Below are 115,343 nucleotides of genomic sequence, written 5' to 3'. Positions count from 1 at the left end.
TTGAGCTGCGCATTATGGCGCATCTGTCCCGCGACAAAGGCCTGCTGACCGCGTTTGCTGAAGGGAAGGATATCCACCGGGCAACCGCGGCGGAAGTCTTCGGCTTGCCGCTGGACAGCGTGACCAACGAGCAGCGCCGCAGTGCTAAGGCGATCAATTTCGGTCTGATTTACGGCATGAGCGCATTTGGTCTTTCGCGACAGCTCAACATTCCGCGCAAAGAGTCGCAGAAGTATATGGATCTCTACTTCGAGCGTTATCCGGGCGTGCTGGAATACATGGAACGCACCCGCGCGCAGGCGAAGGAAAAAGGTTACGTCGAAACCCTGGATGGCCGCCGTCTCTACTTACCGGACATCAAATCCAGCAACGCGGCGCGTCGCGCTGGCGCAGAGCGTGCGGCGATCAACGCCCCGATGCAGGGTACCGCGGCGGACATTATTAAGCGTGCAATGATCGCCGTTGATGCCTGGCTGGAAAAAGAGAAGCCTCGCGTGAAAATGATCATGCAGGTACACGATGAACTGGTATTTGAAGTGCACAAAGACGACCTCGACGCCGTGTCGAAGAAGATCCACGAACTGATGGAAAGCAGCATGACGCTTGACGTGCCGTTGCTGGTGGAAGTGGGAAGTGGCGAAAACTGGGATCAGGCTCACTAACGGTTCTTCGCATAACGCGCTTTTTATGTAAGTTTGCAACATAACAACGCGCGTTTTGTGACAATCATTAGAATTCCCTATGTAAAGAATGAAAAAAAACTACAAAAAGTGCTTTTTCTGCAGCACAAAAAGGGGTAGAGTTGTCGGCGTAGGGTACAGAGGTAAGATGTTCTATCTTTCAGACCTTTTACTTCACGTAATCGGATTTGGCTGAATATTTTAGCCGCCCCAGTCAGTAATGACTGGGGCGTTTTTTATTGCGGCAAAGAAAAATTCAGGCAAAAAAAACGCGGCTATCGCCGCGCTCGGTATTACTCTTCTTCCGCTTCCGTCGCGGGTTCCAGCTCGCTAAACCAGGTATCGAGCTTCTGACGCAGCTTGTCCACGCCCAGCTTTTTCAGCGAGGAGAACGGCTCAACCTGCACATCACCGTTGAACGCCAGCACCGCTTCGCGAACCATGTTCACCTGCGCTTTACGCGCGCCGCTCGCCAGCTTATCGGCTTTCGTCAGCAGCACCAGCACGGCGATATCGCTTGCTACAGCCCAGTCGATCATCTGCTGATCCAGATCTTTCAGGGGATGGCGAATATCCATCAGCACCACCAGACCTTTCAGGCACAGGCGTTTTTCCAGGTATTCACCCAGCGCACGCTGCCACTTGATTTTCATCTCTTCCGGTACCTGCGCGTAACCGTAGCCCGGTAAGTCGACCAGGCGTTTGCCCTCTGCGACTTCAAACAGGTTGATCAGCTGGGTACGGCCAGGTGTTTTTGAGGTACGCGCCAGGCTCTTCTGATTGGTCAGCGTATTCAGGGCGCTGGATTTCCCCGCATTGGAGCGGCCAGCAAATGCCACTTCAATACCGGTATCAGAAGGAAGGTGGCGAATATCGGGCGCACTGGTGACAAAATGCGTCTGTTGGTAGTTCCAGGTAGTCACGTGGTCGTCTCCAAAATCGTAATCTGAAGGGGATTATACCCGAATGCAGCCAAAAGGCTTTTCTGATTGCTATGAGCTGTAGGCGAATGCCCCAATCGGTGTGAGAGATCGGCCAGTGATGCTATGGGAGATTTCAGAGAATTCGCAGGCGTCAAAAAAGCCAAACTGTTTTAAATCATAAGCTTATTTCCGGGTAATTGTCTGAAAAATCCTTTTTGTACCGTTTCGTTGCTTGTTAGTTTAACGGAACAAGGTAAAGTGTGCGTCAGGGCGAGGAAGCCAACAGGAAATCGACTTAAGGATTAGGGTCAGGAGCGCCAGGAGGCGAAGACGCAGGATTGTCAGGATGACCAGCGCCTGGAGGCGTTTTAAAAGGAAATGGAACCGTATCACGGACGGTATTAGCCAAGGGATAAACAGGGTTTGTTGTTGGCAAACACGGAATGTCTGACCCGCTAAGGGTTGTGAGTCAGGAAAAAAGGCGACAGATTGCTCTGTCGCCTTTTTTCTTTGCTTGCTTTCTGCTAGATTTCGCCGCAATTCTATACTGAAGAAAACGACTTAAAGATAAAACATCATGAAAAAACCAACCTCCGCTGCGGGCGCGAAACGCCCTGTAAAAGCACGCCGCAAAACGCGCGAAGAACTGAACCAGGAAGCGCGCGATCGCAAACGCGACAAAAAACATCGCGGTCACGCTGCGGGTAGCCGTGCCAACGGTGGTGGTGCAGCAGGTGCATCTGCAAAAGGCAAACAGCAGAAAGACCCTCGTATCGGCAGTAAAACTCCCATTCCACTGGGCGTGACAGACACCCCGGTCACTAAGCAGCACAAACCAAAGAGCGAGAAACCTATGCTTTCACCGCAGGCTGAGCTGGATTTGCTGGAGAACGATGAGCGCCTGGACGCGCTGTTGGAACGTCTTGAAGAGGGTGAAACCCTGACCGCTGAAGAGCAGTCATGGGTGGATGCCAAACTGGATCGTATTGATGAACTGATGCAGAAGCTGGGCCTGTCATACGACGATGACGAAGATGAAGAAGAAGACGAGAAGCAGGAAGATATGATGCGTCTTCTGAAGGGTGGAAACTAACATTTGCACCCGGCAGGCACGATAGTCCTGCTTATAACCCTTCCGGTTATATGTTATCTGGTGTGGTTATTCGTTAAACTACGGCGGTTGTCGCGGCGACAGAAGTGGCTGCGCACCCGAATGATGGCCCGCGATGGGGCCAGAACGGGCCGCCGTATACGAACGCGACACCAACGGAAGGAGTGAGCATGTCAGCACCAACTATCGACTGGGATTTGTCCCTAATCCAGAAATATAACTATTCCGGGCCGCGTTATACGTCATACCCCACCGCGCTGGAGTTCTCCGATGCTTTCGGCGAGGCTGATTTCCAGCAGGCTGTCGCGCGCTATCCTGAGCGTCCGCTGTCGCTCTACGTCCATATTCCGTTCTGCCACAAGCTTTGCTACTTCTGCGGCTGCAATAAAATCGTTACCCGTCAGCAGCACAAAGCCGACCAATATCTTGATGCGCTCGAACAAGAAATTGTGCATCGCGCGCCGCTGTTTGCTGGCCGTCAAGTCAGCCAGCTGCACTGGGGCGGCGGTACGCCAACCTATCTGAATAAAGCGCAAATCAGCCGCCTGATGACCCTGCTGCGCGGCAATTTCAGTTTTAACGCCGACGCTGAAATCTCGATCGAAGTCGATCCGCGTGAAATTGAGCTGGATGTACTGGATCACTTACGCGCCGAAGGCTTCAATCGTCTGAGCATGGGCGTGCAGGATTTCAATAAAGAGGTTCAGCGCCTGGTGAACCGCGAGCAGGACGAAGAATTTATCTTTGCCTTACTCAATCACGCGCGTGAGATTGGTTTCACCTCGACCAATATTGACCTGATTTACGGCCTGCCAAAGCAAACGCCGGAAAGCTTCGCCTTCACCCTGAAGCGCGTGGCCGAACTCAACCCGGACCGCCTGAGCGTCTTTAACTATGCGCATCTGCCGACGCTCTTTGCCGCTCAGCGCAAAATCAAAGATGCCGATCTTCCTTCTGCCCAGCAGAAGCTGGATATCCTGCAGGAAACCATTACCTCGCTGACCGAAACCGGCTATCAGTTTATCGGGATGGATCACTTTGCCCGTCCGGATGACGAGCTGGCGATTGCGCAGCGTGAAGGCGTTCTGCACCGCAACTTCCAGGGCTACACAACCCAGGGCGATACCGATTTGCTGGGGATGGGCGTCTCCGCTATCAGCATGATTGGCGACTGTTACGCGCAGAACCAGAAAGAGCTGAAGCTTTACTACCAGCAGGTTGATGAAACGGGCAACGCGCTGTGGCGCGGCATCGCGTTAACGCGCGACGACTGCATCCGGCGCGATGTGATTAAGGCGCTAATCTGCAACTTCCGTCTCGATTTCAGCGACGTTGAGTCGCAGTGGGATCTGCACTTCAGCGATTATTTTGCGGAAGACCTGAAGCTGATTGCACCGCTGGCGAAAGACGGGCTGGTGGATGTGTCGGAGAGCGCGATTGAGGTCACGCCGAAAGGGCGTCTGTTGATCCGTAATATCTGCATGTGCTTTGACGCGTATCTGCGTCAGAAAGCGCGACTACAGCAGTTCTCGCGGGTGATTTAAGGCGCATTGCAAAATGCACAAAACGTAGGCCGGGTAAGGCGAAGCCGCCACCCGGCTTTTACGTTCAACTCGCTAGCTAAACAGCCCCACCAGCGCCGCACACAACATAGCCGCAACGGCTGTCTGTGGCGTGTGGCTTTCAGCGGCTCCGCTAGAGAGCATATTCACGATTGTTTCCAGCATGATGTTCACCCCCAATTTCCGGGCACGATCATACAAAACTCATCGGAACAGTAAAGCGCAAAATAACGGCAATTTGCGCTCAATGAATAACCTTTACACAGCGACGTACGATCACTCCATTCCCAGCTCTTTAAGCTTGCGCGTCAGGGTATTACGTCCCCATCCCAGCAGGCGAGCGGCTTCCTGCTTATGGCCCTGCGTATGACGAAGCGCGGTAGTTAACAGCGTACGCTCCATCTCCGGCTGAGCTTCAGACAGCAGGTTTTGATGACCGGAACGCAGCGCGCGGTCGGCCCACTGCGCCAGCAGCGTCGCCCAGCTGTCCGGCAGCGCGTGCCCGGTACTGCTTTCAGGCGCGGTCGCTTCAAACAGCTCGGCCGGTAAATCCTGAATCAGCACTTCCTGCCCGGCGGCCATCACGGTTAACCAGCGGCAGGTATTTTCCAGCTGACGCACGTTGCCCGGCCACGCCAGACGCGTCAGAGCGGCATCGGTTTCCGGGTGAAGCTGCTTGGCTTCCACGCCCAGCTCGCGGGCGGCTACCTGCAGGAAATGACGCGCCAGGCGGGGAATATCTTCCCGGCGTTCACGCAGCGGCGGCAGATGAACGCGAATAACGTTCAGACGGTGGAATAAATCCTCGCGGAATTTTCCTTCCTGCACGCGTTGCTCCAGGTTCTGGTGGGTCGCGGCGATAATGCGCACGTCCACCTTCACCGGCGCATAGCCGCCCACGCGATAAAACTGCCCGTCGGCCAGCACGCGCAGCAGGCGGGTCTGGACATCCAGCGGCATATCGCCAATTTCATCCAGGAACAGCGTACCGCCGTCAGCCTGTTCGAACCGCCCCTGGCGAATGGTATTGGCGCCGGTAAATGCCCCTTTTTCATGGCCGAACAGTTCGGACTCAATCAAATCCTTCGGGATCGCCGCCATATTCAGGGCGATGAACGGCGCTTTTGCCCGTGGACTATGGCGATGCAATGCATGCGCCACAAGCTCTTTACCGGTTCCCGATTCACCGTTAATCAATACGCTAATGGACGAGCGGGACAAACGGCCAATAATGCGAAACACGTCCTGCATCGCCGGCGCTTCACCGATGATGTCTGTCGTTGGCCCAAAATCGGGCGCGTGGCGCGGCTGTTGCTGCTCCTGATAATGGCTAATCGCGCGCTCAACCAGCGCCACCGCTTCGTCGATATCAAAGGGTTTGGGCAGGTAATCAAACGCCCCTTGCTGATAGGCGCTCACTGCGGCATCCAGATCGGAGTGCGCAGTCATTATGATGACCGGAAGCATAGGGTGGCGTTGTTTGATCTGCTTTAACAGCGCCAGCCCGTCCATGCCCGGCATACGAATATCCGAAAGCAGAACATCTGGCGTTTTGGTGGTGAGTGCGTCGAGCACTTCGCTGCCGCTCTCAAACGTCGTGCAGCTTAATCCTGCCCCTGTGAGCGCGCGTTCAAGCACCCAACGGATGGAGCTATCGTCATCGACTACCCAGACTATCCCTCGTTGCATAAACGTCACCTTTATTTTTTAATCGGCAGGAAAACCGAAAACTCGGTATGTCCCGGCCAACTGGTAAATTCAATTTTCCCGGAGTGTTGATCGATCAAACTGCGGGCAATGGATAAGCCCAGGCCGGTTCCGCCTTCGCGACCGCTTACCATCGGGTAGAACAGGGTGTCCTGCAAATGCGATGGAATGCCGGGCCCGTTATCCTCAACGTCGATTCGGGCGGCCAGCCGGTAGCGCACGCCGTGTAACGTGAGCTGGAAGGCGGTGCGGGTGCGTAAAATAATCTCGCCGCCTTCAGGCCCCAGCGCCTGCAGGGCATTACGCACAATATTCAACAGGACCTGCTCAATCTGGTCCGGGTCATGGGCCAGTTCCGGCAGGCTTGGATCGTAATCACGTACCAGCGTGACGTTCTCCGGCAGCTCCATTGAGACGAGCTTCACCACCCGCTCTGCCACTTTATGGATGCTTTCAGTAACGTGCATTCCCGGCTGCTGCGGACCGAGAAGACGGTCTACCAGATTCCGCAGACGGTCCGCCTGCTCAATGATGACGTTGGTATATTCCGCCAGCGCGGGATCGGGCAGCGCCTTGGTCAGAAGCTGCGCCGCGCCGCGTAATCCACCCAGCGGGTTTTTGATTTCATGCGCCAGGCCGCGCACCAGGTCACGGGCGGCAATCTGCTGCGCATGCTGAAGCTGCTCCTGGCTCAGTCGACGCTGATTATCCATCGGCGCCATTTCCAGCAGGATCAGGCCTTCGGGAAGACGTTGCGCGGTTAGCGACAGAATGTGCGAGCGCCCGTCGATCACCAGCGTCACTTCGTTATCGGTAAACCCCTGGCCGGCCTGCAAACTTTCCTGCATCAGGCCAATATTCAGTGAAAAATAGCTCAGGAGTTCAGGAAGCGGGGTGCCGAACAGTTTACGTGCGCTTTGGGCGAGCAGCTGCTGCGCCGCCGGGTTGGCGTAATGAACGGCCAGCTCGTCATCGACCAGCAATATGCTGTTAATCAAAGAATTGAGGATCTGCCCAGCATCGGGCAGCGTGCCAGTTGCCATTCAGCAGTCTCCTGGAGTCGTTTGCACTAATTTAGTGCAGTATAGCGTTTTCGGCGTAAAAAGCGCGTGAGATCAGGTTGTTGGTGGAGAAAAAAGCCCATCCGGAGATGGGCTAAAAGTTTCCACGGCAACTACCCCCGGCGCTTATCACGCCGGGTAAAACAACTTTAATTAAACGCTGTAGTACAGCTCGAACTCTACCGGGTGTGGCGTCATACGCACGCGGTCGTTCTCTTCCATACGCAGGGCGATGTAAGCATCGATAGCGTCGTCAGTGAATACGCCACCTGCAGTCAGGAACTCGCGGTCTGCGTCCAGCGCCTGCAGGGCTTCTTCCAGAGAGCCAGCAACCTGTGGGATCTCTTTCGCTTCTTCTGGCGGCAGGTCGTACAGGTTTTTGTCCATCGCTTCGCCCGGGTGGATCTTGTTCTTGATACCGTCCAGACCGGCCATCAGCAGTGCTGCGAAGCACAGGTATGGGTTAGCCGCTGGGTCCGGGAAGCGAACTTCGATACGACGTGCTTTAGGAGAAGCCACCACCGGAATACGGATAGAAGCAGAACGGTTACGTGCAGAGTAGGCCAGCATCACTGGCGCTTCGTAGCCCGGGACCAGACGCTTGTAGGAGTTCGTGGTTGGGTTCGCCAGGGCGTTGATCGCTTTAGCGTGTTTGATAACACCACCGATGTAATACAGCGCCTGCTCGGACAGACCGGCATATTTGTCGCCAGAGAACAGGTTGGTACCGTTCTTGGACAGAGACATGTGGCAGTGCATACCGGAACCGTTATCGCCAAACATTGGTTTTGGCATGAAGGTCGCGGTTTTACCGAAACGGTGCGCAACGTTGTGCACAACGTATTTGTAGATCTGAATTTCGTCCGCTTTTTTGGTCATGGTGTTGAAGCGGGTTGCCACTTCGTTCTGACCAGCAGTCGCCACTTCGTGGTGGTGAGCTTCAACAACCAGGCCCATCTCTTCCATCACCAGACACATAGTGGAACGAATGTCCTGTGCAGAGTCGACCGGAGGAACCGGGAAGTAACCGCCTTTCACGCCAGGACGGTGACCTTTGTTACCGCCTTCGTATTTAGTGGAGGAGTTCCATGCACCTTCGATGTCGTCGATAGCCACGTGGGAGCCAGAAATAGAGGCACCGAAGCGGATGTCATCGAACAGGAAGAATTCTGGCTCTGGCCCGAACAGAACGGTGTCTGCGATGCCGGTAGAACGCAGGTACTCTTCAGCGCGTTTCGCGATAGAACGTGGGTCGCGGTCGTAGCCCTGCAGCGTGCCTGGCTCGAGGATGTCGCAACGAATGATCAGGGTTGGTTCTTCGAAGAACGGATCAATGACCGCAGTGGTCGCGTCTGGCATCAGAACCATGTCGGATTCGTTAATGCCTTTCCAGCCACCAATGGAGGAGCCGTCAAACATTTTGCCTTCTTCAAAGAATTCGGCGTTCACCTGATGAGCAGGGATTGTGACGTGCTGTTCTTTACCTTTGGTATCGGTGAAGCGCAGATCAACAAACTTCACTTCATGTTCGTTCAGCATCGTCAAAACGTGTTCAGCGGACATACTTAACTCTCCAGATTGGTCATTGTCGTCGTGGTAACGAGGTCTTCAATTTCTGTTTGTACTGGCTGGTGCCATGTATTTTTTATAAAGCGAAATCTGTGCCAACTTTTAAATCACCCCAAAAAGGCGTTATCATGCGCACCATAGTGCAAAAGGGCTGCACCACAATGGATTTGTTGCACCAGTATAGTGCTTCAATGTGAACATTGAGCACCATATTGGTGCAATTTACGTTAAAGTGCCCTTTTACCGCTCCGTGAAAGCGATCACAAAGCATCTCTGCAATACTTGTTTGCGGGGGATGTTTGTGATCCTGTTTTGTAGTGCGATTAATCCGTGTACAATAACGCGCTATTTCTAAATGCCTGAGGCAAAGTTGTGATCGAAAATTTGCGTAACATCGCCATCATCGCGCACGTTGACCATGGTAAAACTACCCTGGTCGACAAGCTGCTGCAGCAATCCGGTACGTTTGATGCGCGTGCCGAAACCCAAGAACGCGTGATGGACTCCAACGATTTGGAGAAAGAGCGTGGGATTACCATCCTCGCGAAAAACACCGCGATTAAATGGAATGACTACCGTATCAACATCGTTGATACCCCAGGGCACGCCGACTTCGGTGGTGAAGTTGAACGTGTAATGTCCATGGTAGACTCCGTTCTGCTGGTCGTTGACGCAATGGATGGCCCAATGCCACAGACGCGCTTCGTGACCAAAAAAGCTTTTGCCCATGGTCTGAAGCCAATCGTTGTTATCAACAAAGTTGACCGCCCTGGCGCGCGTCCTGACTGGGTTGTTGACCAGGTCTTCGACCTGTTCGTTAACCTCGACGCGACCGACGAGCAGCTGGACTTCCCTATCGTTTACGCCTCTGCGCTGAACGGTATCGCAGGTCTGGACCACGAAGACATGGCTGAAGACATGACCCCGCTGTATCAGGCGATTGTTGACCGTGTTCCTGCACCAAACGTCGATCTCGACGGCACCCTGCAGATGCAGATCTCTCAGCTCGACTACAACAACTACGTTGGCGTAATCGGCATTGGTCGTATCAAGCGCGGTAAAGTGAAGCCTAACCAGCAGGTTACTATCATCGATAGCGAAGGCAAAACCCGTAACGGTAAAGTCGGTAAAGTACTGACTCACCTGGGTCTTGAGCGTATCGAGAGTGACGTTGCGGAAGCGGGCGACATCATCGCTATCACCGGTCTGGGTGAACTGAACATCTCCGACACCATCTGCGATCCGCAGAACGTCGAAGCGCTGCCAGCCCTGTCCGTTGATGAACCAACCGTATCCATGTTCTTCAACGTCAACACCTCTCCGTTCTGTGGTAAAGAAGGTAAATTCGTTACCTCTCGTCAGATCCTTGACCGCCTGAACAAAGAGCTGGTGCACAACGTTGCGCTGCGCGTTGAAGAAACCCAGGATGCCGATGCATTCCGCGTTTCTGGTCGTGGTGAGCTGCACCTGTCTGTTCTGATCGAAAACATGCGTCGTGAAGGTTTCGAAATGGCGGTTTCCCGCCCGAAAGTAATCTTCCGCGAAATCGACGGCCGTAAACAAGAGCCGTTCGAAAACGTAACGCTGGACGTTGAAGAGCAGCACCAGGGTTCTGTGATGCAGGCTCTGGGTGAGCGTAAAGGCGACCTGAAAAACATGAATCCAGATGGCAAAGGCCGCGTACGTCTCGACTACGTGATCCCAAGCCGTGGTCTGATCGGCTTCCGTTCAGAGTTCATGACCATGACTTCCGGTACCGGTCTGCTGTACTCCACCTTCAGCCACTACGACGACGTGCGTCCGGGCGAAGTGGGCCAGCGTAACAACGGCGTGCTGATCTCCAACGGTCAGGGTAAAGCGGTTGCGTTTGCGCTGTTCGGTCTGCAGGATCGCGGCAAGCTGTTCCTGGGTCACGGTGCTGAAGTTTACGAAGGCCAGATCATCGGTATTCACAGTCGTTCTAACGACCTGACCGTAAACTGCCTGACCGGTAAGAAACTGACCAACATGCGTGCGTCCGGTACTGACGAAGCAACGGTTCTGGTTCCACCGATCAAGATGACTCTGGAGCAGGCTCTGGAATTCATCGATGATGACGAACTGGTAGAAGTGACTCCACAGTCAATTCGTATCCGTAAACGTCACCTGACCGAGAACGATCGTAAACGTGCTATGCGCGGTGCGAAAGAAGAGTAATACGGTCAATCCGTAGGCCGGGTAAGCGTGAGCGCCACCCGGCAACTAAAAAGCCGCTGATCTCTCAGCGGCTTTTTTATTATTATTTGAAGCTGTATTTCACCCCCAGCATCCCCTGGGTATCGCTGTAGCCTTTGTCGCCTATCTGCTGAGCCACATTGCCCCAAACGCTAAGCTGAGATGTAATCTGCCCCTCTACGCCCGTCTTTAACTCGCCGATATTGCGAGCACCGCGCATTTCATTGCTGACGTCATCCATGCGGATGCGCGTGGTCTGGGTATTGTGGATCCAGTTCGCCTCGATAAACGGCTGGAAGGTACGGGATTTACCGTCGTCAATCGCGTTATGTCCGCTGATATAGGCTTTCACGCCGAGACGTGTCATCAGATTCCCCTGAGTCTCGTCTTTCACCCGCGTGCCGTTGCGTTCGCGATGGTCGTCAGCCTGCACGTCCATCCAAACGGCCTGCGCTTTCGGCTGGATCCAGTAGCTATTGCGGCCGCTTTCGCCCACCTTAATGCTATAGCCAGCTTCTACAGAGGCGGTTACGCCGCTGGAGTGATAACGCTCAGTCGCCTGATCCTGCCCCATCACCTTATTGTCGAACCAGTTATACAGCATCCAGCTATCAACGTAGGTTCCACTTTTATCCGCGTCGTTTGCGTACCAGGTACCGTACAGACCGACGCTATAGCCATTCACTTCGCCACGCGAGTGGTATCCGGTCAGGCTGGAAGCACTCCGGCTCTGGCTGTTGCCGTAGCCCGCCATCAGGCCAAGATGCCAGCGATCCAGGCCGTCGGTGCTCCACTGGGCGACATCACCACCCAGCTGCAGCACGTAGCGGTTGGCGGTCGTTTTTAACTGGCCGCTGCCGTCTCTGAAACGCGTATGGCCGCCGACGTTACGCATCCACAGGCTCGTTACTTTTTGCTCGCCGGTGAGCAGGTCGGTGTACTGCGTTTCACCCAGACGGTCGTGCAGGCGGGTCATAAACAGCGTATTTGCCGCATAGCTGTTCGCCTGATAGCTACCAAATTCAGGGCGATACTGATGCTCGCTTTGCGGTGGTGCAGCAGGGGGGACCGGTTCCTGCGGCGGAATCACCGGGTCGACGGGCGGGTCCACTGGGTCAACAGGTGGGTCTACCGGGTCGACCGGCGGGTCAACGGGCTCAACCAGGCTGGTGAGAAACCAGTTTTTACCTTTTTGCACAACGTTATAGTCATAACCCCCCGCCACGATACGGCTGGCCTTCTCAAACGTCCCGTCAGAGTTGCCGCCAACGCTGACGATTTCAATCCCTTCAATGGTTTGTGCGCCAGTACCGCCAATGTTGTTCACTTCCACCCCGGTATGGCCGGAGGTGTTGCCTTCAACGATCAGTTTGTCCGTTTCCGATGTGTCGTCAAACAGCACGGTATTGAAAACCAGCTTGCCGCCGTTGCCGATAAAATCGTCACTGATGGTCAGGGTTTGCCACGCCGCATCCTCAGCATGCTGGAAATTAATCGTACCGCCCGCATTCAGCGTCAGGCTGGTCAGCGTGGAGCTGTCGCGCATATTCCACACGGCATCATTCATCGTAAGCGCGATAGTCCCGGTACCGTTGGCGTTGCTCTCAATGTAAGACGCCCCGTTCCAGAGAGAGTTGTCCTGCATGGTGAGCGCGATCGCGCTGTTTTGCGCTGCGGCAGTGCTGGTGGCCGCGACGCCGCCAGCGGAGAGGATGTCACCGTTGAGGGTGAATTTTCCGCCCGCGGAGGCATCAATCACGCCACCGTTGCTGGCGTTCAGGGCGTAGCTACCGCTGTCGCGCTGGCCTGCGGTGGTAATGGTTGCGCCACCCGCGAGCGTTATCACGCCGCGTGACCAGGCATACATCCCGTGCGGCGCTTGCGCGGAGCTGCTGGTTTTCTCGCTGCTGTTGACCGCAATGGTGACGTTATCACCAAGATTCACCGCGCCTGTGTACGCATAGACGCCATGCGCGCTGGCACCGTTGGTGGTGATGGTCGCGCCTTCATCAAGGGTGATGGATGACGAGCCGGTAGAATACACCCCGGAGGCGCTGGCCGCGTCGGTGGTAATCGTCGCGTTTTTTCCCAGCTCAATTTTGGATGCAGAGCCCGCATACAGGCCGTAGGCCGATGTGCCGTACGTTTCGATGGTGGCCTCACTCCCCAGACGAACATAAGAGCCGCTCTGGTTGGTACGAATCCCCTCGGCGTAGGTACCACGCGTCACAATATGCGCACGATCGCCGACGATAACGTTATTTTGGGCCTTTGAAGCATCATTCAATGCATAGGCGCTAATGCCGCGACCGGTACTGCCGGTGGTTTCAATATAGAGATCGTCACCCACATAAATATTGGCGGAGCCAAGAGAGCCCTGGCTGAAGGAGCTGTACCCGGCATTGATGCCGTCACCGCTTTGGCCATTAACGTAAATGTGGGTGCGGTCTCCGGTAATAATAAACACCGGGTTGTCCGGCGTGTTCATACCATGGGTACGAATGCCGTCGACGTCTTTACCATTATTGGCAGCCACTTTTGACTGGGTGCGAATAGTCAGATCGTCACCAAATATTACCCCCGGGCTGCCGGACGTGGAGTTCTGAATAACGGTGACTGAATGCTCAAAGGCTTCCGCCCCCGGTCCTTCGAGGGTGATCCCATCTCCGTAGATTGGGATATTACCCGGGCTGTACTGGTAGACATAGTTAGGATCGCTGGTATTTTTGCTAAAGTTCGCGTTTGCCGTTGCAGGAATTAGCGCCTGTATTTCTGCAGGCAACTCCGTTACTGCTCCGGAGGCAGGTAAATTAGCAAAATCTATTACCGCTGCATGCGCGGTAAATAACGCTGACGATAACGCCAGTGAAATCGCAACTGCGACAGGTGAGTGTTTCATTAAATATGGCATGTCTGCCCCCTTTCTTTCAGGCGTAGAACATCCTCCACGCGATTAATTGTGGGTATGCTAAGAGGTTGAAATTACAAAATAGAAACGAGAATTTTATGAATGCTGGTACCTAACTTCCTCTCAAGTCGTATTTTATGAACATAAATTTTTTTAACATCAATGCTGTCTGTTTTTATAATCTCCTGGAGGCATGCTCCTGATAAAAACCTGTTAAGCAAAGTAAATTCGACAGCATTCAACTTACTTCCACGTCTGCTATTTACCCGTCTTCCGGAGAAAAGGTGGTTGATTTTATCCTGCAATATAACGTCATTATCGTCTGAATAAATAACTCCCTTTATTTCACTGTGGTGAGTGAGTAAGTAATTAGCCAATGCCTCTAGTTTACGGTCCGAGATTATAACGATGTTCATGTTAGTTATCGCCAGGCGTTCAATCCATTGCGGATCGGCCAGTACGCGCAGGTTGTACATCGAAAAGTCTACAAAAATAAACCCTCGTGACAGGTGATTCTTGTTCCTGCGTAATATTTTATTTACAACTGCAATCTGCAGGAAATGATTACCAACCGGCCAAACTGCGAACGAGGCATTACCACAATATTGTGATCGTACTGCGTTATCTGGAAATAACTGACAGGACAATTCACAGCTTATACAGCGGGCAACTGTTTTCGACGATGTTATCATCCAGTCCACTCCTGTCTTTTTTTATTGCCAATATTTCATTGCCGTTCAAATGTGTCAATCTTGAAACATATCCAGTTATCCTGTCTTGTTTATGAAAAAGAGTATCAGGGAAATAAATTCCTGGGCTTATCTATTCAGTCAGTCCGTCGTCATAGCGAAAAAACATCACCTGGCAGAACGACTCCAGGAATATTTGTCACTCCTTTAAGATTATTCGGCAAAAAAAATCCAGGAAGGAGGTACACGAAATAGCACTAATAGCTAAAGATTCGTTTCCTCAGTCTGCCGCAACGTCAGTCTTTTCTCTGGTTGCGGCTCAATATAATTATTTGGGCTGGCGAAGTGTAATGAAATCTCATTATGTCGTTTTAGATGAGGTAAACCTAAGAAAAGTGCCTTGTAACCAATTGAAAAATAATATGTTGTTTTTAATCTTAGATGGGGCGGTATCGCGTCCTAATCCATCTGACCTATACTGTTGTTAAATATACGTATATGTTTTTGGTGTATAGAGTTATGTATTGTTATTTCTGAGGAAAGGAAAATTGTATCTCATTAACAAGTTGGTCGAGTATGACCCAGAAAACAAAACCCTGGTAAATCATATTACCGAGCGAACGATACAATTGCAGCTTCCTGCCAATCTCTGTTTTCTTTATCTCATCACCCATCCTGGAAAAATAATTTCGCAAAATAAGTTAATGGTAGTGGGATGGGGGGAGCGCAATGACGTCACAACACCGAATACCTTTTACCAGGCCATTTTGACATTACGCAACGCGCTTGCTGAGGTGGGGTTGCCGCGAGATACGGTAAAAACGATTTCTCGCCGCGGGCTTACGCTTTCCGAAGCCACCCAGGTTGAAGTATTTACCCCAACCGCTGAGCCCGTGATGGTTAATAACGAGGCGGAAATAGCTGAAGGTACCGCGACGCAGATGCCGGTCTGGTTGATAATAACCACCGCTGTGTTTTTGCTGATCGCGCTTATGAATGGGGTGATATTATATAAGCATCACCAGAACATGCCGTTTAGCTACTACTTGCCACTTTCAACGGGCAGTACGAACAACGCCTGCCAGCTTTTTTATGCACCTAATGAACCTGTTCAGGATCATTACTTGCGCCTGTTAAAAAATCATCCCGGTCTGTGCGCCGAAAAAAGATACGTTTTTCTGATCGGCTATAGTAAAACGGAGCGAATCGCGGCGTTTGTCTGTAATAACGATGCGCGACGGGATGCGGCAGCATTATGTACCACGCATTATTTTTGGGCGCATGAGCAATGAAGACACTCCAGAACCGTATTATTTTTCTGGCGGCGTTTCTGGGGGCCGCTATCACCAGCGGCTGGTTAGCGTATTCGCATTTCTCGAGTTCGCCGATACGCTGTACGGGGGATGTGGAATGGACGATTGGTAAAAACCTATTTGTGGGTACGGTTTCCTGGCGGATGCAGCATCGGGAGGGATCCACCGTCATTAACGGTAAATGATTTGGTCAGACGGTTTCTGAAGTTAACCGGACCATCTATTTTCACTACAGCTATCATCAGAACGCGCGCGTATTAAATAACGATCGTATTGTTAAAACCTTCGCCGATAATGCGGATGAGGCTGATATCAACGCCACGCTGCCGGGTTTTTATCGCACGCCGGGAAGAGAGCTGAGCCTGATGATCGATGAGTATCGGGGGGCCTGGCTTTTTGCCGCGTCGAACGTCCCTTCACTTTACTGTCGTAAAAGCGCCCCGTAAAAATCGATCGCACACCTTAGGCAGCACGCATAGTCAAATCTCTTTATTCCCGCTACAGTTACCTCTCTACGGCGAGCAGGAGATAACCATGCTTTATATCTTTGATTTAGGAAACGTAATCGTCGATATCGATTTTAATCGCGTGCTGGGTGCATGGAGCGACTTTAGCCGCGTTCCGCTGGCGACACTGAAGCAAAATTTCGCGATGGGCGAGACCTTCCATCAGCATGAACGCGGCGAGATCGACGATGAAGAATTTGCTGAACGTTTCTGCCAGGAGATGGATCTACCCTTAAGCTACGAGCAGTTTTCTCACGGCTGGCAGGCAGTATTTGTCGCCATCCGGCCTGAAGTGATCGACATCATGCACAAGCTTCGCGAGCAGGGCCATCGGGTCGTTGTGTTGTCAAATACCAACCGCCTGCATACCACGTTCTGGCCTGAGGAATATCCTGAAGTTAAGGCGGCGGCCGATAAGATCTATCTCTCGCAGGAGATGGGCATGCGTAAACCTGAAGCACGCATTTATCAGGCTGTTCTCCAGTCGGAAGGATTCACCGCGGCCGATGCGGTCTTTTTTGACGACAACGCCGATAATATAGAGGGAGCTAACCAGTTGGGTATAACGTCAATTCTGGTGACCGGAAAAGAGACGATACCAAACTACTTTGCGAAGCAGCTATGCTAAAAACCGTTCATCAAAAAGCCACGCATCATACTCGCCCCCTCAGGGCCTGGCTGAAACTGCTCTGGCACCGTATTGACGAGGACAACATGACCACGCTGGCGGGTAACCTCGCCTACGTGTCGTTGCTTTCATTAGTGCCTCTGGTGGCGGTCATCTTTGCCCTGTTTTCCGCCTTTCCGATGTTTGCGGACGTCAGCCTGCAGCTTCGTCATTTTGTCTTCGCGAATTTCATTCCTGCAACCGGGGATGTCATTCAGAACTACATTGAGCAGTTTGTTGCCAATTCCAGCAAGATGACGGCAGTGGGGGCGTGCGGTCTTATCGTTACCGCGCTGCTGTTGATGTACGCCATTGATAATGCGCTGAACACGATCTGGCGGAGTAAAAAAGCGCGGCCAAAGGTCTATTCCTTTGCCGTGTACTGGATGATTCTTACGCTGGGGCCGCTGCTGGCCGGGGCGAGCCTGGCGATCAGTTCGTATCTTCTCTCCTTGCGCTGGGCGAGTGATTTAAACGGCGTAATTGATAATGCGCTTCGCATCTTTCCGCTGATCCTGTCGTGGCTTTCTTTCTGGCTGCTCTATAGCGTCGTGCCGACCACGCGCGTACCTAACCGCGATGCGGTTGTGGGCGCGCTGGTGGCGGCGTTGCTTTTTGAGCTCGGTAAAAAAGGATTTGCCCTCTACATCACCATGTTTCCGTCCTATCAGCTGATTTACGGCGTGCTGGCGGTGATCCCCATTTTGTTTGTCTGGGTCTACTGGACCTGGTGTATCGTCTTGCTTGGTGCCGAAATAACTGTCACTCTCGGTGTGTACCGCGAACTTAAAAAAGCAGCAGAAGCTGAAAAACAATTAGAAGCAGACCAACCATGATTGCATTGATACAGCGCGTAACCCGTGCCAGCGTCACCGTGGAGGGAGAGGTGACGGGTGAAATTGGCCCAGGACTTTTGGTGTTGTTAGGTGTCGAAAAGGATGACGACGAACAAAAAGCCAACCGCTTGTGTGAGCGCGTGCTGGGCTACCGTATTTTCAGCGATGCGGAAGGCAAGATGAACCTGAACGTCCAGCAGGCGGGCGGCAGCGTGCTGGTGGTTTCCCAGTTTACGCTGGCTGCGGATACCGAACGCGGCATGCGTCCGAGCTTCTCCAAAGGCGCCGCGCCGGATCGTGCAGAAACACTTTACGAGTACTTTGTTGAGCGTTGTCGCCAGCAGGAAATGAATACGCAAACTGGACGATTCGCTGCAGATATGCAGGTTTCGCTGGTGAACGATGGCCCCGTCACATTCTGGCTCCAGGTATGAGCCAACTGGCGGCGTGGCCGCGGGTAACAAGAGAGAGTACAGCTATGTATCACCTTCGAGTACCGCAAACGGAAGAAGAGTTAGACGCTTATTACCAGTTCCGCTGGGAAATGCTGCGCAAGCCACTGCATCAGCCAAAAGGATCGGAACGCGACGCCTGGGATGCGATGGCCCACCATCAGATGGTGATGGACGAAGAGGGTAACCTCGTCGCCGTCGGGCGCTTGTATATCAACGCCGATAACGAAGCGTCGATTCGCTTTATGGCGGTTCATCCCTCCGTTCAGGACAAAGGTCTGGGAACGCTAATGGCGATGACCCTTGAGTCCGTCGCCCGTCAGGAAGGCGTTAAGCGCGTTACCTGTAGCGCCCGCGAAGATGCCGTAGATTTTTTCGCCAAGCTCGGCTTTGTGAATCAGGGGGAAATCACGACCCCACAAACCACGCCGATTCGTCATTTTTTGATGATCAAACCCATCGCCACGCTGGATGATATTCTTCATCGCGCCGACTGGTGTGGACAGCTGCAGCAGGCCTGGTATCAGCACATTCCGCTCAGCGAAAAAATGGGCGTGCGCATTCAGCAGTACACCGGACAAAAATTTATTACCACCATGCCGGAAACCGGCAATCAAAACCCGCACCACACTCTGTTTGCCGGAAGTCTGTTTTCCCTCGCGACGCTCACCGGCTGGGGGCTCATCTGGCTGATGCTTCGCGAGCGCCATCTGGGCGGCACCATTATTCTTGCTGATGCTCACATCCGCTATAGCGCACCGATAAGCGGCAAGCCGAGCGCCGTGGCCGATCTGGGGTCACTGGGCGGCGATCTGGACCGCCTGGCGCGCGGCCGCAAAGCCCGCGTACAAATGCAGGTTGAACTGTTTGGCGATAAAACACCGGGTGCGGTGTTTGAAGGCACCTACATTGTTCTTCCAGCGAAGCCCTTCGGCGCGTATGAAGAGGGTGGGAACGAGGAGGAGTAATCTTCTGTTCACTCTCCTCGGGCGTGGTTAATCCGCCCGGCGATATCCCGCATAACGTCTCGCGCTGACTGGCTGACGCCGCCAAGCTGAAAGAAGCCATGGATGACGCCCAGCCAGCGCTGAGCGGTACACTTCACACCCTGCTCAGTGAGATGCTGATACAACATTTCTCCCTCATCGCACAGCGGATCGTACTCTGCTGTAATGATATGCACTGGCGGAAGCCCGTAAAAATCATCGCGCCACAGCGGGCTGGCTTCCGGATGCTGGCGGTCAGTCTCTGCGAGATACATTTCATACCCGCTGAGCAGGGTATCGCGGGTGATAATATAATCCGTGCCATTGAGGGCATAGCTTTCAAAGCTGGCCGTGGCATCGAGCATAGGATAGATAAGAATGAGCTGTACGGGTTGCCACAGCCCTTTAACCTTAAGCCTCAGCGCCGTTACCAGCGCCAGATGCCCTCCTGCGCTGTCTCCACAGAGGGTGAGCCTGTTCTTATCCACGCCTAATTTGTCCGCATATTGCCAGACCAGATCTGCACCTCTTTCAGCATCGTCATGTGCGGTAGGGAAGGTATGCTCCGGCGCCAGCCTGTACTGAACCGCGATCACCCGGCAATTGCCGTAGCAGGCTAACTGACGGAGTTGGTTGTCATGGGTATCAAAGCCGCCGCTGATAAAGCATCCGCCGTGATAGTAGATGGCAGCAGGCAATATTTCAGGGGCATTAAGAGGTGAAAATACCCGAATGGTAAGGCCCTCAAGCACTAGCGTCTCTACCTGAACGCGCGTTTCTGTCTTCCCGGCAAGCCCCGTGCTGGCAATATACCCTGCTCGTCGTACCTCAATGGTCTGTCGACGTGACGAAGGCCGGCCTGCAGCGATAAATCCCTGAACCAGCTGCGCAATACCCTGTTCCAGTGCCATTAAAATTCCCTTTAACTGTATGGATATACAGTTTTATAACCTGGTTTGATTCAAAAGAAAATAAGAAAATTGTCGAGGACTAAAAATCTGGAAAGCGCTTCGCAAATAGCAGGAAAACTATAGCTACGGGCTTTAACCCTTCAGAATGAAAGCGTATGTTGCCTTGAAAATAGACAATAGTGATATACTAAGGTGATATATGAGTCTTTCCGCGGATCTTGATATGGGCAGAATTCTGATCGATTTGTCTGATGACGTAATTCAACGACTGGATAATCTGAAGCAGCTGCGTAACCGGCCTCGTGCCGAATTGCTTCGGGAAGCCATTGAGCAATATCTTGACCAGCAGAGTTCATCGGTTATCCGCGATGCGCTTGGCTTGTGGGGAAACCAGCAGGAAGATGGGCTTGAGTATGAACGCAAGCTGCGTGAGGAGTGGTAATCATGGAGCACATGGCGGTGTTCGATACCAATATACTCATCGATCTTTTTAATAATCGCGTTGAGGCTGCGGATGCAATTGATCGCACAGCTTCGCATCGAGCCATTAGTCTGATCACATGGATGGAAGTTATGGTGGGGGCCCGCAAACATGGTCACGAAGCGAAAACTGCGACAGTGATGGGCGTATTTGAGATTATTGATATCACCCGAGATATCGCTGAAAGAAGTGTAATTCTGCGCGAGAAGCATGGAATGAAACTGCCTGATGCTATCATTCTGGCCACAGCTCAGAGCAGAAATTGTCCGTTGATTTCTCGAAACACGAAAGACTTTACGGGCATTACTGGAGTCGTTTCACCTTACCAACTGTAGGCCGGGCAAGCTTACGCCGCCCGGCACTGTCAGAGGGAATTACTCCCCTTCGCCCGGGAACAGGAACGGGTTGATCGAGCTGCGGGCAAAGCCCTCCTGCTCCATCTTCGCATCCAGAATCAGCGAGGCGAGATCGTCGGCCACGGCTTCGACTTTCGGGTCTTTTTCCTGATAAAGAATCTTCAGGTAAGTGCCGCAGTCGCCGCAGCTTTCGGCTTTCACCGCCGCTTCTTCATTTTCCAGCGACCAGTAGTTCAGATCGCGGGTCTGCTCGCAGTTGCTGCACTTGATGCGCACCACGTGCCACTCGGTTTCACACAGGTTGCAGTGCAGGTAGCGCAGCCCCTGAGTGGTGCCGATTTGCACCATGCTCGATACCGGCATAGAGCCGCAGACCGGGCAGAACTGGCGCGCCTCGCCGTATTCGGCGCGGGCTTTACCGGGGATCAGGCTTGCCATTTGCGCCCAGTAGAGCGACAGCGCGGCCCAGATAAACGGCGCTTTATCGCTGCTCACCAGAGCGAAGTCGGAGGCAAACAGCGCGCTCGCCATCTCTTCCAGCTCAAGTTCGGACGCTTTTTCCAGATTCTCAATGACCGCCAGCGCGGTGCCGCTCATCTCCGGCTTCAGCTCGGCAATCAGCGAATGCAGCAGCTTTTGCCAGTGCTTGTCGCGCGGCAGGACGTGAATGTCCAGCGGCGGCTTGCCCTGCGCGTTGGCTTCTTTGATGCGCGCGGTCAGATCCATTTGCAGCGGGTGGTCGTACAGCACCACTTCCTGCGCGTGGGCAACCAGCGCGGCAAAGCGCAGAAAATCGCCCAGCGGGTTGTTCTCTGCCAGCTCGCGCAGACGCTCTGCGCGGCGGTTGTAGAGGTTCTTGAGTCTGGGGAATAACAACGGCGGAATATAATCCGCCGTGCGTTTCTCGCTCGACCCCAGCTCATCTTGCGGGATTATGCGAATACTCATTCAGATGACTTTTCCTGTTTCTGGCGGACTTCACGGTACCAGCGCGGGTGATGTTTCTTCGCCCACGTACTGGTTACCCATCCTTCCACCATCGCGGTAATGGTGCCTTTCACCCAAAGGGCGGCGTAGATATGCACCATGATAACCACAATTAACGCCACTGCGGCAAATGAATGCAGCATCAGCGCAAATCGGATCACCGGGATTGAGAAAGCAGGCGCAAAGTACGGACGCCAGATGATCACGCCGCTCACCAGCAACAGGACCAGGAAGATAATCGCCGCCCAGAATACGCATTTCTGGCCGAAGTTATAACGCCCGGTATCACCCACTTCCTCGTTGACGACGATCTTACGAATATTCTTCGCCCAAAAGATATCATCCCGATTGATTAGGTTATGGTGCCAGTAGCGGAAAAACATGATGATAAACGAGGCAAACATCACCACACCCACGAACGGGTGAAGGATGCGCGCCAGCTGCGGCGTACCCAGTACCTGCATCAGCCAGTTGAAGGACGGGAAGAAGAACCCCAGCCCGCTTATCGCCGCCAGCATGAAGCAGAAGGCGGTGACCCAGTGGTTGATGCGTTCCGGCGCGGTGTAGCGCACGATGGTGTCACGTTTTCTCATTTGCGCACCTCGTCTTTCTCTTCATGCAGGTTGTCGTCTTCCTCTTCCGCGCGGTTCGGACCAACGCCGACGTAGTGGAAGATGCTCGCTGCGAAGGTGGCAGCAAAACCGACCGCTGCCAGCGGTTTCCAGATGCCTTTCCAGAACTTCACGGTGGCGCTGATTTCCGGGTTCTCCGGCAGGCCGTGATACAGGTTCGGCTTGTCGGCGTGGTGCAGCACGTACATCACGTGCGTACCGCCAACTCCGGCCGGATCGTACAGGCCCGCGTTGTCGTAACCGCGGGTTTTCAGCTCGCCCACGCGCTCTGCCGCCAGCGTTTTCATATCCTCTTTGGAGCCAAAGTGGATTGCGCCGGTTGGGCAGGTCTTCACGCACGCTGGCTCCTGGCCGACGGTGACGCGGTCAACGCACAGCGTGCATTTGTAGACGCGGTTGTCTTCCGGGTTCAGGCGCGGTACGTCGAACGGGCAGCCCGCGATGCAGTAGCCGCAGCCGATGCACTGTTCGGACTGGAAGTCGACGATACCGTTGGCATACTGAATGATAGCCCCTTCTGACGGACATGCCTTCAGGCAGCCCGGATCCGCACAGTGCATACAGCCGTCTTTGCGGATAAGCCATTCCAGTTTGTCGTTCTGCTCAACTTCCGAGAAACGCATCACCGTCCAGGACTTGGCGGTCAGGTCCGCCGGGTTGTCGTACACCCCGACGTTGTGACCCACTTCGTCACGCAGGTCGTTCCACTCAGAACACGCCACCTGACAGGCTTTACAGCCGATACAGGTGGTCACGTCGATAAGCTTCGCCACTTCCTGCTGGTGGTCCCGCGCCTGAGGCGCGGGCGTGAAACCGTTAGTCGCGGAACGACGGATAATGTCTTGAGATTGATAAGCCATAAGTCGTCTCCGTTACACCTTTTCCACGTTCACGAGGAAGGCCTTAAACTCCGGCGTCTGCGTGTTCGCATCGCCGACGAACGGCGTCAGGGTATTCGCAATGAACCCTTTCTTCGCCACGCCCTCATAGCCCCAGTGGATCGGAATACCGATGGTATCCACCTGCTGACCGTGAACGTTCAGCGTGCGAATACGCTTGGTCACCACCGCCTTGGCCTTGATATAGCCGCGGTTAGAGGAGACCTTCACGGTATCGCCATGGGCAATGCCGAGCTTGCCCGCCAGCTTCTCGCCGATCTCCACGAACTGTTCCGGCTGCGCGATGGCGTTAAGCAGCGCGTGCTTGGTCCAGTAGTGGAAGTGCTCGGTCAGACGGTAGGTGGTACCCACGTACGGGAACTTGTCCTTTTTACCCAGCGCTTCGAAATCGCCCTTAAAGATACGGGCTGCCGGGTTAGAGACCACGTTCGGGTGCAGCGGGTTGGTACCCAGCGGCGTCTCAAACGGCTCGTAGTGTTCCGGGAACGGACCTTCCGCCATCTTATCGATAGCAAACAGACGCCCCATCCCTTCAGGCTGCATGATAAACGGCCCAACGTCGCTGCCCGGTGCGGCAGTGCTGTAGTCCGGAATATCCACGCCGCCCCATTTCGCGCCGTCCCACTTCAGAAGCTGACGCTTCGGATCCCACGGGTTGCCCTGCGGGTCAGCGGATGCGCGGTTATAGAGGATACGGCGGTTGAGCGGCCACGCCCATGCCCAGCCCAGCGTATTGCCAAGGCCCGACGGGTCTGCGTTGTCGCGGTTGGCCATCTGGTTGCCTTTTGGCGTCCAGCTACCGGCGAAGATCCAGCAGCCGCTTGACGTGGTACCGTCATCGCGCAGGTGCGCGAAGGTGCTGAGCTGATCGCCTTTCTTCGCCAGCACGGTACCGGTGGCCGGGTCGATAACGTCCGCCAGCGCCTTACCGTTGCTCTCCATCGCCACTTCTTCCGGCGCTGGGTTTTCCGGCGTCGAGTAGTTCCAGCTCATATTAAGCACCGGTTCCGGGTTCGCGCCGCCTTCTTCCGCATACATCTTACGCAGGCGTAAGAAGATACCGGCCAGGATCTCGCCGTCGTTCATGGCGATGCCCGGGGCGTCCGCACCTTTCCAGTGCCACTGCAGCCAGCGTCCGGAGTTGACGATAGAACCGTTCTCTTCCGCGAAGCAGGTCGACGGCAGACGGAACACTTCGGTCTGGATCTTCGACGGATCGACGTCGTTCGATTCACCGTGGTTCTGCCAGAAGGTTGAGGTCTCGGTATTGAGCGGGTCAATCGTCACCAGGAACTTCAGTTTCGACAGAGACTCAACAACCTTGTTCTTGTTCGGGAACGAGGCAACCGGGTTAAAGCCCTGGCACAGATAGCCGTTCACTTTGCCCTGATGCATCATCTCGAAATACTGCAGAACGTCGTAACCCTTGTCCCACTTCGGCAGCCAGTCAAAGCCCCAGCTGTTTTCAGCCGTCGCTTTATCGCCGAAGAAGGCTTTCATCATCGAGACGAAGAACTTCGGATAGTTGCCCCAGTAGTTTACCTGGCCTTCGAGCAGCGGTTTAGGCGTGCTGGCCGTCAGGTAGGTTTGCAGGTCGGTCTGTTTCTCGCTTGGCAGGTTCATGTAACCCGGCAGGCTTTGAGACAGCAGGCCGAGGTCGGTCAGACCCTGAATGTTGGAGTGACCGCGCAGGGCGTTGACGCCGCCGCCTGCCATTCCCATGTTGCCGAGCAGGAGCTGAACCATTGCCATGGTACGGATGTTCTGCGCGCCGATGGAGTGCTGCGTCCAGCCGAGGGCGTACAGGAACGACGCGGTTTTATCTTTCGCGCTGGTTTCGGCGATAAGCTCGCACACCTTCAGGAAGTCAGCCTTCGGCGTACCGCAGATGTTTTCGACAACCTCCGGCGTGTAGCGGGAAACGTGCTCTTTCAGCAGGTTCCACACGCAGCGCGGGTGTTGCAGAGTGGTGTCGCGCTTCGCAAAGCCTTTTTCATCCAGCTCGTAGTTCCAGCTGGTTTTATCGTATTTGCGTTTTTCGGCGTCGTAACCGCTGAACAGGCCATCTTCGAAGTGGTAATCCTCACGCACGATCAGGCTGGCGTTGGTATAGGCTTCGGTGTATTCGCGGTTATATTTTTCGTTGGTCATCAGGTACAGCAATACGCCTGACAGGAAAGTGATGTCAGTACCTGAACGAATTGGGGTGTAGAAATCCGCCACTGACGCAGTACGCGTAAAGCGGGGATCGATCACAATCAGTTTCGCACCGTTGTGGATTTTGGCTTCCATCGCCCAGCGGAACCCGACAGGGTGCGCTTCAGCGGCGTTACCGCCCATCACCACAATGAGGTTGGCGTTCTTGATGTCGACCCAGTGGTTGGTCATCGCACCGCGACCAAATGTTGGAGCAAGACTTGCTACCGTTGGTCCGTGTCAGACACGCGCCTGGTTGTCGACCGCGAGCATACCGAGTGCGCGCGTAAATTTCTGGGTTAAATAACCGGTTTCGTTGCTGGAAGCAGAGGCACACAGCATCCCGGTGGAGAGCCAGCGGTTGACCGTGACGCCGTCGGCGTTCTTCTCAACAAAGTTGGCATCGCGGTCTTCTTTAATGTGTTTTGCGATGCGGTCGAACGCCTCTTCCCAGCTGATTTGCTGCCATTTATCGGAGCCAGGCGCGCGATATTCAGGGAACTTGAGGCGGCTTTCGGAGTGGATAAAGTCCACCAGACCGGCCCCTTTCGGGCACAATGCGCCGCGGTTGACCGGATGATCCGGGTCGCCTTCGATATGGAAAATAGACGCTTTGGCGTTTTTAGCACCGTCGCCGAGGCTATACATCAACAGCCCGCAACCGACAGAGCAGTACGTACAGGTATTACGGGTTTCACGGGTGCGCAGCAGTTTATACTGCCGCGTTTCCGCCAGCGCTACGCCGGGCGCAAAGCCCAGTGCCGCTGCCGTGGTGCCTGCCATACCGCCAGCGCAGATCTTAAAGAACTGCCTTCTGCTGACCTGCATGGGTCACTCCTTGTTTCGACATTGCTTACATATGTAGTTTTAACTTCGCGGTTGAGAATTGACCGCAAAGGAGAAAAATTTGCGTTAATCCCTCAATTCCACGAGGGATATCATCAGAATACCACAATGTCGGTACAGCTGTTCTAATGGCGTTAATACAAAGTGAACGTATTATCACCCTGTTGACTATAAAGTGTGATATTAATCACATTATTAACCCCGCATGTTAAAGGGGTGTAGCATGCGTTTTGTTGTACCTCTCACAAGTGAGTAGGTAAACTTGATGCTGAAAAGTTGATCCATACTATGCGTAAGCCCTGTTGTTTGTGATGCAATAGCAGGCTCACCTCCGTGGTTGTTCAGGAATACCGCTGTGTCTAAACAAAACCGTGATCCCCACTCGTCCCCCCTGCCTGCGGGCATTGTGGAACTGTCGGTACACAGACCGCCCCACATTACCCATGCCACGCCGGATTTTCTGGCGGAAGAGGTGCCCGTTGCGCTCGTTTACAACGGTATCTCCCATGTGGTGATGATGGCTTCGCCGAAAGATCTCGAGCTGTTCGCCATCGGTTTTTCCCTCTCGGAAGGCATCATTGACCATCCGCAGGAGATCTACGGCATGGATGTGGTGCAGGCTTGCAACGGCCTTGAAGTGCAAATCGAACTCTCCAGCCGCCGCTTTATGGGGCTGAAAGAGCGCCGCCGCGCGCTGGCCGGGCGTACCGGCTGCGGCGTGTGTGGCGTTGAGCAGCTGAATGATATTGGCAAACCCGTTGCGCCACTGCCGTTTACTCAGACCTATAATCTGGCTCACCTCGACCATGCGCTCGAGCACCTGAACGATGTCCAGCCCATCGGCCAGCTGAGCGGCTGCACGCACGCGGCGGCATGGGTGTTGCCGTCGGGCGATATTGCCGGGGGCCACGAGGACGTGGGCCGCCACGTGGCGCTGGACAAGCTGCTCGGTCGCCGTGCGCGTGAAAGTGATGTCTGGAGGCAGGGGGCGGCACTCGTTTCCAGCCGCGCCAGCTATGAGATGGTGCAAAAATCGGCGATGTGCGGTGTGGAAATTCTCTTCGCGGTGTCGGCGGCGACCACGCTGGCGGTGGAGGTGGCGGAGCGCTGCAACCTGACGCTGGTGGGCTTCTGCAAGCCGGGAAGGGCGACCGTTTATACCCATCCGCAGCGATTAATAGTTAATCAATAATTTTGAATGATAATAGCAAATCCTTCCGCTTTTAGTTGTTCGAGATGAGGTCTAGTATTTATCTCATCAAGGCACGGTGCCTTATCTAAACAACTTAATGAAAGGGTTTATATCATGAAAAGCATCAAAACTTTTGTCGCTGTAATCGCTCTGGCTACTTCTTTCGGTTCTTTCGCTGCACAGACCGTGACCGCAACCGCCTCTACCATTGATGGCGCAGAAGCTAAAATCGCGGCTCAGGCTCAGGATGCTGGCGCATCATCTTACAAAATTACCCAGGCGTTCTCAGGTAACCGCGTACACATGACTGCTGAACTGACTAAATAAGCTGTCACACCGTCGAAAGAGCGCCCCCGGGGCGCTTTTTTAGTTTATGCCCGCCACGCGCAGCAGCGCGGTTACCACTGCCGCCGCCACGATCACCACAATTAACGGCATTTTCCGCCAGGCCAGAAATACCGCAAACGCCACGCCCAGCACGCGCGCCATTCCGGCAAAGTGGTCACCTTCATAAAACGTGGTCGCCAGCGCCACGGAAAACAGCAATACCGTTGCCGCATCTGACAGCAGCGCCTGTGAACGCTCTGACAATGCCAGCCTGCTGCCCAGTTTCGCCCCGCCAAGACGCATCAGATACGTTCCCGCAGACAAAATGGCGATACCGAGAATAAAAAACGTCATATTTCCCATTATTTTTTCCTCGCAGCGAGACCCAGTAAGGAGAGCAGCACCGGTAATCCCACCGGGGCAAACGGCACGGCGGCCAGTGACAGCGCGGCGCCACTGCAGGCGCGGATCAGCGTGGTACGGTTTTTAAACGCGGGAACCACCAGCGCCAGCAATATGGCCGGGAATACCGCATCCAGGCCAATGGTTTCCGGGTCCGGTAGCAGCTTGCCGACCATGGCACCCAGCAGGGCCCCCAGCGGCCAGACAATCGCCACGCCTAAACCACATAGCCAGTACGCCGCTTTGCGCTGTTCGGGCGTTTTTTGCGACAGGCCAAACACCACGCTTTCGTCATTCATGATGTGGCAGCCCAACAGGCTCAGGCCGCGTTTGCCGACCAGCTCACGCACCGTCACGCCAAACGGCACGTGCCGCGCGTTGACCAGCAACCCCGCGGCCGCAGCCGCCAGCGGGTTACCGCCGCTTGCCACAATGCCGATAAACATAAACTCTGACGCGCCCGCGAGTACGGTGATGGAGAGTACAAACGGTACCCAGACCGGGAAACCGTAGGCCATCGCCAGGGAGCCGTATGACATCCCGACCACGCCGACCGCGAGGCAGACCAGGATGATTGCTTTTATGGTGTCGCCTTTCAGGCAAGAGAGATGATGCTTCATACATTTTTAGCCATATCGAACGTGTATCCATTATAATGAACGCAACAGAAGTGTTTTTCAAGATGAACGATTCGTTCGATTAAAAGAACAAAGAGGCCGTTTTATGACGCAGCCAATCAGCGTAATCGCAAAAAGCCTGGTGCGAGAACGCCTGCGAACCGGGCTTTCACTGGCGGAAATCGCTCGCCGTGCCGGGATCGCTAAATCCACGCTTTCTCAGCTTGAGTCAGGCAACGGTAACCCTAGCCTGGAAACGCTGTGGTCGCTTTGCGTGGCGCTGGATATTCCTTTCGCCCGCCTGCTTGAACCACAGCAGCCTACCACTCAGGTGATCCGTCGTGGTGAAGGTACGAAGGTCGTTGCCGGACAGGCCAACTACGAGGCGATACTGCTGGCAGCATGTCCGCCGGGCGCGCGACGCGACGTATATCTCCTGCTTACCCAGCCGGGCGCAGACCGCATTTCCCAGCCGCATCCGCCGGGGTCCGTTGAACATATTATTGTGACGCAGGGGCGCGCGTTAGTCGGCCTGATCGACGCGGCGGAAGAACTCGGCCCGGGAGATTACATCTGTTATCCCGCCGATCTGCCGCATATCTTTAAGGCGCTGGAGCCGGATACGCACGCGCTGCTGGTGGCGGAACAAAACTAACAGAGATACGGAAACTCATGTCGCTTAAAGCCATTGCTAAAGAACTGGGGCTGTCAGTCACCACCGTCAGCCGCGCCCTCAACGGATATGACGACGTCTCCGCCGAGACGCGCGCACGCGTGGAAGCAGAGGCTCAGCGCCGTGGTTACCGACCGAACACCTTCGCCCGCCGCCTGAAGATGGGCAAAATTGACGCCGTCGGGCTGGTGTTTCCCGTACATCCTGTTCCGCTCAATAACAGCGTATTTATGGACATGGTCGGCGAAATTAGCCATGAACTGGCGCGACATGAGATCGACTTATTGCTCATCGCCGACGACGATCTGGCGGATAAGCACAGCTATATGCGCATGGTGCAAAGCCGACGCGTCGACGCGCTGATCGTGGCGCACACGCTGGATCACGATCCGCGTCTTGTGCAGCTTCAGGCCGCCGGTTTTCCTTTCCTGGCGCTTGGGCGCAGCCACCTCCCGCAGCCGTATGCGTGGTTTGACTTCGACAACTATGCCGGTACCTGGCAGGCGACCCGCTGGCTGATCGAGAAAGGCCATCAGCGTATCGCGCTACTTGGCGAAAGCAACAATCAGGCATTTATCACCCAGCGCCGTCAGGGTTATCTCGAGGCCCTGCGGGAAGCCGGGCTTTCCAGCGAATGGCTGCGCGCCATGCCGCCTTCGCGCCGCGTCGGGTATGCCACCACGAAAGAACTGCTTGCCCTGCCGCAGCCGCCAACGGCCATCATCACCGACTGCAACACCCACGGCGACGGCGCGGCGATGGCGCTGGCGCAGCTGGGGCGTTTATCCGGCGACAACGCCGTCTCGCTGGTGGTCTATGATGGCCTGCCGCAGGACAGCATCGTTGATATTGAGGTGGCGTCGGTGATCCAGTCCACCCGCCAGGGCGTCGGGAAACAGATTGCCGATATGGTGCGCCAGCTGATTAGCGGCGGCGATATTGAACAGCTTCAGGTGCTCTGGCAGCCTGAATTCTCTCCGGGCCAGACGGCCTAAATACCGCAAAATTTTAAACCCGATCACAGAACCGAAACGTTTTGGTTTGTATCCGAAACGTTTCGGATCAACACTCAGATCATCCCGATGACAGGAGATGTCTGATGCAAGATCCCGTTTCACGACTCGAAACCACGACGGTAGACGTGGTGATCAAAACCCATCCGTTCGCCGAAATTCTCTACTGGGGGCCTCACCTTCAGCACTTTTCGCCTCAGGATGTTGCTACGCTCGCACGTCCTGTTGCCAACGGCAGGCTTGACGTCGACTCCCCGGTCACGCTGATGGCCGAGCTGGGGCATGGTCTGTTTGGTTCGCCTGGCATTGAGGGTCATCGCCAGGGGCTGGACGGTTCCCCGGTGTTCAAAACCACGCAGGTGCAGCAGGACGTAAACACCCTGACGATTACCGCCGAAGATGAGCATGCGGGCCTGCGCCTGACCAGCGAGCTGGCGCTGGATGCCAGCGGCGTGCTGGTGGTTCGTCACGGTTTAACGAACCTGAAAGCGATCCCCTGGCAGGTTGACCGTTTCGCCGTCACGCTGCCGGTGGCCGAGCGCGCGCAGGAGGTAATGGCCTTCCACGGACGCTGGATCAGGGAGTTTCAGCCGCACCGCGTTAAGCTTGAACACGACAGCTTCGTGATTGAAAACCGTCGGGGTAAAACCTCCCACGAGCACTTCCCGGCGCTGATTGCCGGTACGCCGTCGTTCAGCGAAATGCAGGGCGACGTCTGGGGCGTGCATCTGGGCTGGAGCGGTAATCACCGCCTGCGCGCGGAAGCGAAAACCGACGGTCGTCGCTATCTTCAGGCCGAAGCGCTCTACCTGCCGGGTGAAATGGCGGTTGAGGAGGGCGATACGCTCTGGACGCCGCGCCTGTATGCCAGCTACTCCACGCAGGGCCTGAACGGCATGAGCCAGCCGTTTCATCGCTACCTGCGCAACAACGTCATCCGCTTCCCGGAAAACAAACCGCGCCCGGTGCACCTCAATACCTGGGAAGGGATCTACTTCAACCACGATCCGGACTACATTAAGCGCATGGCCGACGAGGCTGCCGCGCTGGGCGTGGAGCGTTTCATCATTGATGACGGCTGGTTCAAAGGCCGTAACGACGACCATGCCGCGCTGGGCGACTGGTATCTGGACGAGAAAAAATACCCGAACGGCCTGACGCCGGTGATCGACCACGTCAAACGGCTCGGCATGGAGTTTGGCATCTGGGTTGAGCCGGAGATGATCAACCCGGATTCAGATTTGTACCGTGCGCATCCTGACTGGGTACTGGCGCTGCCGGGCTATCCCCGGGCGACCGGACGACACCAGCTGGTGCTCAATCTCAACATCCCGGAGGCCTTTGATTACCTGGTGGAGCGCATGAGCTGGCTGCTGGGCGAGCATGCGGTCGACTACGTGAAGTGGGACATGAACCGCGAGCTGGTGCAGCCTGGACACAACGGTAAAGCCGCCGCCGACGCCCAGACCCGTCAGTTTTACCGCCTGCTGGACGTGCTGGGCGAACGCTTCCCGCATATTGAGTTTGAATCCTGCTCCTCCGGCGGCGGGCGCATTGATTATGAGGTACTGACCCGCAGCCACCGCTTCTGGGCGTCCGACAACAACGACGCGCTGGAGCGCAGCACCATCCAGCGCGGCATGAGCTACTTCTTCCCGCCGGAGGTGATGGGCGCGCATATCGGTCATCATCAATGCCACGCCACCTTCCGCCAGCATAGCATCCAGTTTCGCGGGCTGACGGCTCTGTTTGGCCATATGGGGCTGGAGCTGGATCCGCTCACCGTGGACGCACGGGAGCGCGAAGGCTATCGCCATTACGCCGCGCTGCACAAGCAGTGGCGGGATGTCATTCATCACGGCACCCAGTGGCGAATTGATATGCCGGACGCCACCACGCTGGCGCAGGGTATTGTAAGCGAAGATAAGGCGCAGGGGCTGTTTATGGTCAGCCAGCTCGCGATGCCGGACTACAGCCTGATGATGCCGCTGCGCATGGCGGGGCTGGAGGCCAGCGCGCGGTACCGCGTCACGCTGCTCGATCACCCGAATATTCAGATTACGGGTGAGGGAGGGCACACCATGCGCAAGCTGCCGGCGTGGATGGAAACGCCGCAAACGGTGAGCGGCGAGTGGCTGATGCAGGCGGGCATTGCGCTGCCGATTCTGGATCCGGAAACCGCCATTCTAATTGGCGTTGAACGCGTGTAAGGGTGACGGGCCGGGCAGCCGGCCCTCCGTTGAGGATAAAAATAATGAACACAACAACCTGTACCCACAAAGACAACCCTAACTTCTGGATCTTTGGGCTGTTCTTCTTTCTCTACTTCTTCATTATGGCCACCTGCTTTCCGTTCCTGCCGATTTGGCTGTCGGACATCATCGGCCTGAATAAAACCCACACCGGGATTGTCTTCTCCTGCATCTCGCTGTCGGCTATCGCCTTCCAGCCAGTGCTGGGCGTGATTTCGGACAAGCTGGGGCTGAAAAAACACCTTCTGTGGATCATCGCGGTGCTGCTGTTTCTGTTCGCGCCGTTCTTCCTGTACGTCTTCGCGCCGCTGCTGAAAGTCAATATCTGGCTGGGCGCGCTGAGCGGCGGGCTGTATATCGGTTTTGTATTTTCGGCCGGATCGGGGGCGATTGAGGCCTACATTGAGCGCGTGAGCCGCAACAGCTTCTTTGAGTACGGCAAGGCGCGGATGTTTGGCTGCCTCGGCTGGGGCTTGTGCGCCTCAACGGGCGGCATCCTGTTCGGCATCGATCCGTCGTACGTTTTCTGGATGGGATCGGGAGCGGCATTGCTGCTGATGCTGCTGCTGGTGGTGGCGAAGCCAAAGCCCAACCAGACGGCGCAGGTCATGGATGCCCTGGGCGCGAACCAGCCGCAAATCACCGCCAAAACCGTGTTCAACCTGTTCCGCCAGCGCAGAATGTGGATGTTTATCCTCTATGTGATTGGCGTGGCCTGCGTGTATGACGTTTTCGACCAGCAGTTTGCCACCTTCTTTAAAACCTTCTTCGCCACGCCGCAGGAAGGAACCCGCGCCTTTGGTTTCGCAACGACTGCGGGGGAAATCTGTAACGCCATCATTATGTTCTGTTCGCCGTGGATCATTAACCGCATCGGCGCGAAGAACACGCTGCTGATCGCCGGGGTGATTATGGCGACGCGCATTATCGGTTCATCGTTCGCCACCACCGCCGTGGAGGTGATTGCCCTCAAGATGCTGCACGCGCTGGAAGTCCCGTTCCTGCTGGTGGGCGCATTTAAGTACATCACCGGGGTGTTTGATACCCGACTGTCAGCGACTATCTATCTGATCGGCTTCCAGTTCGCCAAGCAGTCGGCGGCCATTTTCCTCTCCGCTTTTGCCGGGAATATGTATGACCGGATCGGCTTCCAGGAGACGTATCTGATGCTGGGCTGTTTCGTGCTGGCGATTACGGTGGTGTCGGCGTTTACGCTGAGCAGCAGGCAGGAGATCGCCGCCGCCGCGGGGGCAGCAGCGTTAACACATCAGTCCAGGTAAAAGACCTCTTTCAGCTCGGTACTCACCGGGCTGTTATCCGGGTTCGACGGCATGACGTCGCCCATATGTTTCCACCAGCGCTGGCAGACGTCGGTATTCGCTACCGCGCTCCAGCGCTCCTCCGATTCAATCTCTACGGTCGCAAACAGCAGGCTGCGGGCCCTATCGAGATAAATGGCGTAGTGGTGTGCGCCGTGGTCTTTCAACACCTTTTCCAGCTCCGGCCAAATTGGATTGTGGCGGCGCGCGTACTCCTCGTGCGCGTCCGGGTTGACCTGCATCACAAAGGCTTTGCGGATCATAGTGCCTCCAGGTACAGCTCGCGGACCTCATCACGGCTGGCGGCGCGCGGATTGCATGGCGCACACGGATCGGCGAGCGCTTTATCCAGCCAGCCTTCAATATCGGCTTTGGTCACGCCGAGCTGGCTAAAGCCCGCAGGGATGCCGACGCGAGCGCTCAGGTTGCGAATCGCCTGAATGGCGGACATGCTGGCGGCTTCATCGCTCATGCCGCGGGTATCGACGCCCATCGCCTGCGCCACGCGGGCAAAACGCGCGACCGCGTTCGGGCGGTTAAAGCTTTCGACGATCGGCAGCAGGATGGCGTTGCATACGCCGTGCGGCAGGTTGTGCGTCGCGCCCGGCTGGTGCGCCAGGGCATGCACAAGGCCGAGACCCGCACTGTTAAACGCCATGCCCGCCAGATACTGACCAAATGCCATCTGCTCGCGCGCCTTAAGGTTATGACCGTCTTCGACCGCTTCCGGCAGCCACAGGTTGATCAGGCGAATGGCTTCCAGCGCGTTGGCGTCGGTGAGCGGGTGCGCGCCAACGGATACGTAGGCTTCAATGGCATGGGTCAGGGCATCCATACCGGTTGCGGCGGTCACGGAGGCGGGAATATCGAGCATCACGCTGGCATCGTCCACGGCGATGTCCGGGATGATGTTCGGGTCGATAATCACCTCTTTCACCTGACGCGCGGAGTCGACGATCACCGCATTGCTGGTCATCTCCGCCGCCGTGCCTGCGGTGGTGTTGATCGCCACCAGCGGCACGCCCGCATTTTTCACCTTGCCGACGCCGGAGTAATCGGTTGACGGACCGGGGTTGGCGGTGAGGATTTTGATCGCCTTGGCGGTATCAATCGGGCTGCCGCCGCCAAAGGCAATCACGTAATCACACTCCGCGTCCCGGTAAGCCGAAATTCCTTTTTGCACAAGCGCTTCCGTCGGATTCGGGAACACCTCATCGAACAGGTGATACGACATCTGATGGGCGTCCAGCGCGGTAAACAGGCTGCCGAGCAGGCCCAGCTTTACCAGCTGGCCGTCGGTGACAATCAGCGCTTTGCCCCACTGCTTGTTCGCAACCAGGTTGACCATATCGCCGATTGCGCCCGCGCCGTGAAGGCTGATTTTTGGAAGTGCCAACATAAAGCTCATGATAATTCTCCTTAACGATCAACGTTTGTCCTGCGAAGGCGTTATGCGTACAAATCCAGCGCGGATTGCAGCGGGCTCACGCCAAAGCGCTTGCCGAGGGCGATGAGTTCTTCCCGGGAAATGGTCTGCTTCATGCCGCCCATGGAGTACACCTTCACCAGCACTTCCGCTGATTTCTCGGCGGTGTCGATCAGGCCAAAGGTTTCATCCAGCGTTGGGCCGCTGCCGAACACGCCGTGGAACGGCCACAGCACCAGAGAATGCTTCTGCATATCCACGGCGGTTGCCTGGCCGATTTCGTCGGTACCCGGCACCATCCACGGCAGAATGCCCACGCCGTCCGGGAACACCACCAGACACTCGGTACTGCCTTCCCACAGCTTGCGGGTGATGAAGTCGGCGCTGTTTTCCAGCACATAGGTCAGGGCGATCAGGTTGGTGGCGTGGCAGTGCATGATCACGCGGTCTTTGCCGTTCGTCGCCCTGATGCGCTCGCAGTGGGAGAGGAAGTGCGCCGGCAGTTCGGAGGTGGGCACCGCCTCGTCGGTCAGACCCCACAGAATGTGGTAGCCCGCGCCGTCGCTGTCCACTTTCACCACGCCGAGGTTGGCCTCCGGGTCGAGCTGGACGTTACGGAAGAACTTGCCGGAACCGGTGACGATAAACGGCGTGTTGGCGAGCAGCGGCATCGGCTGGCTCAGCGCGATATAGCGCGGCTTCTGGTGGAAATCGGCCGCGAACGGTTCAATATCCGCGTCGTCCAGGCGCAGCGTCAGGTTGCCGCCGTTGCGCTCGTCCCAGCCTTTCAGCCAGGCGTCGGAGGTGGCTTTGATCATGCCCTGGACGAACCAGGAAGTGGTGATGGTCTGCATAGTCTTCATTTTCCAGTTATCGCGGTGAGGTTGAACCCTCACCCCGGCCCTCTCCCTGTGGGAGAGGGGGTAAAAGTTCCCTCTCCCTGTGGGAGAGGGTTAGGGTGAGGGCAAAATTACCCGCGCTGACTCAACACGTCTTTCTCGTATGCCCGCACGTTGTCCAGCCACTGGCTGCCCGCCGGGGCGTCGTTACGCTGACAGTACATCTCCCACACCGCCTGCCACGGCAGGGATTTCTGCTCTTCCAGCAGCGCCAGACGGGCGGTGTAGTCGCCGTTAGCCTCCAGCTGTTTCAGCGCGGCGACAGGCTCCAGCAGCGCGCGCAGCAGGGCTTTCTTCATGTTGCGGGTGCCGATAACCCACGCTGCGATGCGGTTGATGGAAGCATCGAAGAAGTCGAGGCCGATGTGTACGCGGTCAAAGAGGTCGTGACGGATGATTTCGCTGGCAATCGCCTGGGTTTCGTCATCCAGCAGCACCACGTGATCGCTGTCCCAGCGCACCGGACGGCTGACGTGCAGCAGCAGGCGCGGCACGTAGAGCATGGCGGCGGAGATTTTGTCGGAGATCACCTCGGTTGGGTGGAAGTGGCCGGCATCCAGACACAGCGCGGTCTGGCGGCTGGTGGCGTAACCCATGTAGAACTCGTTCGAGCCCACGGTGTAGCTCTCGGCGCCAATGCCGAACAGCTTGCTCTCTACGGCATCGATGTGGTGCGCCGGGTCCAGCTTCTCGCTGATGGCCTCATCCAGCGCGGCCAGCAGGCGCTGGCGCGGGGCCAGACGGTCGACGGTGATATCCTTCATGCCGTCCGGGATCCAGATGTTCATCACCGACGGCGTGCCGAGCTGCTCGCCGAAATACGCCGAAACGCGGCGGCTGGCCTTCACGTGGTCGATCCAGAACTGGCGGATGTCGTCGTCCGCGTGGGCGAGGGTAAAACCGTCCGCGCTCAGCGGATGTGAGAAACAGGACGGATTAAAGTCCAGGCCCAGCCGGTTGGCTTTGGCCCACTCCACCCAGTTCTTAAAGTGTTCCGGTTTGATTTCATTGCGCGCCACTGGCTCGTCGGATTCGAGGTAAATCGCATGCAGGTTCAGGCGTTTTGGCCCCGGGATCAGGCTCAGCGCCAGCTCCAGGTCGGCGCGCAGTTCGGTCGCGTTACGCGCTTTGCCGGGGTAGTTACCAGTGGCCTGAATACCACCCGTCAGGGAACCGCCTGGGTTCTCGAAACCGGCGACGTCATCGCCCTGCCAGCAGTGCATGGAGACGGGTAGACGGTCGAGCTGGCGCAGCGCCTCTTCGACATCCACGCCGACGGCGGCGAAACGCTGTTTAGCCAGGCCCCGGGCTTGTTCTAATTGAGTTGTCATGCGCAAAGCTCCTTAGTCAGTCGGTTTTGCTGAAACTGCGCCCGAAAGCGAGCAATTTCACGGCAGGGATTGGGGGTGAAGGTGGTCAGGCTGGCGTTAGCCGCCACCACAGAACGGAAGTCGTCAACGCTGGAAAGTTCGTCCAGGGTCATCAGCTGAATGCCGATATTCCCGAGCGTGGAGGCCTCCACGGGACCCGCCACCACGGTGATGCCGCAGGCATCGGCGCAGAGCTGGTTCAGCAGCTGGTTCTGGCAGCCGCCGCCCACGATATGCAGCTGGCTGAACGGTTTTCCGCGAAGGCTCGCCAGCTCGCTGAGGATGTCGGCATACAGCAGGGCGAGGCTGTCAAAAATGCAGCGCGCCAGTTCGGAAGGGCTCGACGGCACCGGCTGCCCGCCCTCGACGCAGGCGGCCTGAATTTCGGCGCTCATGTGCGCCGGGTTGATAAAGCTGTCATCGTTCGGGTTGATCAGGAACGTGCAGGCCTTCAGCTTCTCGGTTTCGGCGATAAGCGCGGGCAGGTCGGTAACGTTCTGCTCTTTCAGCACCCGCTGGAGCAGCCACAGCCCCATGATGTTTTTCAGTACGCGGTAGCGCCCTTCGGCACCGCCTTCGTTGGTAATGTTTGCGGCCATCGCGGCATCGCTGGCGTACGGGGTTTTGCTCTCAAAGCCCATCAGCGACCAGGTGCCGGACGAGAGGTAAGCCGCGTCTTTGCTTGCAAGTGGGGACGCTATTACCGCGCTGGCGGTATCGTGGCTGGCGACGGCAACGACGGGGATTGCGTTCCCCTGGGGGCAAATCCAGTGACCGATCACGTTACCCGGGTGGGTGGGTGTGCCGAACCAGGAAGGCGACGCCCCCGTCCAGGCCAGCAGATGTTCATCCCAGCTATCCGAGTTGATGTTGACCAGCTGCGTGGTGGTGGCGTTGGTATATTCCCAGTTCATGTTGCCGGTCAGGCGATAGCTCAGGTAGTCCGGGATCAGCAGCGCATGGGCCACGTCCGCGACCAGCTCCGGCTGTTGCTCGACCAAAGCACGCAGCTGATAAAGCGTGTTAAACGGCAGAAACTGAATGCCGCTGCGCCCGTAGATGTTGTCCTTGCCAAGCTGGGCGATAGCGTTCGCCATCAGGCCGTCGGTACGGCTGTCGCGATAAGACACCGGCAAGCCGACGCGCTCGCCATGGCTATCAAGCAGAACGTAGTCCACGCCCCAGGTATCAATGCCGATGCTGTCGATGCGAATGCCATCGTTGCAGACGTTGTTCAGTCCGGTACGGATCTCCGCCTCCAGGGCATCGATATCCCAGGTATCAAAACCGTCCTGCTTTTGCAGGCAGTTGGCGAAACGGTGCATTTCGCGAAGCGAAAGCGCGTGCTGCTCACGGTCCCAGCTCGCGAGCATTACGCGGCCGCTGGATGCGCCTAAATCGACAGCCACACAATGGCGAAAAGTCATGGTCGGGTCCTTTCTTAAGTCATTAGCGGTGAGTGTAAAAAAGGGAAGAAAAAGTCACCTTCTCACCACTGACAGGCCAAATCTCGCGCTGGCAAGAAAGCAAAGGTGAATGTGAGGGCGTTCACAGTTTCCAGCAGTGACGGGATGCTCAGGCAGTGTGACGCTGAGCGCATTTCCCGATCTTTCCCCCTGTTTCTTGAAAAATGGACAGCTTTTGCGAGGTTTACTGCCAAAAATTGAAGGTGAGTGTGGGAGGCCTTAATTACTATTTTGAGAACATTTTTCATTGGTGGGGGCCGTTATGACCGTACTGCACTGCGTGGATTTTTTTCCTTCAGGAGGTTCGCCTGTCGCGATTGAGCCACGGCTTCCTCAGGCTGCGTTCCCGGAGCATCATCATGATTTTCACGAAATTGTGATTGTTGAGCGCGGGACGGGTATTCATGTTTTCAATGGCCAGCCCTATACCATCAGCGGCGGTACGGTGTGCTTCGTGCGCGACCACGACCGGCACCTGTATGAACATACCGACAACCTGTGTCTGACGAATGTGCTTTACCGTTCCCCGGACGCGTTCCAGTTTCTTTCGGGGCTGAGCCAGCTGTTGCCCCAGGAGCAAGACGGACACTATCCGTCGCACTGGCGGGTGAATCAGTCCATCCTGCAGCAGGTGCGTCAGCTGGTGAGCCAGATGGAGAAGAGCGAGGACGGGCAGGAGACGCACGCCATTGCCACGCGCGAATTGCTGTTTATGCAGCTTCTGGTGCTGCTGCGCCGCAGCAGCCTGGTGGAAAGGCTGGAAGATAACAACGCGCGCCTGAACCATCTGATGGCCTGGCTGGAAGAACATTTTGCCGAGGATGTCTGCTGGGAAACGCTTGCGGATGATTTTTCCCTGTCGTTGCGTACCCTGCATCGCCAGCTTAAACAGCACACCGGACTGACGCCGCAACGCTACCTTAACCGTCTGCGCCTGATCAAAGCGCGTCATCTTTTACGTCATACCGACGATAGCGTCACGGATATTGCCTATTGCTGCGGTTTTGGCGACAGCAATCACTTTTCAACGCTATTTCGCCGGGAATTTAACTGGTCTCCGCGCGATATTCGCCAGGGAAAAGACGCGATGCTTCAGTAACGCGAGGGCAGTCACCGTTTTATTTCCGCAAAAAAGCTAATAGTGTCAGGTTATTCGGCGTAGAGGTCGTGGTGTGGCTGCTCAGTTAATTCTTCGCAAAGATGATTTTTTTGCCTCCGCGAGTCAGGCTGTCACGGTGGCCGATCGCTACCCGCAGGACGTCTTTGCCGAACATACCCACGAGTTTTGCGAGCTGGTGCTGGTTTGGCGCGGTAACGGCCTGCACATCCTCAACGACCGTCCCTACCGCATCACGCGCGGAGACCTGTTCTACATTCGCGCGGATGATAAACACTCCTACGCCTCGGTTAACGACCTGGTGCTGCAAAACGTTATTTACTGTCCGGACAGGCTCAAGCTTAACGTGGACTGGGCCGCGAGCATTCCGGGCTTTCTTGATGCTAAGGGTTCTCCGCACTGGCGCTTAAGCAGTAGCGGTATGGCTCAGGTACGGCAGGTTATTTCTCAACTGGAGCAGGAGAGCCAGAAGAACGACCCCGTTGCTAACCAGCTGGCGGAGTTGCTTTTCGCCCAGCTGGTGATGACGTTGAAGCGCCATCGTTACGCCACTGATAACCCCTCCGCCACAACGCAGGAAGCGCTGCTGGATAAGCTCATCACCCGGCTTGCGGGCAGCCTGAATAAAAACTTTGTACTGGAGAAATTCTGCGAGCAGGAACAGTGCAGCGAGCGCGCGTTGCGCCAGCATTTCCGCACCCTGACCGGGATGACGGTGAACCACTATCTGCGCCAGCTGCGCATCTGCCATGCACAATATCTTCTCCAGCATACGGAGTGGATGGTCAGTGATGTGGCGATGAGTTGCGGCTTTGAGGACAGTAACTACTTTTCAGTGGTGTTTAACCGCGAGGTGGGGATGACGCCGGTACAGTGGCGTCATCGCAGTCGAAAGGGGACGTAATCAGTTTGCCATGCCGAGGCCGACGATATTGGCAGCGATAATAATCACCACGCAGCCGAGGCTCAGTACGCCAACCGGACGACGTCCGGCGTTCGTCCACTCTTTCAGCACCAGCCCAACCAGCCCGCCGCAAAGTACGTAGAAACTCATGTGCAGCATCCAGCTTATATAGTCGTATTGCGCCGGAATGCTGGCGTGGCCCCAGGCGTAGAAGAAGAACTGCAAATACCACATCAGGCCGCCCAGAGCGGAGAGCAGCACGTTGGTGATGATGAGCGATGTTGCCAGCGAGAAATCGGTTTTTACCGACAGGTTTTTTACTTTTGCCAGACGAATGAAGCAGAAGCCCAGGTTAACCATCGCGCCGCCACCCATAATCACGACATAGCTTGGTAGCGCAACGTACAGCGGATCGACGCCCAGCGCGGCCGCCGCTTCGTGCATCGGTTTGGCGGCGTTCATCGCGAACGACATGCCGGCCGAGAAAATGCCGCACATCACCGCCAGCAGCAGACCTTTCTTCAGGTTAAAATCTTCAGCTTTAATGCCCATCTTGCGCTCTTTCAACTGCCCCGCACGCGTTACAATTCCTACGCCAATGACCGCCACCAGCACGCCCAGGAGCGTCATCCGCCCACCCTGAGTATTAATAAGCACGTCGAAGTTGCCGTTGAGAATTGGCGTCATCAGGGTACCGACGATCAGCGTGATGCCAATCGCGATACCAATCCCCATCGACATGCCGAGATAACGCATGGTGAGGCCATAGTTGATGTTGCCGACGCCCCACATCGCGCCGAACAGGAACACCGGCAGCAGGGTGGCGGCGCTGAAGGAGGAGAAGTAGCCCCAGAAATCGGGCAGCAGCATGGCGCTAATGGTCCAGGGCAAAATCAGCCAGGACACGATACCGCCAACGGACCACATGGTTTCCCATGACCAGCCTCTCACTTTTTTAAACGGAGCATAGAAACAGGCTGCACTGGCAGCGCCTATCAAATGCCAGAAGATACCCATCGTAATCGCATGATTCATTTTTACACCCTCATCGTTTTTATCGTCAGTGGCTTCCCACCGACTTGAGGAGTGTAAAAATTAGGCGGTTTGGAGACCTTCAGAAGGTTGCCGCAGATGTGTTCTGGATGGCAATCAGCACGTTAACCGCGTGAGCAGACTCACAATTTCTCGATTAATCGAAAAACGAATAACCTTATAAAAACTACGGCATTGATAATCATTTTCAATATCATTTAATTAACTATAATGAACCAACTGCTTACGCGGCATTAACAGCTGTGCCGCCCGACAATAATGGAGAGGATTATGAGTTATACACTGCCATCCCTGCCGTATGCCTACGACGCACTGGAACCGCATTTCGACAAGCAGACGATGGAAATCCATCACACTAAACACCACCAGACCTATGTGAACAACGCGAACGCCGCGCTGGAAAGCCTGCCAGAGTTCGCTAACCTGTCTGCTGAAGAGCTGATCACCAAGCTGGACCAGCTGCCAGCGGACAAGAAAACCGTTCTGCGTAACAACGCTGGCGGCCACGCTAACCACAGCCTGTTCTGGAAAGGCCTGAAAACCGGTACCACCCTGCAGGGCGACCTGAAAGCGGCTATCGAGCGCGACTTCGGTTCCGTTGACAACTTCAAAGCGGAATTCGAAAAAGCCGCTGCAACCCGTTTCGGCTCTGGCTGGGCGTGGCTGGTTCTGAAAGGCGACAAGCTGGCGGTGGTTTCTACTGCTAACCAGGACTCCCCGCTGATGGGTGAAGCGATTTCTGGCGCATCCGGCTTCCCAATCCTGGGTCTGGACGTGTGGGAACACGCTTACTACCTGAAATTCCAGAACCGTCGTCCGGACTACATCAAAGCCTTCTGGGACGTGGTGAACTGGGACGAAGCAGCAGCGCGTTTCGCCGCTAAAAAATAAGGTTGCATTGACGCCTGTGAGAAGCGAGTCTTATGACTCGCTTTTTTTGTATCTGCGTAATGGAGGCAGCAATGCATTACCCGGTGAACGTGTTTACAGGCAAGGTAAGGGAGTACGACGGCAGCCGCCCAAGTGCCATCGCCAAAATTCAGGTCGACGGTGAGTTGACGTTAACCGACCTCGGGCTTGCGGGTGACGAGCAGGCCGAAAAGAAAATCCACGGCGGGCCCGATCGCGCGCTGTGCCACTACCCGCGCGAACACTATCAGCACTGGAAAACCGAGTTTCCCGAGCAGGCGGACCTCTTTGTTGCTCCCGCGTTTGGCGAGAATCTCTCCACCGAAGGGCTCACCGAAAAGAACGTGTTTATCGGTGATATCTACCGCTGGGGCGATGCTCTGATTCAGGTGACGCAGCCACGCTCGCCGTGCTTCAAGCTCAACTACCATTTCGGAATTCAGGATATGTCGGCCCAGCTGCAAAAAGCGGGTAAAACTGGCTGGCTGTATCGCGTGGTGCTGGCTGGGCAGGTTTCAGCGGACGCGCCGCTTGAGCTGGCGTCGCGCCTGAGCGATGTGTCTGTTTATGACGCCTGCGCCATTGCCTGGCATATGCCGTTTGACGACGAGCAGTATCACCGCCTGCTGTCGGCGGCGGGGTTATCCATCAGCTGGACAAGAACGATGCAGAAGCGGCGTTTAAGCAGCAAGATCGAGGATAATTCGCGGAGATTGTGGGGAAAATAGTCCTCCGCAGAAAGTAGGCCGGGTAAGGCGAAGCCGCCACCCGGCACTAACAGCTACGAACGCTTATACAACGGTAGCCAAAGCGTTAACCGTAGCCCACCCAGCGGGCTATCGTCGGCTTTCACCCAGCCGCGGTGCTGCTGCATAGCGGTTTCAACAATCGCCAGACCCAGTCCCGTGCCGCCCGATTCCCGGTCGCGCGCCTCATCGGTACGATAGAACGGACGGAAAATCTGCTCGCGGTCTTCCGGGCTCACGCCTGGGCCGTCATCATCGACAATGACGGTGATCCCGTCTTTATCCACCGAGAACGCCACCTCAATCTTCGTATGCGAGTAGCGAAGAGCGTTACGCACGATGTTCTCCAGCGCGCTTTCCAGCGTGTTGGGGTTACCGTACAGCGGCCACGGGCCCGGCGGGAAGTTGACGGTAAAGGATTTACCCATCTGTTCCGCTTCGAACGCCGCGTTGTCCAGCACCTCGTGCCAGAGGTGATTCGCTTTCACCGTTTCGCTGACCAGCGCGTTTTTCTGCTGATTGCGCGACATGACCAGCAGGTCGTTGATCATGCTGTCCAGGCGGTGCGCTTCCGTTTCAATACGCTCCAGCTCTTTGCTCTCACCGCTGCGGCGGCGCAGCAGCGCGGTGCCAAGCTGCAAGCGCGTAAGCGGGGTACGCAGCTCGTGCGAGATATCCGACAGCAGACGTTGCTGAGCGGTCATCATGCGGTCGAGGGCGCTCACCATCTGGTTAAAACTGGTTCCGGCGGCAAGGAACTCCTGCGGACCTGCTTCCAGTTCAGGGTGCTGTCGCAGGTTACCCTGCGCCACCTCATCGGCGGCATTCTTCAGCTTACGCGCCGGTTTTGCCAGGCTCCACGCCAGCCATAAAAGCAGCGGCGAGCTGACCAGCATGGTGACAATCAGCAGCAGGAGAGGGCGGTCAAACAGCAGGTTGATAAAATCAGACTGGGAGTTGCTCGCCGGACGGATCAGATAGAGCTGATAATTATCCTCTCCGTCCCTGACGGAGAAAGGCCCTACCATCTCTACGCGGCCATATTTCTTCTTCTGGGGATGATCGGCATTATCCGCCTGGCCAATGAAGTTGCGGATAATCTGCATTTCATTGCGATCGGCCCCAATCACGCGGCCTTCGCTGGTCACCAGCAGCAGGCGTTGTCCGGGCGGCGCCCACTTGTCGATAGCGCGAAACAGCCTGCGCCACCACATTAAATCGTTTGGCGGATCGTTTGCCAGCTCGGCTTCCACGTGCTGCTCGATCATCACGCCCTGACGTTGCTCGCTGTCGAGAAGCTCCGTCATCTGGCGTGAGTCGAGTTTTGGCAACATCAAAACGAGCATTAAAACCAGTGCCAGCGTCAGCCAGAAGATGGCGAAGATGCGGGCGGTTAAGCTTCCTATCATGAAGCGGAAACCATCAGATAACCGCGACCACGCAGGGTTTTAAACCATGGGTGACCGTCTTTACGCTCCGGCAGCTTACGGCGCAGGTTAGAGATGTGCATGTCGATGGCGCGGTCAAACGGGGTGAGGCGTTTGCCCAGCACTTCCTGGCTTAGATGTTCACGCGAAACCACCTGGCCGAGGTGCTGCGCCAGCAGATACAGCAGGGTGAACTCCGTGCCGGTCAGTTCCAGCGTCTGGCCATCAAAGCTTGCTTCCTGACGGCCCGGGTTCAGGCTCAGAGAGTCGACTTCAAGAGTAGGCGAGCTGTTGTCGGTATTTTGCTGCTGCTCGCTCCAGTGGGAACGACGCAGGATAGCGCGAATACGGGCAACCAGTTCACGGTCGTTAAACGGCTTCGGTAAATAGTCATCCGCGCCCAGCTCAAGGCCGAGTACGCGGTCAAGTTCGCTGCCGCGCGCGGTCAGCATAATAACGGGAGTCTGGTGTGTCTGGCGAAGCTCTTTCAACGTATCAATACCGTTTTTCTTCGGCATCATCACGTCGAGCAAAAGTAAATCGATGCTGTCGTCAAGGAGACTCAGCGCCTGCTCGCCATCATGGGCAACCAGGACGTTGAAACCTTCCATGTCGAGCAACTCCTTTAAAAGGGATGTGAGCTCTCGGTCATCATCAACTAACAGTATTTTATTCATTGTTTAAATACCTCCGAGGCAGAAATTACGACATCAAGGCTGTCTAATCCATGACTTTACGTTGTTTTACACCCCCTGACGCATGTTTGCAGCCTGAATCGTAGACTGTCTCTCGTTGAATCGCGACACGAAAGATTTTGGGAGCAAGTGATGCGCAAAGTTACCGCTGCCGTCATGGCCTCAACGCTGGCGTTCAGTGCGTTTAGCCAGGCTGCTGAAGCTATCATCAGCGATAACAGTCCCTTACAAGAGGGCGCAACGCAGAACAGCAGCCAAAGCCATATGTTTGACGGCATAAGTTTAACCGAACATCAGCGTCAACAGATGCGAGATCTGATGCAGAGGGCACGACACGACCAGCCCCCTGTTAATGTTAGCGAAATGGAGACAATGCATCGCCTTGTCACCGCAGAAAATTTTGACGAAAGCGCTGTTCGCGCTCAGGCCGAAAAAATGGCACAGGAACAGGTTGCCCGCCAGGTAGAGATGGCGAAGGTCCGCAACCAGATGTTCCATCTGCTAACGCCCGAGCAGCAAGCGGTTTTGAATGCCAGACATCAGCAGCGAATGGACCAGCTGCGTGAGGTTGCACGGATGCAGCGAAGCTCAGAAACGACGTTTTTCAGTAGCAATAGCAGTACCCGTAGTAACCAGTAAACCCTGTTTTCCTTGCCATAGACACCATCCCTGTCTTCCCCCACATGATGTGGGGGTTTTTTTTGCCCCGCATCCGCGCTGTTAACCGTTTATTCATCCTTAGACTCCCCATGCTTCCGTTATACTAGCGGCATGACATGACAGGAGCGTTTATGAATCAATCCTATGGAAGACTGGTAAGCCGGGCCGCCATTGCGGCGACCGTCATGGCCTCCAGCCTGTTACTGATTAAAATCTTTGCCTGGTGGTATACCGGCTCGGTCAGTATTCTGGCGGCGCTGGTGGATTCGCTGATGGACATTGCCGCCTCGTTGACCAACCTGCTGGTGGTGCGTTACTCGCTGCAGCCAGCGGATGAAGAGCACACATTTGGGCACGGCAAAGCGGAGTCGCTGGCCGCGCTGGCGCAAAGTATGTTCATTTCCGGCTCTGCGCTGTTCCTGTTTTTAACCGGCATTCAGCATCTCGTTTCGCCGACCCCGATGAACGATCCCGGCGTGGGCGTAGTTGTGACGATCGTTGCGCTTATATGCACACTTGTTCTGGTAACGTTCCAGCGCTGGGTTGTTCGCAAAACGCAAAGTCAGGCTGTACGGGCGGATATGCTTCATTATCAATCTGATGTTATGATGAATGGGGCTATTCTTATTGCGCTCGGTCTGGCCTGGTATGGCTGGCATCGCGCCGATGCGTTATTTGCGTTAGGGATTGGTATCTATATTTTATATAGCGCCCTGCGGATGGGGTATGAAGCGGTGCAATCACTGCTTGACCGCGCCCTCCCGGACTCAGAACGTAATGAAATTTTTTCTATCGTGACCTCCTGGCCCGGCGTCAGCGGTGCACACGATCTTCGAACGCGGCAGTCAGGGCCGACCCGCTTTATTCAGATTCATATTGAAATGGAAGACAACCTGCCACTGGTTCAGGCTCACGTTATTGCTGAGCAGGTCGAGCAGGCGATTTTGCAGCGTTTTCCTGGTTCAGACGTCATCATTCACCAGGATCCCTGCTCGGTTGTACCCGGTCATGTTGGGCTTTCGTAATTCGTTGTAAAAAAGTGAGCCAGGCCAGCATTTTGTGTATAAATTACCGCCGTTTGGTCTGACCTGAATCAATTCAGCTGGAAGGGATTGATATACTATTTGCAGTATTCGTTGGTCGATAAGTTTCTTCCGGCAACAGATTTCAATTTTGCATTCCTAAGTTCAGAGGTAGTCATGATTAAGAAAATCGGTGTGTTGACAAGCGGCGGTGATGCGCCGGGCATGAACGCGGCAATTCGTGGTGTTGTCCGTGCAGCGCTGACGGAAGGCCTGGAAGTTTTTGGCGTTTATGACGGTTATCTGGGCCTGTATGAAGATCGTATGGTTCAGCTCGACCGTTACAGCGTGTCTGACATGATCAACCGTGGCGGTACTTTCCTCGGCTCTGCACGCTTCCCGGAATTCCGTGATGAACACGTTCGTGAAGTGGCTATCGAAAACATGAAGAAACGCGGCCTGGACGCCCTGGTGGTTATCGGCGGTGACGGCTCCTACATGGGTGCAAAACGTCTGACCGAAATGGGCTTCCCGTGCATCGGTCTGCCGGGCACCATCGACAACGACATCAAAGGTACTGACTACACTATCGGCTTCTTTACTGCACTGGGTACCGTTGTTGAAGCGATTGACCGTCTGCGTGACACCTCTTCTTCTCACCAGCGTATCTCTATCGTTGAAGTGATGGGCCGTTACTGCGGCGACCTGACGCTGGCGGCAGCCATTGCGGGCGGTTGTGAATTTATCGTCGTGCCGGAAGTCGAATTTAGCCGTGAAGATCTGGTGGCTGAAATCAAAGCGGGCATCGCGAAGGGTAAAAAACACGCGATCGTGGCTATCACCGAGCACATCTGCGACGTTGACGAGCTGGCGAAGTACATCGAAGCCGAAACCAAACGCGAAACCCGCGCGACCGTACTGGGTCACATCCAGCGCGGCGGTTCCCCAGGCCCTTACGACCGTATTCTGGCGTCCCGTATGGGCGCGTACGCTATCGATCTGCTGCTGCAGGGTCACGGCGGCCGCTGCGTCGGTATTCAGAACGAAAAACTGGTTCACCACGACATCATCGACGCGATTGAAAACATGAAGCGTCCGTTCAAAGGTGACTGGCTGGACTGCGCGAAAAAACTGTACTGATCGGTTCTGTTGCCCGGTGGCGCTGCGCTTACCGGGCCTACAAAAGCACGACTCGTAGGCCGGGTAAGGCGTAGCCGCCACCCGGCTTTTTTATGCGCGCACGCTTTTTTTATTCCACTACGTTATAGCCAATCTTTTTTTATTCTTTAATCCTCGATTCGCTTTCTGGCACGCTGCATTCATCAAAACACTACACAAGAGAGCTGGGCGATGAATAAATGGGGCGTGGGTTTAACATTATTGCTGGCATCGACCAGCGTTCTGGCTAAGGATATCCAGTTACTGAACGTGTCATACGACCCGACGCGTGAACTGTACGAGCAATACAACAAAGCGTTTGCGGCACACTGGAAACAGGAAACCGGCGATAACGTGGTGGTTCGCCAGTCGCATGGCGGCTCCGGCAAGCAGGCGACGTCCGTGATAAACGGTATTGAAGCCGACGTGGTGACCCTGGCGCTGGCCTACGATGTCGACGCGATCGCCGAGCGCGGCCGCATCGACAAAAACTGGATCAAACGCCTGCCGGATAACTCCGCGCCCTACACCTCGACCATCGTCTTCCTGGTGCGTAAAGGAAACCCGAAACAAATTAAAGACTGGAACGACCTGATCAAACCGGGCGTTTCTGTGATTACCCCGAACCCGAAAAGCTCCGGCGGCGCTCGCTGGAACTACCTGGGCGCGTGGGGCTATGCACTGCATCACAACAATGGCGACCAGGCCAAAGCGCAGGAATTCGTGAAGGCGCTGTATAAAAACGTTGAGGTGCTGGACTCCGGCGCGCGTGGCGCCACCAACACCTTCGTCGAGCGCGGGATTGGCGACGTGCTGATCGCATGGGAAAACGAAGCCCTGCTGGCCACCCACGAGCTGGGCAAAGACAAATTTGAGATCGTGACCCCGAGCGAATCGATTCTGGCTGAGCCGACCGTCTCCGTGGTCGATAAAGTGGTTGAGAAGAAAGATACCAAAGCGGTGGCGGAAGCCTACCTGAAGTATCTGTACTCGCCAGAAGGCCAGGAAATTGCGGCGAAAAACTTCTATCGTCCACGCGATGCGGCGGTCGCCAAGAAATACGAAGGGGAGTTCCCAAAACTGAAGCTATTCACTATTGACGATGTGTTCGGCGGCTGGACCAAAGCGCAGAAAGAGCACTTCTCCAATGGCGGTACTTTCGACCAAATTAGCCAGCGCTAACCATTAGCCTGTGACACGGTGACCCGGCGTGAGAAATCCGCCGGGTTTTTTATTTGGTCATCATTTTGCGTTACTCTTTTGCCTCTATTGAAAACAGGGAACGCGTTGTGAAAAAAATTATCTTATTGCTCCTCATTGTCATCGCCCTTGCCGCTGGCGGCGTGTACTGGATGAAGGCGGGTAATCCGAATGCGTTGCGACATATCGTTCTCGACCAGTGTGTGCCGAATCAGATCCAGAACCGTAACCCGGCACCCTGTGCGCAGGTGAAAACGGATGCAGGCTATGTGGTATTTAAAGATCGCAACGGGCCGCTGCAATACCTTTTGATGCCGACATATCGCATCAACGGCACCGAGAGCCCGCTGCTGACCGACGCTCATACGCCGAACTTTTTCTGGCTGGCGTGGCAGTCGCGCAGCTTTATGACCCTGAAGCGTGGATCCGAGGTGCCTGACAGCGCCATTTCGCTGACGATTAACTCGCCGACTGGCCGCACGCAGAACCATTTTCATATTCATATCTCCTGCCTGCGCCTGGACGTGCGCGAAAAGCTCAACGCGGCACAGGGAGAAATCAGCACCCAGTGGCTGCCTCTTCCCGGGGGACTGGAAGGACATGAGTATCTTGCTCGCCGCGTGACGGAGAATGAACTGGTCCAGCGCAGCCCGTTTATGATGCTGGCGGAAGAGCTGCCGGAAGCGCGCGACCACATGGGGCGTTTCGCGCTGGCAATGGCGCAGCAGTCGGATGGCTCTTTTGTTTTGCTGGCGACCGAGCGTAACCTGCTCACGTTTAACCGCGCGTCCGCGGAGGAACTGCAGGATCATCAATGCACTATCCTGAAGTAACCCCACCATAAATCGCGTTTACTCGGGCTGCCTGTCACCGTAGACTTGCTGAAAAATTCTACAGGAGACAGGTATGTCGCTCTGGTTAACGCATCCTCTGCTGCTGCCCTCACTGATCGTTGGCGTCACCATCGTGCTGTGGGCGACGTCGTTATTGCCGGAATTTATCACCGCGCTGCTGTTCTTCACGGCGGCGATGACCGCCAGAATCGCCCCGCCGGAGGTCATCTTCGGCGGTTTTGCCTCGTCTGCTTTCTGGCTGGTATTCAGTGGCTTTGTGCTCGGCGTGGCGATCCGTAAAACCGGACTGGCGGACAGGGCCGCCCGGGCGCTGTCGGCAAAGCTCACCGACTCCTGGGTGTTGATGGTGGCGAGCGTGGTGCTGCTGAGCTACGCGCTGGCGTTTGTGATGCCGTCGAACATGGGACGTATTGCGCTGCTGATGCCGATTGTCGCGGCGATGGCAAAACGCGCCGGTATCGCCGACGGCTCCCGCGCCTGGTTCGGGCTGGCGCTGGCGGTGGGGTTCGGGACTTTCCAGCTTTCGGCGACGATCCTGCCTGCAAACGTTCCCAATCTGGTAATGAGCGGTGCGGCGGAAGGCTCGTACGGCATCCATCTGAACTATGTCCCGTATCTGCTGCTGCACACGCCGGTGCTCGGTATCCTCAAAGGCCTGATTCTGATTGGCCTCATCTGCTGGCTATTTCCCGGCAGCCCAAAACCGCCGAAGGAACAGGCGCCGTCTGAGCCTATGGGGCGGGATGAAAAGCGTCTCGCCTGGCTGCTGGCGGTGGTGCTGGGGATGTGGGTGACGGAGAGCTGGCACGGCGTGGGGCCGGCGTGGACGGGGCTGGCGGCGTCGATCGTCGTCATGCTGCCGCGCGTTGGCTTTATCACCGGGGAAGAATTTTCAGCGGGCGTGAACATGCGCACCTGTATTTACGTCGCGGGCATTCTTGGGCTGGCGATCGTGGTGACGCAAACCGGTATCGGAACGGCCGTGGGCGAGGCGTTGCTTCGCATTATGCCGCTGGATGCAGACAGGCCGTTCACCAGTTTCCTGGCGCTGACCGGTATTACCACGGCGCTCAACTTCATTATGACCGCCAACGGCGTTCCGGCGCTGTACACCACTCTGGCGCAGAGTTTTTCGGACGCGACCGGTTTTCCGCTGCTGTCGGTAATCATGATTCAGGTGCTGGGCTATTCCACGCCGCTGCTGCCGTATCAGGCGTCGCCGATTGTGGTGGCTATGGGGCTCGGGAAGGTGCCTGCAAGGGCGGGGATGGTGCTCTGTCTGGCGCTGGCTATCGCAACGTATCTGGTACTGCTGCCGCTGGATTATCTCTGGTTTAGTTTGCTGGGGAAAGTGTAGTTCGGTGCGAGCGGTTTCCCCTCACCCCAACCCTCTCCCTAAGGGAGAGGGAGGAGAAGAGCGGCGGGTAAGCGCAAGCGCCACCCGCCACAAAGGCAATTACGCCTGTTTAGCCGCTTCTGCTGCCTTAACGATCACCGCGAAAGCGTCAGCTTTCAGGGATGCACCGCCAACCAGCGCGCCATCGATGTCTGGCTGGGTGAACAGCTCAGCAGCGTTGGAGGCGTTTACGGAACCGCCGTACTGGATAATCACTTGCTCAGCGACTTTCGCGTCGGCTTTAGCAATGTGGTCACGAATGAATTTGTGAACCGCCTGAGCCTGCGCAGGGGTTGCAGATTTGCCGGTACCGATCGCCCAGACTGGCTCGTATGCGATTACTGCGCCTTCGAACGCTGCCGCGCCCTGGGTTTTCAGCACTGCGTCGATCTGACGTGCGCACACTTCTTCGGTTTTGCCCGCTTCGTTTTCCGCTTCGGTTTCACCGATGCACAGAACCGGGATCAGACCCTGCTCTTTCAGCACGGCAAATTTCTTCGCGATGAACTCGTCGGATTCTTTGTGATAGGTGCGACGCTCGGAGTGGCCGATGATGATGTATTTCGCGCCGATATCTTTCAGCATTTCAGCGGAGGTTTCACCGGTGAATGCGCCAGACAGGTTAACGTCAACGTTCTGCGCGCCCAGAATGATGTGGCTGCCGTCAGCGGCGTGTTTAGCCAGATCCAGGTACATATCCGGCGGAGCGATAGCAACCGCGCAGCCCGTCACGCCAGCCAGCTCTTTACGCAGGTTCGCAACCAGTTCGTTTACCATGTGGCGGCTGCCGTTCAGTTTCCAGTTACCCATCACTAAAGGATGTCGCATTTCAATTCTCCACGCTAAATAAGCGAATTAAGGAATATGGCCACCCTGTCGGGCAGCATGGTCTGTGAATCAGTATAGAGATTTTCCCTCGAAAGGCTTTGCTTTTTGTCATTAATTCGCCCCGCCGAGGGTGTCAGATAGTGCCAGCTTAATCGGTTCAACAGCGAAGGTCAGTCCTTTTTCGCCGTTGTCCGCCACAACATAGCGGATCGCGCCTTCGGTATCAGCGTAGTAACGCTTGTTTTTCCCGGCGGTAAGGAGTTTTTGCAGCTTTTGCTGACTTTGCTTTTTCGTCAGCGCAGGGGTAAAGGCCTGCAGTACCGCGCTCATGTACTCCAGCGCTTTCGCCTTAGCGGCTTTCTGCTCTGGCCCCTGTATCGGCAGCCAGGTGATTTGCATGCTTTTGATTTTTAACGTACCGCGCTCCAGCGCCGTGGAAGCATACAAATTCTCGTTAATCTTGCTTGCCGCACGGGTCAATGTGGGGGTATCGCGTGAGCCATCAATGGCGCGAAACTCATCCAGCGGCAGCGTGGGGTTGGTCTGATTAAAGGTTTCACGAAACTGGCTGATGGACTGATCGAAGGACGGTGCGCCCGCCAGCAGATAGGGTGCTGTGGTCGGGGCTGTGGTTTCGGCGGCGTGCAGGGGATAACCCGCGCTGAGCAGCGCTAAACACAGGAAAAGAGAACGTGCCGAACTTTTCATCAACATTGCCCCTGGCCGTAAGTGCTCATGATTAAAACGATATCTGGTCGGCTTGTCAAAAGGTCACAACTCCAGGGTAAAATGCGCGCTATACGATAATAAGGAACCTTACATGACCATACAGCAGTGGCTGTTTTCATTCAAAGGGCGTATTGGACGCCGTGATTTCTGGATCTGGATGGTGACGTGGGTTGTCGCCATGCTGCTTCTGTTTTTCGTGGCTTACAACGCCTGGCTGAGCACGCAAACGGCGGCCTTCGCGCTGGTCTGCCTGCTATGGCCAACGGCGGCGGTTGTCGTAAAACGGCTGCACGATCGCGGGCGTTCCGGCGCGTGGGCATTTCTGATTATTCTGGCGTGGATGCTGGTGGCGGGAAACTGGGCGATGCTGCCGTCCATCCTGCCGTGGGTTGTGGGCAGGCTGCTGCCGTCGGTCATCTTCGTGATGATGATTGTCGATCTGGGCGCGTTTATTGGCACCCAGAGCGAAAATAAATACGGTAAAGACACCGTCGAGGTGAAATACCGCTGATCACCAGTAGTGTTCGGCGGTCATATGGCCCGGTCGGCGGCGAAGATGTTTCGTCATCTGCCGGGTATCCTTCAGAAGCTGCTGCGTGTCCCGCACCATCTGGGGGTTGCCGCACAGCATGACGTGGCTGGTTTCAGCGTTCAGCGGCAAACCCACCGCGTCTTCCAGGGCTCCACTCTCAATTAACGCCGGCACGCGGCCGGTAAGCGCTCCTGCTACGGTTTCGCGGCTGACAACCGTCTGAATCTTTAGCTTTCCGCCGTACTGCTGCTCCAGCGCCTGCATTTGCGGCAAATAGCTCAGGTCTGCAGCGTAGCGCGCAGCGTGAACCAGCACGATGTTTTTAAAGCGCTCCAGATCTTTGCCGTACTGCAAAATAGAGAGATAAGGGCCGATGGCCGTACCGGTTGCCAGCATCCAGAGCGTGTCGCAGTCAGGGATCTCTTCGAGCACAAAGAAGCCTGCCGCTTCACTCACAATTTGCACCTCGTCGCCGGGCTTAAGGGCGGCAAGGCGCGGGCTGAGCTTACCGTCAGGAACGGTGACCAGATAGAACTCGAGGTCCGGGTTATCAGGCGCGTTAACGTAAGAGTAGGCGCGCTGCACGCGCTCGCCGTCGACGTCCAGCCCCAGCTTCGCAAATTGCCCGGCTTTAAACGGGTGAACGGGAGCATGTACGGTGAGACTAAATAGCGCATCGGTCCAGAACTGTACCTTTGTGACTTTACCTGTTACCCAGTCCGCCATGATCTTCTCCTGTGCTGTTTCTCTGTTCTATCTTCCGTACTTGTGGTGACAATTTCCAGCCCGTCAGGGCCGGAAAGCTCTATCGATCAAACGGTTTTACAGAATGTGCGTCTGCACGTCCGGGTCTTTGCGGTCGAGATAGTGGATAGACTGGATGCGGCGAATGGTGCGTGATTTACCGCGGATCAGCAGGGTTTCAGTGGTGGCCATATTGCCCTTGCGGGTGATGCCGTCCAGCAGATCGCCTTTGGTGATGCCGGTCGCCGAGAAGACAACGTTATCGCTACGCGCCATCTCGTCCAGAGCCAGCACTTTATTGGCCTCGATGCCCATCGCTTCGCAGCGCGCCAGCTCGTTTTCCCCGATACGGCGGTTCTCTTCGCTGTCGCCTTTCACCTCATGGCGGGGCAGCAGACGGGCCTGCATATCGCCATCCAGCGCGCGGATCACTGCCGCGGAGACCACACCTTCCGGCGCGCCACCGATGCCGTACAGCACGTCGACTTCGCTGTCCGGCATGCAGGTCAGGATCGAGGCGGCAACGTCACCGTCAGGAATAGCAAACACGCGCACGCCGAGCTTTTGCATTTGCGCGATAGTGGCGTCGTGGCGCGGTTTCGCCAGAATCGTCACGGTAAGTTCGCTAAGGGGTTTGCCCAGGGCTTTGGCGATGTTGTGCAGGTTCTCTTCCAGCGGCAGGCTAAGGTCGATTGCGCCTTTTGCGCCAGGACCGACAATCAGCTTTTCCATGTACATGTCCGGCGCGTTGAGGAAGCAACCCTTATCGCCCACGGCCAGCACCGCTAACGCATTGGCCTGACCCATCGCCGTCATGCGGGTGCCTTCGATCGGGTCAACCGCGATATCCACGGCATCGCCTTTGCCGGTACCGACTTTTTCACCGATGTAGAGCATCGGCGCTTCGTCGATCTCGCCTTCGCCGATCACGATGGTGCCGTCAATGTTGACCTGGTTAAGTACAATACGCATGGCATGGACGGCTGCGCCGTCTGCGGTATTTTTATCGCCACGACCCAGCCATTTATAGCCTGCGAGGGCGGCCGCTTCGGTGACGCGGGAAAACTCGATAGCAAGTTCACGTTTCATGAGGTACTCGTGCAATCAAAAGGAATTGCACGAAGTTTATCACAGAGTGGGGAGGGGTGAGGGGGCCGGTGCGGTTGGAGCCCCTCACCCCGGCCCTCTCCCCAAAGGGGAGAGGGTGTTTTAAGTCCCCTCTCCCCTTTGGGGAGAGGGTTAGGGTGAGGGGTGAGTCTGTCTTACTCTTCGTGCTCTTCCCACGCCAGGGCGCGTTTCACCGCTTTTTTCCAGCCGCTGTAGCGGAAGTTACGCTCGGTGGTTTCGATGCCCGGGCGGAACTCGCGTTCGATAACCGCTTTTTCCTGCAGCTCGTCCAGGTTCTGCCAGAAGCCTACCGCCAGACCGGCAAGGTATGCCGCGCCCAGCGCCGTGACTTCACGCACTTCAGGGCGTTCAACGCGGGTGCCCAGAATGTCGGACTGGAACTGCATCAGGAAGTTATTCGCTACCGCACCGCCGTCCACGCGCAGGGCGTGCAGACGAATGCCGGAGTCAGCCTGCATCGCTTCCAGCACGTCGCGCGTCTGGTAGGCGATGGATTCGAGAGTAGCGCGAATAATGTGGTTAGAGTTCACACCGCGCGTCAGGCCGAAAATTGCGCCGCGTGCATACGGGTCCCAGTACGGTGCGCCCAGACCGGTGAACGCAGGCACCACGTACACGCCGTTGGTGTCTTTCACTTTGGTCGCGAAGTACTCGGAGTCGAACGCATCGCTGATCAGCTTCATCTCGTCGCGCAGCCACTGAATGGATGCACCCGCCATGAACACCGCACCTTCCAGCGCATAGTTCACTTCGCCGCGCGGGCCGCAGGCGATGGTGGTCAACAGGCCGTTTTCTGATTTCACCGCTTTCTCGCCGGTGTTCATCAGCATAAAGCAGCCGGTGCCGTAGGTATTCTTCGCCATCCCTTCCTTGACGCACAGCTGGCCGAACAGCGCCGCCTGCTGGTCACCGGCAATACCGGCGATAGGAATACGGGTGCCGCCTTTACCGCCGATGTTAGTCTGGCCGTATACTTCTGAAGACTTACGCACTTCAGGCAGCATCGCGCGCGGAATGTCCAGCGCGTCCAGCATCTTGTCATCCCACTCAAGGGTGTTGATGTTGAACAGCATGGTACGCGAGGCGTTGGTGTAGTCGGTCACGTGAACGCGTCCCTGGGTCATCTTCCAGATAAGCCAGGTATCGACGGTACCGAACAGCAGCTCGCCGCGTTTAGCACGCTCGCGTGAACCTTCTACGTGGTCGAGGATCCATTTCACTTTGGTGCCGGAGAAATACGGGTCAACCACCAAACCGGTGGCGCTGCGCACGTACTCTTCCATACCGTCGCGCTTCAGCTGTTCGCAGATCTCGGATGTACGGCGGCACTGCCAGACGATAGCGTTGTAAATGGGCTTACCGGTTTCACGTTCCCAGACAATCGTCGTTTCACGCTGGTTGGTAATACCAATCGCGGCAATCTCGTCGGAACTGATATCGGCTTTCGCCAGCACTTCGACCAGCGTGGAGCTTTGTGACGCCCAAATCTCCATTGGGTCATGTTCTACCCAGCCTGGACGAGGATAAATTTGCTCAAATTCGCGCTGTGACACGCTGACGATGTTCGCGTCATGATCCATTACGACAGCGCGGGAGCTGGTAGTGCCCTGGTCGAGCGCAACGATATATTTTTTTTCGGTCATGGTATGTGTCCCGTAGTCAGATTACAGCGAAGCTTTTTGTTGTGCGGTAGAAGTCGTTTCCTTCTCCTCTTCCACACAGGTGTCGCACGGTAAGTGGCGACCAATTAATTTGCGGTAGCTAAACGCACCCAGCGCAGCCCCGACAACCGGCGCAAACATCGGTACCAGGAAGTAAGGAATATCTTTGCCACCGGTGAAGGCGACGTCGCCCCAGCCAGCGATAAAGGCGAAGGCTTTTGGTCCGATATCACGTGCCGGGTTCATCGCGAATCCGGTCAGCGGGCCCATGGATGCGCCAATTACCGCAATCAGCAAACCAATCAGCAGGGGTGCCAGCGGGCCGCGCGGAATGCCGTTTCCGTCGTCGGTCAGCGCCAGGATAACGCCCATCAGAATAGCGGTAATCACCATTTCAACTGCGAACGCCTGCACAAAATTAATATGCGGGTTTGGATAGGTTGAGAAGATACCTGCCAGATCCAGACTTTCAACACTGCCGCGTACCATATGATGCGTCTGTTCGAAGTCGATGAAAAGATTGTAATAAAGCCCGTAAACTAACGCCGCTGCGCAAAACGCGCCGGCAAACTGAGAAAGAATGAAAGGTACAACTTTGCGTCCGTCAAAGCACGCGAACAGCCACAGCGCGATTGTCACCGCCGGGTTAAGATGTGCACCAGAAACCCCTGCAGTCAGGTAGATGGCCATCGCCACGCCCAGACCCCAGATGATACTGATTTCCCACTGACCAAAACTGGCACCCGCCACTTTCAGTGCAGCGACACAGCCCACTCCGAAGAATATCAACAACCCGGTACCAAGGAACTCGGCAATGCACTGGCCTTTTAAGGTTGATGTCTGACTCATAATCGGAATCCTGAAGAAATTGATGTTTATTGTTAGCATGGCCGCCCGTGACAGCCACGATGCCCTGTAGACATAGTGTTAATTTATCGTTAACGAGCAAAAACGAGAAATATCGAAATCAAAATGTGTGGTCTGTGTCAATAAAATGAGCGTTTTCGCGCCATAAAGCACATTTTTGCATCAGTACAGGAATGTGAGCTGAATCATTTCATTAACGAATCAGTTAACAATTTAGGGGTATATGATGCGAACACACCAGGACCAGACCTAAAAGTGTTGCAAACCGCGATCTGCGCGGCGTGTCGCTGGACACAGAGCGCCGCGCTCCATACAATCGACGGTATATGTCGTGCGCGTTTATGTTAAAGCGTCGCCTTGCAATTCAGGAGAGGTAGCATCATGTCTTTAGAAGTGTTTGAGAAACTGGAATCGAAAGTACAGCAGGCGATTGACACCATCACCCTGCTGCAGATGGAAATTGAAGAGCTGAAAGAAAAGAACAACAGCCTGGCGCAGGAAGTTCAGAACGCTCAGCACGGCCGCGAAGAACTGGAGCGCGAAAACAACCAGCTGCGCGAACAGCAGAACGGCTGGCAGGATCGCCTGCAGGCGCTGCTGGGACGTATGGAAGAGGTCTAATTTCTCTCGGGAAATACAGATGAAATAAGCCGGGTAAGGCGTCGCCGCCACCCGGCTTTTTTATGGTTTGATGTCAGTCGGCGATCACCATAAAAAAGGCCGCCAAAGGCGGCCTTAACGCTACTTGTCCTGCGCTGTCATAGCAAAAGCAACGAACACATTGGGTTCATCACTCTTTACAACGAGTACGCTGGCGACAATGAACGCGATACATAAATAGCGTTTCATTATGCGGTCCCTGCAGCTAACCGCTCCACCGTTCACCACCGGTGATAAGCCGGTGGACACAAGCCCTGGTATTAGCCTGCTTTACGGTAGTGAATACACCTTTCCCTGGACCGATGCCCATTTGCGAGATGGCGGAAAGGGACGCTTCATCATAATGAGCATCAACCGTGGAGTTAAGGTATTCATAGACAATTAGGATTTTATAAAGGTTCTGAGGGGTTGCCCAAGGTTTGGACGAGAGTATGATGAAACTCCCTGGTGTTAGTCTGCAAAACTTCCCAACGGACCGCGAATCCTGAGGGGACAAAAAAACCGCCACATTGCTGTTGGCGGTTTTTTTATGGTTCTCGCTGACTCTTTTACTACTCGATATCCAGCGGATCTTCGGAAAGGATTATGCCGGTATTATCGGCGTAGAGATGGTCCCCGGAGAAGAAGGTCACGCCGCCGAAATTGACGCGCACGTCGCTTTCGCCGATGCCGTCACCCGCCGCCCCTACCGGTATGGCCGCGATGGCCTGAATCCCGATATCCAGGTCTTCCAGATCGTCCACCTGACGCACGGAACCGTACACCACAAGGCCTTCCCACTCATTCTGAACGGCAATGCCGGCCAGTTCAGCATCAATTAATGCACGGCGCACGGAACCGCCGCCGTCGACCACAAGAACGCGGCCGCGGCCATTCTGTTCGAGCAGATCGTACAGCAACCCGTTGTCCTCGAAACATTTCACCGTGACGATTTGACCGCCAAACGACGACCTCCCACCAAAGTTGGAGAACAGCGGTTCAACGACGTTGACATCTTCCTGGTAGATGTCACAAAGCTCGGAGGTATCGTATTTCATAGGTTTAACGCTCAGTTGCTGCGAATGTGTTCAGTATATCGTGCGAAATGCGTTGTTGGCAAAATCATCAATTGTTAATTGATATTTGTCAGCTAACGCAGCGTCTGGCTTAAAACAATCCCGATGACGAACAACAGGTTAGTCAGCAACGCGCCTTTTACCGTGCGCTCCAGCATTGGCGGCATGGCGGACGGGCTGAGTTCACGCATCACAAAGCGGGCCTGCTTAATCAGCAGCGGCGCGGCAAGCACAAACAGCCAGCCCCACAAGCTCTGCAAGGAAATCAGGTTAAACAGCGCCAGGCAAACCAGCGCGCCAATGAGCAAACAGGCGTGATAGCGGCGCGCATTGACCGGCCCCAGACGAACCGCCAGGGTGTTTTTGCCGTTCTCGCGATCGCTGTCGATGTCGCGCAGGTTGTTGATGTTGAGCACCGCCGTAGCCAGCAGACCGCAGGCGGTCGCGGGCAGGAACAGGGCAGGGATCACCGTATGCGCCTGCAGGTACCAGCTTCCCATCACGCTCAGCCAGCCGAAGAACACCAGTACGGAGATATCCCCGAGCCCAATATAACCGTAAGGACGCGTGCCGACGGTGTAGGTGATGGCCGCGATAATGGCCAGTAAACCCAGCACCAGGAAGCCAATGAAATCGCTGGTGGTCTTAGACGCCACCGTCACCAGCGCAAGGCCGGATACGCAGATCAGCGCTACGGTGATAATCAGCGCGCGTTTCATCTGCGCCTGGGTAATCACCCCTTTCTGCATTCCGCGCAGTGGCCCTATGCGGTCCGGCTTGTCGCTGCCCTTTACCGCGTCGCCGTAGTCGTTGGCGAGATTGGAGAGAATTTGCAGCAGGCCAGCGGTAATCAGTGCCAGCGCGGCGACCAGCGGATCAAAATAACCCTGCCACCAGGCAAGGGCGGTGCCGACGATAATCGCGGCAAAGGCCAGAGGAAGCGTTTTAGGGCGCAGACTTTCGAGCCACGCCTGAGTACGGCTGATGTCAGTCATAAGTATTTAGCCAATAAAAATGGGGGCATTAGCCCCCATTAAACGTGATGAGAATCCAGTAACCGCGATTATAGGATAAAACGGCTCAGATCTTCATCTGCCACTAACGCATCCAGATGTTTACTCACATATTCTGCGTCAATGGTAACGGTTTGACCGTTAAGGTCGCTCGCGTCGTAAGAGATATCTTCCACCAGGCGTTCCAGCACGGTATGCAGGCGACGCGCACCGATGTTCTCGGTGGTTTCGTTGACCTGCCATGCGGCCTGAGCAATACGCTTGATACCGTCTTCAGTGAACTCGAGGTTCACGCCTTCGGTCGCCATCAGCGCTTTGTACTGTACGGTAGCAGAGGCGTTCGGCTCGGTCAGGATACGTTCGAAATCTTCGGTGGTCAGCGCCTGCAGCTCTACGCGGATAGGCAGACGCCCCTGCAGTTCGGGGATCAAATCCGACGGGCTGGCAACCTGGAACGCCCCTGAAGCGATAAACAGGATGTGGTCCGTTTTCACCATGCCGTGCTTGGTGGAGACGGTGCAGCCTTCAACCAGCGGCAGCAGGTCGCGCTGAACGCCTTCGCGGGATACGTCCGGACCGGAGCTGTTGCCGCCGCGCTTACAAATTTTGTCGATTTCGTCGATAAACACGATACCGTGCTGCTCAACCGCGTCGATAGCGTCCTGCTTCAGCTCTTCCGGGTTTACCAGCTTCGCCGCTTCTTCTTCAATCAGCAGCTTCATCGCGTCTTTGATTTTCAGCTTACGCGCTTTCTGCTTCTGGCCGCCCAGGTTCTGGAACATGGACTGCAGCTGGCTGGTCATCTCTTCCATGCCCGGAGGCGCCATGATTTCCACACCCATTGGCGCGGCAGCGAGATCGATCTCAATCTCTTTGTCGTCCAGCTGGCCTTCACGCAGTTTTTTGCGGAATGCCTGGCGCGCCGCGGATGGTTCCGCCTGCTGCTCTGCCTGGCCCCAGTTATTTTTTGCCGGTGGAATCAGCACGTCGAGAATGCGCTCTTCGGCCATCTCTTCCGCGCGATAGCGGTTTTTCTCGATCGCCTGGACGCGCACCATCTTGATCGCCGAGTCGGTCAGATCGCGGATGATGGAGTCCACTTCTTTACCCACATAGCCCACTTCGGTGAACTTGGTGGCTTCAACTTTGATGAACGGCGCGTTAGCCAGCTTCGCCAGACGACGGGCGATTTCGGTTTTACCGACGCCGGTCGGGCCGATCATCAGAATGTTTTTCGGCGTCACTTCGTGGCGCAGCTCTTCATCAAGCTGCATACGACGCCAGCGGTTACGCAGGGCGATAGCCACCGAACGCTTGGCGTTATCCTGGCCGATAATGTGTTTGTTCAGTTCGCTGACAATTTCGCGTGGGGTCATTTCAGACATGGGAGATCCTTACGCTTTGGAGGTCAATTCTTCGATGGTGTGGTTGTGGTTGGTATAAATGCAGATATCACCTGCAATATCCAACGCCTTCACCGCGATATCACGCGCGTTCATGTCGGTATTTTCCAACAGCGCGCGGGCTGCAGCCTGGGCATAAGGGCCGCCAGAGCCGATGGCAATCAGGTCATTTTCCGGCTGAATGACGTCACCGTTACCGGTGATGATCAGCGAGGCGGTTTCATCGGCCACGGCCAGCAGCGCTTCGAGCTTGCGCAGCATGCGGTCGGTACGCCAGTCTTTCGCCAGCTCAACGGCAGCTTTCACCAGATGACCCTGGTGCATTTCCAGTTTGCGTTCAAACAGTTCAAACAGCGTGAAGGCGTCCGCCGTGCCGCCAGCAAAACCGGCGATCACTTTGTCGTTGTAGAGGCGGCGCACTTTCTTCACGTTGCCTTTCATGACGGTATTACCCAGCGTGGCCTGGCCATCACCGGCGATTACCACATGGCCGTTACGGCGTACACTTACTATTGTTGTCACGAGCAGACCCCCTGGTTACAGAATCGGGAAACAGAAGCCCCGAGCCTGTGCTCAGGGCTGAATTAAATGATAGATGGGGGGGATTTTGGGGGTTTCAACCCCCGGAAGCGAGTCGAATGCAGTTTGTGTGGCCGGCGATTTTCAACCGCGAAATGGTGCCATCGGCATTTTCTTTGCCTTTGACCGGACCAATCACCACGCGATTCCAGCCGTTATTGGTGGTAATACGCGAATCAAATCCTTCAAAGGCCAGCTGAGCGCGCACCGTTTCCGCCTGCTCTGCGCCTTTGAACGAACCGCACTGTACCATCCAGCGGCGCTCGTCTTTTTTCTCAGCCGTCTGCTTCGGCGCTTCGGTCTCTTTGGTCACCGGCGCGGCCTGCTGCGTTTTCGGCTGCTGCGCGGTGGTATGCGCTGGCGTCTGGAGCAGATCCTGATACGGCTGAGCCGCCTGTTTCTGTGGCTGCGTTTTCGGCTGCTGCTGGACTGGCTGAGACTGCGCCGTACGCGTCGGCTGCTGGTATGGCTGTTCCGTTACCCGCGGCTGTGCTTTCGGCTGCTGCACCGGCTGGGTTTGCGCCCACTGCTGCTGTTGTTGCTGCTGCTGGATCTGCTGTTGCGCCTGACGTCGCTGCAGCGTTTGCTGGCGCTGTGCTGGCGTCTGCTCATTCCACGGTACTTCGTTCAGCTGCGTAGGCTGCTGGCGCATATCGGCCTGCATTTGGGCCAGCAGCTGACGCTGTTCATCCGTCAGCTGATTCGCATTCTGCACTTCGCCACCCGCAGAAGGTTCGGTTGGCGCACGCACCCCGGGCTGACGGCTTTCCAGCTCTTTGATATACCGCCAGCGCTCTTCAGGCTTCGGAGGAAGGCCATTTCCGGCAACCTTACTGGCCTGAAGCGCCTCAGACTCTTCTTTTTTATGGTGCGTGATAAAGTACAGGCCACCAATAAAGGCGACGACTACAGCCGCAGCAATAGCGACCATTGCTGGCGAGACAGCAGGCAGGTTACGTTGCTTTTTCCTTGAGCTACTCTTTTTGCGTCGCGAAGGTGCCGGCTGGCCGCGACGTACATAATCTCGTTGTGCCACTATCGTTTCGCTGTATTTATTCGTTCGTCAGTCCGCCATGTTACTTAAGCGGCGGGGCTTTGACCAGATAAGGGTATCCGAAAGACGTTTACTTTAAGTCAATGCCTGGGTAGTGCCGCGGACAATCAGTTCACAGTCCAGCAACCGCGAGCCGCTGCTAACTGTTTGACCGTGAAGCTGATCCAGCAGAAGAAGCATCGCTTCGCGGCCGATTTGGTAGCGCGGCTGAGCGACCGTTGAGAGCGGCGGATCGCAAAATTCTGAAAGCGAAATATTGTCGAATCCGATGATCGATAAATCTTTTGGTATCCGCAGGCCGCGGCGTTTGGCGTACGACAATGCGCCCAGCGCCATCACGTCGCTGTGACAAAATACGGCGGTTGGCGGTTCAGGCAGGTCCAGAAGTTTCTCAAGCGCTTGTCCACCCGCGGCGAAGGTAAAGTCACCGCGCGCAATGTAGTGCGGATCGACGGTGACGCCGGTACGGCGCAGCGCCTGAACGTAGCCCTGTAAGCGATAGTGACACAGCGGCATCTCTTCAGGCCCGGCAATACAGCCAATGCGCTTGTGCCCCAGCTCCTGGAGATAGTTTACGGCGTTGAACGCGGCGGTGAGGTTATCAATGTGGACCGTCGGCAGCTCCAGCTCAGGCGCAAACTCGTTGGCCATCACCATCGGCGGTAAATTACGCTGCTCTTCAATGCTGGCATCAAACGGCAGGCGGGAACCAAGCAGCAGCATGCCGTCGATCTGCTTGGTGATAATGAGATCGATGAAGGTTTTTTCCTGCTGGTTCTGGTGAGCGCAGTCGCCAATCAGCACCAGGTAACCCTGTTCCGCTGCCGTAACTTCAATACCGCGGATAATCTCGCTGAAGAAGGGGTCGCAGATATCCGGCACAATCACCAGAATGGTGCGCGACTCATTGCGTTTGACGTTACGCCCCATCGCCTGTGGGAAATAGCCCACTTCAAGCGCAGCCTGCTCTACCCGGTTACGGGTCGCCTGGGAGACTTTATCCGGGTTCATTAATGCGCGGGATACCGTTGCCGTAGAGACTTGTGCTTTCTGGGCAACGTCTTTCATGGTCGCCGGTGCAACCTCTTTCCTGGACTTCAACGTCTTCTCCTCGCCTGAACACCGAACTTCTGACATCACCATTTTTACAGATAGTTAATGGAATCGGTTACAGAATTTTCATAAAAAGTGTGAGGAGCGTTAAATTTTTCGATCCGTCTTCAGCCTTCGATGGGATCGACGTCCAGTACCCACTTCACTTTTCGCGCTTCCGGCAGCGTGTTGATGAGCGCCAGCGTGCCGCTGACGATATGCTGCAGGCGAACACGTGAGGGGTGCTGAAGTAAGATTTGCCAGCGGAAACGTCCGCCGCGCTTTGGCGCGAGCGCCGGCACCGGGCCCAGGATCCACAGCTGATTATCCACCAGCGGGCTGGCCTGCAGGAGGTTTCTTAGCTGCTGCAGGAAAAGCGGCGCCTGCTGGTTGTTGTGATCTTCCGCGCGGATGATGACGTGGCTGGTCCACGGCGGCAGCTGCATGGTCTGGCGTTCGGCCAGCGCCTGCTCGGCAAAGGCGTCATAGCCTTTATGCAGCAGGGTTTGCAGCAGCGGATGCTCAGGGTGGTGCGTTTGCAGCACCACTTCGCCCTGTTTACCGGCGCGACCGGCACGCCCTGCCACCTGGGTATAAAGCTGGGCGAAGCGCTCGGCTGAGCGGAAATCTGCCGAAAACAGCGCGCCGTCTACGTCCAGCAGGGCAACCAGCGTGACGTCCGGGAAGTGGTGGCCTTTCGCCAGCATCTGCGTACCAATCAGGATGCGCGCGCCACCGCGATGCACTTCCGCCAGCTGTTGTTCCAGCGCGCCCTTGCGGCTGGTGGTGTCCCGGTCGATACGCGAAATAGGCACGTCCGGGAAGAAGGGGCCAAGCGCCTGTTCCAGCTGTTCCGTCCCCAGACCGACCGGCACGATATGCGTGGAACCACACGACGGGCACTGGCGCGGCACCGGGCGCTGGCTGTCGCAGTGGTGGCAGCGCAAATGCCGCTGGGCCTGATGGAAGGTGTAGTAGTGGTCGCAGCGCGGACACTCGGCAATCCAGCCGCAGTCGTGGCACAGCAGGGCGGGGGCAAATCCGCGGCGGTTCAGAAACAGAATGACCTGGTTCCCCGCCTGCAGGTGCTGGCGCATGCGGGTAATCAATGCAGGCGCAAGCCCGGCCTGAACCTGCTGACCTTTGAGATCCAGCACGTGCTGAATGGCCGGACGGGCATTCCCCGCCCGACGCGTCAGGCGCAGCATGTGGTATTTACGCTGGCGCACGTTGTGAAGCGTTTCGAGCGCCGGCGTGGCGGAGCCGAGAATAATGGGAATTTGCTCGCTGTGCGCGCGATAGACCGCCAGATCGCGGGCGTGATAGCGCCAGCCTTCCTGCTGTTTATAGGAGCTGTCGTGCTCTTCGTCGATCACGATAACGCCAAGATTTTTAAAGGGCGTAAACAGCGACGAGCGGGTGCCGATCACAATCGCCGCTTCGCCGTTTTTGGCTTTCAGCCAGGCGCTGAGGCGTTCGCTGTCGTTCAGGCCGGAGTGCAGCACCTCAACCGGCGCGTTAAAGCGCTCGCGGAATCGGGCGATGGTTTGCGGCGTCAGGCCAATTTCCGGCACCATCACCAGCGCCTGTTTGCCCTGCGCGAGCACGTTTTCCAGCACGCTCAGGTAGACTTCGGTCTTGCCGGAACCGGTGACCCCCGCCAGCAGCCAGGCAGAAAAATGATCGGAGGCGCTATGAATAGCGCCCACGGCGGTGGCCTGCTCGGTATTCAGACGCAGGCGATCCCCTGAAACGGAGAAACTCTCCCGCCAGTCGTAAAGAGCGGGAGCTTCGCTGGCCAGTTCGCTCAGCCCTTTCTTTCTTAAGGCCTGTAGCGCCGTTTCGCTGACCTCAAGCTCGTCGACCTGATGTCGCCAGATTTTTCCCTGACGCAGCGCCGCCAGCGCCTGCTGCTGTTTCTGCGATCGCTTCAGGCTGTTGATGTCCACCGCCTGGCCCTGCTCGGTGGCAAACCAGTACCACATCGGCGCGTGGCTGGCGCTTTTGCCCTGGCGCAGCATGATGGGCAGGGCGTGGAACAGGACGTCGCCAATCGGGTGATGATAATAATCCGCCGCCCACAGCAGCAGTCGCCAGGTGCTGGTGGAGTAAACCGGCTCGCTGTCCAGCACCTCAACGACCGACTTCAGCTCGTTAAGCGGTAATTCGCTTTTATCGCTGACGGAGACGACGATCCCCACGCGCTGCTGTTTGCCAAACGGCACGGTCACGCGGCAGCCCGCTTTGGCGCTCATGCTGTCGGGCAGCAGGTAGTCAAAGGTGCGGGGAAGCGGAACGGGCAGGGCAACGTGAGCGACGGGCATCGAATCTTCCTGACTTGAAAAGTGGCGCGTTAGTATACACATTAGTAAAAGCGGCGTGCGGATCAGTTTGCATACGTTGGTCAAATTCTGTATGATTCGCCGCCTTTGGTGTACTTTACGCCAAAGAACTTACAATCAACATCGCGTGGTGTCTGGCGTTAGGGCTGGAAGAGCGACGCGGCCTTAACTGAGGTTCTCCCATGAAAAAAGATATTCACCCGAAATACGAAATGATTACTGCAAACTGTTCTTGCGGTAACTCTATCCAGATCCGCTCTACCGTGGGTCACGATCTGAACCTGGACGTGTGCGGCAAATGCCACCCGTTCTACACTGGTAAGCAGCGTGACGTTGCAACCGGTGGCCGTGTTGACCGCTTCAACAAGCGTTTCAGCATCCCGGGCGCTAAATAAGTTTCCCGAAAAAAAGGCACCGCAAGGTGCCTTTTTTGTATCCGCTTCTCAGTATTCCCACGTCTCCGGGTCAATACCCAGTTCACGCATGATCACCTTCGCCTCTTCCGGGATTTCATCACTGCGCTCTTTGCGCAGATCTTCATCGTTCGGCAACGGTTGACCGGTAAACGCATGCAGAAACGCTTCGCACAGCAGTTCGCTGTTGGTCGCGTGGCGCAGGTTGTTCACCTGACGACGCGTACGTTCATCGGTGAGGATCTTCAACACCTTCAGAGGAATGGAAACCGTAATTTTCTTTACTTGCTCACTCTTCTTACCGTGCTCAGCGTATGGGCTGATATATTCGCCGCTCCATTCAGCCATGAGATACCTTTAATCCTCTCAGTCATTTATTTAAAGGTGCAAAACCTGTAACCACCCGTTTTGAACCGCAATCTTGTCTAGTTTACCGTAGAGACGATACCGTGGCACGGATATTGCCGCTGCAGCGTGCACTAAAGCATATAATTTTAACGGCTATTTGCGCATTGCTCAATCTATACGCAAAGAAGTTTAGATGTCCAGATGTATTGACGTCCATACTTTCAGTGTTTACTCTGGTGCCTGACTTTTCACCTCATTCGCCAGGAAGCCCTCACCATGACGCGTAAACAGGCCACTATTGCAGTGCGTAGCGGATTAAATGATGACGAGCAGTACGGCTGCGTTGTCCCGCCGATTCATCTTTCCAGTACCTATAATTTCACCGGATTTAATGAACCCCGCGCGCATGATTATTCGCGTCGTGGCAACCCTACGCGTGACGTGACCCAGCGCGCGCTGGCCGAGCTGGAAGGTGGCGCAGGTGCAGTATTAACCAATACGGGGATGTCCGCCATTCACCTGGTGACCACGGTGTTCCTGAAACCCGGCGATCTGCTGGTTGCGCCGCACGACTGCTACGGCGGCAGCTATCGCCTGTTTGACAGCCTGGCGAAACGCGGATGCTATCGCGTCCTGTTTGTCGATCAAAACGACGAACAGGCGCTGAAACAGGCCCTGGCAGAGAAACCGAAGCTGGTTCTGGTGGAAAGTCCAAGCAATCCATTGTTGCGCGTTGTCGATATTGCGAAAATTTGTCAGCTCGCAAGGGATGCGGGAGCGATAAGTGTAGTGGATAATACGTTCCTCAGTCCGGCCCTTCAGAACCCACTCGCACTGGGTGCCGATCTGGTATTGCATTCATGCACTAAATATCTGAACGGTCATTCTGATGTGGTGGCGGGCGTGGTGATTGCTAAAGATCCCGACGTTGTCACCGAACTGGCATGGTGGGCCAATAATATTGGCGTCACCGCGGGGGCCTTCGACAGCTATCTGCTGTTGCGCGGCATCCGCACGCTGTCGCCGCGCATGGACGTGGCGCAGCGCAATGCCCAGGCGATTGTCGATTTCCTGAAAACCCAGCCGCTGGTGAAAAAGCTTTATCACCCGTCGCTGCCGGAAAATCAGGGGCACGAGATTGCCGCGCGTCAGCAGAAAGGGTTTGGCGCGATGTTAAGTTTTGAACTGGACGGTGACGAGCAAACGCTGCGTCGCTTCCTGAGCGGGCTGTCATTGTTTACGCTGGCGGAATCCTTAGGTGGGGTTGAAAGCTTGATCTCCCACGCCGCGACCATGACGCACGCAGGTATGGCACCGGAAGCTCGTGCCGCCGCCGGAATTTCTGAGACGCTGCTGCGTATCTCAACCGGCATTGAAGATTCTGAAGATTTAATTGCCGATCTGGAAAATGCCTTCCGGATCGCAGCCAAGGGGTAATCATGAGTGTGATAGCGCAGGCAGGGGCGAAGGGTCGTCAACTGCACAAGTTTGGTGGTAGTAGTCTTGCTGATGTGAAATGTTACCTGCGCGTTGCAGGGATCATGACGGAATATTCACAGCCGGGTGACATGATGGTTGTCTCGGCGGCGGGCAGCACCACCAACCAGTTGATTAGCTGGCTGAAACTGAGCCAGACCGATCGCCTTTCTGCGCATCAGGTGCAACAGTCCTTACGCCGTTACCAGAGCGAGCTGATTGCCGGCTTGCTGCCTGCGGACGTTGCGGACGGGCTGATCAGCGCCTTTACGCATGACCTTGAGCGTCTGGCTGCCCTGCTGGACAGCGGAATTACCGACGCGGTGTATGCCGAAGTGGTGGGCCACGGTGAAGTGTGGTCCGCGCGCCTGATGGCCGCCGTGCTGCAACACCTGGGCGTGGAAGCGGCCTGGCTCGACGCGCGTGATTTCCTGCGCGCCGAACGCGCCGCGCAGCCGCAGGTGGATGAAGGGTTGTCCTACCCACTGCTGCAACAGCTGCTGGTGCAGCACCCGGGCAAACGTATTGTCGTCACCGGCTTTATCAGCCGCAGCAACGCGGGCGAAACCGTGCTGCTGGGCCGTAACGGTTCGGACTACTCGGCAACGCAGATTGGTGCCCTGGCGGGCGTGTCCCGCGTCACCATCTGGAGCGACGTGGCCGGTGTGTACAGCGCGGACCCGCGTAAAGTAAAAGATGCCTGCCTGCTGCCGCTGCTGCGTCTCGACGAAGCCAGCGAGCTGGCGCGTCTGGCCGCGCCGGTACTGCACGCGCGCACGCTGCAGCCGGTTTCCGGCAGCGATATCGACCTCCAGCTGCGCTGCAGTTACACCCCGGATCAAGGCTCTACGCGTATTGAACGCGTGCTGGCGTCCGGTACCGGGGCGCGTATTGTCACCAGCCACGACGACATCTGCCTGATTGAGTTCCAGGTGCCTGCGGGCCAGGACTTCAAGCTGGCGCATAAAGATATCGACACGATCCTCAAACGCGCCCAGGTGCGTCCGCTGGCCGTTGGCGTGCATAACGATCGCCAGCTGTTACAGTTCTGCTATACCGCGGAAGTGGCGGACAGCGCGCTGAAAATTCTGGATGAAGCGGGCCTGCCGGGCGAGCTTCGCCTGCGTCAGGGGCTGGCGCTGGTGGCGATGGTGGGCGCGGGCGTCACCCGTAACCCGCTGCATTGCCACCGCTTCTGGCAGCAGCTGAAAGGCCAGCCGGTGGAGTTCACCTGGCAGTCGGAAGAGGGCATCAGCCTGGTCGCCGTCCTGCGCAAAGGGCCAACCGAGAGCCTGATTCAGGGTCTGCACACCTCCCTGTTCCGCGCGGAAAAGCGCATCGGCCTGGTGCTGTTCGGGAAAGGCAACATCGGTTCCCGCTGGCTGGAACTGTTTGCCCGCGAACAGGTGACGCTCTCGGCGCGTACCGGATTCGAATTCATTCTCGCGGGCGTTGTGGACAGCCGCCGCAGCCTCCTGAACTACGAAGGGCTGGACGCCAGCCGCGCGCTTGCGTTCTTTAATGATGAAGCGGTAGAGCAGGATGAAGAGCCGCTGTTCCTCTGGATGCGCGCGCACCCGTATGACGATCTGGTGGTGCTGGACGTTACCGCCAGCGAACAGCTTGCGGATCAGTATCTGGATTTCGCCAGCCACGGTTTCCACGTTATCAGTGCGAACAAGCTGGCGGGGGCGAGCAGCACCGATAAATACCGCCAGATCCACGACGCGTTTGAAAAAACGGGGCGCCACTGGCTCTATAACGCCACCGTTGGGGCTGGCCTGCCGGTTAACCACACCGTGCGTGACCTGATTGAAAGCGGCGACAGCATTCTGGCGCTGAGCGGTATTTTCTCCGGCACGCTCTCCTGGCTTTTCCTGCAGTTTGACGGCACCGTACCGTTCACCGACCTGGTGGATCAGGCGTGGCAGCAGGGCTTAACCGAGCCCGATCCGCGCGTTGACCTTTCCGGCAAAGACGTGATGCGTAAGCTGGTGATCCTGGCGCGTGAAGCCGGTTATGACATCGAACCGGATTCCGTACGCGTCGAATCGCTGGTGCCTGCCGGCTGTGAAGAAGGTTCTGTGGATCATTTCTTTGAAAATGGTGAAGAGCTTAACGAGCAGATGGTACAGCGTCTGGAAGCGGCGAACGAGATGGGGCTGGTACTGCGCTATGTGGCGCGTTTCGAGGCCAACGGAAAAGCGCGAGTCGGCGTCGAGGCGGTGCGTCCTGAACATCCGCTGGCGGCGCTGCTGCCGTGCGATAACGTCTTCGCCATCGAAAGCCGCTGGTACCGCGATAACCCGCTGGTGATCCGCGGCCCTGGCGCGGGACGCGATGTCACCGCTGGAGCCATTCAGTCCGACATCAACCGTCTGGCTAAGCTGCTGTAAAGCCTGAATTTCCCTCTCCCTGTGGGAGAGGGTTAGGGTGAGGGCATCAGACCGCACTCACCCTCATGCTGAATTTCCCTCATATTCCCTGAGCAAACCTCACCGTTATTGTTGATTATTTATGTTGACGTCCCTCCGCTTTTCCGTCATTTTTACATCTGGACGTCTAAACGTATAGAAGTTCACAACACAACAAATAACGACATGCGATTGATAGAGGTAAGGTATGAGCTTTTTTCACGCCAACCAGCGGGAAGCACTGAATCAGAGCCTGGCCGAAGTAAACGGCCAGATTAACGTCTCTTTTGAATTTTTCCCGCCGCGCACCAGTGAAATGGAGCAAACTCTGTGGAGCTCTATCGATCGTCTCAGCAGCCTGAAGCCGAAGTTCGTCTCCGTGACTTACGGTGCTAACTCCGGCGAGCGTGACCGTACGCACAGCATCATTAAAGGCATCAAAGATCGTACCGGTCTGGAAGCGGCGCCGCACCTCACCTGTATCGACGCGACCCGCGACGAGCTGCGGGCCATCGCCCAGGATTACTGGAATAACGGCATTCGTCATATCGTCGCTCTGCGCGGTGACCTGCCGCCGGGCAGCGGTAAGCCGGACATGTATGCCGCCGATCTGGTCGCGCTGCTGAAAGAGGTGGCTGACTTTGATATCTCCGTTGCCGCTTATCCTGAGGTGCATCCGGAAGCGAAAAGCGCCCAGGCCGATCTGCTGAACCTCAAGCGTAAAGTGGACGCCGGCGCGAACCGCGCCATTACCCAGTTCTTCTTTGATGTGGAAAGCTACCTGCGTTTCCGTGACCGCTGCGTCTCCGCGGGCATCGACGTTGAAATTATCCCGGGTATTCTGCCGGTCTCTAACTTCAAACAGGCGAAGAAGTTCGCCGATATGACCAATGTCCGCATTCCGCTGTGGATGTCCAAAATGTACGAAGGGCTGGACGATGACCCGGAAACCCGCAAGCTAGTGGGGGCCAATATCGCGATGGACATGGTGAAAATTTTAAGCCGTGAAGGGGTGAAAGATTTCCACTTCTATACGCTGAACCGCGCGGAGATGAGCTACGCCATTTGCCATACGCTGGGTGTTCGTCCGGCGTAATAAGCACAAAGCCCTCGTATTATGAGGGCTTTTTAGTTACGCGAATAGTTAAAAGGTATTAGCTATCGAATCTGTGGATTAATTCAACTATAACTTATTGCTAGTGGTGTATATCGTAACGGTAACACTGTAAAAGGGAGCATAGCGATGAGCACGTCAGACGAGACCAATAAAGCGGCATCGGTCGGCAAATGCCCGTTCCACCAGGGCGGCGTCGATCACAGCGCGGGAGCAGGTACAGGCAGCCGCGACTGGTGGCCAAAACAACTCCGCATCGATCTTCTTAACCAACATTCCAATCGTTCTAACCCGCTGGGTGAAGACTTCGACTACCGCAAAGAATTCAGCAAACTTGATTACTCCGCCCTTAAAGGCGACCTCAAAGCCCTTTTAACCGACTCTCAACCGTGGTGGCCTGCCGACTGGGGCAGCTATGCGGGCCTGTTTATCCGTATGGCCTGGCACGGCGCGGGGACCTATCGCTCCGTTGACGGGCGCGGTGGCGCAGGCCGCGGTCAACAGCGCTTTGCGCCGCTGAACTCCTGGCCGGATAACGTGAGCCTGGATAAGGCGCGCCGTCTGCTGTGGCCCATCAAGCAAAAATACGGCCAAAAAATTTCCTGGGCCGACCTGTTTATCCTCGCGGGTAACGTGGCGCTGGAGAACTCCGGCTTCCGTACGTTTGGTTTCGGTGCCGGGCGTGAAGACGTCTGGGAACCAGACCTGGACGTGAACTGGGGTGATGAAAAAGCCTGGCTGACCCACCGTGACCCGGAGGCGCTGGCGAAGCGACCGCTGGCCGCCACCGAAATGGGCCTGATTTATGTGAACCCGGAAGGGCCAAACGCCAGCGGTGAACCTCTGTCTGCTGCGGCGGCCATTCGCGCCACCTTCGGCAACATGGGGATGAACGACGAAGAGACCGTTGCGCTGATCGCGGGCGGCCACACCCTTGGCAAAACCCACGGCGCGGGTGAAGCCACGCACGTCGGCACCGACCCGGAAGCCTCGCCGATTGAAGCGCAGGGCCTGGGCTGGGCCAGCACGCACGGCACGGGAATTGGCGCAGATGCCATTACCTCCGGTCTGGAAGTCATCTGGTCGCAAACCCCGACCCAGTGGAGCAACTACTTCTTCGAGAACCTGTTCAAATACGAATGGGTGCAGACCCGCAGCCCGGCGGGTGCGATTCAGTTTGAAGCCGTGGATGCGCCGGAAATCATGCCCGATCCGTTCGACCCGTCGAAAAAACGCAAACCTACCATGCTGGTCACCGACCTGACGCTGCGTTTTGACCCGGAATTCGAGAAAATTTCCCGCCGCTTCCTGAACGATCCGCAGGCCTTCAACGAAGCCTTCGCGCGCGCGTGGTACAAGCTGACCCACCGCGATATGGGGCCAAAATCGCGTTACCTTGGCCCGGAAGTGCCGAAAGAAGATCTGATCTGGCAGGACCCGCTGCCGCAGGCGGTCTTCAATCCGTCGAAAGAAGACATTGAAAGCCTGAAGGCGGAAATCGCTGCCTCTGGCCTCTCCGTGAGCGAACTGGTTTCCGTTGCCTGGGCGTCAGCGTCGACCTTCCGCGGCGGCGACAAGCGCGGCGGCGCCAACGGCGCGCGTCTGGCGCTGGCCCCTCAGCGCGACTGGGATGTGAACGCCGCAGCGGTTCGCGCGTTGCCAGCTCTGGAAGCTATCCAGCGCACCACCAACAAAGCTTCACTGGCCGATATCATCGTGCTGGCGGGCGTCGTGGGCGTTGAGCAGGCGGCGAAAGCGGCAGGCGTTTACGTCAACGTTCCGTTTACGCCAGGGCGCGTGGATGCGCGTCAGGATCAGACGGATATCGAGATGTTTAACCTGCTCGAACCCATTGCCGACGGCTTCCGCAACTACCGTGCGCAGGTGGATGTGTCCACCACTGAGTCACTGCTGATCGACAAAGCCCAGCAGCTGACGCTGACCGCGCCTGAACTGACGGTGCTGATCGGTGGCCTGCGCGTGCTGGGTGCAAACTTTGATGGCAGCAAGAATGGCGTGTTTACCGACCGCGAGGGCGTGCTGAGCAACGATTTCTTCGTGAATCTGCTGGACATGAACACCCAGTGGAAGGCAACCGACGAATCTAATGAACTGTTTGCCGGAAGCGATCGCGCCAGCGGTGAAGTGAAATACACCGCCACCCGCGCCGATCTGGTCTTCGGTTCTAACGCCGTCCTGCGCGCGCTGGCAGAGGTTTATGCCAGCAGCGATGCCAGCGAGAAGTTCGTCCGCGACTTCGTTGCCGCATGGGCGAAGGTGATGGATCTGGACCGGTTTGACCTGCAGTAACCGTTGTGCCGGGTGGCGTTAACGCTTACCCGGCCTACGGGCAAAAAAATCCCCGCTAATGCGGGGATTTTTATTCACGCTATTTACTCCCACTCCTGCAGGAACCGCTGCCCATACTGGTCGGCCACCAGCAGCGCCGCATATACCTGATCCGGCGTTACGCCGCCGGGCATGTTGTGGATAGTTTCCCCTTCGGCACAGGAGGCTTCCGCGATCAAACGCATTTTGGCCGGAATATCCTCTTTGATATTTAGCTGTGCCAGCGTGATCGGCAGCCCAACGCTGTGACAAAGCGCGGCGACGGTCTCTATTTCTTCTACCGGCGCGTTTTCCAGCACCAGCTGTGTGAGCGTGCCAAACGCCACTTTTTCACCGTGATAGAAGTGGTGCGCGTCCGGTACCGCCGTCATTCCGTTATGAATAGCGTGTGCCGCCGCCAGCCCGCCGCTTTCAAAGCCTACGCCGCTGAGATAGGTGTTGGCTTCGATAATGCGTTCCAGCGCCGGTGTAACCACATGCTGTTCCGCGGCCAGCATGGCTTTTTCACCCTCTTCAACCAGCGTGTTGTAGCACAGCTCGGCCAGCGCGAGTGCAGCCTGCGTACATTTGCCGCCCGCCATGGTGCTCGCGCCGCTGCGCGAGCAGGCGCGTGCTTCAAACCAGGTTGCCAGCGCATCGCCAATCCCGGCGGCCAGCAGGCGTGCCGGCGCGCCCGCTACCACTTTGGTATCGACGATTACCATGTTCGGGTTGTGCGGCAGCATCAGGTAGCGATCGAACTCACCGCTGTCGGTGTAAATGACGGAAAGGGCGCTGCACGGCGCATCGGTGGAGGCGATTGTTGGCGCAATGGCGACGGGTACGTCCATAAAATGGGCCAGCGCTTTGGCGGTATCCAGCGTTTTACCGCCGCCGATACCCAGCACTGCCAGGCAGTCGGCGCTGTCGGCCAGTTTTTTCAGGCGATCGATTTCATTTTGTGAACATTCGCCGCCAAACGGCGCTATTTCGGCGTGCAGTTCGGCTTTTTTAAAACTCTGGCGCAGGGTCTCTTCGGCAAAACCCAGCACAAATTTATCGCCGACAACCAGCCAGCGATTGGCCAGGGGTTTCAGATAGTCGCCGAGACGGGTAAGCACATCAGCGCCCTGGATATATTTTCCCGGCGATTGAATGATACGGTCCATAACAGTTCTCCCTTAGAGGTTGAGGTTACCAAACGCGTTTTTCCAGTCCTGCTCGAACTTCTCTATGGCTGACTCTACCGCTGGCGTGCCGAGCATTTGTTGCGCTACGTCTAAGGGAAGCGTGATTGCCTCGCATCCCGCCAGCAGGCAGTCCAGCGCCTGCCGCGGCGTTTTGAAGCTGGCGGCCAGCACTTTGCTTTCCGGCGCGTGCAGTTCCAGCAGGGATTGCAGCTCCTGGACCATGCGAATGCCGTCACCGCCCTGCGCGTCAACGCGGTTTACGTACGGCGCGACATATTTCGCGCCTGCCAGCGCGGCGAGCAGGCCCTGTGCCGCGCTGTAAACAGCGGTCCCCAGCGTGGCTATCCCCTCTTTTTTCAACGCTTTAATCGCGATGAGCCCCTGAGCCGTCACCGGGATTTTCACCACGATGCCCGGGACGGCGTTACTCAGACGTTTGGCCTCTGCCACCATCCCTTCGGCATCGCGGCTCATGGTTTGAGCAAACAGCGTGCCTTCCGGCCCGATGGCTTTTTGCAGACGCGGCAGCACGTCCCAGATGGATTCACGGCTGGCGGCAACGATGCTCGGGTTGGTAGTGACCCCCGCAATGGGGAAGACCCGCGCCAGGCGTTCAACTTCCGCCACGTTGGCGGTATCCAGGTACAGTTCCATTATTTTTCCTTAAGTCAGAAAGGTTGAATAAAGGATAAGACGCGGGCAGGCAGGGCGGATACAGGCCAATTTTGCCAAATACTGGACAAATGTAATGTCCTTAGCGAAGTGCGAGAGCGATCACAATGCTATTTTTTGGCGGTCAGCTCGCTGTGATACTGGCGACGATATTCGGAAGGAGAGCGTTCGGTGTGCTTGCGAAAGAGACGGCAGAAGTAATTGCTGTCTGTAAACCCACAGCGTGCGGCGATATCTTTGATTTTAAGATCGTAGCCTTTCAGCAGCTGGCGCGCGTGTTCGAGTCGCGTTTGCGTCAGGTATTCGTTGAACCCCACGTTGCCAATCTTCTGAAAGAGGTGGGAAAGGTAGTTCGGCGAGACGTAGAACGCCTGCGCGACGGATTCACGGGTTAACGCCGAAGCGTGATGTTCTTCGATGAAGCGGCGAATGGCCTCAAACAGGGCGCGGCTGCGGCTGGCGGTGTGGATGTCGCTGCCAAGCAGATCCCGGCAGTGGCTGAGCAAGCTTAATACCACCAGTATCGCGGTCTCTTGCTCATCCGGCTGCATCTGTAATTCGGTTAGCGTCTGCAGAAGAAAAGCACCCGTTCGCGGACCGCGACGGGCAACCTGGAGCTGCTGCACAAGCGTATTGTCATGCTGTAACTCGATAGTTAGCAGCTGCTTACCGAAATGTATGCTCAGGGCGTTAGACGATGGATGCGTTAAGTGTCCAAAGGATGAAAATATCGCCTCACAGGGGGCATCAAGGGTAATGACGAGGCAGGGAGATGTTCGGGAATGCTGTTCAGACAGCGCTGAGAAATGAATCTGGCCCAGCGGTAGCGTGCGGTTTACCAGGTCTGCCAGGATTCGGGTGATATCAGAATGCATGAGAAGACTACCGAAATGTGCCGGGTGGCGCTAACGCTTACCCGGCCTACCAGTCACAGGTCCGGGCAAGCGCGGCGCCGCCGGGCATAGAGTATTAGCCGGTGTTACGCATACCCGCAGCAACGCCCGCAATCGTCACCATCAGCGCCTGTTCAACGCGCGGATCCGGCTCTTTACCTTCTTCTTCCGCCAGACGCGAACGGTGCAGCAGCTCTGCCTGCAGGACGTTCAGCGGGTCGGTGTAGATGTTACGCAGCTGAATAGACTCGGCAATCCACGGCAGGTCCGCCATCAGATGTGAGTCGTTGGCGATGTCCAGTACCACTTTGATGTCGCCTTCCAGCAGTTCGCGCAGCTCTTTACCCAGCGCCCACAGCTCTGGTTTCACCAGACGCTGGTCGTAGTATTCCGCCAGCCACAGGTCAGCTTTCGAAAAGACCATCTCCAGCATGCCCAGACGGGTAGAGAAGAACGGCCAGTCGCGGCACATGGTTTCCAGTTCGTTCTGTTTACCGTCTTCCACCACTTTTTGCAGCGCGGCACCGGCACCCAGCCAGGCGGGCAGCATCAAACGGTTCTGCGTCCAGGCGAAGATCCACGGGATCGCGCGCAGAGACTCTACGCCACCGGTCGGGCGACGCTTCGCAGGACGTGAGCCCAGCGGCAGTTTACCCAGCTCCTGCTCAGGCGTGGCCGAGCGGAAGTAAGGAACGAAATCTTTGTTTTCACGCACGTAGCCGCGGTACAGATCGCAGGAGATATCAGACAGCTCGTCCATGATATGGCACCAGGATGCTTTCGGCTCCGGCGGCGGCAGCAGGTTTGCTTCCAGGATAGCGCTGGTGTAGAGCGACAGGCTGCTGATGGTCACTTCCGGCAGACCGTACTTGAAGCGGATCATCTCGCCCTGCTCGGTGACTCGCAGGCCGCCTTTCAGGCTTCCCGGCGGCTGTGAAAGCAGCGCTGCGTGTGCTGGTGCGCCGCCACGGCCAATCGAGCCACCGCGTCCGTGGAACAGGGTCAGCTCAATACCGGCTTTCTCGCAGGTTTTGATCAGTGCGTCCTGCGCCTGATACTGCGCCCAGGATGCCGCCATCACGCCCGCATCTTTCGCGGAGTCAGAATAGCCAATCATCACCATCTGTTTGCCCTGAATAAAGCCGCGGTACCAGTCGATATTCAGCAGCTGGGTCATGACGTCGTTGGCGTTGTTCAGGTCGTCGAGGGTCTCAAACAGCGGGGCGACCGGCAGGGCGTAGTCGATTCCCGCTTCTTTCAGCAGAAGGTGAACGCCCAGCACGTCGGACGGGGTCTTCGCCATGGAGATCACATAGGCGGCCACCGATCCTTTCGGTGCATCCACGATCGCTTTACAGGTGTTGAGCACTTCGCGGGTTTCGTTGCTTGGCTCCCAGTTGCGCGGCAGCAGAGGGCGCTTCGAGTTCAGCTCGCGGATCAGGAAGGCCTGTTTGTCGGCTTCGGACCAGCTTTCATAGTCGCCGATGCCGAGATAGCGGGTCAGTTCGCCCAGCGCTTCGGTATGACGGGTACTTTCCTGACGTACGTCGATACGCACCAGCGGCACGCCGAAACACTTCACGCGGCGCAGGGTGTCGAGCAGTTCGCCGTTAGCGATGATGCCCATCCCGCAGGCCTGCAGTGATTTATAACAGGCATACAGCGGCTCCCAGAGCTGTTCGTTCTGGCTGAGCAGACCCTCTGGTTTTGGCAGGCGCTGACCTTTCAGACGTGCTTCCAGCCAGGCCTGAGTGGCTATCAGCTGACCACGCAGTTTCTTCATCAGGAAACGGTACGGCTCGCTGGCGCCTTCTTCTCCGGCCAGCGCGCGCAGTTCCGGCGTCGCTTCAACCATCGACAGCTCGGAGATCAGCACCTGAATGTCTTTCAGGAACAGGTCGGTCGCTTTCCAGCGGCTCAGCAGCAGGACGTGACGGGTGATTTCCGCGGTCACGTTCGGGTTGCCGTCGCGGTCGCCGCCCATCCAGGAGGTGAAGCGGACCGGAACGAAGTCGACCGGCAGGCGGTAGCCGAGGTTCTCTTCCAGCTGTTCGTTCAGCTCGCGCAGATAGTTAGGCACCCCTTCCCACAGGCTGTTTTCCACCACCGCAAAGCCCCATTTGGCTTCGTCGACCGGGCTTGGACGATGCTTACGAATTTCATCGGTGTGCCAGGACTGGGCAATCAGCTGGCGCAAACGGCGCATCAGCTGGTTGCGTTCGTAGTCGGCAATATCTTTATTATCCAACTGCTTCAGACAGTTGTTCACTTCCACCATTTTGTGGATCAGGGTGCGACGGGTAATTTCAGTGGGGTGTGCGGTCAGCACCAGCTCCAGCGAAAGCGATTCCACCGCTTTTTTGATGGTGGCTTCGTTGAGGTCTGGCTGGTCTTTCAGTTTACGCAGGGTGCGGGCAATGACTTCCGGGTTGCTTGCCGCTTCGCCGTTTGGCGAAATGCTGTGGTATTGCTCAGCGGTGTTAGCCAGGTTCAGGAACTGGCTGAATGCGCGTGCAACGGGCAGCAGCTCATCGTTTGAGAGGTTCTGCAAGGTGGTGAGCAGCTCCTGACGACTGGCCTCGTTACCGGCACGGGAAGATTTAGACAGCTTGCGGATGGTTTCAACGCGGTCGAGGATGTTCTCCCCCAACGCGTCTTTGATGGTATCTCCAAGCACTTTGCCGAGCATACTGACATTACTACGCAACGCGGAATATTGTTCGTTCATAAAAACCCAGTCACCCCATCATTTTTGTTTATGCCCAGGCGAAAATCATCTGGACATTATTTTGTCATCTCCCTTTATAAAGCCACGTAAAACCCCCGTCGTCAATTGCTGCGAAAACGGTTCAGCAAACGAATAAATGCGGGCAATTTACGAAATTTAATTCGCATTGCGTCAGATAAGAGATGCTTATGGGAATGTGACGGAGATCATGCGATTTGTTGGCCTCACCCTGACCCTCTCCCACTGGGAGAGGGGACTCTTCGGTGCGGTTTTAATGCCAGCAGAAGTGATGCACAACCTGGGTAATCAGTTCGCGGGTTGGCTTGATGAAGCGGGTTTCCAGATATTCATCAGGCTGGTGGGCCTGGTTGATGGAGCCGGGGCCCAGGACCAGCGTAGGGCAAAGCGTCTGAATAAACGGCGCTTCGGTGCAGTAGTTCACCACGTCGGTTTTCTCACCGAGCAGCTTTTCCACCACCTCAACCAGCTGATGATCCGGCGGGCATTCGTAACCCGGGATCGGCGGATGCAGTTCGGAGACCGTCAGGCGGCCCGGCCAGCGCTCGCTCACCGGCGCCAGCGCTTCATTCAGCAGGCCGTCGAGATCGCTGAGGGTCATGCCCGGCAGCGGGCGGATGTCCATATGCAGTTCGCAGCAGGCGCAGATACGGTTGGAGGCATCGCCGCCATGCAGGCTGCCGAGGTTCAGCGTCGGATACGGCACGGTGAACGCGTCGTAGTGGTAGCGCTCTTTCAGATCGTCGCGCAGGGTCATGATGCGGCCGATGGCGTCATGCATCAGCTCGATGGCGTTCACGCCGCGCGCCGGGTCGCTGGAGTGGCCGGACTGACCCAGCACGCGCACGGCCGTAGAGATATGGCCTTTATGCGCGCGGATCGGCTGCAGAGACGTCGGCTCGCCGATGATCGCGCAATCCGGGCGAATCGACGTATTTTCCGAGAAGTAGCGCGCGCCCGCCATGCTGGTTTCTTCGTCGGCGGTCGCCAGAATGTAGAGCGGTTTTTTCAGCTTCGTCACGTCCACGTCACGCAGCGCGTCGAGGATAAAGGCGAAGAAGCCTTTCATGTCGGCGGTGCCCAGACCATAGAGCTTGTTGTCGTGCTCGGTCAGGGTGAACGGATCGCGCGTCCAGCGGCCATCGTCAAACGGCACGGTGTCGGTATGGCCGGCCAGCAGCAGGCCGCCCGCACCGGTTCCGGTGCTGGCGAGCAGGTTAAATTTGTGGCGTGTTCCGGGAACGGGCTGAACCTCAACGTTAAACCCAAGATCGCTAAACCAACCCGCCAGCAGATTGATTAAAGACTCATTGCTCTGATCCAGCGCTTCTTCCGTTGCGCTGATGGACGGAGTGGCAATCAGGGCGCGGTAGATCTCGATAAATGGCGGTAAGTTCATTTTCATTGTTGACACACCTTAGGTCGTGATAGTATCAATATTCATGCAATAAATGTGAATAAAAATACATTAACGTTGAGCATAAAGGAACCCGATGTTGAATACGCTGATTGTAGGCGCTAGCGGTTATGCGGGCGCAGAGCTTGTAAGCTACGTGAATCGCCATCCACATATGACCATAACCGCTTTGACCGTGTCAGCGCAAAGCAATGATGCAGGAAAGTTAATTTCCGATTTGCATCCGCAGCTTAAGGGTCTTGTCGATCTGCCGCTGCAGCCCATGTCTGACATCAGCGAGTTTACCGACGGCGTCGACGTGGTGTTTTTAGCCACCGCGCACGAGGTCAGCCACGACCTGGCGCCGCAGTTCCTGGCGGCTGGCTGCGTGGTCTTCGACCTTTCCGGCGCGTTCCGCGTGAACGACGGTGCGTTTTACGAAAAATATTACGGTTTCACCCATCAGCATCCGGATCTGCTGGAAAAAGCGGTGTACGGCCTGGCGGAGTGGAGCGCAGATAAACTGAAAGAAGCGGACCTGATTGCCGTTCCGGGCTGCTACCCGACGGCGGCGCAGCTTTCCCTGAAGCCGCTGATCGACGCAGGCCTGCTGGATCTGAGCCAGTGGCCGGTGATCAACGCCACTAGCGGCGTGAGCGGTGCAGGACGCAAGGCCGCTATCTCCAACAGCTTCTGCGAAGTGAGCCTTCAGCCGTATGGCGTGTTTAATCACCGTCATCACCCTGAAATCACGACGCATCTGGGCGCGGACGTCATTTTCACGCCGCATCTGGGCAGCTTCCCGCGCGGGATCCTCGAAACCATTACCTGCCGCCTGAAGCCGGGCGTGACCAAAGAGCAGGTGAACGAGGCCTTCACGCAGGCGTATGCGGATAAACCGCTGGTGCGCCTGTACGATAAAGGCGTGCCGGCGCTGAAAAACGTGGTCGGCCTGCCGTTCTGCGACATCGGCTTTGCCGTGCAGGGCGAGCATCTCATCGTTGTCGCCGCAGAAGATAACTTACTCAAAGGCGCTGCCGCACAGGCAATGCAGTGTGCAAATATTCGTTTCGGTTTCCCGGAAACGCAGGCTCTTATTTAAGGTGTGATGATGAACCCATTAATTATCAAACTCGGTGGTGTACTGCTGGACAGCGAAGAAGCGCTGGAGCGTCTGTTTACCGCGCTGGTGAACTATCGCGAATCACACCAGCGTCCGCTGGTGATTGTCCACGGCGGCGGCTGCGTGGTGGATGAGCTGATGAAAGGGCTCAACCTGCCGGTGAAAAAGAAGAACGGCCTGCGCGTCACGCCTGCTGACCAGATTGACATCATTACCGGTGCGCTGGCGGGTACGGCGAACAAAACGCTGCTGGCGTGGGCGAAGAAACACCACATCGCGTCCGTCGGCCTCTATCTGGGCGATGGCGACAGCGTAAAAGTGACCCAGCTCGACGAAGAGCTCGGCCACGTTGGACTGGCGCAGCCGGGTTCGCCTAAGCTGATTAACACGCTGCTGGAAGGAGGTTTCCTGCCGGTGGTGAGCTCTATCGGCGTGACCGAAGAGGGCGAGCTGATGAACGTCAACGCTGACCAGGCGGCGACGGCACTGGCGGCAACGCTGGGTGCGGATCTGATCCTGCTCTCCGACGTGAGCGGCATTCTGGACGGCAAAGGCCAGCGCATTGCGGAAATGACGGCTGAGAAAGCCGAGCAGCTGATTGCCCAGGGCATTATTACCGACGGCATGATCGTCAAAGTGAACGCCGCGCTGGATGCCGCACGCACGCTGGGCCGCCCGGTGGATATCGCCTCCTGGCGTCACGCGGAACAACTGCCGGCGCTGTTTAACGGCACGCCGATTGGCACGCGTATTCTGGCGTAATCGATTTAATGTTTTGTAGGCCCGGTAAGCGCAGCGCCACCGGGCAATGAAATTCAAAGATATTTAAGGAAGCATGTTATGGCACTTTGGGGTGGGCGTTTTACACAGGCAGCGGATCAGCGGTTCAAACAGTTCAACGACTCTTTGCGCTTCGACTACCGCCTGGCCGAACAGGATATTGTCGGCTCTGTGGCCTGGTCCAGGGCGCTGGTAACGGTAGGCGTACTGACCGCCGACGAACAATTACGGCTGGAAGAGGCGCTGAACAATCTGCTGGAAGAGGTGCGTCTTAACCCGCAGCAGATCCTCGAAAGCGATGCTGAAGATATTCACAGCTGGGTGGAAGGCAAGCTTATCGACAAAGTCGGCCAGCTGGGTAAAAAGCTGCATACCGGCCGCAGCCGTAACGACCAGGTCGCCACCGACCTGAAGCTGTGGTGTAAAGATACCGTTGGCGAACTGCTGGCGGCTAACCGTCAGCTGCAGAGCGCGCTGGTGGAGACCGCGCAGAACAACCAGGACGCGGTGATGCCGGGTTATACCCACCTGCAGCGCGCCCAGCCGGTGACCTTCGCGCACTGGTGTCTGGCCTACGTTGAGATGCTGGCGCGTGACGAAAGCCGTCTGCAGGATACCCTGAAACGTCTGGACGTCAGCCCGCTGGGCAGCGGCGCGCTGGCCGGTACGGCGTATGAAATCGACCGTGAACAGCTGGCAGGCTGGCTGGGCTTTGCCTCCGCCACCCGTAACAGCCTGGACAGCGTGTCCGACCGCGACCACGTGCTGGAGCTGCTCTCCAATGCGTCTATCGGGATGGTGCATCTGTCGCGCTTTGCCGAAGACCTGATCTTCTTTAACTCTGGCGAAGCGGGCTTCGTCGAGCTGTCCGACCGCGTGACCTCAGGCTCCTCCCTGATGCCGCAGAAGAAAAATCCGGACGCGCTGGAGCTGATCCGCGGCAAGTGTGGTCGCGTGCAGGGCGCGCTGACCGGCATGATGATGACCCTGAAAGGGCTGCCGCTGGCGTATAACAAAGACATGCAGGAAGACAAAGAAGGGCTGTTCGACGCGCTCGACACCTGGCTGGACTGTCTGCATATGGGCGCGCTGGTGCTGGACGGCATTCAGGTGAAACGTCCGCGCTGCCAGGAAGCGGCGCAGCAGGGCTATGCGAACTCTACCGAACTGGCGGATTATCTGGTGGCGAAAGGCGTACCTTTCCGTGAAGCGCACCACATTGTGGGTGAAGCGGTGGTGGAAGCCATTCGTCAGGGTAAACCGCTGGAAGATCTGGCGCTGGCCGACCTGCAGAAGTTCAGCGCGGTTATCGGGGATGATGTGTATCCGATCCTTGCGCTGCAGTCTTGTCTGGATAAACGTGCCGCGAAAGGCGGCGTGTCGCCTAAGCAGGTGGCGCAGGCGATAGCGGATGCGAAAAACCGGTTGGTTTGATTTGGTTTGAACAGTGCGGGCTGGTGCCCTCTCCCACGGGGAGAGGGAGCAAACACTAAAAATGGCAACTTCGGTTGCCATTTTGCTTTTATCCCCGGGCTTTTTTACGCAAAAAAAAAGCGGACCACGGGGTCCGCAAAAGTTCACGTTGGCTTTAGTTGTTCGAGTTTTGAGAGAAACTCGCTGACGGTGCGGGGACGTCAAGGGTCAAACACGTGCCGCCTCGTCTATGTGGTGTATTATTCAACAGAATGCTTGATAGGGATAATCGTTCGTTGCTATGCTATCTATCGCCATGAACTATCGTGGCGACGGAGGATGAATAATGAATATTCGTGATCTTGAATACCTGGTAGCGTTAGCCGAGCATCGTCACTTTCGCCGCGCGGCAGATTCCTGCCACGTCAGCCAGCCCACGCTGAGCGGTCAGATCCGCAAGCTGGAAGACGAGCTGGGCGTGATGCTGCTGGAGCGCACCAGTCGTAAGGTTCTGTTCACACAGGCAGGTCTTCTGCTGGTGGATCAGGCGCGCACCGTGCTGCGCGAGGTCAAAGTGCTCAAGGAAATGGCAAGCCAGCAGGGGGAGGCGATGTCCGGCCCGCTGCATATCGGCCTGATCCCAACCGTTGGCCCGTACCTGTTGCCGCACATCATTCCGATGCTGCACCAGACGTTCCCGAAACTCGAAATGTACCTGCATGAAGCGCAAACCCATCAGCTGCTCGCGCAGTTAGACAGCGGCAAGCTCGACTGCGCCATTCTGGCGCTGGTGAAAGAGAGTGAAGCCTTTATTGAAGTGCCGCTGTTTGATGAGCCGATGATGCTGGCGATCTATGAAGATCACCCGTGGGCGAACCGCGATCGCGTACCGATGGCCGATCTGGCCGGTGAAAAGCTGCTGATGCTGGAAGATGGCCACTGCCTGCGCGATCAGGCGATGGGCTTTTGCTTCGAAGCGGGTGCGGATGAGGATACCCATTTCCGCGCAACCAGCCTGGAAACGCTGCGTAATATGGTCGCGGCGGGAAGCGGTATTACGCTGCTGCCTGCGCTGGCCGTACCGCGCGAGCGTAAACGTGATGGCGTGGTTTATCTGCCGTGCATTAAGCCGGAGCCGCGTCGCACTATCGGCCTGGTGTATCGTCCGGGTTCACCGCTGCGCAGCCGCTATGAGCAGCTGGCAGAGGCCATCCGTGGTTCGATGGATGGCCATTTCGACAGCGCGTTAAAACAGGCGGTTTAAGCCGTTCAGCGCAGCTACCCGATAGGCTTCCGCCATGGTCGGGTAGTTAAAGGTGGTGTTAACGAAGTACTCAATGGTGTTACCACCGCCTTTCTGCTCCATTATCGCCTGGCCGATATGAATGATTTCCGCCGCGCGTTCACCAAAGCAGTGAATGCCGAGGATCTCTTTCGTTTCGCGATGGAACAGGATCTTCAGCGTTCCCACGCTCATCCCCACGATTTGCGCCCGCGCCAGATGTTTAAACTGGGCACGTCCCACCTCGTAAGGCACCTTCATTGACGTCAGCTGCTGCTCGGTTTTCCCGACTGAACTGATTTCCGGGATGGTATAGATCCCCGTCGGAATATCTTCGATCAGGTGCGCCGTCGCTTCGCCTTTTACCAGCGCCTGTGCGGCGATGCGTCCCTGGTCGTAAGCGGCTGAGGCCAGGCTTGGGTAGCCAATCACGTCGCCGACCGCGTAAACGTGCGGCAGGGCGGTCTGATACATGCTGTTGACCTTCAGCTGACCGCGGCTGTCGGTTTCAAGCCCGATATTTTCCAGCTGCAGTGAATCGGTGTTGCCGGTACGACCGTTGGCGTACAGCAGACAGTCTGCTTTCAGCTTCTTACCGGACTTCAGGTGCATGATCACCCCGTCGTCGCAGCCTTCGATCTTCTCGTACTCTTCGTTGTGGCGAATCACCACGCCGCTGTTCCAGAAGTGGTAGGAGAGAGAGTCCGACATCTCCTGATCGAGGAACGCCAGCAGGCGGTCACGGGTGTTGATCAGGTCAACTTTGACGTCCATTCCGCGGAAGATCGACGCATATTCGCAACCAATGACCCCTGCGCCATAGATAATGACGTGGCGAGGCTCATGGTGCAGGCTCAGAATCGAGTCGCTGTCGTAGACGCGCGGATGCGAGAAGTCCACGTCGGCCGGATGGTAAGGGCGTGAGCCGCAGGCGATCACAAATTTTTCAGCCGTGATGGTTTCAACCGAACCGTCGTGGCATTCGAGTGCCAGGGTGTGTTCATCCACAAAATGCGCGTTGCCCTGCAAAATTTCACAGTGATTACGCTCATAAAATCCCTGACGCATGCGTGTCTGCTGGTTAATAACGGTATCCGCGTGATTCAGGATATCAGCAAAGGATGAACGAAGAAGTCGGGAGTGGTCGCTGTAAAGAGGGTTCTGGTTAAATTCGATAATGCGGCTAACGGCGTGGCGGAGGGCTTTCGAAGGGATGGTGCCCCAGTGGGTGCAACCGCCGCCGACATTATGGTAGCGCTCGATGACCGCTACTCTGGCTCCCTGTTTCACCAGACCCATAGCAGCACCTTCGCCGCCGGGGCCGGAACCAATAACTATTGCGTCGTAATCGTAGGAATGTGGCATGGTAAGGCTTACCTGTTCTTATACATAAAAGCAACAGAATCATAACATCATTGCCAGAGTAACCCAATTATCGTTGTGCTTTTTTCGGGCAGTGGAGCACAAACCGCACGTAAACAATCATTCACAAAGCCAGGCAAACAGATTAATTTTATTCTCTGGTATAGTGCCATCAGGCCTTTGGAAGGATTCAACTATCGTGATGGGCGTAAGAGCACAACAAAAAGAGAAAACCCGGCGTTCGCTGGTGGAAGCCGCATTCAGTCAACTGAGTGCTGAGCGGAGTTTTGCCAGTTTGAGCCTGCGCGAAGTCGCACGCGAGGCCGGGATTGCGCCAACGTCCTTCTATCGTCATTTCCGTGATGTGGATGAACTGGGCCTGACTATGGTCGACGAGAGCGGTCTGATGCTGCGCCAGCTGATGCGGCAGGCGCGTCAGCGTATCGCCAAAGGGGGCAGCGTGATCCGCACCTCCGTATCGACCTTTATGGAATTTATCGGCAATAACCCCAACGCGTTTCGTCTGCTTCTGCGCGAGCGTTCGGGCACATCGGCGGCGTTTCGTGCCGCCGTCGCGCGTGAAATTCAGCACTTCATCGCGGAACTTGCCGACTATCTTGAACTCGAAAACCATATGCCGCGTGCGTTTACTGAAGCACAGGCCGAGGCGATGGTGACGATTGTTTTCAGCGCGGGTGCCGAAGCGCTGGATGTCAGCATTGAACAACGCAAACAGCTCGAAGAGCGACTGGTATTGCAGCTCAGGATGATCTCCAAAGGCGCGTACTACTGGTATCGCCGTGAACAAGAGAAACTGGCACATCAAACCGAAGAGTGAAGGTGAGTAATGAAACAGTCAGGTCAGGATAAAGGGACGCTGTTGCTGGCATTGATCGCTGGCTTATCCATTAATGGTACGTTTGCCGCTATTTTTAGCTCAATCGTTCCATTTTCGATTTTCCCGCTTATTGCGCTGGTGCTGACGGTTTACTGCCTGCATCAACGTTACCTGAACCGCACCATGCCGGTGGGGTTACCGGGGCTGGCCGCTGCCTGCTTTATTCTGGGCGTATTGCTGTATAGCACGGTGGTTCGCGCGGAGTATCCGGATATCGGCTCTAACTTCTTCCCTGCGGTACTGTCTGTGGCGCTGGTGTTCTGGATTGGCTCGCGCATGCGTAGCCGTAAAAGCCAGTTACCAGAGTAATGAATTATTTGTAGGGCAGGTAAGCGAAGCGCCACCTGCCAAAAACGCCGGATGGCGCTACGCTTATCCGGCCTACAGATCACCGTGCGGTAAGTAAAACGCCGCACTCCATATGGTGCGTATACGGGAACTGATCGAACAGCGCCAGACGTTCAATCTTGTGCGTCTGGCCTAATGTTTCGAGGTTCTTGCACAGCGTCTCCGGGTTGCAGGAGATGTACAAAATACGCGGGTACGCCTGCACCATCTTCTCGGTTTCGCTGTCCAGGCCACTGCGCGGCGGGTCGACAAAAATCGTCTCACACTGGTAGCTTTTCAAATCGATCCCTTCCAGGCGGTTAAACTGGCGAACGCCGTTCATGGCCTGCGTGAACTCTTCCGCGGCCATACGAATGATCTGCACGTTATCGATATGGTTAGCGGCGATGTTGTACTGCGCGGCAGCCACCGACGGCTTGGCGATTTCCGTTGCCAGAACGCGATCGAAATTACGCGCCAGCGCCAGCGAGAAGTTGCCGTTACCGCAGTAGAGCTCAAGCAGATCGCCCGTTGACCCTTCCGTCGCCTTCAGCGCCCACTCCAGCATCTGCACGTTCATCGCAGCGTTTGGCTGGGTAAAGCTGTTCTCGACCTGACGATACACCATCTCTTTACCTGCCACCGGCAGGCGCTCGTCGATGTAGTCCTGATCCAGCATGATTTTGGTTTTTGTCGCGCGGCCAATCAGGTGAACGTTGATGTTCTGCGCGCGCAGGGCATTGCGCAGCGCTTCTGCCTGCTCGCGCCACTCGTCATTGAGCGCTTTGTGGTACAGCAGGGAGACAATCGCCTGATTGCTTTGCGTGGTCAGGTAGTCAATCTGGAACAGCTTGTTACGCAGTACCGGATTGTTGCGCACGCCGTCCATTATCAGCGTCATCAATTGGTTAATGAGCTCGCTCGCCGCCGGAAAGCTGTCCACGCGAATACGGGATTTCGTCTGCTGATCGAAAATGATGTGGTACAGGTCGTCGCCGTCGTGCCAGATGCGGAATTCGGCGCGCATGCGGTAGTGGCTGACGGGAGAGCGGAACACCTCGGGAACGGGCGCGTTGAAAGGCGTCATCATACTTTGCAGGCGGACGACTTTCTCTGCCAGCTGCGCGTCGTACTGTTCTGTCGGGAGGTGTTCTGGGGTCATGATGCGTCCTGAGTGATAAAGAATTACGCGGGGATTGTAGGCATTGTTCAGGGGATGTCCAGATTTAATGGGCAATAGCTGTCTGGACATCCATACGTGTCTAATTGTAGCATTCTGTTTCCGGTCTCCTGAGAGTGAAAAGGGAATCCAGTGTAAATCTGGAGCTGACGCGCAGCGGTAAAGTCTGGCGGGATGAGTGTTGTAGACACTGTGAAAATGGGAAGTCTTCATCCTTATATAGCCACCTAGCCCGAAGACCTGCCGGGATCACGTCGCATTTGGTTTCATCATCGCGTGCTATCGATGAGGCCTGCGGCATCCTTCTTATATTGTGGATGCTTTAACAATGATTAAAAAAGTATCGCTGTTGACGGCGTTGTCCGTCACGGCATTTTCGGGCTGGGCGCAGGATAGCGCCGACTCGTTGGTGGTGACGGCAAATCGTTTTGAACAACCTGAAAAAACTATTCTGGCTGCAACCTCCGTTGTTACGCGTGCCGATATTGACCGTTGGCAATCAACCTCAGTCCTTGATGTTATGCGTCGCCTGCCCGGCGTGGATACGGCGCAAAATGGCGGGATGGGGCAACTCTCTTCTCTCTTTATACGTGGCACCAACTCCAGCCATGTCCTGATCCTTGTTGATGGGATCCGCCTTAACCAGGCGGGCGTCACGGGGTCATCCGATCTCAGCCAGTTCCCGATCTCCCTGGTGCAGCGTATCGAATATGTTCGTGGACCGCGTTCGGCGGTATACGGCTCGGACGCGATCGGCGGAGTCGTAAACATTATTACCACTCGCGCGAAGGACGGTACCACGCTGAATGCAGGTGTAGGGTCGCATGGTTACCAGAATTATGGCGGCAGTACTCAGCAAACATTGGGCGACAGCACGCGCGTCACGCTTGCGGGTGATTACACCTATACCAAAGGGTTTGATGTGGTTGCGGACGGCAACAATGGTGGCCTTGCCCAGACCGATCGCGACGGCTTTATGAATAAAACGCTCTATGGTGCACTGGATCACGCATTCTCGGAGCAGTGGAGCGGATTTGTTCGCGGCTTTGGCTATAGCAACCGTACTGCCTACGACGGTTACTACAGTTCATTTACCCCTGACGTACTGGTCGATACCCGCCAGCTCTATAGTCAGACCTGGGATGCAGGATTGCGCTTCAACGATGACATCTTCCATTCACAGCTGCTCACCAGCTATAGTCACAGCAAGGACTATAACTACGACCTAAATTTGGGCCGCTACGATTCGACAGCCACCCTGGATGAAATCAAACAGTACAACGTCCAGTGGCTGAACTCCGTTGATGTTGGCCATGGAAACATTGGCGCGGGCGTTGACTGGCAGAAGCAGAGCACCGAGCCGGGTACAAACTACGTGACCAACGGCTACGACCTGCGTAACACCGGCGTTTACCTGACCGGGTTGCAGCAGTTTGGTGACTTCACTCTGGAAGGAGCGGTTCGCAGCGATGACAACTCTCAGTTCGGTCGCCATGGCACCTGGCAAAGTAGTGCGGCCTGGGAGTTCGTGGAGGGTTACCGCTTCGTCGCTTCTTATGGTACGGCCTATAAAGCACCGAATCTGGGTCAACTCTATGGTTTCTATGGCAATGACCATCTTGATCCCGAAGAGAGCAAGCAGTGGGAAGGTGCGTTTGAAGGCCTGACGGCCGGCGTGAGCTGGCGCGTTTCCGGCTACCGTAATGACGTCGATAATCTCATCGACTTCGATAATAACCTTCAGCAATATTACAACGTCGGTAAAGCGCGCATTAAAGGTGTGGAAGCGACAGCATCGTTTGATACGGGTCCGTTGACGCATACTGTTGGCTACGATTATGTGGATGCCCGCAATGCCGCAACCAACGAACTTCTGGACCGTCGTGCTAAACAGCAGGTGAAATATCAGCTCGACACGCAGATCTATGATTTCGACTGGAGCCTGACTTATCACTATCTCGGTACGCGTTACGACACTGACTTTGGTGCTTATCCGTCTGAGAAAGTAAAAATGGGCGGTGTCAGCCTGTGGGATGTCGCAGTTTCGTATCCTGTCACCTCACATCTCACAGTTCGTGGTAAAATAGCCAACCTGTTCGATAAAGATTACGAGACAGTTTATGGCTACCAAACTGCAGGACGGGAATACACCTTGTCTGGCAGCTACACCTTCTAATCCGCGTCCCACCGTGCTGGTGTTTGATTCCGGCGTCGGTGGGCTTTCGGTCTATGATGAGATTCGGCATCTCCTGCCGGATCTCCATTACATCTACGCCTTCGATAACGTCGCTTTCCCGTATGGGGAAAAGAGCGAAGATTTTATTGTTGAGCGTGTGGTTGAAATCGTCACCGCGGTACAAAAGCGCTATCCCCTTGCGCTGGCCGTCATCGCCTGTAATACGGCGAGCACCGTTTCTCTTCCCGCCCTGCGTGAAAAATTCCAGTTCCCGGTTGTGGGCGTCGTTCCTGCAATAAAGCCAGCCGCGCGCCTGACGGCGAATGGCATTGTGGGTTTGCTGGCAACGCGAGGCACGGTAAAGCGTCCTTATACCCGCGAACTGATCGACCGTTTTGCCAACGAATGCCAGATTGCGATGCTGGGTTCGGCTGAGCTGGTGGAGATGGCTGAAGCGAAGCTGCATGGAAAGGCGGTATCACTCGACGAGCTGCGTCGTATTCTTCGTCCGTGGCTGCGGATGCCAGAGCCTCCGGATACCGTTGTGCTGGGCTGTACTCACTTCCCGCTATTACAGGAAGAGCTATTAGAGGTATTGCCGGAGGGGACGCGCCTGGTGGATTCCGGTGCGGCTATCGCCCGTCGTACGGCCTGGCTGCTGGAGCATGAAGCGCCGGATGCGAAATCTACCGATGCGAATATCGCGTTTTGTATGGCCATCACGAAAGAGACTGAGCAACTTTTACCCGTTTTACGCCGTTATGGCTTTGAAACGCTCGAAAAACTGGCGCTGTAGCACGGTTTTGAGCAAAAAAGAGACGGTTGAAAGTTTTTTTTAAAAGAGGGGTTGTCAACGTCTGAGAACTCCCTATAATGCGCCTCCACTGACACGGAACAACGGCTTACAGGCCGCCGGGTTAGCGGGGTTCAGAGATGAACGCCGGCAGAGAAAAGCAAAAATAATCGCTTGACTCTGAATGAGGAAAACGTAATATACGGGACCTCGCAACGGTGAGCTTAACGCCGCGTTGCAACTGCTCTTTAACAATTTATCAGACAATCTGTGTGGGCACTCAAAGTGACATGGATTCTTAATGTCTTCGGACAATAAATGAATACCAAGTCTCTGAGTGAACATACGTAATTCATTACGAAGTTTAATTCACGAGCATCAAACTTAAATTGAAGAGTTTGATCATGGCTCAGATTGAACGCTGGCGGCAGGCCTAACACATGCAAGTCGAGCGGTAGCACAGAGAGCTTGCTCTCGGGTGACGAGCGGCGGACGGGTGAGTAATGTCTGGGAAACTGCCTGATGGAGGGGGATAACTACTGGAAACGGTAGCTAATACCGCATAACGTCGCAAGACCAAAGAGGGGGACCTTCGGGCCTCTTGCCATCAGATGTGCCCAGATGGGATTAGCTAGTAGGTGGGGTAACGGCTCACCTAGGCGACGATCCCTAGCTGGTCTGAGAGGATGACCAGCCACACTGGAACTGAGACACGGTCCAGACTCCTACGGGAGGCAGCAGTGGGGAATATTGCACAATGGGCGCAAGCCTGATGCAGCCATGCCGCGTGTATGAAGAAGGCCTTCGGGTTGTAAAGTACTTTCAGCGGGGAGGAAGGCGATAAGGTTAATAACCTTGTCGATTGACGTTACCCGCAGAAGAAGCACCGGCTAACTCCGTGCCAGCAGCCGCGGTAATACGGAGGGTGCAAGCGTTAATCGGAATTACTGGGCGTAAAGCGCACGCAGGCGGTCTGTCAAGTCGGATGTGAAATCCCCGGGCTCAACCTGGGAACTGCATTCGAAACTGGCAGGCTAGAGTCTTGTAGAGGGGGGTAGAATTCCAGGTGTAGCGGTGAAATGCGTAGAGATCTGGAGGAATACCGGTGGCGAAGGCGGCCCCCTGGACAAAGACTGACGCTCAGGTGCGAAAGCGTGGGGAGCAAACAGGATTAGATACCCTGGTAGTCCACGCCGTAAACGATGTCGACTTGGAGGTTGTTCCCTTGAGGAGTGGCTTCCGGAGCTAACGCGTTAAGTCGACCGCCTGGGGAGTACGGCCGCAAGGTTAAAACTCAAATGAATTGACGGGGGCCCGCACAAGCGGTGGAGCATGTGGTTTAATTCGATGCAACGCGAAGAACCTTACCTACTCTTGACATCCAGAGAACTTTCCAGAGATGGATTGGTGCCTTCGGGAACTCTGAGACAGGTGCTGCATGGCTGTCGTCAGCTCGTGTTGTGAAATGTTGGGTTAAGTCCCGCAACGAGCGCAACCCTTATCCTTTGTTGCCAGCGGTCGGCCGGGAACTCAAAGGAGACTGCCAGTGATAAACTGGAGGAAGGTGGGGATGACGTCAAGTCATCATGGCCCTTACGAGTAGGGCTACACACGTGCTACAATGGCGCATACAAAGAGAAGCGACCTCGCGAGAGCAAGCGGACCTCATAAAGTGCGTCGTAGTCCGGATTGGAGTCTGCAACTCGACTCCATGAAGTCGGAATCGCTAGTAATCGTAGATCAGAATGCTACGGTGAATACGTTCCCGGGCCTTGTACACACCGCCCGTCACACCATGGGAGTGGGTTGCAAAAGAAGTAGGTAGCTTAACCTTCGGGAGGGCGCTTACCACTTTGTGATTCATGACTGGGGTGAAGTCGTAACAAGGTAACCGTAGGGGAACCTGCGGTTGGATCACCTCCTTACCTTAAAGAACCTGCCTTTGTAGTGTCCACACAGATTGTCTGATGAAAAACAGCAGTAAAAATCTCTGCAGGCTTGTAGCTCAGGTGGTTAGAGCGCACCCCTGATAAGGGTGAGGTCGGTGGTTCAAGTCCACTCAGGCCTACCAAAATCCTTTTAAAGGATGAGCGGTACAGAGATGATAAACGATGGGGCTATAGCTCAGCTGGGAGAGCGCCTGCTTTGCACGCAGGAGGTCTGCGGTTCGATCCCGCATAGCTCCACCATCTTTTACTGCGAACACAAGAAAACTTCAGAGTGAACCTGAAAAGGTGCACTGCGAAGTTTTGCTCTTTAAAAATCTGGATCAAGCTGAAAATTGAAACGACACACATGTTATGTGTGTTCGAGTCTCTCAAATTTTCGCAATCAGAAGTGAAACATCTTCGGGTTGTGAGGTTAAGCGACTAAGCGTACACGGTGGATGCCCTGGCAGTCAGAGGCGATGAAGGACGTGCTAATCTGCGAAAAGCGCCGGCGAGGTGATATGAACCTTTGACCCGGCGATGTCCGAATGGGGAAACCCAGTGTGTTCCGACACACTATCGTTAACTGAATACATAGGTTAACGAGGCGAACCGGGGGAACTGAAACATCTAAGTACCCCGAGGAAAAGAAATCAACCGAGATTCCCCCAGTAGCGGCGAGCGAACGGGGAGCAGCCCAGAGTCTGAATCAGCTTGTGTGTTAGTGGAAGCGTCTGGAAAGTCGCACGGTACAGGGTGACAGTCCCGTACACGAAAGCACACAGGTTGTGAACTCGAAGAGTAGGGCGGGACACGTGGTATCCTGTCTGAATATGGGGGGACCATCCTCCAAGGCTAAATACTCCTGACTGACCGATAGTGAACCAGTACCGTGAGGGAAAGGCGAAAAGAACCCCGGCGAGGGGAGTGAAAAAGAACCTGAAACCGTGTACGTACAAGCAGTGGGAGCACCCTTGTGGTGTGACTGCGTACCTTTTGTATAATGGGTCAGCGACTTATATTCTGTAGCAAGGTTAACCGTATAGGGGAGCCGAAGGGAAACCGAGTCTTAACTGGGCGTTAAGTTGCAGGGTATAGACCCGAAACCCGGTGATCTAGCCATGGGCAGGTTGAAGGTTGGGTAACACTAACTGGAGGACCGAACCGACTAATGTTGAAAAATTAGCGGATGACTTGTGGCTGGGGGTGAAAGGCCAATCAAACCGGGAGATAGCTGGTTCTCCCCGAAAGCTATTTAGGTAGCGCCTCGTGAACTCATCTTCGGGGGTAGAGCACTGTTTCGGCTAGGGGGCCATCCCGGCTTACCAACCCGATGCAAACTACGAATACCGAAGAATGTTATCACGGGAGACACACGGCGGGTGCTAACGTCCGTCGTGAAGAGGGAAACAACCCAGACCGCCAGCTAAGGTCCCAAAGTCATGGTTAAGTGGGAAACGATGTGGGAAGGCACAGACAGCCAGGATGTTGGCTTAGAAGCAGCCATCATTTAAAGAAAGCGTAATAGCTCACTGGTCGAGTCGGCCTGCGCGGAAGATGTAACGGGGCTAAACCATGCACCGAAGCTGCGGCAGCGACGCTTAGGCGTTGTTGGGTAGGGGAGCGTTCTGTAAGCCGTTGAAGGTGTGCTGTGAGGCATGCTGGAGGTATCAGAAGTGCGAATGCTGACATAAGTAACGATAAAGCGGGTGAAAAGCCCGCTCGCCGGAAGACCAAGGGTTCCTGTCCAACGTTAATCGGGGCAGGGTGAGTCGACCCCTAAGGCGAGGCCGAAAGGCGTAGTCGATGGGAAACAGGTTAATATTCCTGTACTTGGTGTTACTGCGAAGGGGGGACGGAGAAGGCTATGTTAGCCGGGCGACGGTTGTCCCGGTTTAAGCATGTAGGCGGAGGTTCCAGGTAAATCCGGTACCTTATTAACGCTGAGGTGTGATGACGAGGCACTACGGTGCTGAAGTAACAAATGCCCTGCTTCCAGGAAAAGCCTCTAAGCATCAGGTAACACGAAATCGTACCCCAAACCGACACAGGTGGTCAGGTAGAGAATACCAAGGCGCTTGAGAGAACTCGGGTGAAGGAACTAGGCAAAATGGTGCCGTAACTTCGGGAGAAGGCACGCTGATATGTAGGTGAAGCCCCTGCGGGTGGAGCTGAAATCAGTCGAAGATACCAGCTGGCTGCAACTGTTTATTAAAAACACAGCACTGTGCAAACACGAAAGTGGACGTATACGGTGTGACGCCTGCCCGGTGCCGGAAGGTTAATTGATGGGGTTAGCGGCAACGCGAAGCTCTTGATCGAAGCCCCGGTAAACGGCGGCCGTAACTATAACGGTCCTAAGGTAGCGAAATTCCTTGTCGGGTAAGTTCCGACCTGCACGAATGGCGTAATGATGGCCAGGCTGTCTCCACCCGAGACTCAGTGAAATTGAACTCGCTGTGAAGATGCAGTGTACCCGCGGCAAGACGGAAAGACCCCGTGAACCTTTACTATAGCTTGACACTGAACACTGGTCCTTGATGTGTAGGATAGGTGGGAGGCTTTGAAGCGTGGACGCCAGTCTGCGTGGAGCCGACCTTGAAATACCACCCTTTAATGGCTGGTGTTCTAACGTAGACCCGTAATCCGGGTTGCGGACAGTGTCTGGTGGGTAGTTTGACTGGGGCGGTCTCCTCCCAAAGAGTAACGGAGGAGCACGAAGGTTAGCTAATCCTGGTCGGACATCAGGAGGTTAGTGCAATGGCATAAGCTAGCTTGACTGCGAGAGTGACGGCTCGAGCAGGTGCGAAAGCAGGTCATAGTGATCCGGTGGTTCTGAATGGAAGGGCCATCGCTCAACGGATAAAAGGTACTCCGGGGATAACAGGCTGATACCGCCCAAGAGTTCATATCGACGGCGGTGTTTGGCACCTCGATGTCGGCTCATCACATCCTGGGGCTGAAGTAGGTCCCAAGGGTATGGCTGTTCGCCATTTAAAGTGGTACGCGAGCTGGGTTTAGAACGTCGTGAGACAGTTCGGTCCCTATCTGCCGTGGGCGCTGGAGAATTGAGGGGGGCTGCTCCTAGTACGAGAGGACCGGAGTGGACGCATCACTGGTGTTCGGGTTGTCATGCCAATGGCACTGCCCGGTAGCTAAATGCGGAAAAGATAAGTGCTGAAAGCATCTAAGCACGAAACTTGCCCCGAGATGAGTTCTCCCTGACCCTTTAAGGGTCCTGAAGGAACGTTGAAGACTACGACGTTGATAGGTCGGGTGTGTAAGCGCAGCGATGCGTTGAGCTAACCGATACTAATGAACCGTGAGGCTTAACCTTACAACGCCGAAGCTGTTTCGGCGGATGAGACAGACATGATTTTCAGCCTGATACAGATTAACAGAATTTGCCTGGCGGCTTTAGCGCGGTGGTCCCACCTGACCCCATGCCGAACTCAGAAGTGAAACGCCGTAGCGCCGATGGTAGTGTGGGGTCTCCCCATGTGAGAGTAGGGAACTGCCAGGCATCAAATTAAGTAGTAAGCCGGTGCATAAATCCGGTGGTTACAGCAGTCTTCGGTGGAGCGGTAGTTCAGTCGGTTAGAATACCTGCCTGTCACGCAGGGGGTCGCGGGTTCGAGTCCCGTCCGTTCCGCCACTTATTAAGACATTAAGCCTGCCTTGTTGGCAGGCTTAATGGCAAAAAACTTTAGGGGCGTAGCTCAGTTGGTAGAGCACCGGTCTCCAAAACCGGGTGTCGCGAGTTCGAGTCTCTCCGCCCCTGCCATATAGAATCCTTTGCTTCGGCAAAGGATTTTTTTTGCCTGAAATACGGCAGAAAATTCTCTTCTTAATTTCAGCCAGCATCCCTGCTGGCTGATGCATCAATCCATTACATTGATTTTTAAAAGATCTTTTATCTGTGATTGCTTATCACTGTTTTGCAGCCAAATTGCATACAGCGGCCTGGTAAGCGTGGTGGAATCCATCACGGTGTGCAGCCCTGCTTTAGCGTCTGCCCAGCGAACAGGTAACCAGGTACAACCTTTCAGCAGGGACAGCTGCTGACAGGCGATCTCTGCCGAGCTGGTCGTTAACTGCGGAACATCATCAGGTGCAATCAGTCCCGTTTCGTGCTGCTGAAAATCTGGTCCCCATTCCAGGCGTAAATAGGTCAGGTCTGCCTTCATCATCGAAGGTTCGGACGCATAAAGTGCCAGGCCAAACTGGCCCACAATCTGGCTGCTAAATTCGTCCATCTTGGGGGCTTCGGTTGTGATCAGAAGATCAAGCTGGCGCTCATGAAGTTGCTTAACAAGCGACTGCCGTTGCGCAATTCTGGCCTCAAATTGCAGGTGGCCATGTGAATGATACAGTCGGGTAAGCCACTGACTTAGCATGCATTCCCACAGAGAAGCGCTGGCTCCTATCGAGAACTCATTATGCCTCGAAGTATGTGCCACCTCTTTACGTGCCGCCTGCCAGGTATTCATGAGCGTTTCTGCATACGGCAGCAGTTTCTCACCGGCAGGCGTTAAGCGAATATTGTTGCGATGGCGGGTAAAAAGATTCACACCCAGTTGATTTTCCAGCTGTCGAATACGAAAACTGACTGCTGACTGCGTCAGGTAAAGGGCTTCAGCTGCTCGCCCAAAGTGGCGTGTTCTGCTCACTTCAAGGAAAGTTTTAAGCAATTCCGTATCCACATCTTTCTCCGCAAAATTATTTGTCGTTATGATTTAAATGTTTTGTTTTACACTCTGTCAAGCGTAACTAATACTCCGCGCCATAAATAGCTCGGCCAAAGAATTAGGAGCGTGTAGGATGGCGGAAAGCTTTACGACGACTAATCGTTTTTTCGACAATAAACATTATCCGCGCGGGTTCTCTCGTCACGGCGATTTCACCATCAAAGAAGCTCAACTGCTTGAGCGCCATGGTTATGCCTTTAACGAGCTGGATCTGGGGAAGCGTGAACCTGCTACCGAAGACGAGAAACAGTTTGTTTCTGTTTGCCGTGGTGAGCGTGAGCCGGAGTCTGAAGCGGAACGCGTATGGATTAAGTACATGGCGCGCATTAAGCGTCCAAAGCGCTTCCATACGCTGTCTGGCGGCAAGCCGCAGATGGAAGGTGCAGAAGACTACACCGAGTCTGATGACTAAAATGAAGAGAAGGGGCTACGGCCCCTTTTTTTATGCCAGCAATTTCTGCAAATGCAGCAGCAAACGATCGATAGCGCGGTAGCTCAGCGCCTCCTGCAAATGTTTCCTCTCAATGTCATTGCACCCCTCTACGTCAGCAATAGTTCTGGCCACCTTCAGCAAACGCTGCCACGCACGTATGGACAGCCCGAACCGCGTTAACGTCTCCTCCAGCCATCCCGCATCCTCAACGTTAAGTGAACAAAACTGCCGGATCCCGGCATTATCCAGCCGCGCATTCAGCCTGTTCTGACGAGCGTACTGCCGCGTCTGAGCAGCAATCACCCGTTCGCGTACCTCCGCTGAGCTTTCACCCGTTATGCCCGTTTGCCTGAGCAGACCCGGCGGGGGAAGGGGAATTTCGAGGGATAAATCGAAACGGTCGAGGAACGGGCCGGATAACTTACCCAGATAGCGCAACGTCTGCTCTGGCGTACAGCGGTTATGGTTGCCCTGGTAGTGACCCGTCGGGCTGGGATTCATCGCCGCGACCAGCTGAAACTGTGCGGGATAGCTTATTTTGGCTCGCGTGCGTGAGATATGTATCTCACCGGATTCAATGGGCTCTCTTAGTGCATCCAGCACACGGCGCTCAAATTCAGGTAGTTCATCAAGAAACAGAATGCCATTGTGTGCCAGCGAGATCTCTCCCGGCCCGGGGATAGATCCGCCGCCGACCATTGCCGTCAGTGAAGCGCTATGATGCGGCGAACGAAAAGGACGGCGGCGCCACTGTTTTTGCAACGACGTCGAACTGATAAGGCTATATATGGCGGCACTTTCCAGCGCTTCATGATTATTGAGCGGTGGAAGTAACCCACTCAACCTGCTTGCCAGCATGGTTTTACCCGTACCTGGCGGGCCAATTAACAGAAGATTGTGTCCACCTGCAGCCGTAATCTCCAGCGCCCGTTTCCCTTGCTCCTGTCCCATAATCTCGCTGAGATCCTCTGGTGCATCCGCTATAACATCATCACACTCCTCCGGCTCGGACAGTTCATGTCGCCCTTCCAGCCAGGCACAAACTTCCTGTAAATGCCCGGCGATGAGACACCCCTTCTCGGCGATAAGACTCACTTCTGATGCGTTTTCATTGGCGACAATGATTTGCCGCCCTGCTCGTATGGCTTCCAGCGCTCCCGATATCGCACCGGGAACGCCTCTTAACGCGCCTGTGAGCGCGAGTTCGCCAACGAACTCATACGAGCCTAGCCGTGTCGTATTAAGCTGCTCAGAAGCCGCGAGAAGGGCAATTGCGATAGGTAAATCGTATCGTCCCCCCTCTTTAGGCAGATCGGCGGGGGCAAGGTTGATGGTGATCTTCTTCGCGGGGAAGGTATAACCGCTATTTATTATTGCGCTGCGAACGCGATCCCTGGCCTCTTTAACCGTCGTTTCAGGTAACCCGACAAGCGTGAGTCCGGGTAGCCCATTGCTCAAATGAACCTCGACGGAAATAAGCGGTGCCTTTACCCCGAGAGCCGCACGCGTATAAACAACTGACAGTGACATTTGCACTACCTCCTGGTGTGACTATGCCAGCGCCTGTTTTTTCTTTTTAGCGTCATTTTGCGAATTTACGCCGCCTGTTCAGAGATTTTAAACACACAATGAAACCCTTTCATAACCGTGGAAGCCTCCTCGCAGAATATAAAAAGCCCCGTTTTGACGCTTAAAACCGCAGTAAAAAAATGAAAAATATTCATTTTCTAATTTCTGTATATAAAACAACGGTTTTAAGAAATATGATTCGCGGCCTAATCAAATCCGTCATAAATAAATCTTGTGTTTTATTTAAAAACTGTGATAACTCTTTAGGTATTCCTTCGAACAAGCTGCAAAAAGAACTGAAAATGACAGCCCTTCTACGAGTGATTAGCCTGGTCGTGATTAGCGTGGTGGTGATTATTATCCCACCGTGCGGGGCTGCACTTGGACGAGGAAAGGCTTAGAAATCAAGCCTTAACGAACTAAGACCCCCGCACCGAAAGGTCCGGGGGTTTTTTTATGACTAAAAAACGTAAATGAGGAGCAGAGAATGACGACTAGCACAAAATTCTGTTTCTCCCGATTTATGACGGGGAACTAACTATGAATGGGGCACAGTGGGTAGTACATGCGTTGCGCACGCAGGGAGTCGAAACCGTATTCGGTTATCCGGGTGGCGCAATTATGCCGATTTACGATGCACTGTATGACGGCGGCGTGGAACATCTCTTGTGCCGACACGAGCAGGGCGCAGCGATGGCAGCCATTGGCTACGCCCGCGCGACCGGTAAAACCGGCGTGTGTATGGCGACTTCAGGCCCGGGCGCAACGAACCTGATCACCGGCCTGGCTGACGCGCTGCTGGATTCCGTTCCCGTTGTCGCCATCACCGGGCAGGTGGCGTCGCCGTTCATCGGTACCGATGCTTTCCAGGAAGTTGACGTCCTCGGTTTATCGCTGGCCTGCACCAAACACAGCTTCCTCGTCCAGTCTCTGGAAGAGCTGCCGCGCGTAATGGCAGAAGCGTTCGATGTGGCAAACTCCGGTCGTCCCGGTCCGGTTCTGGTTGATATCCCGAAAGATATCCAGGTGGCACTCGGCGATCTGGAACCGCACTTCTCTACCGTTGAAAGCGACGATGCCTTTCCGGAAGCGGAAGTTGAAGAGGCCCGTCAGATGCTGGCCCAGGCGAAACAGCCGATGCTGTACGTCGGCGGTGGCGTAGGCATGGCGCAGGCCGTTCCTGCCCTGCGCGAATTTATCGCAACAACGCAGATGCCAGCGACCTGCACGCTGAAAGGTCTCGGTGCAGTCGACGCGGATTACCCCTACTATCTGGGCATGCTGGGGATGCACGGCACCAAAGCGGCAAACCTGGCGGTGCAGGAGTGCGATCTGCTCATCGCTGTAGGGGCCCGTTTTGACGACCGCGTTACCGGCAAGCTGAATACCTTTGCGCCGAACGCCAAAGTCATCCATATGGATATCGACCCGGCGGAGATGAACAAGCTGCGTCAGGCGCATGTCGCCTTGCAGGGCGATCTCAACGCGCTCTTACCGGCATTGCAGCAGCCGCTGGATATCAACGCATGGCGTCAGCACACCGCTGATATGCGCGCCGAGCACGCCTGGCGTTACGACCACCCCGGCGAGGCCATCTACGCGCCGCTGCTGTTGAAGCAGTTGTCCGACCGTAAACCGGCTGACAGCGTCGTCACCACCGACGTAGGCCAGCACCAGATGTGGTCCGCGCAGCACATGACCTACACCCGTCCGGAAAACTTCATCACCTCCAGCGGGTTAGGGACGATGGGCTTCGGTCTGCCGGCAGCCGTTGGCGCGCAGGTTGCCCGCCCGAACGACACCGTTATCTGTATCTCCGGTGACGGCTCCTTCATGATGAACGTTCAGGAGCTCGGCACCGTTAAGCGCAAGCAGTTGCCGCTGAAGATCGTGTTGCTCGACAACCAGCGTTTAGGAATGGTTCGCCAGTGGCAACAGCTGTTCTTCCAGGAGCGCTACAGCGAAACGACTCTCACCGATAACCCCGATTTCCTCACCCTGGCCAGCGCCTTCGGCATCCCTGGTCAGCACATCACCCGTAAAGATCAGGTTGAAGCGGCGCTCGACACCATGCTGAACAGCGATGGGCCTTACCTGCTTCATGTCTCAATCGACGAACTCGAGAACGTCTGGCCGTTGGTACCGCCTGGTGCCAGCAACTCACAAATGATGGAGAAATTATCATGATGCAGCATCAGGTCGCCGTACAGGCTCGCTTCAACCCGGAAACCTTAGAACGCGTTTTGCGTGTGGTGCGTCATCGTGGTTTTCAGATTTGCTCTATGAATATGGAGACGGCCACTGACGCCCGGAATATCAGTATCGAATTAACCGTTGCCAGCCCGCGGTCGGTCGACTTACTGTTTAGTCAGTTATCAAAGCTGGTAGACGTTGCCCATGTTGCCATCTGCCAGAGCACAACCACATCACAACAAATCCGCGCTTAAGCGTGACAGGACGAAAAAATGACGACAAAAAAAGCTGATTACATTTGGTTCAACGGTGAGATGGTTCGCTGGGAGGACGCGAAGGTCCACGTGATGTCCCACGCGCTGCACTACGGTACCTCCGTATTTGAAGGCATCCGCTGCTACGATTCTCACAAAGGGCCAGTGGTGTTCCGCCATCGCGAACACATGCAGCGTCTGCATGACTCAGCCAAAATTTATCGTTTCCCGGTTTCTCAAAGCGTCGATGAGCTGATGGAAGCCTGTCGCGACGTGATTCGCAAGAACAACCTGACCAGCGCCTATATTCGTCCGCTGGTGTTTGTGGGCGATGTCGGTATGGGCGTGAACCCGCCAGCCGGCTATACCACAGATGTGATCATTGCCGCGTTCCCGTGGGGTGCTTACCTGGGTGCAGAAGCCCTGGAGCAGGGGATCGACGCAATGGTCTCTTCCTGGAACCGCGTGGCGCCAAACACCATCCCGACCGCCGCGAAAGCAGGCGGTAACTATCTCTCCTCATTGCTGGTCGGTAGCGAAGCGCGCCGCCACGGCTATCAGGAAGGTATCGCCCTCGACGTAAATGGCTACATCTCAGAAGGTGCGGGTGAAAACCTGTTTGAAGTGAAAGACGGCATTCTGTTCACGCCGCCATTCACCTCGTCCGCGCTGCCGGGCATCACCCGTGACGCCATCATCAAGCTGGCGAAAGATCTGGGTATCGAAGTGCGCGAGCAGGTGCTGTCCCGCGAATCCCTGTATCTGGCGGATGAAGTGTTCATGTCCGGTACGGCGGCTGAAATCACGCCGGTACGCAGCGTGGACGGTATCCAGGTGGGCGAAGGCCGCTGTGGCCCGGTCACCAAACGTATTCAGCAAGCGTTCTTCGGCCTCTTCACCGGCGAGACAGAAGATAAATACGGCTGGTTGGATCAGGTTAATCACTAAGCATAAATTTGGGACGGCACGCACCGTCCCATTAAATAGTCAGACGGGAGTCAATAAAGCATGCCTAAGTATCGTTCAGCCACCACCACCCACGGCCGTAATATGGCGGGAGCCCGTGCCCTGTGGCGCGCCACCGGAATGACCGACGCCGATTTCGGCAAGCCGATTATCGCCGTGGTGAACTCCTTCACCCAGTTTGTACCGGGCCACGTGCACCTGCGCGATCTCGGTAAGCTGGTTGCCGAGCAAATCGAAGCCTCCGGCGGCGTGGCGAAAGAGTTCAACACCATTGCGGTGGATGACGGTATCGCGATGGGGCACGGGGGCATGCTCTATTCACTGCCGTCGCGCGAGCTGATCGCCGACTCCGTAGAATATATGGTGAACGCCCACTGCGCCGATGCGATGGTCTGCATCTCCAACTGCGACAAAATCACCCCTGGGATGCTGATGGCCTCCCTGCGCCTGAACATTCCGGTGATCTTCGTCTCCGGCGGCCCAATGGAAGCGGGGAAAACCAAGCTCTCCGACAAAATCATCAAGCTCGACCTGGTCGATGCGATGATCCAGGGCGCGGACCCGAAAGTCTCTGACGCGCAGAGCGACCAGGTGGAACGCTCTGCGTGTCCGACCTGCGGCTCCTGTTCCGGTATGTTCACCGCCAACTCCATGAACTGCCTGACCGAAGCGCTGGGCCTTTCTCAGCCGGGTAACGGTTCGCTGCTGGCGACCCACGCCGACCGTAAGCAGCTGTTCCTCAACGCCGGTAAGCGCATCGTTGAGCTGACCAAACGCTACTACGAGCAGGACGACGCAAGCGCGCTGCCGCGCAACATTGCCAGTAAAGCCGCGTTCGAAAACGCCATGACGCTGGATATCGCCATGGGCGGCTCTACCAACACCGTTCTGCACCTGCTGGCTGCCGCGCAGGAAGCCGAAATCGACTTCACCATGAGCGACATCGATAAGCTCTCCCGCAAAGTCCCGCAGCTGTGTAAAGTCGCGCCGAGTACCCAGAAGTACCATATGGAAGACGTACACCGCGCGGGCGGCGTGCTGGGCATTCTGGGCGAGCTGGATCGCGCCGGTCTGCTGAACCGTGACGTGAAAAACGTGCTCGGCCTGACGCTGCCTGAGTCGCTGGACCAGTACGACGTGATGTTGACCAAAGACGACGCGGTGAAAAAGATGTTCCGCGCGGGTCCAGCGGGTATTCGTACCACCCAGGCGTTCTCGCAGGATTGCCGCTGGGACACTCTGGACGATGACCGCGCCGAAGGCTGCATCCGCTCGCTGGAACACGCCTACAGCAAAGACGGCGGTCTGGCCGTGCTGTACGGTAACTTTGCGGAAAACGGCTGCATCGTGAAAACCGCAGGCGTGGACGACAGCATCCTGAAATTCACCGGTCCGGCGAAGGTATACGAAAGCCAGGATGAAGCGGTAGACGCGATTCTTGGCGGCAAAGTGGTGGAAGGCGACGTGGTTGTTATTCGCTACGAAGGACCGAAAGGCGGTCCCGGCATGCAGGAGATGCTCTACCCAACCACCTTCCTGAAATCTATGGGACTCGGTAAAGCGTGTGCGCTGATCACCGACGGGCGTTTCTCTGGCGGCACCTCCGGCCTCTCTATCGGCCACGTTTCGCCGGAAGCGGCAAGCGGCGGCAACATCGCCATCATCGAAGACGGCGACCTGATCGAAATCGACATTCCGAATCGCGGCATTCAGCTGAAGCTGAGCGACCAGGAAATTGCGGCCCGTCGTGAAGCGCAGGAAGCCCGCGGCGACAAAGCCTGGACGCCGAAAGACCGCCAGCGTGAAGTCTCCTTCGCTCTGCGCGCCTACGCGAGTCTTGCCACCAGTGCAGATAAAGGCGCGGTGCGCGATAAATCTAAACTTGGGGGCTAATGATGGCCGAGTCACAACCCTTATCCGCCGCCCCTGAGGGGGCGGAATACCTGAGAGCGGTGCTACGCGCGCCGGTCTATGAAGCCGTGCAGGTTACGCCCCTGCAGAAAATGGAAAAACTCTCTTCGCGCCTCGACAACGTCATTCTGGTGAAGCGCGAAGATCGTCAGCCGGTGCACAGCTTTAAGCTGCGCGGCGCCTACGCGATGATGGCCGGGCTGACCGACGAGCAGAAAGCGCGCGGCGTGATTACCGCGTCTGCGGGCAACCACGCCCAGGGCGTGGCGTTCTCGTCTGCTCGCCTGGGGTTGAAAGCGCTGATCGTGATGCCGGTTGCTACCGCAGATATCAAAGTTGACGCGGTGCGCGGTTTCGGCGGCGAAGTGCTGCTCCACGGCGCCAACTTTGACGAAGCCAAAGCCAAAGCGATCGAGCTGGCGCAGCAGCAGGGCTTTACCTGGGTGCCGCCGTTCGATCATCCGATGGTGATTGCCGGGCAGGGCACGCTGGCGCTGGAACTGCTGCAGCAGGATGCCCATCTCGACCGCGTCTTCGTCCCGGTAGGCGGCGGTGGCCTGGCCGCAGGCGTGGCGGTGCTGATCAAACAGCTGATGCCGCAGATCAAAGTCATTGCCGTTGAAGCGGAAGACTCTGCCTGCCTGAAAGCGGCGCTGGATGCGGGTCATCCGGTAGATCTGCCGCGCGTCGGGCTGTTTGCCGAGGGCGTGGCGGTGAAGCGCATTGGGGATGAAACCTTCCGCCTGTGCCAGGAGTATCTCGACGATATCGTCACGGTTGATAGCGACGCCATCTGCGCGGCGATGAAGGATCTGTTCGAGGATGTGCGCGCGGTGGCGGAACCGTCAGGCGCGCTGGCGCTGGCGGGGATGAAAAAATACATCGCGCAGCACAACATTCGCGGCGAGCGCCTGGCGCACGTGCTGTCTGGAGCGAACGTGAACTTCCACGGTCTGCGCTACGTTTCCGAGCGCTGCGAGCTGGGTGAACAGCGGGAAGCGCTGCTGGCGGTGACGATTCCGGAAGAGAAGGGCAGCTTCCTGAAGTTCTGCCAGCTGCTGGGTGGCCGTTCGGTGACGGAGTTCAACTACCGTTTTGCCGATGCCAAAGACGCCTGCATTTTTGTCGGCGTGCGTCTGAGCCGCGGCGTGGAGGAGCGCAAAGAGATCCTCAACCTGCTGCATGAGGGCGGCTACAGCGTGGTCGATCTCTCTGACGATGAGATGGCGAAGCTGCACGTGCGCTACATGGTCGGCGGGCGTCCATCGAAGCCGCTCAAGGAACGTCTGTTTAGCTTCGAGTTCCCGGAATCACCGGGCGCGCTGCTCAAGTTCCTGCACACGCTGGGCACGCACTGGAACATCTCTCTGTTCCACTACCGCAGCCACGGCACCGACTATGGCCGCGTGCTGGCGGCGTTCGAACTGGGCGAGCACGAGCCGGATTTCGAAACGCGGCTGAACGAGCTGGGCTATGAGTGCCACGACGAAACCCATAACCCGGCCTTCCGCTTCTTCCTGGCAGGCTAGTGGTTCGGCAATATCGTCCAGAACGCATCAATAAGCGGCTCATGCAGCCGCTTTTTTTGTGCGCACACGCCAAGCTCAAACGGCGTCTTCTCGTCGCTGCGCTCCAGAATCATCACGCGGTTACGCACCGGTTCGGGGCTGTTTTCCAGCACCACTTCCGGCAGCAGCGCCACGCCGCAGCCCAGCGCCACCATCGACACCATCGCCTCATGGCCGCTGACCGTGGCGTAAATCGACGGATTACTGATTTTCTGACGACGGAACCACAGCTCGATACGGCGGCGCACCGGCCCCTGATCGGCCATGATAAACGGCACCGTCGACCAGTCCGGTTTTTCCACCGACACCTGGTTACGCACCGGGCAGGGCAGCGCCGGGGCAATCAGCACCACCGCCAGATTCTCCAGCATTGAGAATGCCACCGCGCCCGGCAGGGTTTCAGGTTTCCCGGCAATGGCGAGATCTGCTTCGCCCGTCACCACTTTTTCCATTGCGTCGGAGGCGTCGCCGGTGGTGAGCTTAATTTCAACCGACGGATGCGCCGCGCGGAAGCGGTCAAGGATGGGCGGCAGATGGCTGTAGGCGGCGGTCACGGAGCAGAAAATATGCAGCTCGCCGGAAAGCGACGGCCCCTGCTGGTCAATTGAGTGTCGCAGCTGCTGGTACTGTAGCAGCGTCTGCTGGGCAAAAATGCGCAGTTCTTCACCCGCTTCCGTGAGGGTGACGGTGCGGTTATCGCGCACGAACAGCGGCTGGCCGAGGTCCTCCTCAAGGCGCTGGATCTGGCGTGAAAGCGTGGAGGGGCTAACGTGCATCGCCCGGGCGCTGCGGCCAAAATGGCGGCTTTCCGCCAGGTGCAGGAACATTTTCAGATCGCGTAAATCCACCGATTCCACTCCCTCTTTTTATATTGCAAAAATTGCAACGTGACGTTGTGAATATATCAATTTCCGCAATAAATTTCCTGTTGTAATGTGGGTACATTCTCGCTGAAACGCGAACCGAACAATAAGACACACAACATCACGAGGTATCACCCATGGCTAACTACTTTAATACACTGAACTTGCGCCAGCAGCTGGCGCAGCTGGGCAAATGCCGCTTCATGGCGCGCGATGAATTTGCCGATGGCGCGAGCTACCTTCAGGGTAAAAAAGTGGTCATCGTCGGCTGTGGCGCACAGGGTCTGAACCAGGGCCTGAACATGCGTGACTCCGGTCTGGATATCTCCTACGCTCTGCGCAAAGAAGCGATTGCCGAGAAGCGTGCTTCCTGGCGCAAAGCGACCGAAAACGGCTTCAAAGTGGGCACCTACGAAGAGCTGATTCCGCAGGCGGATCTGGTGGTTAACCTGACCCCGGACAAGCAGCACTCTGACGTAGTACGTTCCGTACAGCCGCTGATGAAAGACGGCGCCGCGCTGGGTTACTCCCACGGCTTCAACATCGTTGAAGTGGGCGAGCAGATCCGTAAAGACATCACCGTGGTGATGGTGGCACCGAAATGTCCGGGTACGGAAGTACGCGAAGAGTACAAACGTGGCTTCGGCGTGCCGACGCTTATCGCAGTTCACCCGGAAAACGATCCGAAAGGCGAAGGCATGGCGATTGCCAAAGCGTGGGCAGCGGCGACCGGCGGCCACCGTGCGGGCGTGCTGGAATCTTCCTTCGTTGCCGAAGTGAAATCTGACCTGATGGGTGAGCAGACCATTCTGTGCGGCATGCTGCAGGCCGGTTCTCTGCTGTGCTTTGACAAGCTGGTGGAAGAAGGTACCGACCCGGCCTACGCGGAAAAACTGATTCAGTTCGGCTGGGAAACCATCACCGAAGCGCTGAAGCAGGGCGGTATTACGCTGATGATGGACCGTCTGTCCAACCCGGCAAAACTGCGTGCTTACGCGCTGTCTGAACAGCTGAAAACCATCATGGCGCCGCTGTTCCAGAAACACATGGACGACATCATCTCCGGCGAATTCTCTTCCGGCATGATGGCGGACTGGGCGAACGACGATAAAAACCTGCTGACCTGGCGTGAAGAGACCGGTAAAACCGCGTTCGAAACCGCGCCACAGTACGAAGGTAAAATCGGCGAGCAGGAGTACTTCGATAAAGGCGTATTGATGATCGCGATGGTGAAAGCAGGCGTTGAGCTGGCGTTCGAAACCATGGTGGATTCCGGCATCATCGAAGAGTCCGCGTACTACGAATCTCTGCACGAGCTGCCGCTGATCGCGAACACCATCGCCCGTAAGCGTCTGTACGAAATGAACGTGGTGATCTCTGATACCGCAGAATACGGTAACTACCTGTTCTCTTACGCCTGCGTACCGCTGCTGAAAGAGTTTATGACCACTCTGCAGACGGGCGATCTGGGTAAAGCGATTGCGGAAGGTGCCGTGGATAACGCGCAGCTGCGTGATGTGAACGAAGCGATTCGCAGCCACCAGATCGAGAAAGTGGGTCACAAACTGCGTGGCTACATGACCGATATGAAGCGTATCGCGGTAGCGGGTTAACACCTGGTGCGGGCTGATGCCCTCACCCCGCCCCTCTCCCACTGGGAGAGGGTGCAAACATTCAAGGCCTTCTCTAAGAGAAGGCCTTGCTGTTTATTTCCGATACAGTACTTTAATAATGTGGTAGCCGAACTGCGTGTGCAGCGGGCCGGTTGGCTCCAGCACCGGGCAGGAGAACACCACTTTATCGAACGCCGGAACCATCTGGCCCTGGCGGAACTCACCCAGATCGCCGCCGCGTTTGCCTGACGGGCAGATGGAGTGCTTCTTCGCCAGCTTGCCGAAGTCGGCACCGTTTTTAATCTGCTCCAGAAGGTCTAAAGCCAGTTTCTCTTCTTTAACAAGGATGTGCACTGCTGCTGCTGTTTTTGCCATGATCGTGCCTTGAATAGGTTGAAATAAATCGGGGCGCAATATACCACGCGTCAGCGGCGATAAAGCACCTTAATGATATGGTAGCCAAATTTGGTTTTTACCGGGCCGTAGGGCTTCAGGAGAGGGCAGCTAAAGACCGCCCGATCGAACGGGCCGACCATCGCACCTTGTTGAAACTCGCCGAGATCCCCGCCATTGCGCCCGGACGGGCATTTAGAGTAACGCTTCGCCAGATGATCAAAGCTGATGCCGCGCTCCAGCTTGACCAGGATCTCCTGAGCCAGTTTCTCTTCTTTTACCAGAATATGCAGGGCTGCTGCGGTCTTTTTCATGGTTCTGCTCTACGGGTTAAACGCGATTTCTCCACTTTATCATTAGCCGGTAAATCTGCGCCCGGCTTTCTGCTACAATCCACACCCCGTTCGAAGATTGAGCAACACTCCCATGCGTTTAAACCCTGGACAACAACAAGCGGTCGAATTCGTTACTGGACCATGCCTGGTGCTGGCAGGGGCCGGTTCGGGTAAAACCCGCGTGATCACCAACAAAATCGCCCATTTGATCCACAACTGCGGATATCAGGCGCGACACATTGCGGCGGTCACCTTTACCAATAAAGCGGCGCGCGAGATGAAAGAGCGCGTCGGCCAGACGCTGGGCCGTAAAGAAGCGCGTGGCCTGATGATCTCCACCTTCCACACGCTGGGGCTGGATATCATCAAACGCGAGTATGCGGCGCTGGGAATGAAGTCCAACTTCTCGCTTTTTGACGATACCGATCAGGTGGCGCTGCTCAAAGAGCTCACCGAGGGGCTGATCGAAGATGACAAGGTGCTGTTGCAGCAGCTGATCTCGACGATCTCGAACTGGAAAAACGATCTGATGACGCCGGCCCAGGCCGCGGCGATCGCCAAAGGCGAACGGGATCGGATTTTCGCCCACTGCTACGGTCTGTACGATGCGCATATGAAAGCGTGCAACGTGCTGGACTTTGACGATCTGATCCTGCTGCCCACGCTGCTGCTGCAGCGCAATGAAGAGGTGCGCGAGCGCTGGCAGAATAAAATCCGCTACCTGCTGGTGGATGAATATCAGGACACCAACACCAGCCAGTACGAGCTGGTGAAGCTGCTGGTGGGGCAGCGCGCGCGTTTCACCGTGGTAGGCGATGACGACCAGTCAATTTACTCCTGGCGCGGTGCACGCCCACAAAACCTGGTGCTGCTGAGCAAAGATTTCCCCGCCCTGCAGGTGATTAAGCTGGAGCAGAACTACCGCTCCTCCGGGCGTATCCTGAAGGCGGCAAACATCCTGATTGCCAATAACCCGCACGTGTTTGAGAAGCGTCTCTTCTCCGAACTGGGCTACGGCACGGAGCTGAAAGTGCTCAGCGCCAACAATGAGGACCATGAAGCGGAGCGCGTGACGGGCGAACTCATCGCTCACCACTTCGTCAACAAAACCGAATATAAGGATTACGCGATCCTCTATCGCGGCAATCACCAGTCGCGCGTCTTTGAAAAGATGCTGATGCAGAACCGCATTCCGTACAAAATTTCGGGCGGCACGTCGTTCTTCTCGCGGCCAGAAATCAAAGACCTGCTGGCCTATCTTCGCGTGCTCACTAACCCGGATGATGACAGCGCGTTTTTGCGCATCGTGAATACGCCTAAACGCGAGATTGGCCCGGCGACGCTGCAAAAGCTCGGCGAGTGGGCGATGACCCGCAACAAAAGTATGTTTACCGCCAGCTTCGACATGGGGCTGAGCCAGACGTTAACCGGACGCGGGTATGACTCGTTAACCCGCTTCACCCACTGGCTCGGCGAAGTGCAGCGTCTCGCGGAGCGCGAGCCGGTGGCGGCAGTGCGCGATCTCATTCACGGCATCGACTATGAGTCCTGGCTGTATGAAACCTCAGCCAGCCCGAAGGCGGCTGAGATGCGCATGAAAAACGTTAACCAGCTCTTCAGCTGGATGACCGAAATGCTGGAGGGCTCTGAAATCGACGAGCCGATGACCCTGACGCAGGTGGTCACCCGCTTTACCCTGCGCGACATGATGGAGCGCGGCGAGAGCGAAGAAGAGGCCGATCAGGTTCAGCTGATGACGCTGCACGCGTCAAAAGGGCTGGAGTTCCCGTATGTGTATCTGGTCGGCATGGAAGAGGGATTGTTGCCGCACCAGAGCAGCATTGATGAAGACAACGTCGACGAGGAGCGCCGTCTGGCCTACGTGGGGATCACCCGCGCGCAGAAAGAGCTGACGTTTACGCTGTGTAAAGAGCGCCGCCAGTACGGTGAACTGGTTCGCCCGGAGCCG

Annotated in this window: 102 protein-coding genes, 4 tRNA genes, 3 rRNA genes and 1 riboswitch (2 of these 110 running past the window's edge); of the genes, 61 read left to right on the top strand and 48 right to left on the bottom strand. The window is 56.1% G+C overall.

What is annotated here, in order from left to right:
* Positions 1–662, top strand: the 3' portion of a protein-coding gene (gene polA, locus FOY96_RS21950) for a DNA polymerase I (protein WP_143347725.1). Its footprint begins 2,131 nt before the window's first position; 662 of the gene's 2,793 nt are visible here — the last part of the coding sequence; its start codon lies beyond the left edge, outside the window; its stop codon occupies positions 660–662.
* A gap of 166 nt (positions 663–828) precedes the next feature.
* A complete protein-coding gene (gene spfP / locus FOY96_RS23370) occupies positions 829–876 on the top strand; it encodes a small protein SpfP (protein WP_071892919.1) in 48 nt (15 codons plus the stop codon).
* 97 nt (positions 877–973) lie between these two features.
* Here spfP and yihA read toward each other — a convergent pair whose 3' ends face one another.
* On the bottom strand, positions 974–1,603 hold the full coding sequence (yihA, locus tag FOY96_RS21945; protein WP_029741470.1) for a ribosome biogenesis GTP-binding protein YihA/YsxC: 630 nt from the start codon (positions 1,601–1,603) through the stop codon (positions 974–976).
* Positions 1,604–2,180: 577 nt separating this feature from the next.
* Here yihA and yihI point away from each other — a divergent pair.
* Together yihI and hemN are read left to right on the top strand one after the other, a co-directional pair.
* Positions 2,181–2,696, top strand: a complete 516-nt coding sequence (gene yihI, locus FOY96_RS21940; protein ID WP_023309767.1) for a Der GTPase-activating protein YihI — start codon at positions 2,181–2,183, stop codon at positions 2,694–2,696.
* A gap of 188 nt (positions 2,697–2,884) precedes the next feature.
* Entirely contained in the window at positions 2,885–4,258 is a 1,374-nt protein-coding gene (gene hemN / locus FOY96_RS21930; protein WP_143347724.1) for an oxygen-independent coproporphyrinogen III oxidase, read from the top strand.
* Between the two features lie 72 nt (positions 4,259–4,330).
* Here the strand turns inward: hemN and FOY96_RS21925 are convergent, their stop codons facing one another.
* From FOY96_RS21925 to glnA, 4 genes are all read right to left on the bottom strand, one after another.
* Positions 4,331–4,441, bottom strand: coding sequence for a YshB family small membrane protein (locus FOY96_RS21925; protein ID WP_023333898.1), 111 nt, complete (start codon positions 4,439–4,441; stop codon positions 4,331–4,333).
* A 111-nt stretch (positions 4,442–4,552) separates the two neighbouring features.
* A complete protein-coding gene (glnG, locus tag FOY96_RS21920; protein ID WP_023309765.1) occupies positions 4,553–5,965 on the bottom strand; it encodes a nitrogen regulation protein NR(I) in 1,413 nt (470 codons plus the stop codon).
* A gap of 11 nt (positions 5,966–5,976) precedes the next feature.
* On the bottom strand, positions 5,977–7,026 hold the full coding sequence (glnL, locus tag FOY96_RS21915) for a nitrogen regulation protein NR(II) (protein ID WP_008501857.1): 1,050 nt from the start codon (positions 7,024–7,026) through the stop codon (positions 5,977–5,979).
* 171 nt (positions 7,027–7,197) lie between these two features.
* Positions 7,198–8,607, bottom strand: a complete 1,410-nt coding sequence (gene glnA, locus FOY96_RS21910; RefSeq protein WP_023309763.1) for a glutamate--ammonia ligase — start codon at positions 8,605–8,607, stop codon at positions 7,198–7,200.
* Between the two features lie 378 nt (positions 8,608–8,985).
* Between glnA and typA the strand changes: the two genes are divergently transcribed.
* Positions 8,986–10,809, top strand: a complete 1,824-nt coding sequence (gene typA / locus FOY96_RS21905; RefSeq protein ID WP_023333895.1) for a ribosome-dependent GTPase TypA — start codon at positions 8,986–8,988, stop codon at positions 10,807–10,809.
* An 82-nt stretch (positions 10,810–10,891) separates the two neighbouring features.
* On the opposite strand, the gene FOY96_RS21900 is transcribed toward typA, so the two are convergent.
* Together FOY96_RS21900 and FOY96_RS21895 are read right to left on the bottom strand one after the other, a co-directional pair.
* Positions 10,892–13,738 carry an autotransporter outer membrane beta-barrel domain-containing protein gene (locus FOY96_RS21900; RefSeq protein ID WP_143347723.1) on the bottom strand — a complete coding sequence of 949 codons (2,847 nt, stop codon included), beginning with the start codon at positions 13,736–13,738 and terminating at the stop codon, positions 10,892–10,894.
* A 71-nt stretch (positions 13,739–13,809) separates the two neighbouring features.
* Positions 13,810–14,427, bottom strand: coding sequence for a transcriptional regulator (locus FOY96_RS21895; RefSeq protein WP_033146969.1), 618 nt, complete (start codon positions 14,425–14,427; stop codon positions 13,810–13,812).
* A gap of 545 nt (positions 14,428–14,972) precedes the next feature.
* Here FOY96_RS21895 and FOY96_RS21890 point away from each other — a divergent pair.
* The 6 genes from FOY96_RS21890 to fabY all read left to right on the top strand — a co-directional run bounded on the left by FOY96_RS21890 (position 14,973) and on the right by fabY (position 19,166).
* Positions 14,973–15,716, top strand: coding sequence for a winged helix-turn-helix domain-containing protein (locus tag FOY96_RS21890; RefSeq protein WP_143347722.1), 744 nt, complete (start codon positions 14,973–14,975; stop codon positions 15,714–15,716).
* A complete protein-coding gene (locus tag FOY96_RS23190; protein WP_269473764.1) occupies positions 15,713–15,922 on the top strand; it encodes a hypothetical protein in 210 nt (69 codons plus the stop codon). Before FOY96_RS21890 ends, FOY96_RS23190 begins: the two co-directional genes overlap by 4 nt.
* Positions 15,923–16,271: 349 nt before the next feature.
* The gene (yihX, locus tag FOY96_RS21880; protein WP_143347721.1) at positions 16,272–16,871 is read left to right on the top strand and encodes a glucose-1-phosphatase; all 600 of its coding nucleotides are present in this window, start codon (positions 16,272–16,274) and stop codon (positions 16,869–16,871) included.
* Positions 16,865–17,746 carry a virulence factor BrkB family protein gene (locus FOY96_RS21875; protein ID WP_033146965.1) on the top strand — a complete coding sequence of 294 codons (882 nt, stop codon included), beginning with the start codon at positions 16,865–16,867 and terminating at the stop codon, positions 17,744–17,746. The genes yihX and FOY96_RS21875 overlap by 7 nt, the downstream gene beginning before the upstream one ends.
* The gene (dtd, locus tag FOY96_RS21870) at positions 17,743–18,180 is read left to right on the top strand and encodes a D-aminoacyl-tRNA deacylase (RefSeq protein WP_033146964.1); all 438 of its coding nucleotides are present in this window, start codon (positions 17,743–17,745) and stop codon (positions 18,178–18,180) included. Before FOY96_RS21875 ends, dtd begins: the two co-directional genes overlap by 4 nt.
* Positions 18,181–18,224: 44 nt before the next feature.
* Positions 18,225–19,166, top strand: a complete 942-nt coding sequence (fabY, locus tag FOY96_RS21865; protein ID WP_039264191.1) for a fatty acid biosynthesis protein FabY — start codon at positions 18,225–18,227, stop codon at positions 19,164–19,166.
* Between the two features lie 8 nt (positions 19,167–19,174).
* Here fabY and FOY96_RS21860 read toward each other — a convergent pair whose 3' ends face one another.
* Positions 19,175–20,095, bottom strand: coding sequence for an alpha/beta hydrolase (locus tag FOY96_RS21860; protein ID WP_096151166.1), 921 nt, complete (start codon positions 20,093–20,095; stop codon positions 19,175–19,177).
* Between the two features lie 199 nt (positions 20,096–20,294).
* Between FOY96_RS21860 and FOY96_RS21855 the strand changes: the two genes are divergently transcribed.
* A complete protein-coding gene (locus tag FOY96_RS21855) occupies positions 20,295–20,537 on the top strand; it encodes a ribbon-helix-helix protein, CopG family (RefSeq protein ID WP_023309753.1) in 243 nt (80 codons plus the stop codon).
* A 2-nt stretch (positions 20,538–20,539) separates the two neighbouring features.
* Positions 20,540–20,911 carry a type II toxin-antitoxin system VapC family toxin gene (locus FOY96_RS21850; protein ID WP_096151167.1) on the top strand — a complete coding sequence of 124 codons (372 nt, stop codon included), beginning with the start codon at positions 20,540–20,542 and terminating at the stop codon, positions 20,909–20,911.
* Positions 20,912–20,950: 39 nt separating this feature from the next.
* On the opposite strand, the gene fdhE is transcribed toward FOY96_RS21850, so the two are convergent.
* From fdhE to fdnG, 4 genes are read right to left on the bottom strand one after another with little or no spacing between them, the layout of a single operon-like run.
* Positions 20,951–21,880, bottom strand: a complete 930-nt coding sequence (gene fdhE / locus FOY96_RS21845; RefSeq protein ID WP_029741588.1) for a formate dehydrogenase accessory protein FdhE — start codon at positions 21,878–21,880, stop codon at positions 20,951–20,953.
* On the bottom strand, positions 21,877–22,512 hold the full coding sequence (gene fdoI / locus FOY96_RS21840; protein WP_010436852.1) for a formate dehydrogenase cytochrome b556 subunit: 636 nt from the start codon (positions 22,510–22,512) through the stop codon (positions 21,877–21,879). Before fdoI ends, fdhE begins: the two co-directional genes overlap by 4 nt.
* Entirely contained in the window at positions 22,509–23,411 is a 903-nt protein-coding gene (gene fdxH / locus FOY96_RS21835; protein WP_008501831.1) for a formate dehydrogenase subunit beta, read from the bottom strand. The genes fdoI and fdxH overlap by 4 nt, the downstream gene beginning before the upstream one ends.
* Positions 23,412–23,423: 12 nt before the next feature.
* Positions 23,424–26,474, bottom strand: a complete 3,051-nt coding sequence (fdnG, locus tag FOY96_RS21830; protein WP_087822910.1) for a formate dehydrogenase-N subunit alpha — start codon at positions 26,472–26,474, stop codon at positions 23,424–23,426.
* Positions 26,475–26,847: 373 nt separating this feature from the next.
* On the opposite strand from fdnG, the gene fdhD reads away from it, so the two are divergent.
* Positions 26,848–27,684: a formate dehydrogenase accessory sulfurtransferase FdhD gene (gene fdhD / locus FOY96_RS21825; RefSeq protein WP_143347720.1), complete on the top strand. Its 837-nt coding sequence runs from the start codon at positions 26,848–26,850 to the stop codon at positions 27,682–27,684.
* A 114-nt stretch (positions 27,685–27,798) separates the two neighbouring features.
* Positions 27,799–28,011, top strand: a complete 213-nt coding sequence (locus FOY96_RS21820; protein WP_033146958.1) for a YdgH/BhsA/McbA family protein — start codon at positions 27,799–27,801, stop codon at positions 28,009–28,011.
* A gap of 39 nt (positions 28,012–28,050) precedes the next feature.
* Here FOY96_RS21820 and FOY96_RS21815 read toward each other — a convergent pair whose 3' ends face one another.
* Both FOY96_RS21815 and FOY96_RS21810 read right to left on the bottom strand, forming a co-directional pair.
* On the bottom strand, positions 28,051–28,374 hold the full coding sequence (locus tag FOY96_RS21815; protein ID WP_033146957.1) for an AzlD domain-containing protein: 324 nt from the start codon (positions 28,372–28,374) through the stop codon (positions 28,051–28,053).
* Positions 28,374–29,033, bottom strand: a complete 660-nt coding sequence (locus FOY96_RS21810) for an AzlC family ABC transporter permease (RefSeq protein ID WP_023309745.1) — start codon at positions 29,031–29,033, stop codon at positions 28,374–28,376. The genes FOY96_RS21815 and FOY96_RS21810 overlap by 1 nt, the downstream gene beginning before the upstream one ends.
* Positions 29,034–29,136: 103 nt before the next feature.
* Between FOY96_RS21810 and FOY96_RS21805 the strand changes: the two genes are divergently transcribed.
* The 4 genes from FOY96_RS21805 to FOY96_RS21790 all read left to right on the top strand — a co-directional run bounded on the left by FOY96_RS21805 (position 29,137) and on the right by FOY96_RS21790 (position 34,248).
* A complete protein-coding gene (locus FOY96_RS21805) occupies positions 29,137–29,685 on the top strand; it encodes a helix-turn-helix domain-containing protein (RefSeq protein ID WP_033146956.1) in 549 nt (182 codons plus the stop codon).
* A gap of 17 nt (positions 29,686–29,702) precedes the next feature.
* Positions 29,703–30,698 carry a LacI family DNA-binding transcriptional regulator gene (locus FOY96_RS21800; protein WP_143347719.1) on the top strand — a complete coding sequence of 332 codons (996 nt, stop codon included), beginning with the start codon at positions 29,703–29,705 and terminating at the stop codon, positions 30,696–30,698.
* 104 nt (positions 30,699–30,802) lie between these two features.
* Positions 30,803–32,926, top strand: a complete 2,124-nt coding sequence (locus tag FOY96_RS21795) for an alpha-galactosidase (RefSeq protein ID WP_143347718.1) — start codon at positions 30,803–30,805, stop codon at positions 32,924–32,926.
* Between the two features lie 44 nt (positions 32,927–32,970).
* The gene (locus FOY96_RS21790) at positions 32,971–34,248 is read left to right on the top strand and encodes an MFS transporter (protein ID WP_094935284.1); all 1,278 of its coding nucleotides are present in this window, start codon (positions 32,971–32,973) and stop codon (positions 34,246–34,248) included.
* Here FOY96_RS21790 and rhaM read toward each other — a convergent pair.
* The 5 genes from rhaM to rhaB all read right to left on the bottom strand — a co-directional run bounded on the left by rhaM (position 34,236) and on the right by rhaB (position 39,409).
* The gene (gene rhaM, locus FOY96_RS21785; RefSeq protein WP_045888508.1) at positions 34,236–34,550 is read right to left on the bottom strand and encodes an L-rhamnose mutarotase; all 315 of its coding nucleotides are present in this window, start codon (positions 34,548–34,550) and stop codon (positions 34,236–34,238) included. The two genes, FOY96_RS21790 and rhaM, sit on opposite strands and share 13 nt — an antisense overlap.
* Entirely contained in the window at positions 34,547–35,695 is a 1,149-nt protein-coding gene (gene fucO, locus FOY96_RS21780) for a lactaldehyde reductase (protein ID WP_094935285.1), read from the bottom strand. Before fucO ends, rhaM begins: the two co-directional genes overlap by 4 nt.
* 41 nt (positions 35,696–35,736) lie before the next feature.
* Positions 35,737–36,567 (bottom strand): rhamnulose-1-phosphate aldolase, encoded by an 831-nt coding sequence (gene rhaD, locus FOY96_RS21775; protein WP_058841949.1) that lies wholly within the window; start codon positions 36,565–36,567, stop codon positions 35,737–35,739.
* A 116-nt stretch (positions 36,568–36,683) separates the two neighbouring features.
* A complete protein-coding gene (rhaA, locus tag FOY96_RS21770; RefSeq protein WP_143347717.1) occupies positions 36,684–37,943 on the bottom strand; it encodes an L-rhamnose isomerase in 1,260 nt (419 codons plus the stop codon).
* Entirely contained in the window at positions 37,940–39,409 is a 1,470-nt protein-coding gene (gene rhaB, locus FOY96_RS21765) for a rhamnulokinase (RefSeq protein ID WP_143347716.1), read from the bottom strand. The genes rhaA and rhaB overlap by 4 nt, the downstream gene beginning before the upstream one ends.
* Before the next feature lie 301 nt (positions 39,410–39,710).
* On the opposite strand from rhaB, the gene rhaS reads away from it, so the two are divergent.
* Entirely contained in the window at positions 39,711–40,547 is an 837-nt protein-coding gene (gene rhaS / locus FOY96_RS21760) for an HTH-type transcriptional activator RhaS (RefSeq protein ID WP_143347715.1), read from the top strand.
* Positions 40,548–40,620: 73 nt separating this feature from the next.
* A complete protein-coding gene (gene rhaR / locus FOY96_RS21755) occupies positions 40,621–41,469 on the top strand; it encodes an HTH-type transcriptional activator RhaR (RefSeq protein WP_143347714.1) in 849 nt (282 codons plus the stop codon).
* On the opposite strand, the gene rhaT is transcribed toward rhaR, so the two are convergent.
* Positions 41,470–42,504 carry an L-rhamnose/proton symporter RhaT gene (gene rhaT / locus FOY96_RS21750; protein WP_039264206.1) on the bottom strand — a complete coding sequence of 345 codons (1,035 nt, stop codon included), beginning with the start codon at positions 42,502–42,504 and terminating at the stop codon, positions 41,470–41,472.
* A 288-nt stretch (positions 42,505–42,792) separates the two neighbouring features.
* Here rhaT and sodA point away from each other — a divergent pair, with 288 nt between their 5' ends.
* Positions 42,793–43,413 carry a superoxide dismutase [Mn] gene (gene sodA / locus FOY96_RS21745; RefSeq protein WP_004203668.1) on the top strand — a complete coding sequence of 207 codons (621 nt, stop codon included), beginning with the start codon at positions 42,793–42,795 and terminating at the stop codon, positions 43,411–43,413.
* A gap of 71 nt (positions 43,414–43,484) precedes the next feature.
* Positions 43,485–44,159, top strand: a complete 675-nt coding sequence (gene yiiM, locus FOY96_RS21740; protein WP_047059165.1) for a 6-hydroxyaminopurine reductase — start codon at positions 43,485–43,487, stop codon at positions 44,157–44,159.
* 53 nt (positions 44,160–44,212) lie between these two features.
* Here the strand turns inward: yiiM and cpxA are convergent, their stop codons facing one another.
* Entirely contained in the window at positions 44,213–45,586 is a 1,374-nt protein-coding gene (gene cpxA, locus FOY96_RS21735) for an envelope stress sensor histidine kinase CpxA (protein ID WP_023309731.1), read from the bottom strand.
* On the bottom strand, positions 45,583–46,281 hold the full coding sequence (cpxR, locus tag FOY96_RS21730) for an envelope stress response regulator transcription factor CpxR (RefSeq protein WP_006179159.1): 699 nt from the start codon (positions 46,279–46,281) through the stop codon (positions 45,583–45,585). Before cpxR ends, cpxA begins: the two co-directional genes overlap by 4 nt.
* Positions 46,282–46,431: 150 nt before the next feature.
* Here cpxR and cpxP point away from each other — a divergent pair, with 150 nt between their 5' ends.
* The 6 genes from cpxP (at position 46,432) to FOY96_RS21695 (ending at position 52,550) form a co-directional block, all read left to right on the top strand.
* Complete coding sequence (cpxP, locus tag FOY96_RS21725) at positions 46,432–46,938, top strand: cell-envelope stress modulator CpxP (RefSeq protein ID WP_032662714.1); 507 nt, start codon at positions 46,432–46,434, stop codon at positions 46,936–46,938.
* Positions 46,939–47,090: 152 nt separating this feature from the next.
* Entirely contained in the window at positions 47,091–47,984 is an 894-nt protein-coding gene (gene fieF / locus FOY96_RS21720) for a CDF family cation-efflux transporter FieF (RefSeq protein WP_023309697.1), read from the top strand.
* Between the two features lie 174 nt (positions 47,985–48,158).
* Positions 48,159–49,121 carry a 6-phosphofructokinase gene (pfkA, locus tag FOY96_RS21715; RefSeq protein ID WP_023309696.1) on the top strand — a complete coding sequence of 321 codons (963 nt, stop codon included), beginning with the start codon at positions 48,159–48,161 and terminating at the stop codon, positions 49,119–49,121.
* 210 nt (positions 49,122–49,331) lie between these two features.
* Positions 49,332–50,321, top strand: a complete 990-nt coding sequence (locus FOY96_RS21705; RefSeq protein ID WP_023309695.1) for a sulfate ABC transporter substrate-binding protein — start codon at positions 49,332–49,334, stop codon at positions 50,319–50,321.
* Positions 50,322–50,428: 107 nt separating this feature from the next.
* Positions 50,429–51,172: a CDP-diacylglycerol diphosphatase gene (locus tag FOY96_RS21700; RefSeq protein WP_143347713.1), complete on the top strand. Its 744-nt coding sequence runs from the start codon at positions 50,429–50,431 to the stop codon at positions 51,170–51,172.
* A 73-nt stretch (positions 51,173–51,245) separates the two neighbouring features.
* Positions 51,246–52,550: an SLC13 family permease gene (locus FOY96_RS21695; RefSeq protein ID WP_143347712.1), complete on the top strand. Its 1,305-nt coding sequence runs from the start codon at positions 51,246–51,248 to the stop codon at positions 52,548–52,550.
* A 99-nt stretch (positions 52,551–52,649) separates the two neighbouring features.
* On the opposite strand, the gene tpiA is transcribed toward FOY96_RS21695, so the two are convergent.
* Positions 52,650–53,417, bottom strand: coding sequence for a triose-phosphate isomerase (gene tpiA / locus FOY96_RS21690; RefSeq protein ID WP_014172206.1), 768 nt, complete (start codon positions 53,415–53,417; stop codon positions 52,650–52,652).
* A 111-nt stretch (positions 53,418–53,528) separates the two neighbouring features.
* Positions 53,529–54,125 (bottom strand): DUF1454 family protein, encoded by a 597-nt coding sequence (locus FOY96_RS21685; RefSeq protein WP_023309692.1) that lies wholly within the window; start codon positions 54,123–54,125, stop codon positions 53,529–53,531.
* Between the two features lie 112 nt (positions 54,126–54,237).
* Here FOY96_RS21685 and FOY96_RS21680 point away from each other — a divergent pair, with 112 nt between their 5' ends.
* Entirely contained in the window at positions 54,238–54,657 is a 420-nt protein-coding gene (locus FOY96_RS21680; protein ID WP_023293600.1) for a DUF805 domain-containing protein, read from the top strand.
* Here the strand turns inward: FOY96_RS21680 and fpr are convergent, their stop codons facing one another.
* The 4 genes from fpr to FOY96_RS21660 all read right to left on the bottom strand — a co-directional run bounded on the left by fpr (position 54,658) and on the right by FOY96_RS21660 (position 59,060).
* Positions 54,658–55,404 carry a ferredoxin--NADP(+) reductase gene (gene fpr, locus FOY96_RS21675; RefSeq protein ID WP_029739198.1) on the bottom strand — a complete coding sequence of 249 codons (747 nt, stop codon included), beginning with the start codon at positions 55,402–55,404 and terminating at the stop codon, positions 54,658–54,660. It abuts the gene before it with no gap.
* A gap of 96 nt (positions 55,405–55,500) precedes the next feature.
* Positions 55,501–56,511: a class II fructose-bisphosphatase gene (gene glpX / locus FOY96_RS21670; protein ID WP_032662725.1), complete on the bottom strand. Its 1,011-nt coding sequence runs from the start codon at positions 56,509–56,511 to the stop codon at positions 55,501–55,503.
* 173 nt (positions 56,512–56,684) lie between these two features.
* Positions 56,685–58,193 (bottom strand): glycerol kinase GlpK, encoded by a 1,509-nt coding sequence (gene glpK / locus FOY96_RS21665; protein WP_023309688.1) that lies wholly within the window; start codon positions 58,191–58,193, stop codon positions 56,685–56,687.
* Between the two features lie 21 nt (positions 58,194–58,214).
* Positions 58,215–59,060 (bottom strand): MIP/aquaporin family protein, encoded by an 846-nt coding sequence (locus tag FOY96_RS21660; RefSeq protein WP_143347711.1) that lies wholly within the window; start codon positions 59,058–59,060, stop codon positions 58,215–58,217.
* Between the two features lie 399 nt (positions 59,061–59,459).
* Here FOY96_RS21660 and zapB point away from each other — a divergent pair, with 399 nt between their 5' ends.
* A complete protein-coding gene (zapB, locus tag FOY96_RS21655) occupies positions 59,460–59,699 on the top strand; it encodes a septal ring assembly protein ZapB (RefSeq protein WP_010436935.1) in 240 nt (79 codons plus the stop codon).
* A gap of 590 nt (positions 59,700–60,289) precedes the next feature.
* Here zapB and rraA read toward each other — a convergent pair.
* From rraA to priA, 7 genes are all read right to left on the bottom strand, one after another.
* Positions 60,290–60,775: a ribonuclease E activity regulator RraA gene (gene rraA / locus FOY96_RS21650; protein WP_023309687.1), complete on the bottom strand. Its 486-nt coding sequence runs from the start codon at positions 60,773–60,775 to the stop codon at positions 60,290–60,292.
* A 92-nt stretch (positions 60,776–60,867) separates the two neighbouring features.
* Positions 60,868–61,788, bottom strand: a complete 921-nt coding sequence (menA, locus tag FOY96_RS21645) for a 1,4-dihydroxy-2-naphthoate polyprenyltransferase (protein ID WP_023309686.1) — start codon at positions 61,786–61,788, stop codon at positions 60,868–60,870.
* 68 nt (positions 61,789–61,856) lie between these two features.
* Positions 61,857–63,191, bottom strand: a complete 1,335-nt coding sequence (hslU, locus tag FOY96_RS21640) for an ATP-dependent protease ATPase subunit HslU (RefSeq protein WP_023309685.1) — start codon at positions 63,189–63,191, stop codon at positions 61,857–61,859.
* 9 nt (positions 63,192–63,200) lie between these two features.
* A complete protein-coding gene (gene hslV / locus FOY96_RS21635) occupies positions 63,201–63,731 on the bottom strand; it encodes an ATP-dependent protease subunit HslV (protein WP_008501802.1) in 531 nt (176 codons plus the stop codon).
* A gap of 94 nt (positions 63,732–63,825) precedes the next feature.
* The gene (gene ftsN / locus FOY96_RS21630) at positions 63,826–64,824 is read right to left on the bottom strand and encodes a cell division protein FtsN (RefSeq protein ID WP_058841957.1); all 999 of its coding nucleotides are present in this window, start codon (positions 64,822–64,824) and stop codon (positions 63,826–63,828) included.
* A gap of 93 nt (positions 64,825–64,917) precedes the next feature.
* The gene (gene cytR, locus FOY96_RS21625; RefSeq protein WP_023309683.1) at positions 64,918–65,943 is read right to left on the bottom strand and encodes a DNA-binding transcriptional regulator CytR; all 1,026 of its coding nucleotides are present in this window, start codon (positions 65,941–65,943) and stop codon (positions 64,918–64,920) included.
* Positions 65,944–66,062: 119 nt separating this feature from the next.
* The gene (priA, locus tag FOY96_RS21620) at positions 66,063–68,258 is read right to left on the bottom strand and encodes a primosomal protein N' (protein WP_029739193.1); all 2,196 of its coding nucleotides are present in this window, start codon (positions 68,256–68,258) and stop codon (positions 66,063–66,065) included.
* A gap of 200 nt (positions 68,259–68,458) precedes the next feature.
* Between priA and rpmE the strand changes: the two genes are divergently transcribed.
* Positions 68,459–68,671 carry a 50S ribosomal protein L31 gene (gene rpmE, locus FOY96_RS21615; protein ID WP_003862040.1) on the top strand — a complete coding sequence of 71 codons (213 nt, stop codon included), beginning with the start codon at positions 68,459–68,461 and terminating at the stop codon, positions 68,669–68,671.
* 48 nt (positions 68,672–68,719) lie between these two features.
* Here rpmE and metJ read toward each other — a convergent pair whose 3' ends face one another.
* On the bottom strand, positions 68,720–69,037 hold the full coding sequence (gene metJ / locus FOY96_RS21610) for a met regulon transcriptional regulator MetJ (protein WP_015966498.1): 318 nt from the start codon (positions 69,035–69,037) through the stop codon (positions 68,720–68,722).
* 276 nt (positions 69,038–69,313) lie between these two features.
* Between metJ and metB the strand changes: the two genes are divergently transcribed.
* The 4 genes from metB to katG all read left to right on the top strand — a co-directional run bounded on the left by metB (position 69,314) and on the right by katG (position 76,351).
* Positions 69,314–70,474, top strand: a complete 1,161-nt coding sequence (metB, locus tag FOY96_RS21600) for a cystathionine gamma-synthase (RefSeq protein WP_033146933.1) — start codon at positions 69,314–69,316, stop codon at positions 70,472–70,474.
* 2 nt (positions 70,475–70,476) lie between these two features.
* The gene (locus FOY96_RS21595) at positions 70,477–72,909 is read left to right on the top strand and encodes a bifunctional aspartate kinase/homoserine dehydrogenase II (RefSeq protein ID WP_143347710.1); all 2,433 of its coding nucleotides are present in this window, start codon (positions 70,477–70,479) and stop codon (positions 72,907–72,909) included.
* A 226-nt stretch (positions 72,910–73,135) separates the two neighbouring features.
* Positions 73,136–74,023 (top strand): methylenetetrahydrofolate reductase, encoded by an 888-nt coding sequence (gene metF / locus FOY96_RS21590; protein ID WP_064673068.1) that lies wholly within the window; start codon positions 73,136–73,138, stop codon positions 74,021–74,023.
* 147 nt (positions 74,024–74,170) lie between these two features.
* The gene (gene katG / locus FOY96_RS21585; RefSeq protein WP_039264223.1) at positions 74,171–76,351 is read left to right on the top strand and encodes a catalase/peroxidase HPI; all 2,181 of its coding nucleotides are present in this window, start codon (positions 74,171–74,173) and stop codon (positions 76,349–76,351) included.
* An 83-nt stretch (positions 76,352–76,434) separates the two neighbouring features.
* On the opposite strand, the gene gldA is transcribed toward katG, so the two are convergent.
* The 5 genes from gldA to argE form a co-directional block, all read right to left on the bottom strand.
* Positions 76,435–77,538 carry a bifunctional L-1,2-propanediol dehydrogenase/glycerol dehydrogenase gene (gene gldA / locus FOY96_RS21580; RefSeq protein ID WP_039264224.1) on the bottom strand — a complete coding sequence of 368 codons (1,104 nt, stop codon included), beginning with the start codon at positions 77,536–77,538 and terminating at the stop codon, positions 76,435–76,437.
* Positions 77,539–77,550: 12 nt separating this feature from the next.
* Positions 77,551–78,213: a fructose-6-phosphate aldolase gene (fsa, locus tag FOY96_RS21575; RefSeq protein WP_033146928.1), complete on the bottom strand. Its 663-nt coding sequence runs from the start codon at positions 78,211–78,213 to the stop codon at positions 77,551–77,553.
* 128 nt (positions 78,214–78,341) lie between these two features.
* The gene (locus FOY96_RS21570; protein ID WP_058841961.1) at positions 78,342–79,106 is read right to left on the bottom strand and encodes a helix-turn-helix transcriptional regulator; all 765 of its coding nucleotides are present in this window, start codon (positions 79,104–79,106) and stop codon (positions 78,342–78,344) included.
* Positions 79,107–79,200: 94 nt separating this feature from the next.
* Positions 79,201–81,852 carry a phosphoenolpyruvate carboxylase gene (ppc, locus tag FOY96_RS21565; RefSeq protein WP_143347709.1) on the bottom strand — a complete coding sequence of 884 codons (2,652 nt, stop codon included), beginning with the start codon at positions 81,850–81,852 and terminating at the stop codon, positions 79,201–79,203.
* Positions 81,853–82,123: 271 nt separating this feature from the next.
* Positions 82,124–83,275, bottom strand: coding sequence for an acetylornithine deacetylase (gene argE, locus FOY96_RS21560; protein WP_023309677.1), 1,152 nt, complete (start codon positions 83,273–83,275; stop codon positions 82,124–82,126).
* An 88-nt stretch (positions 83,276–83,363) separates the two neighbouring features.
* On the opposite strand from argE, the gene argC reads away from it, so the two are divergent.
* The 4 genes from argC to oxyR all read left to right on the top strand — a co-directional run bounded on the left by argC (position 83,364) and on the right by oxyR (position 87,846).
* Positions 83,364–84,368 carry an N-acetyl-gamma-glutamyl-phosphate reductase gene (argC, locus tag FOY96_RS21555; protein WP_032662767.1) on the top strand — a complete coding sequence of 335 codons (1,005 nt, stop codon included), beginning with the start codon at positions 83,364–83,366 and terminating at the stop codon, positions 84,366–84,368.
* Between the two features lie 6 nt (positions 84,369–84,374).
* Complete coding sequence (argB, locus tag FOY96_RS21550) at positions 84,375–85,151, top strand: acetylglutamate kinase (protein WP_090420882.1); 777 nt, start codon at positions 84,375–84,377, stop codon at positions 85,149–85,151.
* 78 nt (positions 85,152–85,229) lie between these two features.
* A complete protein-coding gene (gene argH, locus FOY96_RS21545) occupies positions 85,230–86,603 on the top strand; it encodes an argininosuccinate lyase (RefSeq protein ID WP_069303419.1) in 1,374 nt (457 codons plus the stop codon).
* 325 nt (positions 86,604–86,928) lie between these two features.
* Positions 86,929–87,846 carry a DNA-binding transcriptional regulator OxyR gene (gene oxyR / locus FOY96_RS21540; RefSeq protein WP_023309664.1) on the top strand — a complete coding sequence of 306 codons (918 nt, stop codon included), beginning with the start codon at positions 86,929–86,931 and terminating at the stop codon, positions 87,844–87,846.
* Here oxyR and sthA read toward each other — a convergent pair.
* Positions 87,829–89,229: a Si-specific NAD(P)(+) transhydrogenase gene (sthA, locus tag FOY96_RS21535; RefSeq protein ID WP_008501785.1), complete on the bottom strand. Its 1,401-nt coding sequence runs from the start codon at positions 89,227–89,229 to the stop codon at positions 87,829–87,831. The two genes, oxyR and sthA, sit on opposite strands and share 18 nt — an antisense overlap.
* A 196-nt stretch (positions 89,230–89,425) precedes the next feature.
* Between sthA and fabR the strand changes: the two genes are divergently transcribed.
* Both fabR and FOY96_RS21525 read left to right on the top strand, forming a co-directional pair.
* Positions 89,426–90,064, top strand: a complete 639-nt coding sequence (gene fabR / locus FOY96_RS21530) for an HTH-type transcriptional repressor FabR (protein ID WP_008501784.1) — start codon at positions 89,426–89,428, stop codon at positions 90,062–90,064.
* A 9-nt stretch (positions 90,065–90,073) separates the two neighbouring features.
* On the top strand, positions 90,074–90,433 hold the full coding sequence (locus tag FOY96_RS21525) for a YijD family membrane protein (protein WP_008501783.1): 360 nt from the start codon (positions 90,074–90,076) through the stop codon (positions 90,431–90,433).
* A 79-nt stretch (positions 90,434–90,512) separates the two neighbouring features.
* On the opposite strand, the gene trmA is transcribed toward FOY96_RS21525, so the two are convergent.
* On the bottom strand, positions 90,513–91,613 hold the full coding sequence (gene trmA / locus FOY96_RS21520) for a tRNA (uridine(54)-C5)-methyltransferase TrmA (RefSeq protein WP_143347708.1): 1,101 nt from the start codon (positions 91,611–91,613) through the stop codon (positions 90,513–90,515).
* A gap of 104 nt (positions 91,614–91,717) precedes the next feature.
* A riboswitch (cobalamin riboswitch) is annotated at positions 91,718–91,893 on the top strand.
* A 66-nt stretch (positions 91,894–91,959) separates the two neighbouring features.
* Between trmA and btuB the strand changes: the two genes are divergently transcribed.
* The 9 genes from btuB to FOY96_RS21475 all read left to right on the top strand — a co-directional run bounded on the left by btuB (position 91,960) and on the right by FOY96_RS21475 (position 100,312).
* The gene (gene btuB / locus FOY96_RS21515) at positions 91,960–93,807 is read left to right on the top strand and encodes a TonB-dependent vitamin B12 receptor BtuB (protein ID WP_143347707.1); all 1,848 of its coding nucleotides are present in this window, start codon (positions 91,960–91,962) and stop codon (positions 93,805–93,807) included.
* Positions 93,752–94,603 carry a glutamate racemase gene (gene murI / locus FOY96_RS21510; RefSeq protein ID WP_023309660.1) on the top strand — a complete coding sequence of 284 codons (852 nt, stop codon included), beginning with the start codon at positions 93,752–93,754 and terminating at the stop codon, positions 94,601–94,603. The genes btuB and murI overlap by 56 nt, the downstream gene beginning before the upstream one ends.
* 383 nt (positions 94,604–94,986) lie before the next feature.
* Positions 94,987–96,525 (top strand): 16S ribosomal RNA (locus tag FOY96_RS21505).
* A gap of 69 nt (positions 96,526–96,594) precedes the next feature.
* Positions 96,595–96,671: transfer RNA gene (locus FOY96_RS21500), tRNA-Ile, on the top strand.
* Between the two features lie 42 nt (positions 96,672–96,713).
* Positions 96,714–96,789: transfer RNA gene (locus FOY96_RS21495), tRNA-Ala, on the top strand.
* Positions 96,790–96,959: 170 nt separating this feature from the next.
* Positions 96,960–99,865: ribosomal RNA gene (locus FOY96_RS21490) — 23S ribosomal RNA — on the top strand.
* A gap of 70 nt (positions 99,866–99,935) precedes the next feature.
* Positions 99,936–100,051 (top strand): 5S ribosomal RNA (gene rrf, locus FOY96_RS21485).
* Together the 16S, 23S and 5S rRNA genes with 4 tRNA genes alongside form the textbook arrangement of a ribosomal RNA operon.
* A 55-nt stretch (positions 100,052–100,106) precedes the next feature.
* A tRNA-Asp gene (locus FOY96_RS21480) sits at positions 100,107–100,183 on the top strand.
* A gap of 53 nt (positions 100,184–100,236) precedes the next feature.
* Positions 100,237–100,312 (top strand) — tRNA-Trp (locus tag FOY96_RS21475).
* 97 nt (positions 100,313–100,409) lie between these two features.
* On the opposite strand, the gene hdfR is transcribed toward FOY96_RS21475, so the two are convergent.
* Complete coding sequence (gene hdfR, locus FOY96_RS21470; RefSeq protein ID WP_094935534.1) at positions 100,410–101,231, bottom strand: HTH-type transcriptional regulator HdfR; 822 nt, start codon at positions 101,229–101,231, stop codon at positions 100,410–100,412.
* Positions 101,232–101,349: 118 nt separating this feature from the next.
* Between hdfR and FOY96_RS21465 the strand changes: the two genes are divergently transcribed.
* Positions 101,350–101,688: a MaoP family protein gene (locus FOY96_RS21465; RefSeq protein WP_023309658.1), complete on the top strand. Its 339-nt coding sequence runs from the start codon at positions 101,350–101,352 to the stop codon at positions 101,686–101,688.
* Positions 101,689–101,718: 30 nt separating this feature from the next.
* On the opposite strand, the gene FOY96_RS21460 is transcribed toward FOY96_RS21465, so the two are convergent.
* Complete coding sequence (locus FOY96_RS21460) at positions 101,719–103,239, bottom strand: YifB family Mg chelatase-like AAA ATPase (protein WP_143347706.1); 1,521 nt, start codon at positions 103,237–103,239, stop codon at positions 101,719–101,721.
* 341 nt (positions 103,240–103,580) lie between these two features.
* Here FOY96_RS21460 and ilvL point away from each other — a divergent pair, with 341 nt between their 5' ends.
* The 7 genes from ilvL (at position 103,581) to ilvA (ending at position 110,131) form a co-directional block, all read left to right on the top strand.
* Positions 103,581–103,679 carry an ilv operon leader peptide gene (gene ilvL, locus FOY96_RS21455; protein ID WP_001311244.1) on the top strand — a complete coding sequence of 33 codons (99 nt, stop codon included), beginning with the start codon at positions 103,581–103,583 and terminating at the stop codon, positions 103,677–103,679.
* Between the two features lie 86 nt (positions 103,680–103,765).
* Positions 103,766–103,816 carry a peptide IlvX gene (gene ilvX, locus FOY96_RS23035; RefSeq protein WP_166792073.1) on the top strand — a complete coding sequence of 17 codons (51 nt, stop codon included), beginning with the start codon at positions 103,766–103,768 and terminating at the stop codon, positions 103,814–103,816.
* A 2-nt stretch (positions 103,817–103,818) separates the two neighbouring features.
* Positions 103,819–105,465 (top strand): acetolactate synthase 2 catalytic subunit, encoded by a 1,647-nt coding sequence (gene ilvG / locus FOY96_RS21450; RefSeq protein WP_143347705.1) that lies wholly within the window; start codon positions 103,819–103,821, stop codon positions 105,463–105,465.
* Positions 105,462–105,725: an acetolactate synthase 2 small subunit gene (gene ilvM, locus FOY96_RS21445; protein WP_024907956.1), complete on the top strand. Its 264-nt coding sequence runs from the start codon at positions 105,462–105,464 to the stop codon at positions 105,723–105,725. The genes ilvG and ilvM overlap by 4 nt, the downstream gene beginning before the upstream one ends.
* Before the next feature lie 18 nt (positions 105,726–105,743).
* Positions 105,744–106,673 (top strand): branched-chain-amino-acid transaminase, encoded by a 930-nt coding sequence (ilvE, locus tag FOY96_RS21440; RefSeq protein WP_023309654.1) that lies wholly within the window; start codon positions 105,744–105,746, stop codon positions 106,671–106,673.
* Positions 106,674–106,733: 60 nt separating this feature from the next.
* Entirely contained in the window at positions 106,734–108,584 is a 1,851-nt protein-coding gene (gene ilvD, locus FOY96_RS21435) for a dihydroxy-acid dehydratase (protein WP_143347704.1), read from the top strand.
* 2 nt (positions 108,585–108,586) lie between these two features.
* Positions 108,587–110,131, top strand: coding sequence for a threonine ammonia-lyase, biosynthetic (gene ilvA, locus FOY96_RS21430; RefSeq protein ID WP_096150382.1), 1,545 nt, complete (start codon positions 108,587–108,589; stop codon positions 110,129–110,131).
* Here the strand turns inward: ilvA and ilvY are convergent.
* Entirely contained in the window at positions 110,128–111,018 is an 891-nt protein-coding gene (gene ilvY / locus FOY96_RS21425; protein WP_023333829.1) for an HTH-type transcriptional activator IlvY, read from the bottom strand. The genes ilvA and ilvY overlap by 4 nt on opposite strands.
* 152 nt (positions 111,019–111,170) lie before the next feature.
* On the opposite strand from ilvY, the gene ilvC reads away from it, so the two are divergent.
* Positions 111,171–112,646: a ketol-acid reductoisomerase gene (gene ilvC, locus FOY96_RS21420; RefSeq protein WP_023333828.1), complete on the top strand. Its 1,476-nt coding sequence runs from the start codon at positions 111,171–111,173 to the stop codon at positions 112,644–112,646.
* A 93-nt stretch (positions 112,647–112,739) separates the two neighbouring features.
* Here ilvC and ppiC (FOY96_RS21415) read toward each other — a convergent pair whose 3' ends face one another.
* Together ppiC (FOY96_RS21415) and ppiC (FOY96_RS21410) are read right to left on the bottom strand one after the other, a co-directional pair.
* Positions 112,740–113,021: a peptidylprolyl isomerase PpiC gene (gene ppiC, locus FOY96_RS21415; protein WP_023309650.1), complete on the bottom strand. Its 282-nt coding sequence runs from the start codon at positions 113,019–113,021 to the stop codon at positions 112,740–112,742.
* Positions 113,022–113,071: 50 nt separating this feature from the next.
* On the bottom strand, positions 113,072–113,353 hold the full coding sequence (gene ppiC, locus FOY96_RS21410; RefSeq protein ID WP_048979297.1) for a peptidylprolyl isomerase PpiC: 282 nt from the start codon (positions 113,351–113,353) through the stop codon (positions 113,072–113,074).
* Between the two features lie 112 nt (positions 113,354–113,465).
* Between ppiC (FOY96_RS21410) and rep the strand changes: the two genes are divergently transcribed.
* Positions 113,466–115,343 carry the 5' portion of a DNA helicase Rep gene (gene rep, locus FOY96_RS21405; protein WP_032646096.1) on the top strand. 147 nt of this gene lie beyond the right edge of the window, so 1,878 of the gene's 2,025 nt are visible here — the first part of the coding sequence; the start codon lies at positions 113,466–113,468; the stop codon falls past the right edge of the window.

This window comes from Enterobacter asburiae (genome assembly GCF_007035645.1).
Classification (GTDB): Bacteria; Pseudomonadota; Gammaproteobacteria; order Enterobacterales; family Enterobacteriaceae; genus Enterobacter; species Enterobacter asburiae_B.
The sequence above is the reverse complement of the archived record's forward strand: the minus strand, read 5'-3'. Positions and strand labels throughout refer to the sequence as shown.

Coding starts and splice junctions, on each gene's coding strand:
- cpxP (WP_032662714.1), top strand. CDS start 46,432: ATGCGCAAAGTTACCGCTGCCGTCATGGCCTCAACGCTGGCGTTCAGT.
- argC (WP_032662767.1), top strand. CDS start 83,364: ATGTTGAATACGCTGATTGTAGGCGCTAGCGGTTATGCGGGCGCAGAG.
- fabY (WP_039264191.1), top strand. CDS start 18,225: ATGTATCACCTTCGAGTACCGCAAACGGAAGAAGAGTTAGACGCTTAT.
- argE (WP_023309677.1), bottom strand. CDS start 83,275: ATGAAAATGAACTTACCGCCATTTATCGAGATCTACCGCGCCCTGATT.
- FOY96_RS21855 (WP_023309753.1), top strand. CDS start 20,295: ATGAGTCTTTCCGCGGATCTTGATATGGGCAGAATTCTGATCGATTTG.
- cpxR (WP_006179159.1), bottom strand. CDS start 46,281: ATGAATAAAATACTGTTAGTTGATGATGACCGAGAGCTCACATCCCTT.
- menA (WP_023309686.1), bottom strand. CDS start 61,788: ATGACTGACATCAGCCGTACTCAGGCGTGGCTCGAAAGTCTGCGCCCT.
- rraA (WP_023309687.1), bottom strand. CDS start 60,775: ATGAAATACGATACCTCCGAGCTTTGTGACATCTACCAGGAAGATGTC.
- argB (WP_090420882.1), top strand. CDS start 84,375: ATGATGAACCCATTAATTATCAAACTCGGTGGTGTACTGCTGGACAGC.
- fpr (WP_029739198.1), bottom strand. CDS start 55,404: ATGGCGGACTGGGTAACAGGTAAAGTCACAAAGGTACAGTTCTGGACC.
- cpxA (WP_023309731.1), bottom strand. CDS start 45,586: ATGATAGGAAGCTTAACCGCCCGCATCTTCGCCATCTTCTGGCTGACG.
- ilvE (WP_023309654.1), top strand. CDS start 105,744: ATGACGACAAAAAAAGCTGATTACATTTGGTTCAACGGTGAGATGGTT.
- fdoI (WP_010436852.1), bottom strand. CDS start 22,512: ATGAGAAAACGTGACACCATCGTGCGCTACACCGCGCCGGAACGCATC.
- ilvA (WP_096150382.1), top strand. CDS start 108,587: ATGGCCGAGTCACAACCCTTATCCGCCGCCCCTGAGGGGGCGGAATAC.
- trmA (WP_143347708.1), bottom strand. CDS start 91,613: ATGACCCCAGAACACCTCCCGACAGAACAGTACGACGCGCAGCTGGCA.
- tpiA (WP_014172206.1), bottom strand. CDS start 53,417: ATGCGACATCCTTTAGTGATGGGTAACTGGAAACTGAACGGCAGCCGC.
- ilvL (WP_001311244.1), top strand. CDS start 103,581: ATGACAGCCCTTCTACGAGTGATTAGCCTGGTCGTGATTAGCGTGGTG.
- FOY96_RS21595 (WP_143347710.1), top strand. CDS start 70,477: ATGAGTGTGATAGCGCAGGCAGGGGCGAAGGGTCGTCAACTGCACAAG.
- rpmE (WP_003862040.1), top strand. CDS start 68,459: ATGAAAAAAGATATTCACCCGAAATACGAAATGATTACTGCAAACTGT.
- metF (WP_064673068.1), top strand. CDS start 73,136: ATGAGCTTTTTTCACGCCAACCAGCGGGAAGCACTGAATCAGAGCCTG.
- glnA (WP_023309763.1), bottom strand. CDS start 8,607: ATGTCCGCTGAACACGTTTTGACGATGCTGAACGAACATGAAGTGAAG.
- metJ (WP_015966498.1), bottom strand. CDS start 69,037: ATGGCTGAATGGAGCGGCGAATATATCAGCCCATACGCTGAGCACGGT.
- FOY96_RS21900 (WP_143347723.1), bottom strand. CDS start 13,738: ATGCCATATTTAATGAAACACTCACCTGTCGCAGTTGCGATTTCACTG.
- ilvD (WP_143347704.1), top strand. CDS start 106,734: ATGCCTAAGTATCGTTCAGCCACCACCACCCACGGCCGTAATATGGCG.
- FOY96_RS21660 (WP_143347711.1), bottom strand. CDS start 59,060: ATGAGTCAGACATCAACCTTAAAAGGCCAGTGCATTGCCGAGTTCCTT.
- yiiM (WP_047059165.1), top strand. CDS start 43,485: ATGCATTACCCGGTGAACGTGTTTACAGGCAAGGTAAGGGAGTACGAC.
- hslU (WP_023309685.1), bottom strand. CDS start 63,191: ATGTCTGAAATGACCCCACGCGAAATTGTCAGCGAACTGAACAAACAC.
- ilvG (WP_143347705.1), top strand. CDS start 103,819: ATGAATGGGGCACAGTGGGTAGTACATGCGTTGCGCACGCAGGGAGTC.
- ppiC (WP_048979297.1), bottom strand. CDS start 113,353: ATGAAAAAGACCGCAGCAGCCCTGCATATTCTGGTAAAAGAAGAGAAA.
- gldA (WP_039264224.1), bottom strand. CDS start 77,538: ATGGACCGTATCATTCAATCGCCGGGAAAATATATCCAGGGCGCTGAT.
- glnL (WP_008501857.1), bottom strand. CDS start 7,026: ATGGCAACTGGCACGCTGCCCGATGCTGGGCAGATCCTCAATTCTTTG.
- FOY96_RS21875 (WP_033146965.1), top strand. CDS start 16,865: ATGCTAAAAACCGTTCATCAAAAAGCCACGCATCATACTCGCCCCCTC.
- rhaS (WP_143347715.1), top strand. CDS start 39,711: ATGACCGTACTGCACTGCGTGGATTTTTTTCCTTCAGGAGGTTCGCCT.
- dtd (WP_033146964.1), top strand. CDS start 17,743: ATGATTGCATTGATACAGCGCGTAACCCGTGCCAGCGTCACCGTGGAG.
- argH (WP_069303419.1), top strand. CDS start 85,230: ATGGCACTTTGGGGTGGGCGTTTTACACAGGCAGCGGATCAGCGGTTC.
- fdhE (WP_029741588.1), bottom strand. CDS start 21,880: ATGAGTATTCGCATAATCCCGCAAGATGAGCTGGGGTCGAGCGAGAAA.
- katG (WP_039264223.1), top strand. CDS start 74,171: ATGAGCACGTCAGACGAGACCAATAAAGCGGCATCGGTCGGCAAATGC.
- rhaA (WP_143347717.1), bottom strand. CDS start 37,943: ATGACAACTCAATTAGAACAAGCCCGGGGCCTGGCTAAACAGCGTTTC.
- sodA (WP_004203668.1), top strand. CDS start 42,793: ATGAGTTATACACTGCCATCCCTGCCGTATGCCTACGACGCACTGGAA.
- FOY96_RS23190 (WP_269473764.1), top strand. CDS start 15,713: ATGAAGACACTCCAGAACCGTATTATTTTTCTGGCGGCGTTTCTGGGG.
- FOY96_RS21860 (WP_096151166.1), bottom strand. CDS start 20,095: ATGGCACTGGAACAGGGTATTGCGCAGCTGGTTCAGGGATTTATCGCT.
- fucO (WP_094935285.1), bottom strand. CDS start 35,695: ATGAGCTTTATGTTGGCACTTCCAAAAATCAGCCTTCACGGCGCGGGC.
- yihI (WP_023309767.1), top strand. CDS start 2,181: ATGAAAAAACCAACCTCCGCTGCGGGCGCGAAACGCCCTGTAAAAGCA.
- sthA (WP_008501785.1), bottom strand. CDS start 89,229: ATGCCACATTCCTACGATTACGACGCAATAGTTATTGGTTCCGGCCCC.
- FOY96_RS21695 (WP_143347712.1), top strand. CDS start 51,246: ATGTCGCTCTGGTTAACGCATCCTCTGCTGCTGCCCTCACTGATCGTT.
- FOY96_RS21895 (WP_033146969.1), bottom strand. CDS start 14,427: ATGATAACATCGTCGAAAACAGTTGCCCGCTGTATAAGCTGTGAATTG.
- FOY96_RS21925 (WP_023333898.1), bottom strand. CDS start 4,441: ATGCTGGAAACAATCGTGAATATGCTCTCTAGCGGAGCCGCTGAAAGC.
- FOY96_RS21570 (WP_058841961.1), bottom strand. CDS start 79,106: ATGCATTCTGATATCACCCGAATCCTGGCAGACCTGGTAAACCGCACG.
- priA (WP_029739193.1), bottom strand. CDS start 68,258: ATGCCCGTCGCTCACGTTGCCCTGCCCGTTCCGCTTCCCCGCACCTTT.
- glpX (WP_032662725.1), bottom strand. CDS start 56,511: ATGAAACGTGAACTTGCTATCGAGTTTTCCCGCGTCACCGAAGCGGCC.
- rhaB (WP_143347716.1), bottom strand. CDS start 39,409: ATGACTTTTCGCCATTGTGTGGCTGTCGATTTAGGCGCATCCAGCGGC.
- FOY96_RS21805 (WP_033146956.1), top strand. CDS start 29,137: ATGACGCAGCCAATCAGCGTAATCGCAAAAAGCCTGGTGCGAGAACGC.
- FOY96_RS21820 (WP_033146958.1), top strand. CDS start 27,799: ATGAAAAGCATCAAAACTTTTGTCGCTGTAATCGCTCTGGCTACTTCT.
- ppc (WP_143347709.1), bottom strand. CDS start 81,852: ATGAACGAACAATATTCCGCGTTGCGTAGTAATGTCAGTATGCTCGGC.
- murI (WP_023309660.1), top strand. CDS start 93,752: ATGGCTACCAAACTGCAGGACGGGAATACACCTTGTCTGGCAGCTACA.
- ppiC (WP_023309650.1), bottom strand. CDS start 113,021: ATGGCAAAAACAGCAGCAGCAGTGCACATCCTTGTTAAAGAAGAGAAA.
- ilvM (WP_024907956.1), top strand. CDS start 105,462: ATGATGCAGCATCAGGTCGCCGTACAGGCTCGCTTCAACCCGGAAACC.
- rhaD (WP_058841949.1), bottom strand. CDS start 36,567: ATGCAGACCATCACCACTTCCTGGTTCGTCCAGGGCATGATCAAAGCC.
- fsa (WP_033146928.1), bottom strand. CDS start 78,213: ATGGAACTGTACCTGGATACCGCCAACGTGGCGGAAGTTGAACGCCTG.
- FOY96_RS21815 (WP_033146957.1), bottom strand. CDS start 28,374: ATGGGAAATATGACGTTTTTTATTCTCGGTATCGCCATTTTGTCTGCG.
- FOY96_RS21685 (WP_023309692.1), bottom strand. CDS start 54,125: ATGAAAAGTTCGGCACGTTCTCTTTTCCTGTGTTTAGCGCTGCTCAGC.
- hemN (WP_143347724.1), top strand. CDS start 2,885: ATGTCAGCACCAACTATCGACTGGGATTTGTCCCTAATCCAGAAATAT.
- btuB (WP_143347707.1), top strand. CDS start 91,960: ATGATTAAAAAAGTATCGCTGTTGACGGCGTTGTCCGTCACGGCATTT.
- FOY96_RS21525 (WP_008501783.1), top strand. CDS start 90,074: ATGAAACAGTCAGGTCAGGATAAAGGGACGCTGTTGCTGGCATTGATC.
- FOY96_RS21850 (WP_096151167.1), top strand. CDS start 20,540: ATGGAGCACATGGCGGTGTTCGATACCAATATACTCATCGATCTTTTT.
- metB (WP_033146933.1), top strand. CDS start 69,314: ATGACGCGTAAACAGGCCACTATTGCAGTGCGTAGCGGATTAAATGAT.
- yihX (WP_143347721.1), top strand. CDS start 16,272: ATGCTTTATATCTTTGATTTAGGAAACGTAATCGTCGATATCGATTTT.
- FOY96_RS21465 (WP_023309658.1), top strand. CDS start 101,350: ATGGCGGAAAGCTTTACGACGACTAATCGTTTTTTCGACAATAAACAT.
- rhaM (WP_045888508.1), bottom strand. CDS start 34,550: ATGATCCGCAAAGCCTTTGTGATGCAGGTCAACCCGGACGCGCACGAG.
- FOY96_RS21800 (WP_143347719.1), top strand. CDS start 29,703: ATGTCGCTTAAAGCCATTGCTAAAGAACTGGGGCTGTCAGTCACCACC.
- pfkA (WP_023309696.1), top strand. CDS start 48,159: ATGATTAAGAAAATCGGTGTGTTGACAAGCGGCGGTGATGCGCCGGGC.
- fieF (WP_023309697.1), top strand. CDS start 47,091: ATGAATCAATCCTATGGAAGACTGGTAAGCCGGGCCGCCATTGCGGCG.
- zapB (WP_010436935.1), top strand. CDS start 59,460: ATGTCTTTAGAAGTGTTTGAGAAACTGGAATCGAAAGTACAGCAGGCG.
- oxyR (WP_023309664.1), top strand. CDS start 86,929: ATGAATATTCGTGATCTTGAATACCTGGTAGCGTTAGCCGAGCATCGT.
- fdxH (WP_008501831.1), bottom strand. CDS start 23,411: ATGGCTTATCAATCTCAAGACATTATCCGTCGTTCCGCGACTAACGGT.
- FOY96_RS21680 (WP_023293600.1), top strand. CDS start 54,238: ATGACCATACAGCAGTGGCTGTTTTCATTCAAAGGGCGTATTGGACGC.
- FOY96_RS21705 (WP_023309695.1), top strand. CDS start 49,332: ATGAATAAATGGGGCGTGGGTTTAACATTATTGCTGGCATCGACCAGC.
- FOY96_RS21810 (WP_023309745.1), bottom strand. CDS start 29,033: ATGAAGCATCATCTCTCTTGCCTGAAAGGCGACACCATAAAAGCAATC.
- glnG (WP_023309765.1), bottom strand. CDS start 5,965: ATGCAACGAGGGATAGTCTGGGTAGTCGATGACGATAGCTCCATCCGT.
- rhaT (WP_039264206.1), bottom strand. CDS start 42,504: ATGAATCATGCGATTACGATGGGTATCTTCTGGCATTTGATAGGCGCT.
- FOY96_RS21795 (WP_143347718.1), top strand. CDS start 30,803: ATGCAAGATCCCGTTTCACGACTCGAAACCACGACGGTAGACGTGGTG.
- FOY96_RS21790 (WP_094935284.1), top strand. CDS start 32,971: ATGAACACAACAACCTGTACCCACAAAGACAACCCTAACTTCTGGATC.
- ilvC (WP_023333828.1), top strand. CDS start 111,171: ATGGCTAACTACTTTAATACACTGAACTTGCGCCAGCAGCTGGCGCAG.
- FOY96_RS21460 (WP_143347706.1), bottom strand. CDS start 103,239: ATGTCACTGTCAGTTGTTTATACGCGTGCGGCTCTCGGGGTAAAGGCA.
- glpK (WP_023309688.1), bottom strand. CDS start 58,193: ATGACCGAAAAAAAATATATCGTTGCGCTCGACCAGGGCACTACCAGC.